The sequence below is a fragment of the Stenotrophomonas acidaminiphila genome (assembly GCF_014109845.1).
GTDB lineage: Bacteria > Pseudomonadota > Gammaproteobacteria > Xanthomonadales > Xanthomonadaceae > Stenotrophomonas > Stenotrophomonas acidaminiphila.
The window spans coordinates 1697141-1811163 of the sequence record NZ_CP043567.1 but is presented as its reverse complement, the minus strand read 5'-3'; the positions used below and the strand labels follow the sequence as shown (position 1 = coordinate 1811163).

Below are 114023 nucleotides of genomic sequence, written 5' to 3'. Positions count from 1 at the left end.
CGAACGCTGGTCGTACTGCGCGCCGCCCAGCTGGCCCATCGACGCCAGGTCGTAGAGGTAGGTGTAGCGGCCGAACAGGCCCCAGCGGGTGCTGTTCCAGGGACGATAGGCGAAGCCGAAATTGCCTTCGACGAAACGGGCGCCCTCGGCGGGATCCAGCCGGTCGTCGGTATCGGCGTAGTTGAAGCGCGCGGCGATGCGCCAGCTGTCGTTGATGCGATGGGTCATGCGGGTGGTGCTGACCCACTGCTCGCGGCGCTCGGCACCGCTGTCGCGGCGCCATTCCAGCTTGCTCTGCCAATCGGTATCGGGCGAGGTGCGCCCGCCGGAAATGCTGGCTACGCGCCGCTCGACCACGCCGCCGCCCGTGCTCTCCAGTTCGCCGTTGGACAGGGTGAAGCCGGTGTTCCAGCCCTGCGCCGGGTAGAAATCCATGCCGAAGGTATGCGCCAGCCCGGCCTCGCCGCGCTCCTTCAGGAACTGGCTTTCGTTGAACACGTTGACCTGGCTGGAAACCCGCCAGCGCTGCCCCAGCGTCCAGCCGTTCTGCCCGCCCGGATTGAACAGCGGGTCGCGTTCGGTGGTATCGGCCGAATAGGTATAGCCACCGTAGAAGGCATGTTCCGGGCTGATGCGGTACTCGGCATTGAGCGTGGCGGCGTTGCCACGGTCGCCGTCGGTCACTTCCGCGCCCACCGACGAGTTGTTGCCGAACAGGTGCTTGGCACCGAGGGTCAAGGCGTCGTTGTCGGCGTACTTGCCGCCGTCGTCGTCGACGGTCAGCTGGGCCACGCCGTACAGCTCCATCGTGGCGCCGAAGCGGTGCAGGTACTTGACCGCCGCCAGCGTGCCGACCGCATCGAGGTAGCTGCCCTGCTGATCGACCCGGCGCAGTTCGGCACTGAGGGTCCCGGCGTCGCTGGCCTGCCATTGCAGCGAGGCCTGGGCCTGGGACAGCGTGTCGGCACCGCGCTCGGCGCGGGTGTAACGGGTGTACAGGCCCAGGTCCGGGGTGAACTGGCCCAGCATCTCGGCGCCGTACTCGGTCACCGGCAGGCCCGTGTCGTAGCGGGACACGGAATAGCCGGCGTCGGTCTGGCGCCACCATGCACCGGCGGCCCAGTCCTGTTCGGTCCAGCCCAGCTCCCTGAAGTTGGCGCGGGCTTCGAGCGAGCGGGCATCGCCCTTGCGGTTCAACGCGGTGTCGTTCTGCTGGATGAAGCTCAGGCCGCCGTTGTCGGAGAAGAACGCCGGCACGCCGAAGGATTCGGTATGCGCGTACTCGGCCTTCAGGTAGGTGCCCTTGCCGGCCTGCAGGGTGAGGTCGGCGCCCTTGAGCGTGTAATCCTCGCCGGCCCGGTTCTCGTCGACCCAGGTCGCGCCAAGGCCGACGTGGTCGCCGATCCAGTGCTTGCCACGGAAGCCCACGGTCACGTCATCCGCATCGAAGCCGGTCGGCACCCACTCGTAGTCCACCAGCAGGCGCTGTTCGAAGCCGTCCAGCGGCGCATCGCGGGTCAGGGTCGGGCTGTTGTCGCGGGTGATCTGCGCCAATGGGCGGGTCAGCAGGATGCGGCCCTGCAGTTCGTCGATCTCGTAGTCGGCCCCGCGCTGCAGCACCACCCGGTTCTCGGTACGGCCGCTGCTGCGGTCGCGGATCTCCAGGGTCACCACGTCCGAACCGGGCAGCAGGTCGGTATGCCGCAGGTAGTACAGGCTGCCGCCGGTGCCAATGAATTCGTTGTGGCCCGGCGCGGTTTCGGCCTGCGAACCGAACACGCGCAGTTCGCTGCCCGCGTCGCCCCAGCGGTTGCTGGCGTTCGAGCGCCAGTTGAGCGCCGCGCCATACAGCGCGCGCTGGTACTGGCCGAACTCGGTCCCGGTCAGGCCGGTGGCGTAGTTGCCCCACAGCGCCTGGTTCTTGTCCCAGTCCATGCGCAGGTAGAACCGGCCCATCGTGTCCACGTCGCGACGGGTGTTGGAATCGTCGCCGTAGACCGGGTAGTACAGGTCCGGATCGAGGCGGCGGAAGATGTCCTGCGGATCGGCCTTGCCGAAACCGTTGAACAGCCGGTCCAGGTCGCGCTCGGTGGTATCGGCCTGCGCCGTCACCAGATACCGGCCGCGCAGCTTGGCCTTGCCGTAGAACGCCAGGCGGCCATCGCTGATGACATCGTCCCGGTAGTTGGCGTCGCCACGGAACGGCTCGTTGGAACCGCTGACCTTGTTCTGCGCGATGGTCACGTCGGCCAGCGCGACGCCGAAGAAGTAGCGCCCGGTGACATCCACGTCCAGGCGGTGGGCCGGACCGCCCTCGCCGCCCACGCCGATGTCGAAGCGGTGCGCGCCGACCGGCATCAGGTACTCGGCGACGAACTTGCGCTCCAGGTCCACCGGATAGCTTTCGCCGTTGATGCTCAGCGCCATGCCCGCGGGGATGTTGCGGCCCTGGATGCGGATGCGCGAACCGTACAGCGGGATGTTCTGCTGGCGCAGGCCGCTGCCGGCGAAGACATCGTCGATCAGGCTCTGGGTCTGCGCCTGCTCGGCGCTCAGGGCATTGCCCAGCCGCTTCTCGGTGCTGTTGCGCAGCGCACTGGCGCCACGCTCGGCATCTTCGGGCGACACCAGCTGCAGCACCCGCGGCGAGGTCTCGTCGAACTGGCCATTGGCGCCGGTGGCACGCAATACATAGACCAGCTCATCGCCCTTGCGGAAGCGGTACTTGCCCGGCAACGCGCCATCCCAGTCGCCATGGCTGACCGCCGCCACGTCAAGCGGCACGGTGGCCAGCGGCTCGATCAGGTCGGCGTCGCTGGCGCGGTACAGGCGCACCTCCATCCGTTCGATGAAGGCCGGATAGTTGCCGCGCGCATAGAACTGCACCGGCTTGAGCACGCGCTCGCCATCGAAAGCCACCATCGACGGCGCCGATACCGACAGTTCCGGAGCGCCCAGGGTCGGGTCCTCGGTCGCCCAGACCACCCCGCCACCGGGCAGGTCGATGGAGTACTTGCCCATCGCCACCGCCCGGCCCTGCGGTTCGACCGATACCTCGACACGGCGATCGGGCTGCAGGGCGTCGGAGGACGAACCCGCATGGGTGCCCCGGGTCACCGGGGCGGCGTGGCTGCGCGTGCGCAGCTGGAACAGCAGGCCGTCGTCGCCGCTGCAGGCGTCCGCGCCGCAGTCCAGCGCCGCAGGCGGCTGTTCCGGCGCGCCGCCCGGGGCGGGCTCGGCCGGCTCGGCGGACCCGGCGGGCACGCCGCCGTCCGGCTTCGCCGCGGCCGTGGCCAACGGGGTGGTCGCGCCGGCCAGCAGGCACAGCAGGGTGTAGTCCAGTACCTTCATCTTCATACGCTTGTCCATGACCGGCCCCTTACTTGCGCACGCCAACCGGCACCGCCGGAACGTCCGCGATGTCCACCCGTAGCCTGCTTCGCGCTTCGGCGCCCAGGCGTTTGCCCAATGCATCGGACACCGCCTTGGCACGCGCCAGGCCCAGGGCCGTGTTGTAGGCGTCGGAGCCGCGCACATCGGCGTGGCCGACAATGGAGACGCGGCCGCTGCCCAGCCGCTCCAGCGCGGCAGCCACCGTGTCCAGCAACGCTTCGAAGCCCGGCCGGATGGCGGATTTGCCGGTATCGAACAGCACCGTGCCGAGCAGCACGCCCTGGCCATCGATGCCGGCCACCAGCGGCGCGGTGTCGCCCACCTTCGCCCGGGCGACCACGCTCAAGGTCCTGGCCGTGGCCTCGTCGAGCTGCGCCAGCAGGGCGGCCTTGACCGCCGCCGCGCGTTCGAATGCCAGCGCTTCGTTGCTGGCCTCGGCCTGGATCACCACCTCCACGCCCGGGTGCTCGCGCACCTTCGCGGCCATGGCTTCCACCGCCTGCCGGTAGCGCGGCTGTACCTGGGCGCTGCCGGGCGCGAAGAACACTTCGCCCATTTCCATCTCCACCTGGCGCGCGCCGCCCTCGACCGCGCGTTCCGGCAGCTTCACGCCCCAGTCGAAGCGCACCGGCATGCCCGGGGTGACCCGGCGCAGCAGCGGATTGTCGGTGGTGAACGCCGCACCGGTCGGCAGGGTGGACGGATCGACCTTCAGGATGAAGTTGCGACCGCGCTCCCACGCGCCGCCGGGAATGCCGGCCAGGTGATAGCGACCGTACTGGTCGGTTTCGACCAGCAGCCCTTCCACCGACGCGATGCGCACACCGGGGATGCCGCGCTCGTCGATGCCGGCATTGCCGATCACGTAATCGACCACGTAATCGTCCGCACCGCGGGCGATGCGCCGCTCGACGGTCGGTGCCGCCGCGTTCATGCCCTTGGCCGCCTCACCGTCCCGATGGACCGTGGTGACGCCGGCGCGGTCCATGCGCACGCTCACGCCCTGGTCGCTGGTCAGCACGAAGTCGTCGCTGAAATCCAGTGCCCGCAGGCGCTGGCGGACCACCACCTGGCGCGCATCGGCGGGATCGGCTTCGGACTGGCGTCCGCCGATCGCGCCCACGACGATGCCATGCAGCAGCGGCGCGCTGGCGTCGGCCTGCGGCTGCATGCCGTCGCCACGATCCACCGTGGTGGAGTGGGCCACGTACGCACCCGGCGCGAATCCGCCCTGCACGGTGACGCCGGTCAGCGCGGCACTGTCCTGCCAGCCATCGCCATCGCGGTCGTTGAACACCGTGCCGAACACCAGGCTGTCGTCCAGCAGCGGATCGCCCACCAGGGTCACCTCGGCGGTGGCCACGTTGGACAGCGGTTCGCCCTCCAGCGAGCGCGCCTGCGCCTGGTTGACCAGGGTCCCGGCGCGCACGCCCGCCCCCACCCGCATCAGGTACACCAGCCGCGCCTTGCCGCCGGCGCGCACGTCCAGCCCGTCGAAGCGCAGCGGGCGCTGGCCGGCCACGGTGGCGGCATTGTCGCCATCCTCGACCAGCAGCGAACCTTCCACATAGCTGAAGCCCGCCGGCGGGGTGTCGATGACGCTCCCTCCCACCAGGCCGACGGTGCCGCTGTTCTCGACGGTCAGCGTGTAACGCACCAGGTCGCCCAGGCGCACCTCGCGCATGCCGGCAACCTTGGTCACCCGCAGCTGCACCTGGCCGGCGACGATCACGGTCACCGTGGCGGTGACGCAGTTGCCCGGGTTCAACACCTCGCAGATCGTGTACGGGTAGGTGTACGTGCCGGTCGGGATCGCGGTACCGATGCTGATGGTGCCGTCCGGGTTCATCTTCAGGCCCGGGTGCGACGGCACGCCGGGCACCAGGGTGACCTCGCCGGGGCGGATCGGACGCCCGCCGAGCGTGTGCTTTTCCAGCACGCTGGGGGTCGTGCCGCCGCCATCGCCGGACAGCGGTTCGGTGCCTTCGCCCACCGGCTCGAACGCAGGCGCGGTGACCGTCACCGTCACGCTCGCGTCGGCGCAGTTGCCCGGATGCAGCACCTCGCAGATGCGGTAGCCGATGGTGTACGTGCCCGCCGGCGTTGCCGCTGGCACGCTCACCTCGCCCGTGGCCGGATCCAGCACCGGTACCGAGCCACCCTTGACCGGGGTGGCCGGCGTGGTCACGGTGCCGGTGATCTTCGTCGGGTCGACCGGTGCCCCGTCGAGCGTGTCGTTGCCGTAGACATTGCCCAGCGAGGGCGCGCCGGTGCTGCCATCGATTGCCGGCGGCACGTCATCCACCGCGACGATCACCCGCAGCGCCACCACCACCGTCACCGTGGCGGTGTCGCACGCCGTCGCGTTGGGCGCGGCCAGGCACACCCGGTAGGAATAGGTGGTGGTACCAGCGAAACCGGGCGCGGGAACGAAGGTGATCGCGCCCGTCGCCGGATCGATGCTGAGGGTGCCGTCCGGCGAGGTCGCCGTCAGCGTCACGCTGGCCGGATCGATCGCGCCGCCGACGTGGGTGTCGTTGTCCAGCACCGGGGTGGTCACCGGCATGCCGGCCTTGGTCGTGGCGCCATCGTCATTGGCGCGGATGGATACCACCGGCGTGCTCAGGGTCGTGGTGCAGCGCGGATCGGCGGTGCCGGCCGGGCACAGCGGGCCGCTGGCACGCGCGGTGTTGCGGACCAGGCCGGCGTCGGCGTCGGCCTGGGTGACCGTGTAGGTACCCACCAGCTGGCACACCGCGCCCGGGGCCACGCTGGCGCAGACGATGCTGCGTGGCGTGATCAGGGCATCGCTGAGCTCCACATTGGCCAGCGTCGCATTGCTCCTGTTGGTGAGCGTCACCGTATAGGTCAGGACGTCGCCCACGGCCGCGTCGCCGCCGGTGCTGTCCGCGGTCACGGCCTTGCTCAGCTCCTGGTCCAGCGCGTGGGTGATGGGGGTGCGGGTGCTGCTGCTGCCAGTCACTGCCGTCGGTGCCACGCCGGGGGCGGGCGCAGGCGGCAGGCCACGGGCAGTGGCGGTATTGACCAATACCCCGGCATCCACGTCTGCCTGGGTCAGCAGGTACAGGCGCGGGCCGCAGGTCATCGACGCGCCCACGGCCAGCGTGCTGCCCGGGCAGGGCACCGCGCCGCCGAGCAGCGGATCGTTCAACGTGACGCCGGTCAGCGCCACGTTGCCGGCATTGGTCAACACGAAGGTATAGGCCACGATTTCGCCGGCACCGTAGCCGGTCGGCACGCCCGCGCTCTTGACCAGTTCCAGCACCGGGTCCTGCGCGATCAGCGCGGTGGTGACCGCAGCGCTGGCGCAGGGCGTGGCCACCGGGCATGCCGGGTCGCCGCCGCCTGCCACCCGCGCGGTGTTCACCGCATTGCTGCCATGGATGATCGGCGACACGTTGATGGTGATCGTCGCCATCGCATTGATCGCGAGGCTGGCCCGGGGCACGGTACAGGTCACCGTCTGGCCGCTGATGGCGCAGCCGGCGGCGGTGTTGATCAGCAGGCCCGCGGGCACCTCGTCGACGACCGTCGCATCGGCGATCGCGTCCGCCGTCCCGGTGTTGCTCACGGTGATGACGTAGTCGAACGGGACGCCCACGATCGCGCTGGCCGGACCGCTCTTGGCGATCGCCAGTGCCGGCGCGGTGACCGTGGTCGTCGTGATATTGCTGCTGCACGCCGCCAGCGCGGTGCAGACCGGATCGCCTCCCCCACTGACGCGCGCGGTGTTCTGCACGCTGCTGGCCGCGGCCGCCGTCGGCGTGACGTTGATGGTGAAGCCCACCGGGGTGGCGGTCGTCAGCCCCGCCGCGACCGTGCAGGTCACGGTCTGGCCGGCGATACCGCAGCCCGGGGCGGTGTTGATGGTCAGGCCGGCCGGCACGTCATCGACGACCGTGGCGACGGCCGTCGTGTCCGCCGTGCCGGTGTTGCTCACGGTGAGGGTGTAGTCGAACGCCACGCCGACCACCGCCGTCGCCACCGAGGCGCTCTTGGCGATGGCCAGCGCCGGTGCGGTGATCGTGGTCGTCACCGCGTTGCTGGCGCATCCGGCGGTGCAATCCGGATCGCCGCCGCCGCTCACGCTGGCCGTGTTGCTCACGCTGCCCGCGGCCGCGGCCGCGGCCATCGGCGTCACCGGGATCACGTAGGTCGCGGTGTTGCCGGGCGCCACGTTGGACAGGCCGGCGACGATCGTGCAGACCACGGTCTGGCTGCCGGCCGGATCGAGCGCGCAGCCGGACGGCAGGCTGCCGATCGCCAGGCCCGCCGGGACCATGTCGGTCACCGTCGTGGCGGCGGTGGTCGGCCCGGTGCCGGAGTTGGTCACGACGAGGGTGTAGTTGAATGCCGCGCCAACCACCACCGTCGCCGCCGAGGCGCTCTTGGTGACGGCCAGGGAGGGCCGGCCGCCGACCGTCACGATCACCGTATTGCTGCGGCAGGGGGTCGCCACCGGGCAGGCGGTGTCACCGCCGCCGCTCACGGTCGCGGTATTGCTGGTACTGCCGGTGGCTGCCGCCGTGGCGGTGACCCGGATGGTGCGGGTCACCGTATCGGCGGGCGCCAGCGAGGCGATCGTGCAGGACACGACCTGCTGGTTCTGCGTGCAACCGCTGGGCAGCGATGCCGCCACGATCGTCAGTCCCGTCGGAATCGAATCGCTCACCTGCACCGGCGCGGTGGTGGCCAGCGCACCGGTATTGCTCACCTCGATGACATAGTCGAACGAGGTGCCCACCGGCGCGCTCGCCACGGAGGCGCTCTTGCTGACCGCCAGCACCGGGCTGGGGAACTCGATGCGGAATGCGCAGTCGGCCGATACCGGCCCCGTCGTATAGGTGTACTTGCCACCGACCGGGCCACTCTGCGTCACCGCGCAGGTATCTGAAACGACGGTCGGGACGCTGCCGGCCACGTTGGGCGTGACCGTGAAGGTGCCGGTCGAGCCTTCCTCCACCGAGGGCTCACCGGTCCAGGTGCCGCCGATGACGGTGGGCGACACCACCCAGGCACGCGCGAAGACCGCGGTGACGTTCCTGTTGGCCGACCCCATGTTCACGTGGCACTCGCTGCCATTGACCGCCGTGCAGTCCCCCGCGGGATCCCATCGCTTGAAGATGCTCCCGGCACCGGCGACCGCCGTCAGGTAAGCGTCTTCGTTCTGCCCCAGCTGCTGCTGGCTGCAGGCCGCCGCCGGGACAGGAGCCGAGGGGCAGGCCGCCGCGGCAGGCACGGCATCCACCCGCCCGGAACCCGCGCCGAGGGTGTTGACGGTCAGGGTGTACTGGGCGGTACTGACCGGGGTGCTCATGCCGGCCGAATCGTTCGCCGCCACGCTGTCCGTCATGCCCGCCGGGGTCGCCACCGTGACCACGGTGACGACCGGCGTGCCGGCAGCCGCTGCGTTCAACGTGGTGATCGTATAGACCAGGGTCTGGCCCACCGGCAGATTGCCGGTGGTATCCAGCGCCCCGGTTCCGCTGGCCGCGCCGCAGCTGGCCGTGCCCGGCGCGCTGCAGGTCCAGCTGGCTGCGGCGGCATTGGTCACGCCGCTCAACGTGGTCTGACGGATGAGCGCACCGGTGACGTCGACCGGGCCGTGGTTGGTCACCGTCACTTCGTACGTGACGGCTCCGCCGGCGAGGTAGGACGGCACGTTGCCGTTGCCGATCGCGATGCCCAGGTCCACCAGGACCGCCGCGCCGGCGGCGATGCGGGTCTTCACCAGCGGCCCGATGAACGGGCTCACGGTGTTGGCGCGGACGTCGTAGTCGCCATTGTTGATGACCGCACCGCTGCCCGAGGTCGCGGCGTCGGCCGGTACGGTGAAGGTGACCGGGAAGCTGCCGCCGGCGCCGTTCACCAGGTCGCCCACCGGACAATCGATGTAGTCCGCACGCGGCGGGATGCCATCGTGGATGCCGGTGCAGGTGTTCGGGTAGCTGCCGGGGACGAACGCCAGGTACTTGCCGTCCGCCGTGACCGGCGCGGCCAGGCGCACCATCGAGCCCAGCGCGTAGACGCCACTGTTGTTGACGTAGTTGTAGGTATAGGTGACCTGTTCGCCGGGCTTGGTGGTGGACGGCCCCGACGCGGCCACGCTCAGGCCGGGCATCTTCGAGCCGAACACGTCCATGTAGACCTGTGCCGTGTGATCGGCGGCGCCTGGCTGGCAGTTGGAGACGAACACCTTCAGCACCACCACGTCACCGGGGTCCAGCCGGCCATTGCCGGGGGCGATGTCGAAGCCCTGCCAGTTGGTGGAGCGGTAGCTGCCGACCCGGGTCCACGGGATGCCGGCCTGTCCGGCGAAGTTGAACGTCTGGAAGAGCTGGGTGTTGCCCTTGGTCTTGTTGACCACTTCCACGAAGAAGAACGGCTGTTCCACCGCGCTGTGCCCGGCGTCGTAGAGCACCGGCGCCATCGCGAAGCGGATATGCACCTTGCCATCGACGGGATCGACGTCGGCCAGCGTCATCGTGGCCTCCTGCTCGATCGAGGTCGCCTTCCTCGCCTGCCCGTCATTGCCACCGACCAGGGCCGATGCGGTTCCCGAGAACGGGAACTGCAGGATGCCATTGGTGTTGGCCGCGGTGCCGGGCGAGGTGAGGATCTGCGCGCGGTAACCGCTGCCGTTGCCGCCGGTCGTCGTCGTCCCGGTGGCCACCAGCCCCAGTTGCGCGGTGGTGGTCGGCGCATCCGTGGCCAGGACGCTCGGGCGGTTGTAGTCGCGCAGCGTCCAGTCGGAAAAGCTCTGGGTCTCGAAACCGCCGTTCTTGATCTGCGCCTGCGCCGCGGGCGCCACCGCCAGCAGGGAGAACAGGCCCAGCGCCGCCAGTGCCGCGCCGATGCGCGGCCGCCAGCCCATGAGGCCGGCGCGCCGGCATTGCAGCCCCTCGCGCATGGAAGGTGCGGTGTTGACGGGGGGATGAGCTGAAGCCTTCATGGGCGGTACCCGTGATTCGAATGCGGCATGTGGATTGGAAGAGCGGCCACCCGGTGGCCGCGGCTCGCGGTGCCCGCGGGACGCGGGGCCGGGGCAGGTGATGTCATTCAATGGGCATGGCCCTGGACGCGCGCGGCATCGTCGGCAACGTTCACCGTGATGCCGTTGGGCAGGAGCATGTCGCCGGCGCGCTGCCCGGCACCGCAGCGCCCCAGCCAACGCCCCTGGAACCGCACCGGGCCGACGTTGTTCTGCGGGGCCTGCGGAAACCTGACGCTGAAGGTGCCGCCATAGACCGACTGCAGGTCGCCCCACAGTTCCATGCGTCCCTGGACGGGGCTTTGATGGGTGCTGCAGGTCGTGGCGATCTCATGGCCGCCCCCCTGCCCGGTGCGCCGGGTGACCTGCGTGCGGCTGCAGTTTTCCTGCGCCGGCAGCAGCGCCAGCAGCATGACCGGCTCCACGGCGGTGCTGGTGCATTGGCGCACCGTCACCTCGGGCTGCATCGCGCTCCCCGGCCCCTGCGCCGCATGCGCGGCCAGGGTCACCTCCCACAGTCCCGGCTTGCGCGCCGGCAGGCTCGACCCGGTGGCAGGCGAAGCGCCCTTGGCAGCCGGCCCGGCCGCTGCGACGCATGGCAGCAGGAGCAGCAATGCGCCCAACAGGCGCAACAGGTGCGCCGGGCGCGGCAAAGGCGTACCCGGCAGGCGCGCGAACGCGGCCCGGGCAGCATCTTCAAGCACTGGAACCATCAAGCCCCCATCTTCAAAGCACTACCCGCCCGTGCCGCCATCCGTTGCCGGGAAAGGTCGAAATACCCACCCGCGCGCACACCCGCCGTCGCCGCCGTTCGGCAGCAACGCGTTACATGCAAGACAGAAGCCCCCTTCTCGGAATTGAGCGGTCGCCCGCATTCCAATTCCTACATGGGTCACATTTTCACGTGGATTTCACGAAATTACAACGGCCACGTGTCGCCTGCCGTTTGTCGTCTTCCAAGGGGGGCAAACTACGCGGCATCCCCATCGGCGCAAAGCGGGCGAAGCGGCGGATGACCCGTGGCGATGGCCGGCCCGGGCGCCACCTGCCGCCAGGTGCACGCCGCGCCGCGACAACGCGCACGCCGCACCGCCCATGGGCATCCACCAATGATCATCTGCGCACGCGCGCCCCGAGCGGGCGCGCCATGCATGGCCGTCTCCACGACAATCGGGCAGCGGAAAGCCAGGGCAGGCCCGCACTGTACGGCGGCACCCGCCGCCCTGCCCGTCCACCGGCAGGGCCATCGGCCGGGCGCCGGCTCAGCGCGTGCCGGAGATCTCCACGCCATCGAGCCCCTGCGAAAGGGTCTTGGCATCGCCGCCCTGCGAGAGCTTGATGCGCAGGCGCACCTCGTTCTGGGAATCGGCATGGCGCAGCGCGTCGTCGTAGCTGATCTCGCCGGCCTGGTACAGCTCGAACAGGCTCTGGTCGAAGGTCTTCATGCCCAGCTGCACCGATTCCTTCATCACTTCCTTGAGCTTGTGGATCTCGCCGTCGCGGATGTAGTCCTGCACCAGCGGCGTGCCCAGCAGGATCTCCATCGCCACCCGGCGCCCCTTGCCATCGGGCGTCGGCACCAGCTGCTGCGCCACCACGCCCTTGAGGTTGAGCGAGAGGTCCATCAGCAGCTGGCTGCGGCGGTCTTCCGGGAAGAAGTTGATGATGCGGTCCATCGCCTGGTTGGCGTTGTTGGCATGCAGCGTCGCCAGCACCAGGTGGCCGGTCTCGGCGAAGGCAATGGCGTGGTCCATGCCCTCGCGGGTGCGGATCTCGCCGATCATGATCACGTCCGGCGCCTGGCGCAGGGTGTTCTTCAGCGCCGCGTCCCAGCTGTCGGTATCGATGCCGACTTCGCGCTGGGTGATGATGCAGCCCTCGTGCTTGTGCACGAACTCGATCGGGTCCTCGATGGTGATGATGTGCCCGGTCGAATTCTGGTTGCGGTAGCCGATCATCGCCGCCAGCGAGGTCGACTTGCCGGTGCCGGTGGCGCCGACGAACAGGATGATGCCGCGCTTGGTCATCGCCAGCGTCTTGATCACCGGCGGCAGGTTCAGCTCCTCCACCGTCGGGATCCGCGTCTCGATCCGGCGCAGCACCATGCCCACCTGGTTGCGCTGGTAGAAACAGCTCACGCGGAAGCGGCCCACGCCGGACAGGCCGATGGCGAAGTTGCACTCGTGGGTCTTCTCGAACTCCTCGCGCTGCGCCGGCGTCATCACGTTGAGCACCATGTCGCGGCTCTGCTGCGGGGTCAGCGGCGTCTGCGTGATCGGGCTGATCCTGCCATGCACCTTCATCGACGGCGGCATGCCGGCGGTGATGAACAGGTCCGACGCCTTCTGGTGCGCCATCAGCTTGAGGAACGAAGTGAAATCGATGGTGCTCATAACGGGCTCCTGTGGAACCTTGATCTGCAGGCCGGCGCCGCCCCCTCCCCCGGGGCCGACGGCGTTGCCGGTACCGGACTGTACGCCTTCCACGGCGCAACGGCGACGCGGCGTGCCGCGTCGTCACCCCGCCTTATTCGAACAGGCGCCGGTCCTTGGCGTACTCGCGGGCCTGGTTGCGGGTGATCAGGCTGCGCTTGACCAGGTCCTGCAGGTTCTGGTCCAGGGTCTGCATGCCCGCCTGCTGGCCGGTCTGGATGGCCGAATACATCTGCGCGACCTTGTCCTCGCGGATCAGGTTGCGGATCGCAGGCGTGGCCACCATGATCTCGTGCGAGGCGATGCGGCCGCCGCCGACCTTCTTCAGCAGCGCCTGCGAGATCACCGCGCGCAGCGATTCGGACAGCATCGAGCGCACCATCGGCTTCTCGCCGGCCGGGAACACGTCGATGATGCGGTCGATGGTCTTGGCCGCCGAACTGGTATGCAGGGTGCCGAACACCAGGTGGCCGGTCTCCGCGGCGGTCAGCGCCAGGCGGATGGTTTCCAGGTCACGCAGTTCGCCCACCAGGATGTAGTCCGGGTCCTCGCGCAGCGCCGAGCGCAGCGCCTCGTTGAAGCCGTGGGTGTCGCGGTGCACTTCGCGCTGGTTGATCAGGCACTTCTGCGGGGTGTGCACGAATTCGATCGGATCCTCGACGGTGAGGATGTGGCCGTATTCGTTCTTGTTGATGTGGTCGACCATCGCCGCCAGCGTGGTCGACTTGCCCGAGCCGGTCGGGCCGGTGACCAGGATCAGCCCCTGCGGCTGCTCGATCAGCTGGCGGAACACCGGCGGGCACGCCAGGTCCTCCAGGGTCAGGACTTCCGAGGGAATGGTGCGGAACACCGCGCCGGCACCGCGGTTCTGGTTGAACGCGTTGACACGGAAGCGCGCCAGCGAGGGAATCTCGAAGGAGAAGTCGACCTCGAGGAATTCCTCGTAATCGCGGCGCTGCTTGTCCGACATGATGTCGTACACCAGGGCATGGACCTGCTTGTGGTCCAGCGCCGGGATGTTGATGCGGCGCACGTCGCCGTCGACGCGGATCATCGGCGGCAGGCCGGCGGACAGGTGCAGGTCCGAGGCCTTGTTCTTGACCGAGAACGCCAGAAGTTCAGCGATGTCCATACGCTGTGTTTCCCCGAGGTTGCGGATGGCTGGAAGGTGTTTCCCCTGCCGCGCAGTATAGCCCTCCGGCGTAAGAGGTCGATCCACCGCTGCCGATTGCAGGCAACGCGTCACAGCGGCTGCCGCGCCGGCCCGGAGCGGACCGGCCTTCCCCGCCGCGGACCGTGCCCGGACGCGGCCGCGGCGGCCGCCGGGCGCCCCCCGGCCGCGGGGCTGGCTACACTGTCCGGCCGGGCGGCGCCTTGCGGCCGATGCCCGGGACACGCCCCCCGATCGCTACGAGGCCTGCATGAGCGGCAATCACCCGACGTCCCCCCTTCCCGCCGGCATCACCTTCGTCGGCGGCGGCAACATGGCCCGCAGCCTGATCGCGGGGGTGGCCCGGGCCGGCATGCCGGCCGCCGCGATCGAGGTCGTGGAACCCCAGGACGCCCTGCGCCAGGCGCTGCAGCACGAGCACGGGGTGCGTACCGCCGCCGCCGTCGCTTCGGCGGCGCTGGACGCGCAGGTGGTGGTGCTGGCGGTCAAGCCGCAGGTGATGGCCGCGGTCTGCGCCGAACTGGCGCCACGGCTGCGCGCCGGCACCCTGGTCGTGTCGATCGCCGCCGGCGTCACCCTTGCCGCCCTGCGCGACTGGCTGGGGGACACCGCGGTGCTGGTCCGCGCCATGCCCAATACGCCGGCGCTGCTGGGCGCCGGCATGACCGGGCTGTACGCCGGTGCCGAGGTCGCCAACGCCGAGCGCCAGCTCGCCCAGGCCATCCTCGCCGGTGCCGGGCAGATCCGCTGGATCGAACGCGAAACCCTGATGGACGCGGTCACCGCCGTTTCCGGCAGCGGTCCGGCCTACGTCTTCGCCCTCGCCGAGGCGATGGAGGACGCCGCCCGCGCACAGGGGCTGGCCGATGACGCCGCGCGGCAGATGGTGGTGCAGACCATCCTCGGCGCGGCGCGCATGCTCGCCGAGGGCGGCCAGAGTCCCGGCGCCCTGCGCCAGGCCGTCACCTCGCCCAACGGCACCACCCAGGCCGCGCTGGAAACCCTGGCCGGCGGCGGTTTCCACGCCCTGGTGGGCGACGCGGTGGCCGCGGCGGCGCGGCGCGGGCGGGAGCTGGCCGGCGCCGGCTGACACCGGCCGCCCGCCGGCGGCACCGCCGCCGCGCATCACCGCGGACCGCCCGGCCCGCTATCGCCGACGGCCACCGCCCACCGGCGCGGACCCGCTCAGCGGTGGTCGGCGCCGCCGCCGTGCATGCGCAGGTCCTGGCGCAGGATGCGGCGCACCTCGAGCATCGCCTCGGGGGTTTCCTGCACGCTGTGCCCGGACAGGATCACCTTCTCCGACAACGCCCCGTCCAGGTGCGCGCTCCAGTACGGCACCAGGCCGTCATCGGACGCCTCCAGCGGCATGTCCGCCTTGCGCCGGGCAATGACCGAGTGGTACTTCAGCCCCGGCGCCATCGGCAGCGCGGACGAGGCGCTGATGAACGGATCGGTCGCCTTGAGGTTGTCGATGCTGTTGCCGATGCGCGGCGGCTTGGACGTGTCCGCGGACGGCTCGACGTCCTGCATGGCCAGGAACACGTCCTCGAACTTGCCCAGGATGGTCAGCGGCAGCCGCACCAGCTTGCCGATCAGGCGCCCCAGCCGGTTGCCGGCGATATCGGTGCCGCGATGCGGCGAGGCGATGAAGATCGCGCGCCCGACATCGGGCTGCGGTGAGAAGCGCGCCAGCGGGCCGAGCCGGGCCTCGACCCGGCGCAGGCGCTCGCCGCGCAGGTTGAAGCGCTCCACCGCGCCGTTCCACAGGGTGTCGCCCGATTCGCTGAGCATCAGCCGCGCGATCACCCCGCCCATGCTGTGGCCGATGAACACCATGTCGCGCGTCGCCGCCGCGGTGCGCCCCGGGTCGAAGTGGTCCAGGGTCCGGTTGAACGCGTTGCTGACGGTGTAGCGGTTCAGCGCGATCGGCGCGTTGGTCGGGTAGTACACCGACCAGATCTGGTAGTGCCGGCGCATTTCCGGATCGCCCATGATCTCGTTGGCGAGGTTGACCCAGGCCTCCGGGCTGCTGGCCAGGCCGTGCAGCATGAAGATGATGCGCCGGTCCGGGTCGTACGGCTGCATCAGGTAGATATGCGGCTCGCGTATGCCCTCGCCGCGGCCGAACAGGGTGCGAAGCGACTCGGTGGCGAACCCCGACTGCGCCATCCACAGGCCGTAGGCGGCGGTGAAGTTGGCCGCCAGCGGCACCTCCTGGCCTTCCAGCCGGAGGCTGGTGGTGGTGTCCGGCGACCATGCCTCCAGGCGGATCTCGCGCGTGGCCAGCACCTCGTCCAGGGTGCCGCCGCCAAAGCGCAGCAGCGCGGTGGCGTTGATCGCCGGCATCTCGCTGAACACCGGCGCCGCGACCGGGCCGGCGCCGTCCACCGGAACCGCCAGCGGCGGCGCCTCCATCACCACCACCAGCTCGGCGCCGAACCCATCGCGGCGATAGGTGCTGCGCAGGCCGGCAAAGCTCACCGAGGCGGCCGCCACCAGCTGCCGCGGAACGCCGTCCAGCTGCAGCCGGTCGAAATCTGAGCGGATCGTCCAGCGGTCCACCTGTACCGGACTGCGGTAGTCGGCGCCCTCCAGCACGCGGGCGCGGGTGTGCTGGAACACCACGGCCGCGGTCTGCTCGGCGGCGTAGTTGTAGTAGTCGCGCACCTGCGTGAGCCGGTCCTCCAGGGCGCGCTCGGCCGGCGTACGCCCGCTGAAGAACAGGTAGGCATAGGCATAACGCGCGGTTTCCAGCCAGGCATCGAGCGCGGCATCGGACAGCGGATTCGCTTCGCCCACCCGGGCCCGCGGCGTCAGCGCGAGCGCCTGCTGCATCCACAGTTCGGCCAGCGTGGACAGGCGCTGCTCGGCCTGCAGCCCGTCGGTGGTGGCAACGGTCTGCCGGCATGCGGGCAGGTCCCTGGCGCACTGCGCGGCGGTCAGCCCGATCACGCTCAGCGACTCCTGCGACAGCGCGCTCAGGCGTCCGCTGCTGAGGATGTCCTCGCGCTTGAGCATCGCGTAATCGGCCGGCGTGACCTGCTTGACCTTCACCATCGCGCAGCCGCTGGACAGCAGCAGCGCCGCGGCGAACACCGGAGCCAGCCAGTGGCGCATGCGCGCCTGCAGCCCATGCGTCATGGAACATGTTCCTCGGCAATGCCGGGCACGCCTTGGCGGATCCGGCGGGAAAAATCGGCCACGTCGCCCGCCTCGCGGGCACGCTGGGTGATGCGGCCGCGCGCGCGCAGCGTGGCATAGGGCACCCCCGGAACCAGCCCACCGACATCGTCGGCGTACTCGGCCAGGTAGCCGGAAAGCAGCAGCCGGTAGTCCAGCGGCAGCGTCGGCACGACCCGGCGCATCAGTTCGTACACGATGGTGGTGCAGTTGCTGGTCAGCGTGTTGTAGAACGCAGGCGCCCGCTCCAGCGCCTGCGCCTGCGCGACGTAGTCGCGCAGCAGCGCGCGCATCCCGTCCTGGTCCAGGCCGTGCAACCGGTAGAGATAGACGTCCTCGCCGCGCACGCTGGTGCGCACCTGCACGATGTCGCGTTCGTCGGCGGCCACCAGCACCGCCTCGAACCTGCGGAAGAAGCCGCCCAGCGCCGAGAACGATTCGCCGCGCTCCTTGCGGATCTCCAGCGAGAACACCACCTGCCGGCCGTCGGCGAAACCGAAGGAGACCAGCGTGTGCGCGATCGCCGGTCCCATCCAGTAGGACAGGATCAGGTCGACCGAACGCACCTGCGCCAGGTCGTACTCGCGCCGCTCCCAGTGCACGTCGTAGTCGTCCTCGCCGCGCCAGTGGAAATCGCGCACGTTGTCCAGCAGCAGGCGCCCGCCCTCGATGCGCGCATGCAGCGGCTGGGCGACGTCATCGGCCCATTGCCGATCCTGGCGCGGCTGGATCGTCGCCCACCAGCCCAGCAGCAGCGCCAGTGCCGCGGCGAACACCGCGAGCGAACGCCAGCGCCGCCGGCACGCAAAGCACGCGCGCAGCGCCCACACCCCGGCAATGCCCCAGAGCAGGATGACCACCCCCCGGGCCACGGTACCGCCGGGGAACTGGAACCACAGCGCCAGTCCACCCCACGCGCCCATCGCCAGGCAGGCGAGCACCAGCCCGGACCGGCCCAATCCACGCAGCACCCGGCCCCGGGTCACCGCCCTAGCTGTCGCCAAGCACGCCCCCACGACCGTCCGCCAGGCCTGTACGGCCGTCCCGCCTTCCACACCACCTGGCCGTACCTTCGCCCGCCGCCACGATCGCTCCATCCTGTTCCGTACTCTGGCGGCGCAACGATAGCGTGCAGGCGGCGGAAAGCCGAGTGAAACCTGTGCTTGCCACGCGGGCCGCAAGCCGGTGCGCAGTGGTCGCGGCCAGCCGGGGGCGGCCCACCGCCTGCGAGCATCGCAGCGCCGTCCCGAAGCGCACCCGCGCAGCGCGGCCATGGCCGGCTGTAATGGGACTGCAACCGTGGCCGCGGCATGATCCCGCCCTTGCGTGCCGGGGGGCCGGTGCCGGGGAAGATCGCGTGTCGCTTTCAATTGAAGAGACGGGGGCAACGGACGCCCTGCTCGACGACAGCGGAAGGACACGCTGGTTCGTACGCCACATCCTGCCGCACGAGCCGGCGCTGCGTGCCTGGCTCGGGCGCCGGCACGGCGCCGGCTTCGACGTGGACGACATCATCCAGGAAAGCTACGCCCTGCTGGCCGAGCGCACGCGGCTGGATGACATCCTCAATCCACGCGCCTACCTGTTCCAGGTCGCGCAGTCGCTGGTGATACGCAACCTGCGCCGCGCGCGGATCGTGCCGATCCAGGCGATGGAGGATTTCGGCCACGTCGAGTTCGCCGACGCCGCCGCGACCCCGGAAGAAAGCGCCATCGACCGCGATGAGCTGCGGCAGCTGGCGCAGGCCATCGCCGCCATGCCCGAGCAGACCCGCGAGGCGTTCGTGCTGCGCCGCGTGCACGACCTGCCGCAGCGGGAAATCGCCAGGCGCATGCGGCTGTCCGAAAGCACGGTGGAAAAGCACATCTCGCGTGGCATCCGCTGGCTGGGCGAATGGATCACCGCCAGCCTGGCCCGCACGCCCTCCCCCTCCACGCTGCACACGGAAACGAGATCGACCCATGGACGGACGCGAAAGCAGCGGTGAGATCGCACGGGCCGCCGCGGCCTGGGTGGCACGAATGGATCGGGCGCCGCTGTGCGCCGCCGACCAGGCGCGGCTGCGCCACTGGCTGGCCGCCGACATCCGCCGCCGCGGCGCGCTGGTGCGGGCGCAGGCACTGTGGCTGAAGGCCGCCGCAGCCGCCAATGCGCTGCCGCCGGCACGGCTGCCGGACCCAGCCAATGCAACCGTGCAAGCGCCGCCCCGTGCCCGCCACGGCAGCGCCCGCCGGCGCACGCTGCTGCGCTGGTCCGGTGCGGCAGCGGCCTCGCTGATGCTGGCGGTGCTGCTGTTCGTCAGCGTTCCGGTACCCACCGCCTACGCCACCGCCAAGGGCGAAATGCGCCGGGTACCGCTGGCCGACGGCTCGACGCTCACGCTCAACACCCAGAGCCGGGTGCGCATCCACCAGGACGATGGCCACCTGCGGGTACAGGTGGTGCGCGGCGAGGTGTTCTTCGAGGCCGCCGCCAATGCCACGCCGTTGCGGGTGGAGGTCGATGGCCGCCGCTTCGACGCGAACGCGGCCGCGTTCGCAGTGCGCCGGCTCGACGGCCAGCCCGCGCAGATCGTGGTGCAGAACGGCAGGCTCGATGCCGTGGATGGCAACGCGGGCGGCGCCCGCATCGGCGCCAACATGCGCCTGTCGATACCGCCCGGGCGCGGCAAGGTCGCGCCCACCCCACTGTCCGCCACCGACCTGCAGCAGGAACTGGCATGGCGCGACGGCAAGATCGCCTTCCGCGGCGAGTCGCTCGCGCACGCGGCGCGCAGCTTCTCCCGCTACAGCGACATCCGGATCGTCATCGCCGACCCGGAGCTGGCCAGCGAACCCATCACCGGCCTGTTCGCCGCCAGCAACCCGGTCGGATTCGCGCGCGCCGCGGCCGCGGTGTTCGGCGCCCATGCAAGCCAGGGCGACGGCGTGGTCGTCGTCAGCCGGCAGCACTGAACCACGCCGGCGCGGCACGCCGTCCACGCACATGAATTTTTCGTGACAGATGGAGGAAGCACCCGGTGCCGCAGCTCTATGGAGGGACCCCGTCGGGCACCCCCACACCAAGAGCAGCGAGATGATCCAACCGAAGAAGCTCCTACTGGCCAGCGCCGTGGTATTCGCACTGGCCTCCGCATCGCAGGCGATGGCGCAGCAACGCAACTTCAACGTACCGGCGCAGCCGGCAGCGCACGCGATTCCCGAGTTCGCCAGCCAGGCCGGCGTGCAGATCGTGGCGCCCGCCGGTTCGTTGCAGGATGTCAGCACGCCGGCCATCCGTGGCGAGATGGATGCCCGCGACGCGCTGCGCAAACTGCTGCAGGGCACCGGGCTCGAGATCGGCTCGGACGACGGCAGCATCATCACCCTGCGCAGGAAGCAGGCCGCCAGTGGCATGCCGGCGCAGGGCACCGGCTACATCACCGGCAGCGTGTTCGACCCGGCCACCGGTGGCTTTCTGCGCAATGCCGCGGTGCGCATCGCCACCGCCGCCGGCAGCCGCACCGTGTACTCCGGCGAGCGCGGCGAGTTCGCCCTGGCCGAGGTACCGGCCGGCGAGGTCACCATCAGCGTCAGCTACGCCGGCTTCGGCGACGCCGAGAAGACCGTGCGGCTGGACAGCGATGGCCGCCAACGGGTGGACATCGAGCTCTACAGCACGCTTGCCGGGCGTGGCGCGGACACCACCCTGGATACGCTGCAGGTGGTGGGCGCACGCGAAGGCGATGCACGCGCGATCATGGAGCAGCGCGCGTCGATAAACATCACCAACACGCTGTCGGCCGACAGCTACGGCGAGATCATCGACGGCAACCCGGGCGAATTCCTGAAGAACATGCCGGGCGTGGACTTCGACGTCACCGCCGACGACGTGCCGCGCAACATCTCGCTGCACGGCCTGCCGCAGCAGTACACCGGAGTGACCATCAACGGCGTCAAGCTGGCCGGCGTCGATGCCAACGACGGCGCCGCGGCCTCGCGCACCTTCAGCTTCGAGCAGTCGGCCCTCACCGGCGTCGATTCGATCACCGTCTACACCACCAGCGGCGCCGACATGGACGCCAACGCCCCGGCCGGCACCATCGACATCCGCACCCGCAAGGCCTTCGACGGCAAGGGCCGGCGCATCACCGTCGACGTCAACGGCGCCACCCACTCGGCGCTGTGGGACGGATACCGCAGCGGCCCGCGCGAAGGCGGCTACGACCAGAAGTTCCTGCCCGGCTTCAAGGCCAGCTACGCCGACGTATTCCTCGATGGGCGCCTCGGCGTGGCCGCGGGCATCAGCAACAGCACCAGCCTGGTCGAGCACGTGCAGACCACCGCCAACCGCAATTACCTCCCCACCGCGGCCAGCCCCGAACCTTACGCAGTCACTTCGATCGTCGGCACCAACTACGAACGCGAGTACAACCGCCGGGCCGCGTCGCTGGGCGTGGACTTCAAGGCCACCGACCAGTTGATCCTGTCGCTGATGGCGTCGGCCAGCCGCGGCGACATCGAGGCCGCGCAGCCCGCACCCACGTTCACCACCAACGCCCGCTCGCGCGGCGTGCAGGGCGACCCGGTGCTGGATTTCGTCACCCGCTCGGCCGCCACCACCACCACCCTGAGCACGGCCAGCACCTACAACTACAAGTTCGGCCACAGCCGCAACGTGATCCCCAGCTTCGAGTGGAGCACCGAGAAGTTCCGGCTGGCCGGCAACCTGTTCTACTCCAACTCCGACAGCCAGTACGACTCGACCCGCAAGGGCCAGGTGCAGAGCTTCAACCCGGTCACCTCGACCGGCAACTTCAGCGCATCGCGCAGCAGCCAGTACGCGCAGGACTGGAACATCGTCCAGACCAGCGGCCCGGACTGGAGCCTGCCGTCGAGCTATACCTTCAGCGGCCCGGCGACGGTCACCACCCGCAGCGGCAAGACCGCAGAGGCGCGCAACACCGGCGGCAGCCTGGACCTGAGCATCTACCAGGACATCGGCCGCGTGCCGGTGACCTGGAAGACCGGCCTGAAGCTGTCCACCACCCGCTACGCCTACGAGAACACCTCGGCCGCGCACAAGTGGGTCTACACCGGGCCGATGGGCAAGGCCGAACTGCTCGAGTACATCCGCAGCGACAACGCGTTCACCTTCGGCCGCGGCGGCATGACCGTCACCACCTTGAATGGCGGCAGCCTGTACATGCCCAGCCTGACCCGGCTGTACCAGATGATGCAGGCCAACCCCGAGCAGTGGACCAACACGCTGACCGCGGCGAACTGGTACGACGCCCATATCGCCAACTCGCGCCGCCTGGACGAGCAGATCGGTTCGGCCTACCTCATGGCCACGGCCGACTTCAGCCAGCACCTGAAGGGCCAGTTCGGCGTGCGCTGGGAACAGACCCGCAACACCGGCTACGAGTTCGATCCGCTCAGCGCACAGGAGCTGGCGGCCGCAGGCCATGCGGTCGATCCCGCCAGCGGCCGCGCCACCACCATCGACGGGCTGAAGTACCAGTACCTCACCCGCGACCGGATCGAACGCCGCAGCCGCTACGACGACTTTTTCCCCAGCGTCTCGCTGAAGTACTCCTTCGACAATGGCCTGGACCTGATTGCCGGCTACAACCGCGCCATCCAGCGGCCCGACGTGGGCATGATCGCCGGCGTGTGGTCGGTGGCCGAGACCGAGGACGGGACCGTGGTGACGGCGCCGAACACCAACCTGAAGCCCGAGTATTCGGACAACTTCGCGCTGCGCGCGGTGAAGTACTGGGAACCGGTCGGGCTGGTCGCGCTGAACTACTACCGCAACCGCATCCGCAACGGCATCGTCGCCCGCAACCTGTCGGCCCAGGAATTCGGCTACACCGGCGACCTGTATGCCGACGCGATCTTCAGCACGTCGGCCAACCAGTCCGACCAGGCCATCAGCGTCGATGCCTGGCAGCTGGAATTCAACCATGCCATGGACTACCTGCCCGGCGCCCTGCGCGGCCTGACCGTGCGTGGCGCGTACATGTACGCCAATCCGTCCGAGCCGCTGCCGCGGGTGGCCTCTCAGGTCGCCCAGTTCGGCGTGGGCTGGAAGCACGGCCGCGTGCGGCTGAGCCTGAACAGCGTCTATTCCAACGAGAAAGACCGCGGCCAGACCGGCAACATCACCACGCCGGGCGGGACCATCACCCAATCGCAGCCGTTCATTCCCTATGCCGAAGTCAACCTGTCGGGCAGCTACACCGTCATCCGCAAGACCCGCGACAACGTCATGGGGCTGGAGGCGTATTTCTCGGTGAACAACCTGCTCAGGCGCCACCGCGGCACCTGGTATCCGAACGATGAGATCTGGCCCGGCACCGCCGGGCATCACAGCCAGATCGACATCTACAGCGGCCAGAAGGCATCGATCGGCATCCGCGCCCGCTTCTGAGCAGGCCGTCCACATCCATCCGGCGCGCGCACCGCAGGGTGCGCCGCCTCCTGCATATCGAGGATGACCATGCGCACGTTTCCCGAACTGAGCCGCCGCAGGTTCCTGCTCGGTGCCAGCTCGCTGGCCCTGTTCGCCGGGCTTGCCCCGGCACGCGACGTGCACGCCGCGCCGAAGCTCGACGGCTACCCCTTCACCCTCGGCGTCGCCTCGGGCGACCCGTGGCCCGATGGTTTCGTCATCTGGACCCGGCTCGCGCCCAGGCCGCTGCACGAGCACGGCGGCATGCCGATGGTCGCGGTACCGGTGAAGTGGCAGGTGGCCGAGGACGCGCACTTCGCGCGCGTCGTACAGAGCGGCGAGTACCTGGCGCGGCCCGAGCTCGGCCACAGCGTGCACGTGGAAGTGGCCGGGCTGCAGCCCGCGCGGCCGTACTGGTACCGCTTCATGATCGACGGCAGCGATGCCAGCACGACCGGCACCGCGCGCACCGCGCCGCGCGCCGGCGATGTCCCGGAACGCCTGCGCATCGCCGTGGCCGGTTGCCAGGCCTACTTCCATGGCTGGTTCGATGCCTACCGCCATCTCAGCGGGGAGCACGACCTCGACGCGCTGTTCCATTACGGCGACTACATCTACGAAGGCAGCGAGGCGGCATCGCGCAAGGCCGGGTACGCGATCCACGACGCGGCCGGCAACCCGGTCGAGCGCCTGCACCATGGCGACGAGCTGTACACGCTGGACGACTACCGGCGCCGCTACGCGCAGTACAAGAGCGACGCCGACCTGCAGGCCGCGCATGCCGCCGTCGCCTTCATCTGCTCGTTCGACGACCACGAAGTGGACAACGACTGGAACGGCATCTGGGACCAGGACCGCACCCCGCCGGAACTGTTCGCACTGCGCAGGCTGCACGCGATGCAGGCCTGGTACGAGAACTCGCCGGTGCGCCGCGCCCAGCTGCCGCGCGCGGACGGCGGCACCCGCTATTTCCGGCGCCTGGATTACGGCAACCTGCTGCGCATGCACGTGCTGGACACGCGCAGCCACCGCGGCAACCAGATCTGCCCCAACCCCAGGGCGCTGGCCAAATGCCGCTTCGAGCAGGGCCAGGACTCGAGCATCCTCGGCGCGGAACAGGAAGCCTGGCTGCATGCAGGCCTGGGCGGCGGCAGCCGCTGGAACCTCATCGCGCAGCAGGTATGGGTGATGCCGCTGCAGGGGCGCGACCCCGACGGCCGCCTGCACGGCGCGTATGAGGACAAGTGGGATGGCTTCCCGGATTCGCGGCGACGCCTGGTCCAGGGCATCCACGACCGCAGGCTCGGCAACGTGGTCATCGCCACCGGCGATGCGCACATGAATGCCGTGGCCGAAGTGCCGCTGCGCGACGACGAACGCGACGGCCCCGCGGTGGCGACCGAGTTCCTCGCCACCTCGATCTCGTCCAATGGCGACGGCGCGGTCGATTCGCCGAGCGTGCGCCGCTTCGGCCAGGCCGACAACCCGTTCCTGAAGCTGATCGACAACCTGCGCGGTTACCACCTCCACGAGATCAGCGCCACGCAATGGCGCACCGACATCAAGGTGATGGACCAGGTACAGCGCAAGGGAGGACGGCTTTCCACCCGGGCCAGCTTCATCGTCGAACCGCACGTGCCCAGGCTGCACCGCGCATGACGCCCGCCCCGGCACTTCCACGTCCACTTCCGCATCGGCATTTCCGCGGCTGCCCGTCGGCCGCGCTCCAGCACACACGCCCATGAACACACGCATCCTGTTGCTTGCCTTGCCGGCGCTGGCCGCCAGCGCCTTCGCACGGCCGCCGGAAATCGGCCAGCCGCTGCCGCCGTGGCGCGACGGCGAACTGGACATCCACCACATCAACACCGGACGCGGCGACGCCCTGTTCTTCATCCTTCCCGATGGCACCACCCTGCTGGAAGACGCCAGCGGCAAGACCCTGGAGGCTGCGCCGTTCTCGTTGCCGAGCCGCCCCGATGCCTCGCGCCCGCCGGGGGAATGGGTCGCGCGCTACGTCCAGCGGGTGATGCCGCCCGGCCACGGCGGCATCGACTACGCACTGCTCTCGCATTTCCATGGCGACCACATGGGCGCGATCACTGCCGACTCCCCGCTCGCCGCCAACGGCGCCTACCGGCTCAGCGGCATCACCCAGGTCGCCGAATCCGTGCCGATCGCCACGATCCTGGACCGCGGCTGGCCGCATTACGATTTCCCCGCGCCGATCCGCAACGCGACGCTCGACAACTACCGTCGGTTCCTCGACTGGCAGATCCGACACCGCGGCCTGAAGGTCGAGCGCTTCGCACCGGGCCGCAACGACCAGATCGCCCTGCTGCATGCGGCCGGCAACTACCCGGGCTTCGAGATCCGCAACCTGTACGGCAACGGCCAGGTCTGGACCGGCCAGGGCAACGGCACGCGCGAGCTGTTCCCGCCGCTGCACACCCTGGGCAAGGACCAGCAGCCGATCGAGAACATCCTCAGCAATGCCTTCGTCATCCGTTATGGCAGGTTCGATTACTTCAGCGGCGGCGACCTCAGCGACGAGCGCGTCGCCCTGCCCGATGGCGACGGCGCCTGGCAACAGGTGGAACGGCCGGTGGCCGAAGCCGCCGGCCCGGTCGATGCGATGAAGGCCAACCACCACGGCAGTTGGGATGCCAACAGCGCCGCGTTCCTGGCGGCGCTGCGCCCGCGCGTGATCGTGGTGACCGCGCGCGCCGAAGGCCACCCGGCGGTGAACACCTGGCACCGGCTCACCTCGAAGGCGCTGTGGCCCGGCGAGCGCGACATCTTCGTCACCCACGTATCCGAGGCCACCGCGCGCACCACCTACGGCATCGAGCGGCAGGCGCGCAGCACCCAGGGCCACGTGGTGATCCGCACCGCCCCGGGCGGCGACAGCTACCGCGTGTTCGTGCTCGATGACGGCGACGAGCGGATGCGGGTCAAGGCGGTGTTCGGCCCCTACGCCGCGCAGTGAGCGCAACCGGGCGCATCGCGCAACCCGCGGCACGTCCCGGACGGCGGGCGATCCAGACCGCAGGCGGCAAAACGCAAAAGACCGGCCTGGGGCCGGTCTTCATGCGTTGCAACAATGTCTTGGTGGGCGGTGCAGGGTTCGAACCTGCGACCCTTGCCGTGTGAAGGCAATGCTCTACCGCTGAGCTAACCGCCCGTGTTGCGAGCCGCTCATTATAGGGGGAATCGCGAAGACGTCAACGGATCGATGCAACTTTTTTGCGGGCCCGGCCCGGCACCGCGACGGGCCCGCCAAGGGGCCCGCCTGCGCGCGCATCCTGCGCCCTTTGGGGAGCCAGCGGCGCCCACGCCGCCTACATGGTGTGGGTCGGCTTGTCCGAACCGGCGGTGCCGGCCAGCAGGGTCTCGATGCGGCCGCGGATGGCCTCGCCATCGGCACCGTCGGCCAACTGCACGCCGATCCCGGCCTGGCGGTTGCCCTGCGCGCCCAGCGGCGTGACCCAGACCACCTTGCCGGCCACCGGCAGGCGCTCGCTGGAATCGGGCAGGGTCAGCAGCACGAACACTTCGTCGCCCACGAAATAGCGCTTGGGCGTGGGCACGAACACGCCGCCGTTCTTCACGAACGGCATGTAGGCGCTGTACAGCGCGGCCTTGTCCTTGACCGCCAGGGAAAGAATGCCCTGGCGCGCGTTCGTCGCACTCATCGATTGTTTCCTTTGGATGGCGGCGGGTTGGCCGCGGCCCAGCCCAGCAGCAGCTCCACCATCGCCAGATCGGCGCGCACCGTGGTGCGCAGCAGGTCGCGGGTGCGGTTGGCGGCATCGAACCAGGCGGCCAGCTTGTGCAATCGGCCCGGATCGGTCAAGCCGTCCGTGGCCCGGCGCAGGGCCAGGTCGGCGGCATGCCGCAGGCGCAGGTCGGCATGCTCGTCGCCGCTCCAGCGCTGGGCCAGCTCCACCGCGCCGACGCGCCCGCCGGCGAGCTTGTCCAGTTCCTCGGCCACCTGCCGGCGCAGCGCCATGCCCTCGCCCTGCAGCCAGCGGTCGGCCAGGCCGGGATGGCCGCGCGCGGCGTCGAGCGCTTCACGCGCGGCGCCTTCGGCATGTCCCTGGCGCTGCAGCCAGGCCAGCGCCTCCTCGCGCGGCGGCAGCCGGAACTCCAGCCGCTGGCAACGGCTGCGGATGGTCTGCGGCAATCGCGCGGGGTCGGCGCTGACCAGCCACAGGTAGCGGCCCGGCGCGGGTTCCTCCAGGGTCTTGAGCAGCGCGTTGCAGGCGGCACGGTTGATCGCATCGGCCGGGTCGACGATCACCACCTGGGCCGCACCGTACTGCGGCGTCAGCGCCAGCTTCTGCGAGATCTCGCGCACCTGCTCGATCACGATCTCGGTACGCAGCTTGTCGCCGGTCTTGTTGGGGATGAAGGACACCACCTGCAGGTCCGGGTGGGTGCCGGCGGCGATCAGTTGCGCGTTGCGCGTGCGCCCGGCCGCATCCATGCCGGTATCCAGCACGTGGCGGGCCAGCGCCATCGCCACCGCGCGCTTGCCCATGCCGGCCGGCCCGCACAGCAGCAGGCCATGGCCGAGGCGGCCGGCATCCAGCGCCGCCACGGTCTGGTCATGGGCGCGCTGCTGCCAGGGGGCGAAAACGTCGCTCACTGCTGCGCCTCCGACGCGCGGTTGCCGCGCAGTTGGCGCAGGTAGCGCGCCACGGCCGCGTTGTGTTCGGCGTAGGTCGCCGAGAACACGTGCGCACCGCTGCCATCGCCGACCGCCACGAAGTACAGCGCGTCGCCCGGTGCCGGGCGCGCGGCCGCGGCCAGCGCATCCTTGCCGGGCATGGCGATGGGCGTGGGCGGCAGGCCGCCACGGGTATAGGTGTTGTACGGCGTGTCGGTGGTCAGGTGGACCTTGCGGATGTTGCCGTCGTAGGCGCTGCCGATGCCGTAGATCACGGTCGGGTCGGTCTGCAGGCGCATGCCCATTTTCAGGCGGCGCGCGAACACCCCGGCGATCTGCGGCCGCTCGGCGGCCAGGCCGGTTTCCTTCTCCACGATCGAGGCCAGGATCAAAAGTTCGTAGGGCGAAGCCAGCGGCAGGTCGTCGCTGCGCGCGGCCCAGGCCGCGGCCAGTTCCTTTTCCATCGCAGCATGGGCGCGCCCGAGCACGTCCAGGTCGCTGTCGCCGCGCTGGTAGACATAGGTCTCCGGCAGGAAACGGCCTTCCGGGTGCTGGTCGGGGAAACCCAGGCGGCGCATCAGCTCGGCATCGTCCAGCGCATCGGTTTCGTGCAGCAGCGGCTCGGCGCGCCGCAGTGCGGCGCGCAGCTGGCGGATGTTCCAGCCCTCGACGATGGTCACGCGGTGCTGCAGCACCTTGCCCTGGCGCATGCGCAGCAGCAGTTCGCGCGGGGTGAGCGCGTCATCCAGCGCGTACTCGCCCACCTTGAGCTTGCCGGCGGCGTCGAGCTGGCGTGCCAGCAGTTGCCACTGGTAATCGCGGCCTTCGCCGATGCCGGCCTGGCGCAGCTTGCCGAGCACGGCATTGAGCCCGTCGCCACGGGCGACCACCACGCTGTCCTGGCTTGGCGTGAGCCGCACCTCGGCGAACTGCACCTGCCGGTAGTAGAACCAGCCGCCGATGCCGACAACGATGCCGGCCAGCGTCAGCAGCAGCATCAGCACCGTCAGCAGACAGCCGCGTTTGCCAAGCCCCATGGATTACCTCGAAGTCCGATCCTGCCGCGCAGGATACCGCGCGCCGCGTCGCGGCCGCCAAGCAATCGCCCGGCGCGGCTGCCGGCGTTGATGGCCCGGCGGGCTGCCCGCCATGGCGACGGCCGCGGCGCTACAGCGCGCGCAGCAGGCCGCGCGCCTTGGCGCGGGTCTCGTCCAGTTCGCGCGACGGGTCGGAGTCGACCACGATGCCGGCGCCGGTGCGGAAGGACACGGTATCGCCCTGCACCTCGGCGGTGCGGATCAGGATGTTCAGGTCCATGTCGCCATCGCGGTTGAGCCAGCCGAACGCCCCGGTGTAGGCGCCCCGCGCGGTCCGCTCCAGCTCGGCGATGATCTCCATGCAGCGCACCTTGGGGCAGCCGGTGATGGTGCCGCCGGGGAAGGTCGCGGCGATCACCTGCCCCGGGGTCACCTCCGGGCGCAGCCGCGCGCGCACGTTGCTGACGATGTGGTGCACGTGGGCGTAGCTTTCGACCGTCATCAGTTCGTCCACCTCGACGCTGCCCGGCGCCGCGATCCGGCCCAGGTCGTTGCGCTCCAGGTCGATCAGCATCACGTGCTCGGCGCGCTCCTTGGGGTGGCCGACCAGTTCGCGGATGCGCGCGGCATCGTCGTCGCCGTCGAAGCGCGGGCGGGTGCCGGCGATCGGCCGGGTCTGCACCACGTCGCCCTCGACCGACACCAGCCGCTCCGGCGAGGAACTGACCACCGCGCGCCCGGCCGCATCGAACAGCCCGGCGAATGGCGCCGGATTGGCCTGGCGCAGGCGTGCGTACAGCGCCGCCGGCGCCAGCGGCCGCGCGAAGCGCGCCTGCCAGCGGCGCGAGAGATTGACCTGGAACACATCGCCGGCATGCAGGTAGTCGATCACCCGGCGGACACCGTCGATGAACTGCGCGTCGGCGTCCTCGTCCAGCGCCAGCGGCGGCTGCCAGGCCGGCAGGTCCGGTAGTTGCCGCGCCGCGTGCAGGTCCTGCCGCAGCTGCTCGAACACGGCGTCGCGGCCGTCCTCGGCCAGCGCCATGCAGCGCCCGCTGTCGCGGTCGCGCAGCACCGCCGCCGGGCAGCGCAGGGCCAGCGCCGGGGGCAGTCCGTCGGTGCGCTGCGGCAGGCGCAGCACCGGCTCGACCTGCCCGGCCAGTTCGTAATCGAGCAGCAGCGCCCAGCCACCGCGGAACGGTACGCCCGCGGCAGCCGGGTCGCGCGCGGCGCGCAGCGCCTGCCAGTCGCGGTCCAGTGCGTCCAGGAAGCCGCCTTCGACCGGCGTACCGTCTTCGCGCCGCACCGTGCCATCGGCATCAAGCCGCAGTTGGCCGCCATCGGCGACCAGCAGCAGGTCCCAGCGCCCCTGGCGGCCGGCGGCGGTGGATTCGAGCAGCAGCGGGTAGCGCTGCGGGGCGAGCCGATGCAGCGCCAGCAGGTCGGTGTCGGCGTGCAGGGGGAAAAGATGCATCGGTGGCCCGGAGATCAGGAGGGCGGTGCCTTCCGCCGACGGGAGAAGATTCCCTGCGGGGCGGGTGCGGGAACCGCTGAGCCGGTGCGGGTGGACGCGGCCATGACCCCGTGCGCCCGCGTGCCGCCCCCTCTCCCGGCGGGGAGAGGGTACAGCCGCTGGATCAGACGCGCTTGAACACCAGCGTGCCGTTGGTGCCGCCGAAGCCGAAGCCGTTGGACATCACCACGTCGACCCTGGCCTGGCGCGCGACGTTGGGCACGTAGTCCAGGTCGCAGCCTTCGCCCGGCTGCTCCAGGTTGATGGTCGGCGGGATCACGTTGTCGCGCAGCGCCAGCACCGAGAAGATGGCTTCCACGCCGCCGGCGGCGCCGAGCAGGTGGCCGGTCATCGACTTGGTGGAGCTGACCATCATCCGGTAGGCGTGGTCGCCGAAGGCGGTCTTCATCGCCATGGTCTCGCCCACGTCGCCCAGCGGCGTCGAGGTGCCGTGCGCGTTGAGGTAACCGACCTGCTCCGGGGTGACGCCGGCGTCCTTCATCGCCGCGACCATGCAGCGCGCGGCGCCTTCGCCGTTCTCGCTCGGTGCGGTCATGTGGTACGCGTCGGAGCTGGCGCCGAAACCGGCCAGCTCGCAGTAGATCTTTGCGCCGCGCGCCTTGGCGTGCTCGTATTCCTCGAGGATCAGGATGCCGGCGCCGTCGCCCAGCACGAAGCCGTCGCGGTCCTTGTCCCACGGCCGCGAGGCGCGGGTCGGGTCGTCGTTGCGGGTGGACATGGCCTTCATCGCGCAGAAGCCGCCCACGGCGGTCGGCGAGGAGCCGCGCTCGGCGCCGCCGACCACCATCACGTCCGCGTCGCCGTACTGGATCATGCGCATGGCGGTGCCGATGGAATGATTGGACGTGGCGCAGGCCGAAACCGCCGAGAACGACGGCCCCTTCAGGCCGGCGATGATGCTCAGCTGCCCCGGCAGCATGTTGATGATGGTCTTGGGCACGTAGAAGGGCGAGATCTTCTTGCCCTCGTGGAACTCGATGGTCTGTTCCTCGATGCCCAGCAGGCCGCCGATGCCGGCGCCGACGATGGCACCGACCCGCTCGGCGTTGGCTTCGGTGATCTCCAGGCCCGAATCGTGCAGGGCCATGAACGAGGCGCCGAGGCCGTAATGGATGAACGGGTCCATCTTCTTGGCATCCTTGCCGCTGACCCGGTATTTGCCGAACTGTTCGTTGTCGGCGGTGATGTCGAAATCCTTGACCTCACCTGCGATCTTGGTGGTGAAGCGTTCCAGGTAGGCGTCGGCGATATGGGTCAGCGGACCGATGCCGGAACGGCCTTCGATGATGCCCTGCCAGCTGCTGGCCAGATCATTGCCCAGGGGCGAGACCATGCCCAGGCCGGTAACGACGACGCGACGCTTCATTGCGGTTTCTCCTGACCCGGTGCTCGATGCGGGTATGACGCGGGGGACGCGGATGCACATGGCCGTTCACGGCCGGATTCCAGATTGCGTGGGCGCGCCGCTGGCGCGGCGTCCACGCCCACCGGACGGGCCGCTGCGCGGCCGGCGCCCGAATGGGATGGGGCCGCTGTCGCGGCCCCATGGGCTTGCCGTGCGCGGCATGCGGACGTGCCGCCGCCGCGCATCAGCCGCCGGTCATCAGGCCTTGACGTGGGCCTTGATGTAATCGATGGCGGCCTGCACGGTGCTGATCTTCTCGGCTTCTTCGTCCGGGATCTCGCACTCGAACTCTTCTTCCAGCGCCATCACCAGTTCGACGGTGTCCAGCGAGTCAGCGCCCAGGTCATCGACGAACGATGCGCTGTTGGTGACTTCCTCTTCCTTGACGCCAAGCTGTTCGACGACGATTTTCTTGACGCGTTCTTCGATGGTGCTCATTGGATATCGCTCCAGATGGAGTAGTGGTTCAAAAGGCGCCATCGGAAGCGATGGCCGTGGGATAGTGTAGTGGAAAGCGCCGGAGCCTTGCATTCTGGCAAAATGCCCCGGCGATCAACCACTTGGGCGCGGTCCCTGCGCCACACGCTTACGGCATGTACATGCCGCCGTTCACGTGGAGGGTTTCGCCGGTGATGTAGCTGGCCGACGGGCCGGCCAGGAATGCCACCGCCCGCGCGATGTCCGCCGGCTCGCCGAGGCGGCCGAGCGCGATCTGGCCGAGCATCGCGGTCTTGGCGTCCTCGGGCAGATCCTTGGTCATGTCGGTGTCGATGAAGCCCGGTGCCACGACATTCACGGTCACCCCGCGGCTGCCGATTTCCCTGGCCAGCGACTTGGAGAACGCGATGATGCCGGCCTTGGCCGCGGCGTAGTTGGCCTGGCCGGCATTGCCGGTCACGCCGATCACCGAGGCGATGTTGATGATGCGGCCCTTGCGTGCCTTCATCATGCCGCGCATCACCGCCTTGGAAGTGCGGTACACGCTGGTCAGGTTGGTGTCGAGGATCGCCTGCCAGTCCTCGTCCTTCATGCGCATCAGCAGGTTGTCGCGGGTGATGCCGGCGTTGTTGACCAGGATGGTGATGGCGCCGAATTCCTTGCCCACCGCCTCGATCAGCGCGTCGACCGCGCCGGGCTCGGTGACGTTCAGCGCGCGGCCGTGCCCGCCCTGTGCGGCCAGGCGCGCGCCGATGGCGGCGGCGCCGGATTCGGTGGTGGCGGTACCGATGACGGTCGCGCCCTGCGCGGCCAGTTCGTCGGCGATGGCCGCGCCGATGCCACGGCTGGCGCCGGTGACGAGCGCGATTTCACCCTGCAATGGCTTGCTCATGCGGTTTCCTCTTGGTGCGCCGCAGGCTGCGGCTGCAGGTCGGGGCCGGGCGCGGACGCCGGCGGCCGTATCGTAGGGGTCAGGCGGCCCACTCTTCCAGCGCGCCGGCGAAATCGGCCGGGGTGGCGAGCGAACGGCCATCGATGCTCTTGTCGATGCGCTTGACCAGGCCGGTCAGCACCTTGCCCGGGCCGCATTCGGCCACGCGGGTCACGCCGCGCGTGGCCAGCGCCTGCACGCAGCCGGTCCACTGCACCGGCAGGTACAGCTGGCGCACCAGCGCGTCGCGGATGGCGTCCACGCCCTCATGGGCCTGGGCATCGACGTTCTGCACCACCGGCAGCGACGGCATGCGCCAGTCCAGCCCGGCCATGGCCCCGGCCAGCCGGTTGGCGGCCTCGCGCATCAGCGGCGTATGCGAAGGCACGCTCACGGCCAGCTTGACCGCCTTGCGCACGCCCTTGTCCGCCAGCAGCGCCAGCGCGCGGTCGACCGCCGCGGCATCGCCGCCGATCACGATCTGGCCCGGGGAGTTGAAATTGGCCGGCACCACCACCTGGCTGCCGCTGGCCTGTTCGCAGATTTCCTGCACCAGCGCATCCTCGGCGCCGAGCACCGCGGCCATGGCGCCAACGCCTGTCGGCGCGGCCTCCTGCATCAGCTGGCCGCGCAGCCGCACCAGGTGCGCGCCATCGCGCAGCGACAGCGCGCCGGCCGCGACCAGCGCGGTGTACTCGCCCAGGCTGTGCCCGGCCAGCACGGCCGGCATGGCGCCGTTGTTCGCACCCCACAGCCGCCACACCGCGATGCCCGCGGCCAGCAGCGCCGGCTGGGTGTATTCGGTACGGTTGAGCTGCTCTTCCGGGCCACCCTGCGACAGCGCCCACAGATCCACGCCGGCGCCTTCGGAGGCTTCGGCGAAGGTATCGCGGACCTGCGGGTGCAGTTCGGCCAGTTCGGCAAGCATGCCCAGCGACTGGGAACCCTGGCCGGGGAATACGAAAGCGAGTCGGGAGTCAGTCACGCGGTCATCTGCTGCATGAATCGAGGCGGCGCATCATAAGCGTGAATGCCCCCGCCCGTCTGTACTGGCGCGTATGCACGCCGGCACCGCCCGGCTCAGGTGAGCAGCGCCAGCAGGTCCAGTTCGCCGTCGGCAAGCCAGTCCAGACACAGCACCACCAGTGCGGCGCAGGTGAAGCGGGTGGCCGCATGCACGACGAGGATGGCATGGGCCAGCGCCCGCCCGGACCTGCCCGCGCGCCGCAGCACGCGGGCCAGCCGCCGCAGCCGGCCGGTAACTTCGTGGGCATGCTCGACCACCGGCCGGTCCGCCACCTGCATCGCGCCGGCCAGCATCGCCTTGAGCGCCTGTGGGCGGTCCTCGTAGTACCGGGCCACGCCGTAGCCGAACATCAGCCAGTCGCGCGCCTGCGCCTGCTCCAGGTCCATGACCTCCAGTGGGTCTTCCTCGAAATCGATGAAGCCCACGCGGCTGCCGTCCCAGGTCATGTTGCGCGGCAGCGGCTGGCCGAAATAGGCGCCACCACGGTGGGCCTCGGCAATGGCATCGATGGCGGCCGCCACCAGGCGGTCGCGCGTGGCCGCGTCGGCTTCGCGCAGGCAGGAATTGAACGAGGCGCCGGTGTGCTCGAGCACCAGCGCGGCCTTGCCATGCCCGATCACCTCGGGAACATTGACGCCCTGTGCCTTGAGCTCGACCAGGCGGCGCGCCTCGACCTCGCGCGCCTGCGCGCCACCGCGGTGCGGCGGCGGACGCAGCGCGTCGAGCCGGAAACGCCGGGCAACGAAATTCAGCAGCCCCAGGGCCAGCGCCCGGCTGCTTTCACCATAATGCTTGAGCCATGCGCGCTGCCCTTCGATGAGAATGGGTTCAGCCATGACGACACCTCCCGGAAACAGCGGCCCGTCGGGCCGCACCGGGAGCGTCGTGCTCCCGGCCAATCCGGCATATCAATAGCGCAGCAGCGCCGAACCCCAGGTGAAGCCGCCGCCGAAGGCTTCCAGCAGCAGCAGCTGGCCACGCTCGACCTTGCCGGAGCGGATCGCGTGATCCAGCGCCAGCGGCACCGAGCCGGCCGAAGTGTTGCCATGCTTGTCCACGGTCACCACCACCTGGTCCATCGACATCTCCAGGCGCCTGGCCGTGGCTTCGATGATGCGCAGGTTGGCCTGGTGCGGGATCAGCCAGTCCAGGTCGGACTTGTCCAGGCCGTTGGCCTGCAGGGTCTCGTCAACCACCGAGTCCAGCGCCTTGACGGCGTACTTGAACACGTCGTTGCCCTTCATCGTCAGCTTGCCGGGCTTGTCCAGGCCGGTCGACACGCCGGCCGGATGCCACAGCAGTTCCTTCTTGCTGCCATCGGCATGCAGGTGGGTGCTGAGGATGCCGGTTTCCTCGTCGGCCTTGAGCACGACGGCGCCGGCGCCGTCGCCGAACAGCACGCAGGTGGTGCGGTCGTTCCAGTCGACGATGCGGGTCAGGGTTTCCGCGCCGATCACCAGCACATGCCGGGCATCGCCACTGCGGATGAATTTGTCGGCCACGCTCAGGGCGAACAGGAAGCCCGAACATGCCGCATTGACGTCGAACGCCGCCGCGCCGGCCGCGCCGAGGCGCGCCTGGATCAGGCAGGCGGTGGACGGGAAGATCAGGTCCGGCGTGGTGGTGCCCACGACGATCATGTCCAGTTGCGACGGCTCGATGCCGGCCGCTTCCAGCGCGCGCAGCGCGGCGTTGTAGCCGAGGTCGCCAGTGGTCTGTCCGTCGGCGGCGACGTGCCGCTCGCGGATACCGGTTCGCGACTGGATCCACTCGTCACTGGTGTCGACGATCTTGGTCAGATCCTCATTGGTCAACACCTTCTCGGGCAAATAACTACCGGTGCCCGCGATCCTCGAGTAGATCCGCTTGCTCATGCTGGTTCCTGTTGCGCGGGTCCGCCATGCGGCGGGCCCGGAAGAAATCGGTGCGGGGGCCGCCACCTCGCGGTGGCGGCCCGACGCGGATCAATCTTCTTCGACGACCGAGGTCTTGGTCGTGATCACCTTCTTGCCGCGGTAGAAACCATCGGCGGTGATGTGGTGACGCAGGTGCACTTCGCCGGTGGTCGGGTCGGTGGACAGCTGCTTGGCGCTCAGCGAGTCGTGCGAACGGCGCTGGCCGCGGCGGGACGGGGTAACACGGGATTTCTGCACAGCCATGGGATTGCTCCAAACTCGGTTCGTTCGTTTCGTCGTTGCAGTGCGCGTGATGCAGGCATCCGGCACTGGTTTTGCTTTCGCCGCAGCCGCCGACGACAACCGGCTGCTATTGTTTCTTCAGCGCCGCCAATGCCGCGAACGGATTGGCCTTGCCCAGTTCCTCGCTGGTCGCGGAGAAGTCGCGCTCGACCGCTTCGCTTCCCGGCGCCACCGGTACCACCGGCACCGCCATCACCAGCTCGTCTTCCACCAGGTCCAGCGGCCGCAGGTTGCCATCTTCCGGCACCAGCAGCGCTTCGTAATCCGGCGGAAGCGCCTGTTCCTCGTCCTCGTCGCGTACCAGCCCCAGCCGCTGCACCAGGTGCACCGGCAACAGGAAACGCTGCATGCTGCGCTGGCAGACCAGCGGCAGCGCGGCATCGATGGTCAGTTCGACATAGGCGACCCGCAGGATCTCGTCGCGACCGAATTCCAGCGCATAACTGCACTCTCCTTCGGCATCGGCGACCAGCCCCTGCAGGCGTGCCAGTGCAGACAACGGCACCCGGCCCTCGAAGCGCCTGCGCGCTACGACCATCCGCCAAGCATCCAGCAATTCGGGCACGTTCGCGGACATAAGCTGCAGAATGTTAAGGACAGGCCTGCCGGCTGTCAAATCCATCGTGCCGGCATTGCCAGCGCGCCAGCCGCGCCGCAGACTCGGCGCCGCTTCCACGCCGGTATTGTCGCATGCCTGCCCTGATCCTCGCCTCCACTTCCCGCTACCGGGCCGAACTGCTGTCGCGGCTGCGGCTCCCGTTCAGCTGCACCGCTCCCGCGGTGGACGAGACGCCGCTGCCGGCCGAACCGCCGCTGCAACTGGCCACCCGGCTCGCGCGGGCGAAAGCCGCCGCGGTGGCCGCCGCGCACCCCGGCGCATGGGTCATCGGTTCGGACCAGGTCGCGGAACTGGAGGGCGCGCCGCTCGGCAAACCCGGCAGCCGCGAAGCCGCCCGTGCGCAGCTGGCCGCGATGTCCGGCCGCCAGGTGCTGTTCCATACCGCGGTCTGCGTGAGCAACGGCGAACGCCACCTGCAGGCGGTCGACCTGACCCGGGTCGGCTTCCGCACCCTGCGCGCGGACGAGATCGAACGCTACGTCGACGCGGAACTGCCGCTGGACTGCGCCGGCAGCTTCAAATGCGAAGGGCTGGGCATCACCCTGTTCGAGGCCATCCACACCCAGGACCCAACCGCGCTGGTCGGCCTGCCACTGATCGCGCTGTCGGCATTGCTGCGCGAGGCCGGCTTCGTACTGCCCTGAGCCTGCGCCCGCGTCAGCGCACCCGCCCGACCCGGCACCACTGGTACGGGTATCGGCCCTGGCCGATGCGGCTATCCAGCGTCATGCACGAGCCCTCGTCCAGCACCAGCCCATAGCCGGCCAGCTGCTGCCGCGCCAGCTCGCGCAGCTGTTCCGACGTCTGTACGGGCTTGTGCGTGGTCCCGCGACGCGGCCCGAGGCGGCAATGCCCCGGGTCGGTCATCTCGACCTCCGCACGCAACCCGCGCGCCTTCCCGGCCAGCCAGTGCAGGCGATCGCAGCCACGCCCCCGGGAAAGACCGAATAGCCGGACCCAGCGGTTAAGGCGTGCCCAGCGCCCCCCGTCCGGGCCCATCGCGGCGGGAATCATCGCAAAACGCTGTTCACGCGCCTCCACGATCGCCGCCAGGTGCTCGCGGTAGGCGGCAGACTCGGGGAAATTGGTCGCCACGCCGGCATAGCGGGCCTGGCCCGGCAGCCAGGGCAGGCGCCATGCCTGTGGATCGCCGCCGACGAGCAGCACGACGCTGCGCGCGGGCGCCGGCATCGGCGGCGCTTCCACCACGAAGCCCTGCCGCGCCCAGCGCTCGTGCCCCCATGTGTTCCAGCCCAGCAGCGAGACCACGGCAACGATTCCGATGACCCAGCCGCCCACCTTCGCCGCCCGTTCGCGGGGCAGCAGGCGCTGGCAGATGAACCACAGCACCAGGGGCGCCAGCAGCTCCAGCACGACCAGGTAACGGTGGATGCTGAACAGGCCTTGCCAGAGCACGTAACCGATGCCGAAGAACACCAGGACCACCCGCATCGCCGGTGCGAATGCGGGCACCGCCACCGTCCTGCGCACGCACTGGCGCAGCAGCAGCGCCAGCGCCGCCACGTACAGCAGTGGCCAGACCAGCTGCAGCAGCCGGATCTCGCTCACGCGCAACGGCGCGGCAGCGAACTGCAGCGGCCAGGTCAGGTGCTCCCATGCGCCACGCGGCAGCCAGCGGACATCGGCCACCGATATCGGCGCGGCCAGCGGCCCCTGGAACAGCGCGTTGAACTGCGGGAACAGCGGGTTGCCGAACGCCTGCCAGACCCGCAGGTACCACCCGCCGGCCAGTGCCGCGGCCACCACGAGCGACGCCAGGGTCAGCACGCCCACGCCGGCCAGGCGCCGCCACGCGTTGCCGCCGGCGCACAAACCCGCCAGTCCCAGCGCCACGGCGTAGATGGCATTGGTCAGCTTGAGCGCCACGGCGATGCCCAGCAGCGCGCCCGCCGCCGCCCAGGCCAGGTACTCGGCACGCCGCGCCCCGTCGGCCTGGTGCCGTTGCGCCAGCAGCACCATGTACAAGGCCGCGGTCACGAACAGCGCCGTGGTGTTGTCGGCCATGCTGCCGCCGAACTCGGACAGGAAGGCGCTCGTGCACAGGCCCGCCAATGCCAGCAGCGGCGCCAGCCATGTCCGCCGCGGCTGCCCCTGCAGCGCCAGCCAGGCGACACCGGCCACCGGCAGGAACACCAGGCCATGCAGCGCGCCAAGCGCGAAACCCGCCAGCGGCGCCGGCAGCTGCGCCATCAGCAGGTAATGGAACACATCCAGCAACGGGCTGAAGTAGCTCTGCATCTGCGCGGGCGCCAGGTCCTGCAGCAGCCGGCCATGCAGCAACGCATAGCCGTTGTAGAGGTGGTAGTTGCGCAGGTCCCAGTTGGCATCCTGGCCCAGCAGCAGCGACACCATTCCGCCGAGCAGCATGACCATCGCGGTGGCGCGGACCACGTTGCCGGGCGTGTCGAAGGCGAACCCGCGTTCCAGTCGCGCGACGATGCGGCGCACGCGGGTGGCGGCCCGTCCCGGGGCGCCCGCCGGCACGGCGCTCATCGCCCGCCCCCGCCCACCCGCGCCGATGCCGGCACGGCCAGGTAGGCCATGTGCTTGGCCTCGATGCGACCGCGGGTCACCGTGTCCAGGATCAGGCCGCAGGCCAGCAGCACGAAACCCACCAGCGTCAGCGCGACGCACAGGATCGCGGTAGGAAAGCGCGGCACCAGCCCCGTTTCCAGGTAGGTCGCCAGCAGCGGCGCCGCCAACACCAGCGAAAGCACGATGCTGGCGACGCAGCCGATGGAGAAGAACAACAGCGGCCGTTCGCTCTTGAACAGCTTGGCGATGGTGCGCAGGATCCGCCAGCCGTCGCGCCAGGTGCTCAGCTTGCTCTCCGAGCCGTGCGGGCGCACGCCATAGGCGGTATCCATTTCGGCCACCGGCATCCGCAACTGCAGCGCATGCACGGCCAGCTCGGTCTCGATCTCGAAACCACGGGCATGGGCCGCGAACGAACGCACGTAACGCCGCGAAAACACCCGGTAGCCGGACAACATGTCGTCGAAGCTGTTGCCGAACAGCATGCCCGCGCAGCGGGTCAGCAGCACGTTGCCGAGGCGGTGGCCCGGGCGATACGCCGCCTTCTGCTGGTCGCGGCGCGCGCCCACCACCATGTCCAGGCCGTCGTCGAGCAGCCGCTGCACCAGCCGCGGCGCCGCCGCCGCTTCATAGGTATCGTCGCCATCGACCAGCACGTAGATGTCGGCATCGATATCCGCGAATCCCCGCCGCACCACGTTGCCCTTGCCCTGCAGCGACACCTCCAGCACGCGCGCTCCCGCCGCCCGCGCCGCCGCCGCGGTGCCATCGCGGGAGTTGTTGTCCAGCACGACGATGTCCGCCCCGGGCAGATGCCTGGCGAAATCGCCGACCACTTTGGCGACGGTGGCCGCCTCGTTGTAACAGGGCACGAGGACGGCAATACGGGTTCTATCCATGAATGTCGGTACCGGCGCCAGGCGGCGATCAGGCGGAATGCGGGGACGCGGCCGGGGAGGATACGTCAGTGCGCGACCTGGAATGGCTGTTCCCACCAATCCTCGACGCTGCCATCGGTGCCGTGCAGGCGCAAACCGAGCCAGTGGCGGCCTGGCGACAGCGCGCGGACGTCCAGGCGCGCGCGGAAACCGACGCGGGGATGATGGGGATCGGTGGATATCTCCCAGAAGCCGGTGACGTCGTTTTCCAGCCCGTAGTCGGCCCGTGCCGCGACCTGGCCATCGACCAGTATCTCCACCGCCGCCAGACCGACGCCGTCCTTGAAGGCCCAGCCCGATACGTCCACCGCATCGCGCAGCTGCGCGTCGGGCAGCGGCGCATCGACCCACGCCATCGCCGGGGTGACGCAGGCACCGGACTGCCTTTCGGCGGGCAGCCGGAACAGCAGGAAGCGCTGGTAACCGTGGTCGGTGGACACGACCCGCGGCGGCGGCAGCGGCCCCACCAGGGCGCATACCTGGTGGTAGCGCGCCAGCAGGTCGCGGTAGCGCTGGTCGCCCGGCGCCAGCACCAGCAGCCGCGGACCGCTCCGGGGCTCCTCCCCGATCAGCTTCCACAACGCCAGCTGCGCGGTACGCCCATGCTTGTCGTTGAGCGGATGCGGCAACACGTGGATGGATGGGTCGTTGCGCAGGAACCCCAGTTCGGCGCCGACCTTGAAGCTGCCGGCCACCACCCGGGTACCCTCCGGCATGGCCGCGAGCTCCTCGCGCACCGCATCGGCCAGCGGTTGCCAGCCGGCGAAATTGCGCGGGTAGAACTTGTTGCCGGCAAGCTGCGCGCGCAGCGTCGGCGAAGCAGCCGTCAGGTAGTAGCCGAACGCACAGGCGGCACCCAGCAGCACCAGCACCCAGGCGAGCCGGCGCCAGAGGCGGGGCCAGCGCCCGAGGACCAGCGGCACCACCACCAGCAGGGCGAAGTAGCCCGGCAGCGGCCAGTGGAAACTGATGCGCTCGACGTCGGTGAAGAAGCCGAGCAGGAAGATGGAGAGCGTGGACACGCCGCCCAGGAGCGCGAAGTAGCGCCATTGCACGCGATGCGGGCTGGCAGGCAGCGGGCGGATGCCGGCCACGCACGCCTGCCATATCGCGACGCACAGCAACGGCGTCACCAGCAGCGGCTGGATCACCAGGAACCACAGTCCGCCGGCCTGGAACGCCCAGGGATGACGCTCGACCAGTTGGAACTTCAGGCCCGCGTCCTGGTTGTCCATGTTCCAGGACAGCAACGGCAACCAGGCGACGATGCCGACCGTGAGCGCCATCCATACCCGCGCGTCGCGCAGCGTGCGCCGGCCCTCCGGCAGCAGCAGGAGGGCGGCGAAGCCGACCGCGATCACGCCGATGAAGCGGTAGTGGCTCAACGCCCCCAGCACCAGCCCCGACGCCAGCATCAGCGCGCTGCCGGCGTCGACCTGGCGCAGCAGCCGGGCGCCGGCAGCCAGGCACAGCAGGGCGGCGAAAGCCATGGGCACGTCCGGTACCGCGAGGATGCCCAGCGTCGCCGAGAGCGGCATCAACAGCGTCAGCGAGCCGGCCTGCCAGCCCGCCCGCGCGCCGAACCAGCGCGTGGATATCCGCACCACCATCCACGGCAGCAGCGCCCCCATCACCAGGAACGGCAGGCGTATGCCGAACACGTGGTGGCCGGCCAGCTCGCCGCCAAGGCGGGTCATCCAGGCCGTCAGCCCGGGCAGATCCGAGTAGGCGGCCGCCAGGTGCCGGCCCTCCTGCCAGTAGAACGCCTCGTCGACGAACAATGGCAGGCGCGCCGCCACGATCGCCTTCAGCACCGTGACCGTCACCCAAAGTACGACGAACGCATTGCGCGCACGCTGACCCACCTGCATTGGCGCTTAAACTCCCTTCGACCCCTGATCCGAGACGACCATGGCTCCGATGCCGTCACCAAGAATGCTAACCGATGTCGCCTTCAAGGCCCTGCAGCAGGCGCAGGAGCAGGTCAACGCCCTGGTGCTCGGCAAGACCGCCGAGGTCAGGCTGGCGTTCGTGGCGCTGCTGTCCGGCGGCCATCTGCTGATCGAGGACCTGCCCGGGCTGGGCAAGACCACCCTTGCCCACGCCATGGCGTCCACGCTCGGGCTGCAGTTCCAGCGCGTGCAGTTCACCTCCGACCTGCTGCCCGCCGACGTGCTGGGCGTTTCCATCTACGAGGCGGAGAGCCGCGGCTTCCGTTTCCATCCGGGGCCGGTGTTCAGCAACGTGCTGCTGGCCGACGAGATCAACCGCGCGCCACCGCGCACGCAGAGCGCGCTGCTGGAGGCCATGGCAGAGCAGCAGGTGACCATCGACGGCACCACGCATGCGCTGCCCGACCCGTTTTTCGTGATTGCCACGCAGAACCCGGTGGACATGTCCGGCACCTTCCCGCTGCCGGACTCGCAGCTGGATCGCTTCCTGCTGCGGCTCACCCTGGGCTACCCCGATGCCGGGGCCGAGCGCGCACTGCTGGCCGGCGCCAGCCGCCGCGAGATGATCGCGCAGACGCTGCCGAGCCTTGCCGAACAGGACATCCGCGACCTGCGCGTGGCGGTCGAGCAGGTCCACGCCAGCGACGCGCTGGTCGACTACGTGCAGCGCCTGCTGGCGCGCAGCCGCCAGCAGCCCGGGGTCCGGGTGGGGCTGTCCCCGCGCGCCGGCATCGCCCTGCTGCGCGCGGCCCGGGCGCACGCGCTGCTGGCCGGCAGGGAGCACGTACTGCCCGATGACGTGCAGGCGCTGTTCGTGGCCGTGGCCGGGCACCGGCTCGTCGCCGAGGCGGAAGCGTCCTCGGGCACGGCCCTGGCCGGCACCATCCTGCACGGCGTGCAGGTCGACTGAGATGCGTGCCTGGCTGCATGCCCGCCTGCAGGTGCTGCAGCGGCTCGCGCGCCCGCGCCGGCCCGAGCCGCTGCCGGTCACGCTCGACCGCCACCGCATCTATGTGCTGCCCACCGGCTTCGGCCTGTTCCTGGCCACGCTGCTGGCGGTGATGCTGCTGGGCGCGCTGAACTACAACAACAATCCGGCATTGCTGCTGGCCCTGCTGCTCGCGGCCACGGCGCTGGCCAGCGCCCTGCAGGCGCACCTGCAACTGGCCGGGCTGCGCGTGGACGCAGTGTCGGCCGAGCCGGTGGCGGCCGGGCAGCCGCTGCGGCTGCGCCTGGCGCTGGCCCGCGACGACCGCCGCCCGCGCCGCGGGCTGCGGGTATCCAGTGGCGCCGCCGTTGCCTGCACCGACCTTGCCGGCAGCGACCGCACGGAAGTCGACCTGTGCCTGCCCACCACCCGCCGCGGCTGGCTGGAACTGCAGCGGATCCAGGTAGCCACGACCCAGCCGCTGGGACTGGTGCGCGCCTGGAGCTGGGTCTGGCCGGCACCGCCGGTGCTGGTCTACCCCGCTCCGGAACACCCTGCCGCGCCGCTGCCGGACACCGGCAGCGCCTCGACCCGCACCCGCCAGCACCCGCTCGGCGACGAGCTGCAGCAGTTGCGCCCGTATCGCCAGGGCGATCCCCGCCGCAGCATCGCCTGGAAGCACTCCGCCCGCCGCGACACGCTGCTGGTGCGCGAGTACGAGCGTCCGGCCGGCACCGAACTGCTGCTGGACTGGCATGCGCTGGGCCCGCTGCCCTACGAACGCCGCATCGCCCGCCTGGCGCGCTGGGTGGACGAGGCCGAGCGCGAAGGCCGCCGCTACCGCCTGCTGTTGCCAGGCCAGCCGCCGCTGGGGCCGGCCAGCGGCGACGTCCACCGCCACCACTGCCTGCGGGCGCTGGCGCTGATGCCCGCACCATGAAAATACGACCGGACAGCCGTTTCTCGCGGCAAAGCCACCCACGGGTCGGCGCACGGGGACATGCACCATGAAAAACGACAGGACAGCCGCTTCTCGCGGCAAAGCCGCCCGCGGGTTGGCGCGCGGGGACATGCGTCATGAAAAAACGACAGGACAGTCGTCTTTCACGGCCAAGCCGCCCGAAGGGTGGCGCACAAGGACATGCGCCATGAAAAAACGACAGGACAGCCGTCTTTCATGGCGAAGCTGCCCGAAGGGTGGCGCACAAGGACATGCGCCATGAAAAAACGACAGGACAGCCGTCTTTCACGGCGAAGCTGCCCGAAGGGTGGCGCTCAAGGACATGCGCCATGAAAAAACGGCAGGACAGCCGTTTTTCACGGCAAAGCCGCCCGGAGGGTGGCGCACAGGGATGTGCGCCATGAGCGACCGCGCCCGTCTTCCGCCATTGACTCCGACCGCGCGCAACTGGGCGCTGCTGACCACCGCCCTGGCCCTGCTGCCGCTGCTGCTGCAGTTGCCCGGCATGCTGGCCGCGGTATTCGCCACCACCGCGCTGCTGGTGGCGCTGCTGGCCTGGCGGCGCCCGGTACCGCTGCCGCTGCGCCTGCTGCTGGTCGCCACCATGCTGGTCGCGATCTACTGGCAGATGGGCGCGTCGCCAAGGCGCGACACCGGCTGCGCATTGCTGGCGGCGATGCTGGCGATCAAGTCCAGCGAGCTGCGCACCCTGCGTGATGCGCGCAGCCTGCTTGGCTTCGCGCTGTTCGCGCCGTTCGCCGCCTTCCTGCTCGACCAGGGGCCCGGCACCCTGCTGTTGTCGCTGGCCGCGGTCGCCTGCGCCCTGCTCGGCCTGCAGCACCTGGCCGATGCCGAGACCGGCGCCGCGCCACAAACGGCCGCGCTGCAGCTGCGCACCGTCGGCCGGCTGCTTGCGGTCGCGCTGCCGCTGGCGCTGTCCGCCTTCTGGCTGCTGCCGCGGTTGCCGACACCGCTGTGGGGCATCCCCGAGCGCGCGATCGGCAAGCCCGGGCTGTCGGACACGATGGCGCCGGGGCAGTGGCTGGACCTGATGGCCGACGACAGCCCCGCGCTGCGTGCGCAGTTCGCCGGTGCCGCGCCGCCGCCCGAACAGCGCTACTGGCGCGGCCCGGTGCTCACCCGCTTCGACGGGCGCATCTGGACACGGCTGGAAAGCCAGCGCCGCCGCCCGCCGCCCGCGATGACCGCCGGCCCGGCGCAGTGGGACTACCAGATCGAGTACGAAGCCACCGAGCGGCGCGAACTGGTGGCGCTGGACCTGCCGCTGGCCGCACCGGACCAAACCGGGCTGGATGCCGACTACACGCTGGTCAGCGCGCGCCCGCTGGCCACGCTGACCCGCTGGCGGCTCCGTTCCGCGCCACCGGCACGCTTCCAGCCGGCGCTGCCGCCGGACCTGCGCGAAGCCGCGCTGCAACTACCGCGCGGCTTCAATCCGCGCACGCTGGCGCTGGCCCGGCAGTGGCGCCGGGATGCCGGCAATGACGACGCGGCCATCGTCCGCCGCGCGATGCAATGGATCAGCCGCGATTTCAGCTACACCCTGAGCACGCCGCTGCCGGGCCGGCACGGCGCCGACGAGTTCCTGTTCGACTGGAAGGCCGGTTTCTGCGAGCACTTCAGCTCCGCCTTCGTGGTGCTGATGCGCGGCGCCGGCATTCCCGCGCGGGTCGTCACCGGCTACGCCGGCGGCACCCGCAACCGCTACGGCGACTATTGGCTGGTACGGCGGATGGACGCCCACGCCTGGGCCGAGGTGTGGCTGCCGCAACGCGGCTGGACCCGCGTCGACCCGACCGCGGCGGTCGCCCCGGAACGGATCCGCGACACCCTCGAAGACCGCCTGGCACGGGGCGACACCGCCGGGGGCGGACTGGACATGGGCGCGCGCTGGCTGCAGCTCGCGCAGGCCGGCGACTGGTTGCGCCGCAACTGGAACGGCCTGGTCCTGTCCTTCGATGCACGCCGCCAGCAACGACTGCTCAGTCCGTTCGGCATCGAGCGCCTGGAACCGGCGCAACTGGTCGGGCTGCTCGCCACCTTCGCACTCGTCGCCGTCATCGCCATGGCCTGGCTGCTGGCGCGTGGCGAGCGCGAGCGTGATCCGCTGCTGCGCGCCTGGCGCCGGCTCGACCGCCGCTACGCCGGCCTCGGCCTCGGCCGGCAGGCGCACGAAACCGCCGGCGACTGGGCCGCGCGCGTGGACGCTCTCCGGCCCGGCAGCGGGCTGGTACTGCTCAGCCAGCGTTTCAGCGATGCGCGCTACGCTGGCGCCTCGTCGGACCTCGCTTCATTATTGCGTGACCTGCACAGGCACCGTCCTCAACCCGGAGCACCCACCGGAGCACGAACATGAAGACCCGCATCCTCCTTGCCCTCGCCGCCAGCCTGACGCTGGCTGCCTGTGCCACCGCCCCCAAGCCGCTGCAGGGACAGTTCAGCACGGTGTCCCCGCGTGACAGCGTCGCGCAGAAGCAGACCGGCACGCCGGTACGCTGGGGGGGCCGCATCATCGAGACCATTCCCGGCCAGGGCGAGACCTGCTTCCAGATGATCGCGCGCCCGCTCAACGGCAACGGCCGCCCGAGCACCACCTCCGCCGACGCCAGCGACGGCCGCTTCCTCGCCTGCCGCGCCGGCTTCTACGACCCGGCGGTGTTCGAGCCCGGCCGCGACGTGACCTTCATCGGCCGCATCGATGGCTACCAGACCACCAGGATCGGCGAATACGACTACCCGCTGCCGAAGATCGCCGCCGACGTGGTGTACCTGTGGCCGGTGCAGCGCGAAGTCGAAGTGGTGCCGGCCTACCCGTACGGTCCGTGGGGACCGGCCTGGGGCCCCGGCTGGGGCTGGGGTTGGCGCGGCGGCTGGTGGTAAGCCCGGCGCCCGCGACACACCGGAAACGCCGCCTTCGGGCGGCGTTTTCCGTTGCGGCCGCAGGACTCACTCCTGCCTGCGGAGCGTCCAGTCGCCCTGGCGGGCACCGGGCTGCAGCATCCAGCCCGGCGCGAGGCTCAGGACCCAGCCATCGCCCTCCCAGCCTGCGGCCGTCTGCCGCGCCCCGGCATGGGCCACCGACAGCCGCTTCCAGTCGGTGGACAACAGCCCATCGCCGCGCACCTCCAGCACGCCCCAGGTGGCAGCGGCACGGATCACGCCGTACACCGAGCCCTGCGGCGGCAACGGCGTCACCCGGTTCGGATCGAAACTAAAACTGGCGCCGTTGACCGGTACGACCAGCACCGGGCCGTCGACCAGCCGCGTGCGCAGGGCAGCCACCACGCCGGCCTGGTGCCGCGCGCGGGCATCCTCCCCGACCTCCACCTCGGCCAGGCCATGACGTGCGCCCGCACGCTGGAAGGCGGCATCGCCGGCATCGGCCTGCATGCCCAGCGCGGCCGCAAGCAGCTGCGGCAGGCCGTCCTTCCGGTTCCAGCCGCTGCGCCAGCCCGGTGCGGCGCGGTCCAGCAGGACACCGTAGGCCGGCCCGGTGTAGTAGGCGAAGGAGCGGGCATAGGCCGTCACCGCGTCGCCGCGGCGCAGGTGCGCGGCGAGCCGCGCCTCCAGCGCGTCGTCCTGCGCGAGGATGCGGCCGGTGTACTCGGCGATGCCCTCATGCCGCTCCATCGCATCCTCGGCGGCAGCCGCCTCCGGGAACCGCGCCTGCCGCCAGGCGCGGAAGGTCATCGCGTCGGCACTGGCCTGTCGCCGCTGCTCCGCGCTGGTTGCCTCCATCGCCGCCGCCAGGGCACGCAGCTCCAGCCGCAACGCCGTGCGTCCCTGCCCGGTCTCCAGCTGGTCCTGGTCGGCGTGGGTCGCCGCCAGCCCGATCCCCGCCTGGATGCGGTGCCAGGCCTCGTGCATGAGCAGGATCGAGCGGGCCACCGGGTCTTCCGGCAGCGGCAGCATCAACATGGTCCAGGTGCGCCCGTTCCAGCCCACGGCGGTATTGGCGACCGGCACGCTGTCGGGCAGGCGGCCGCGGAACACCGGGCCGTCGCGTTCCAGGGCGCTATCGGCCCCGTCCATGCTGGCAACGAACTGGCGGCTGGCCGGATCGACAAGCAGCACCGGCCCGCACAGGCTCACCCCCCAGGCCTTGCCGTCATCGGCCACGCACAACTGCTGCATGCGCTGGAAGACCGCCCCCGCCGCCAATGCATCCGGCAGCGCCTGCGCGAACGCCACCGATGGCAGCCCCAGCAGCAACAGGCCGATGCGGCTGCGGAGGCGACCTGACCCGGCCCGCATCGCCGGGCTCCGCGGATGCCGGCTCATGGCGCGCCGAAATGCCCCAGCGGCGCGCCGGCCAGCAGGTGCAGGTGGATATGGAATACCGTCTGCCCGGCGTTCTCGCGGCAGTTCATCACGATGCGGTAGCCGTCCTGCGCGAACCCCTCGCGGCGCGCGTATGCGGCGGCGGCCATCGCCAGCTTGCCGATCAGGTGCGCCTGCGCCGGCTGCAGGTCGTCCAGGGTGGGGATGACCTCGTGCTTGGGAATGAACAGCACATGCACCGGCGCCTGCGGGGCGATGTCCTTGAAGCCCAGCACGTCGTCATCTTCGTAGACGATGCTGGCGGGAATCTCGCGGCGGATGATCTTGCCGAAAATGGTATCGGTCATGCGACGGCTCACTGGCGTTGAACGGCCTACAGCTTACCGTCCCGCCGTGGCCTATTCGCTGATTTCGCTGCGGCTGCCGAAGGCGTGCGAGAGCGTGCCGCGGTCCACGTATTCCAGCTCGCCGCCCAGCGGCAGGCCCTGCGCCAGCCGGCTCCGCCGCACCTTGTGGCGGCGCGCCAGCTGCGCCAGGTAATGCGCGGTGGCTTCGCCCTCGACGGTGGAATTGGTGGCGATGATCAGTTCGACCACCTCGCCCTGCGCCAGCCGCGCTTCCAGCTGGTCCAGCCCCAGCTCGCGCGGGCCGATGCCGTCCAGCGGCGACAGCCGGCCCTGCAGCACGTAGTACAGGCCGCGGTAGCTGGTGGCGTGCTCGATGGCCAGGCGGTCGGCCGGCGACTCCACCACGCACAGCATCTCCCGCTCGCGGCTGGCGCTGGCGCACAGCGGACACACCTCGGTTTCGCTGAAATCGCGGCACTGTGCGCAGTGCCCGATCCGCTCGATCGCCTCGGCCAGCACCTGCGACAACCGCAGGCCGCCGTCGCGCGCGCGCTCGAGCACGTGGTAGGCCATGCGCTGGGCACTCTTCTGGCCGACGCCGGGCAGCACCCGGAAGGCCTCGATCAGTTGTTCCAGCAGCGGCAGGCTCATCGCATCGGGCTCATGGTCGAAACAAACGCGCGAAGCCCATGGGCTTCGCGACGTGGGGTCACGGGCAGCCGGGCAGGGCCGGCGCACCGCGATCAGAACGGCATTTTCATGCCCGGCGGCAGCTTCATGCCGGCGGTGGCCGAGCCCATGCGGGCCTGCGATTCGGCATCGATCTTGTTGGAGGCGTCATTGAACGCCGCGGCGATCAGGTCCTCGACCATTTCCTGGTCGGACAGCACCGACGGGTCGATGCGCACCTTGCGGCACTCCTTGGTGCCGGTGAGCGTCACGCTGACCATGCCGCCACCCGCGCTGCCGGTGACTTCCAGCTTGGCCAGTTCTTCCTGGGCCTTCTGCAGGTTCTCCTGCATCTTCTGGGCCTGTTGCATCAGTTGGGCGATGTTGCCGCGCATGGTTTCCTACTCTTCAAAGGGACGGATGGAATCGGGCACGACCCGGGCACCCTGCGCAAGCAGGTGCTGCACCTGGGGGTCGGCCATGAAAACGGCTTCGGCCGCATTCTGTCGCTCGCCGCGCTGGCGGTCGGCGCGCTCGTGCAGGGTTTCGGCCTGCGCGTTGCCGGTCTCGATCACGATCTTCGGCGCACTGCCCAGCGCCTGCGCCAGGGTCTGCGCCAGCGCGCCCAGCGAGCGCTCGGACTGCAGGTATTCGAAACCCGGCAGCAATGCCAGCCTCAGCACCCCGTTGCGGTAACCGACGAAAGCGGCGTTGGCGGCCAGCTCGCGCGAGGGCCCGGACAGGCCGCTGGCGGCGACCAGGTCCAGCCACTGTTCGGCGTTCTCCAGCGCGCGTGGCGCGGCGCCGGCCGCGGTCGTGGCTGGCGGCGGCGGTGCGATGGCGATGCCTTCGGCGCGGAACGGCGATGGCGGCGCCTGGCGGGGTGCCGGCGGCATGGCGTCGGCCACCTCGTGGTGCGCCTGCGCGGCAGCGGTCTCCTCGATCCATGGCGGCAGGTCGTCGTCCTCGCGCGCCTGCACGGGCTCTGCTGCCGGCGCCGGGGAAAGCGACGTCGCATCGGCCTGCGGCGCGCGCGGCGCCAGCGGCACGACATCTTCCCGCTTCGGGGGTGCGTCGGCGGAAACGGGTTCGGCTACCGGCGCAGTCGCCACCGGCTGCGCCGGTGCAGCGACGGCAGCCGCGCTCACGGCAGGCGCGGAACCGCCAGCCGACGACGACACCGCGCCCGTCCCAGGACCTTCGCCTTCCGGTACCGCCGGCACCGCACCCGCCGGGCGGAACGCCAGCATGCGCAGCACGGTCATCTCGAAACCGGCGCGCGGGCTGGGCGCCAGATGCAGGTCGCGACGGCCGCCCAGCGCCATCTGGTACCACAGCTGCACCACTTCCGGACGCAGGCGCGAGGCGAACGCCAGCGCGTCGACACCGTCGCCAGGCGCCGCCGCGCCCGGCACCAGCTGCTGCACCTGGATGCGGTGCAGGGCCTCGGCCAGCGCGTCGAGCACGCCACTCCAGTCCGGCGAGAAATCGGCCAGGGTGGCCACGACCTGCAGCAGGCGCGCGCCATCGCCCGCCGCCAGCGCGTCGAGCATCGCCGTCACCTGGGTACGGTCGACGGTGCCGAGCATGGCCCGCACCACGTCGTCGCGCAGCGCGCCGCCGGCATAGGCGATGGCCTGGTCCAGCAGCGACAGGCCATCGCGCAGCGAACCGTCGGCGCCGCGTGCCAGCTGCGTGATCGCCCCGTCCTCGAACTCGATCTGCTCGGCGCCGAGGATGCGCGTCATCTGCCCGCGGATCTGCTCCTCGTCCAGCCGCTTGAGGTTGAACTGCAGGCAGCGCGACAGCACGGTGACCGGCAGCTTCTGCGGATCGGTGGTGGCCAGCAGGAACTTCACGTGCTCCGGCGGTTCCTCCAGCGTCTTCAGCAGCGCGTTGAACGCCGCCTTGGACAGCATGTGCACTTCGTCGATCAGGTAGACCTTGTACTTGCCGCGCGACGGCATGTACTGCGCGTTCTCGATCACCTCGCGCACGTCGTCCACGCCGGTGTTGGACGCGGCGTCGATCTCCAGCAGGTCGATGTAGCGCCCGGCGTCGATGTCCAAGCAGGCCGGGCACTGGCCGCAGGGGTCGGCGCTGGTGCCATGCTCGCAGTTCAACGACTTGGCGAAGATGCGGGCGATGGTGGTCTTGCCGACACCGCGGGTACCGGTGAACAGGAAGGCATGGTGGACGCGGCCGCTGTCCAGCGCATTGCTCAGCGCGCGGACCACGTGTTCCTGGCCCACCAGCTCGGCGAAACGCTTCGGGCGCCACTTGCGGGCGAGGACGAGATAGGACATCAGGCAACCGTCTTCATCTGAACCCACATTGTGCCATGCCCCTGCCCCGCCGGCCCGCCCCGGGCAGGGAGGTGACGGCAGCCCCTGGATGGGCGGCCCATGCCCCGGGCCATGGCCTGCGACGCGCCGCCATCCATCACCTCTGCACGGACCGGCCAGGACCGCGCGGCCGCCGGCGCCGGCGCCGGCAATCGAGCATGGCCAGTCCCCGGCCCCCGGCAGCGGCGCGCGCCGCCGGGGCGGCTGCGGGCAGAGGCGGCGGCGCGGCCGGCCACCGCGCGGATGCCCCATCGCATCGACGCGCACATTCGACTTGTGGCCGCAGCGCCGGCCCTATAGAATCTGCGCCCCTGCAGCGCCTTCGGGAAGCGGCAGGTCACGGAGAGGTGTCCGAGTGGTTGAAGGAGCACGCCTGGAAAGTGTGTAAGCGTCTAAACCGCGCTTCGGGGGTTCGAATCCCCCTCTCTCCGCCAGATTCATGCGTCCGGTCTTGATCCGGAACAGTGAACCCGGGCCGCGCGATGCGCGGCCCGCGTCTATGGTGGCCCCGTCGGCCCCTCGCGACGCTAGGTCGAAAATCCCGCCAGGGCCGGAAGGCAGCAACGGTATCGATCGACGCGGGCGCCGAGGTCAGCCGGCGGGGCCACCACCTTTTTGGACGCCCGGCGCGTCCTTGCGCACGCCTGTGCATGCCTGAGCCCGTGCATGCCGCGCGGAGCCGGATTTCCATGCCGCCTGATGGCGGTTCATCATCGGCACGCGACGCGCGGCGATGCCGGCAGGCAACCCGGTTCAGTCCTGGAACGGCAGCGCCCGCGGCGCGGTGGGTTCGGCCAGCGTCACACATTGCCCCGGATCGGCCACGCGGTGGCCGCGCGCGCGCAGCGCCTGGCCATCGGCCGCACTGGCATAGTGGTACAGCACCATGCGCGCCTGCAGCTCCTCCGGATACTCGCGCTCCAGGTCGTCCACGCCGGTATGCGACGGGTTGCCGTGCAGGCCGCAGTCGTGGGCGACCAGTTCGCCGTCGTCCGCATGGCGGGCCAGCATCTCCGGGATCGGCCGGGTATCGCCGGTCCAGACCAGCGAGCCCTGCAGGCGCAGGCCCCAGGCCGTCTCCGGCCAATGGTGGCGCACCGGGAACACCTCCAGGCGCATGCCGTCATGCCAGAACGCCTCGCCGACCACGACCAGCTGGAACGCGTCCCAGAAATTGGCGCCGCCTTCGGCCAGCACGTTCGGGTAATCGCCGACCCGCCGGTGCAGCAGCGGCACCACCGGCGCAGGCACGTACAGCCGCACCCGCCCGCGCCGTCCCGGATTGAAGTACGCATCGACGAACAGCCGTTCGAAACCGGCCACGTGGTCCAGGTGCACATGGGTGACGAACAGCGCATCGGGCATCGCGCCATAGCGGGCCTGGTAGGCGGTCAGCCCTTCGCCGCCGCAGTCGATGGTCAGCCACGGCCGGCCATCGCGCTCGATCACCGCCATCGGCGAACCCAGTTCCACCGCCGAGGCGTTGCCGACGCCGAGGAAGCGCAGTGCCCACTCCATCACACGCCCCGATTCCAGGCCAGGTCGTAGGCGCGGCGCAGGCGCGCGAAATCCTTCTCCACGTCTTCGCGGCTGCGCTCGCCGCGCAGCTTCAGCAGCGACCGCAACAGGCGCTTGAGGTTGCGCTCGCGCCAGCGCGTGGCGGGAATGCGCAGCACGCCGCGGTCGAAGTCGATCAGCCAGCCATGGCCGCCGGCGTCGAACAGGATGTTGTGCGCGTTGAGGTCGGCGTGGTCCAGTCCCGCGCGGTGGAAGCGCGCGATCAGGCGCCCGGCTTCCTCCCATGGCGCGCCACGCCCGGCCACCAGCGCGCGGTCGGCCAGCGAACGCACGCCATCGAGCCGTTCCATCAGGATCGCCGCGCGGTAGGTTGCGCCCTGGCGCATGTAGAACGCGGCCAGCGGCCGCGGCACCGGCAGCTTCAGCGCGATCAGTTTCCGCATCAGGCGGAACTCGGCGAAGCTGCGGGTACGGTGGGCGCCCTGCCACAGGTAACGATCGCGGCTGAGCCGGGCAGCGACCCCGCCGCGCAGGTAGTGGCGCAGCACGCAATGGCCGAACGGCGCGTCCACGAACCACGCCCCGCCGCGCCCGCCCTCGCCCACCGGCCGCGCCCGGCCGCCCCAGTGCGCAGGCGAAAACAAGCTGGTTTCGGCTTGCCGCAGATGTTGGCGGTCGAACAGAATGGCGCCATAGCCGCGGCCTTCGCGGCAAGGCGTCAGCGCTTCAGTGGCGTCGAAAGCGACCATTCACCGCGAGTCTAACAACACCATGCCTTCAGCGTCCTCCCCAATGTGCCTCCTGCGCCTGTCCGCACTCGGGGATGTGACCCACGTGGTCCCGCTGGTGCGCACCCTGCAGCAGGCCCGGCCGGGCGTCGAGCTGCACTGGGTGATCGACAAGGCCGGGCACCGCCTGCTCGAGGGGCTGCCCGGCGTGGTGTTCCACGTCTACGACAAGAAGTCTGGGCTGGCCGGCATGCGCGCGCTGCGGCGCGAACTGCCCGCGGCCGGCTTCGCCGCGCTGCTGCAGATGCAGGTCGCCTTCCGCGCCAACGTACTGTCGGCCTTCATCCCCGCCCGGCGCCGCATCGGCTACGACCGCTCGCGCTCCAAGGACCTGCACGGGCTGTTCATCAACGAGCGCATCCCCGACCGCCCCGGCATCCACGTGCTCGACGCCATCGGCAGCTTCTGCGAGCCGCTGGGACTGAAGCAGACCACGGTGAGCTGGGACCTGGCCACGCCGGCCGAGGCCCACGACTGGGCGCGCGCGCAATGGGACGACGATGGCCGCCCGGTGCTGATGATCTCGCCCTGCTCCAGCCACGCGCGCCGCAACTGGCATGCCGACCGCTACGCGGCGGTTGCCGACCATGCCGCCGCCCGCGGCTGGCGGGTGGTGCTGTGCGGTGGCCGCAGCGAGCTGGAACGGCACACCGCCGACGCGATCCTGGCGGCGATGCGCGCGCCGGCACTGGACCTGGTCGGCCGCGACACCCTCAAGCAGCTGCCGGCCCTGCTGGCCCGCGCCAACCTGCTGATCACGCCCGATTCGGGGCCCATGCACATCGCCAACGCGGTCGGCACCAAGGTGCTGGGCCTGCATGCGGCCAGCAACCCCGCGCGCAGCGGCCCGTATTCGGACCGCCGTTACTGCGTGGATCGCTACGACGCCGCGGCGCGCCGCTTCCTGCGCAGGCCCGCCGCCGAATTGAAATGGGGCACGAAGATCGAGTTCGACGGGGTCATGGACCTGGTCACCGTGGACGACGCCATCGCCGCGTTCGAGCGCTACGTGGCCGACCACGCCGGCTGAGAGCCCCGGGCCGGGCCCGCAGCCCGGCGCGCACGGGTTCAGCGCGCGCGGTAGTCCGCGTAGGACTTTTCTTCCACGTAGCCCGACCCCAGCGCCAGGTTGATCGCCTTCTTGATCCGCGCGCGCTCGTCGTTCTGGAAGTACACGCTGCGCGCCAGCTCGACGAACCCCGCGTCGAACGCCTGCGCCTTGTCCTTGAGGCGGATGTCGTCCTCGATGTCCCACAGCCGCTCGTTGACCGCCTTCAGTTCCGCGCGCAGGCCATCGATCTCCCGGCTCGCCGCCGGATGCGCGCTCCAGGTGCGCTCCAGCGCCGCCAGTTCGTTGCGCACGTTCGCCAGCTTGGCCGCATCGCTCATGCGCTCGGACTTGATCTGCAGGATCGAGATCTTGTCGAGCAGTTCGCCGAAGGAGACGGGCACCAGGATTTCGGACATGACGGACACCAGGGAAACGAGGCAAGCAGTGTAGCGGCCGGCACCGCCGCGCGTGGCGCCGGCCCGCGGGCCGGAAACGAAAACGGCCCCGTCGGGGGCCGTTTCCAGATCTGGCGGGAAGGGGGGGATTCGAACCCCCGATACGCTATTAACGTATGCCTGATTTCGAGTCAGGTACATTCAACCACTCTGCCACCTTCCCGGTGGTTCCCGGCGTACCGGGCTGCGAATGATACGAGGCCTTGGCAGCGCGGACAAGCGGTTTTTTCACCGCGCAGCCGCCTGCCCGCCCGCCCTGCCCGGTTCCGCGCGCCGGCGTGCCGCCCGGCAGGAGCGCCCGCGGCTCTTGCCGTGTACCGGTACGGACGCGATGATGAAACGCCTTTCCACCGGAAACGGCCCACCGCGGGCGCCCATGATCGAATTCGGACACCTCAGCCATGTCGGCCTGCGCCGCCAGCTCAACGAGGACACCTATTACGGTGACGGCGAGCTGGGACTATGGCTGGTCGCCGACGGCATGGGCGGCCACGCCTGCGGCGAAGTCGCCAGCGCGCTGGCGCGCGAGGCCATCGTGCGCGAAGTACGTGGCGGCACCGCGCTGCCGCAGGCCATCCGCATCGCCGACGAGGAGATCATCCGCGCCTCGCGCCGGCGCAACGACAGCCTGCCCATGGGCACTACCGTGGTCGCCGCGCGGGTGCAGGGCAACCGCTTCGAGGTGGCCTGGGTCGGCGACAGCCGCGCCTACCTGTGGCGCGACGGCAAGCTGGCGCAGTTGAGCCAGGACCACAGTTACGTGCAGGAGCTGATCGCGCAGGGCTCGCTGACCGTCGAGCAGGCCCGCGCCCACCCGCACCGCAACGTCGTCACCCAGGCACTGGGCGTCACCGATCCGGCCCACCTCAACGTCGCCACCATGACCGGCGAGCTGCGCCCGGGCATGCAGCTGCTGCTGTGCAGCGACGGGCTGACCGAGGAGGTGGACGACCGCAACCTGGCGCAGACCCTGGCTCAGGCCGACTGCAGCGCCCAGGAATGCGTGGACACGCTGGTGGCCGCCGCGCTGGACGGCGGCGGTTCGGACAACATCACCGCACTGCTGGTGCGCTGCCACTGAGCACGGCCCGACGGGCGGCAGTCGTTGCCGCCGTCAGTTACGCGCCGGCCACGTCCTCGGGCCTGGCGCCATCCCACCAGGCATGGCCGGCCTTCTTGCGCAGGCGCTCAAGGCGCGCCTGGTGCGCCTGCAGTTCCGAAGCCGTGGCCACTACCCGCGGACGCGGCAGCAGGACCGCGGCATCGAACGCCTGTACCGCGCCCGCCGCGCCCATGATCTCGGACTCCGGCAGGCCGAAGCCGATCTCCTCCTGCCCCGAGGTCAGCGCGATGTAGACGTCGGCCAGGATCTGGGCATCGAGCAGGCCGCCGTGCAGGTGGCGGTGCGAATTGTCCACGCCCAGGCGCTTGCACAATGCGTCCAGCGAATTGCGCTGGCCGGGGAAGCGCTCGCGCGCCATCGCCAGCGTATCGGTCACCCTCACCCGCTCGGCAAGCGGGCCCCTGCCCAGCAACGCCATCTCGTTCTCGAGGAAGCCCATGTCGAACGCGGCGTTGTGGATGATCAGCTCGGCGCCATCGACGTAGGCCAGGAATTCGTCGACGACCTCCTCGAAGCGCGGCTTGTCCGCCAGGAATTCCAGGCTCAGGCCGGTCACCTCCTGGGCGCCGGCCTCGAACTCGCAGTCGGGCTTGAGGTAACGGTGGAAGTTGTTGCCGCTGGGCCGGCGCTCGAGCAGTTCGACGCAGCCGATTTCGACCACGCGGTTGCCCTTCTTCCACTCCAGGCCGGTGGTTTCGGTATCAAGGACGATCTGGCGCATGCTCAACCCCGGTTGCTGGCGGCGCCATCGCGCACGCGGATTGCGGCATCGCGGGCCAACTGGTCCACGCGTTCATTGTCCGGGTCGCCGTTGTGGCCCTTCACCCAGCGCCACTCGATCTGGTGCCGCTGGGTGGCCGCGTGCAGGCGCTCCCACAGGTCGCGGTTCTTCACCGGGTCGCCGCCCGCGGTCTTCCAGTGGCGCCGCACCCAGCCGGGCATCCACTCGGTGATGCCCTGCCGCACGTACTGCGAATCGGTCTGCAGCATGATGGTGCACGGTTCGTTGAGCGCCTCCAGCCCGGCGATGGCCGCCATCAGCTCCATGCGGTTGTTGGTGGTATGGGCCTCGCCCCCGGACAGTTCGCGTTCGTGCGCCTTGTAACGCAGCAGCGCCGCCCAGCCGCCCGGCCCGGGGTTGCCGAGGCAGGCGCCGTCGGTATGTATCTCGATTGATTTCATGTTGTTCCGTTGAGTGAAGCGTCAAGTCGCCACCGGTCCGCCCCAACCCACGGGGCGGGCGGCTTCAGGGCCGATGAAGGCCGCCGCACGCTTCTCGAATTCCAGTACGCGGACCGCGCGCAATGCCGGCAACGCCTTGCCGCCGGCAGTCCCGGCATCGCGCCACAGCGGTCCGAAATGGCGCACCGAGCGGACCCGCAGCCCCTCGCGCTGCAGCCGCGACTGGCAGCGCGTGGCCGATGGCGGCCGCGCGCCCTGCCACTGCCAGTGGGCACGGTAGGGACTGTAGCGGTTGAGCAGGGTCATCCACAGCCGGCCACCGGGCATCAGCACCCGCGCGCACTCGGACAACAGCGGTTCCAGGTCCAGCGCTGCGACGTGCTGCAGGACGATCGCGTTGACCGCCTCCGAGGGCAGCGGCAGCGGCAGCGCGCAGCACACGTCGCCGCCCCAGCCGTGCCCGTCGGCCGCCCGGTGCAGCCGCACCCCGCGCCCGGCGGGCGCCTCGGCGGGCAGCCAGGTCGCGCAGGGAGCCAGCCACAGCCAGGGCTGCGCGGGAAACCCGCCGACCTGATCGAGCAGGTGGCGCTGTTCCGCGGCCCGCATCGCCGCCGCTCCAGTCTTCTCAAACCAGGCCGAGACTGCAGCTTGACGGGGGAACGGGGCGGCAGGCATGGTCCAATTCTATGCGACTGACCGCCCTGCCTGCATTCCAGGACAACTACATCTGGGCGCTGCAGGCGCCGGATGGAAGCACCGTGTTCGTCGATCCCGGCCAGGCGCAACCGGTCCTGGACGCGGCCACGCAGGGCATGCGGCCGGCCGCCGTGCTGCTTACCCACCACCACGACGACCACGTCGGCGGGGTGGCGGAACTGCGCGCACGCTGGCCCGACCTGGCGGTCTTCGCACCGGAAGATGAACGGATTCACCTGAAATGTGAAAGAGTGGGCGATGGCGACCGGGTAGAATCGGCCGGCTTCGCGTTTTCGGTGCTGTCCGTCCCCGGCCACACCCGGAGCCACATCGCCTTCCATGGCCACGGTCATCTGTTCTGTGGCGACGCGTTGTTCAGCCTGGGCTGTGGACGCATGTTCGAAGGTACGCCCGCCCAGATGCTGGCCTCGCTACGGCGGCTGGCGGCACTGCCGGCGCAGACGCGGGTCTGCTGCGGGCATGAGTACACGCTGGGCAATGCCGTGTTCGCGCGGCATGTCGATCCCACCAACGCGGCATTGCATCGCCGCCAACAGGAAGCCATGGACATGCGCAGCCGCTCCCGCCCGACCGTTCCCTCGCTGCTGGCCAGCGAACTGGAATGCAATCCCTTCCTGCGCACGCATGCCGAACCCGTGCGCCAGGCCATCGCCGCGCGGCTGGGCCGCGCGCCGCTGGACGAAGTGGAAGTGTTCGCCGAATTACGGCGCTGGAAAGACGGTTTCCGCGCGTGAGGCGGCGCGGCCTGTCCCTGGCGCTGGGGCTGCTGCTCGGCGCCGGTGCCGGCGTCACCGCCGGCGCGCAGTCGCTGCCGGCCAGCGCCGGCCTGACCCAGAACATCGCCTCGCTCGCGGCCCTGCCCGCCGACCCGGCGGCACTGCCGGCGCCGCTCACCCGCAATGGCCACCAGATATTCGCCAGCTTCCGCGAGGGCCTGGCGATGGCGCAATGCGATGCGGACGCCACCAGCCCGCGCTGGCGCAGGCAGTTCGCGCACGCGCCGTCACGCCTGGGCAATGTCGAGGATGACGCCCTGCCACTGTTCGGTTATGTGGTGGACGAGCTGCGCGCGGCCGGCCTGCCCACCGAATTCGCGTTGATTCCCTTCGTGGAAAGCGGCTATCGACCGGGCGCGCGCAACGCCAGCGGCCCGGCCGGGTTGTGGCAGTTCATCGCCACCACCGCGCGCAACCACCGGGTGCCGATGGAAAGCGGCTATGACGGCCGGCTGTCCGCGGTCGATTCCACCCGCGCCGCGGTGCGCTACCTGAAAACGCTCTACGGCATGTTCGGCGGCGACTGGCAGTTGGCCGTCATGGCCTACAACGCGGGCGAGTACCGCATCCTGCAGGCGCTGCGCCGCGGCGGCATGAACGCGCAGAACGCGCGTCCGGCCGAGCTGCCGGGCCTGTCGCCGATCACCCATGCGTATGTCGAGAAGCTGCATGCCCTGGCATGCGTGCTCGAACAGGCGGAGAAGGAGCCGGAGCTGATGGCGGCCCTGGACCGCCCGGTACCGGTCCTGCGCGGACATGCGCTGCCGGCCGGCACCAGCCTGGCCGACTGGTCGGCGCGCAATGCGCTGGACCCGGCGCGTGTGGCCCGGCTCAATCCGGCCGTCACCGGCAAGCGCGCCGGTACCCGGGTGCTGGCGCCGGCACTGCCGGACATGGTCCTGGGCAGCGAAAGCCAGATCGCGGCATCCACCACGCCAGCGGCGGCACTGCCCGCCCCGGCCCACGTCGATGTCGCCAGTAGCGCCGTGGCCATCGCGGGCGCCACCGGCACGGGACGTGGCCATACGGTCCGCAGCGGCGAATCAGCCTGGACGATCGCGCGCCGGTACGGCATTCCGGTCAAGACCCTGCTTTCCCGCAACAACCTGGACGCCAACGCGATCCTCAAGCCCGGCATGGTGCTGCGTTTCGAGGAAAGCCGCTGACCCGGCGCTGACGCCACCGACGGCAAAAACGCGAAAGCCCGGCTGCATGCCGGGCTTTCTGCTTCATGGGACCTGCGGGGCGTTCACTGCAACGCCCCGGCCACGCCCCCGGGGGTCAGAGCTGCGATTCCTGCACCTGCACCTTGAAGCGCTTGCGCAGGCCGTCGACGAACGCCTTGGCCGCCGCCGCGCCGTCGAGCTGGCTCAGCTGCTGCTTCAGCATCGCCAGCTGCGGCTCCGGCACTTCCTTCAGGTCGCCCGGGGTGACCTTGGTCACCGCGAACACCGCATAGCGGCCGCCGTCCATCTCCACCTTGCCGTAGCTCGGCTTGCCGTCGGTCGGCGGCGCCACGCTGAACACCGCACGATTGGCGGCGGCCGTCGGCATCGGCGCCGAACGCGGCAGGCCCGGCATCGGCAACAGCTGCAGCTTCTCGCCCTCGGCCAGCGCCTGCAGCGTCTGCCCACCCTGCAGCTTGGCCAGCAGCGCATCGGCCGCCTTCCTGGCCGCTTCCTCGGTACGGTGCGCACGCACCGCGGCGATCACCTGCTCGCGCGCCTGCGCCAGCGGGATGGCCTGCTCCGGCGTATGCGCCGTCACCCGGATCATCACGTTGTGGTTCGGGCCCAGTTCGATCGGGTCGCTGACCGTACCGTCCTCCTTCAGCGCATCGGAGAACGCCGCACGCAGCACCGCCGGGTTGGCGGCGATGCCGCTGGCGGTGGCGCGGGTGAACGGCCCCAGCGTCTGCACCGGCAGGCCCACTTCCTTGGCCGCCGAATCGAGCACGGTCGGATTCTTGTAGACCAGGTCCACCAGGCGCCCACCCAGTTCGTTGAAGGCGCGCTCGGTATCGGCCTGCAGCTGCTCGGCCGCCAGCTGGTCGCGCACCTCTTCGAACGGACGCCCCTCGCCGCCCTTGACCTCGCGCAGCTTCAGCACGTGGTAACCGAACTCGGTCTTCACCGGGCCGCTGATCTCACCCGGCTGCATGGCGAACAGCGCATCCTCGAACGGCTTCACCATCACGCCATGCTCGACCCAACCCAGGTCGCCGCCTTCGGCCTTGGAGCCCGGATCGTCGGAATTGGCCTTGGCCAGCGCGGCGAAGTCGGCACCCGGCTGCCTGGCGTCGGCGGCCAGCTTGGCGGCCTTGGCTTCGGCGGCCTTCTGCGCGGCGGCGTCGCTGCCGGCGCTGATCAGGATGTGCGAGGCCAGGCGCTGCTCCGGCTTGACGAAGCGCGCCTTCTCTTCCTCATAGCGGCGGCGCAGGGCCGCCTCGTCCGCCGGCGTGGCCGCAGGCATGCGCGCCGCATCCAGCTCGACGTACTCGATGGACACGCTTTCCGGCTGCATGAAATCGCGGGTATGGGTGTCGTACCACTGCTTGATCTGCGCGTCGTCCACCGCGGCGGTGTCGGCTTCCGGCGCCGGCAGCATGGCGAACTCCACGTCGCGCGTCTCGCCCAGCAGCTTCAGCAGGCGCTCGCTCTCGCCCTTGGTGGCAAAGCCCGACTGCGCCAGCGCGGTCGGGATGATCGACTGCTGCAGGCTGGTGCGGACCACCTGGTCGAACATATCCGGCGTGCGCGGCGGCTGGCTCTGTGCCAGCACCAGGCGGTACTGCTCGGCATCGAACTTGCCGTCGCGCTGGAATGCCGGGATCGCGGCGATGTAATTGCGCACCGCCTCGTCGCCGATCACGATCCGCGCGTCTTCGGCGGCCAGCCGCACCACCTGCTCGTCGATCAGCTGGTCGAGCACGGCCCGCTTGTTCTCGGTGGTCTCGAACTCGCGCGGATCGAAATTGTCGCCCTGCTGCTGGCGGGCCTCCATGCGCGCCTGTTCGAAGCGCGTGCGGAAATCCTCGACGCTGATCTCATGGTGGTTCCACAGGAACGACATCGGCCACCACGACGGCGCCGAGCGCCACCACGACGGCGGTGCGGATACCTTGGCGACGTTCTGCGCACCGACACCGCCCAGATAGCTGTTGTCGATCACGAACAGGAACGGAATCATCAGCAGCCCCAGGATCACGGTCACGATCCAGCCCGAGGTCTTGTCGCGGAGTTTCTGCAGCATGGGAAAATCAAGGCCTGATTGGCGAGCCGGGCAGTGTAACCCGCTTCCCGCCTGACTCCCAACCGGAGCGGGCGTGCGCCCCCGTCCACGCACGACGTCGTTGCCATGGCAGCCGCCAGGGCCAGGGCTGATGGCGAAAAAAAAGCCCCGGGCTTCTGCCCGGGGCTTCGAATCAATGGCGGAGCGGACGGGACTCGAACCCGCGACCTCCGGCGTGACAGGCCAGCATTCTAACCAGCTGAACTACCGCTCCGCATATTGCAACTGCTACCGGCCGACATCGCGACCGGGGTGCCACTGCATGCAGTGGCGGGTGGAACTGGCGGAGCGGACGGGACTCGAACCCGCGACCTCCGGCGTGACAGGCCAGCATTCTAACCAGCTGAACTACCGCTCCGCACTTGATTGTTCGCTTCCAGCACCACTCCGGAAGAGTGGAGAGAAAGCAAGGCCCCCGATTGCTCAGGGGCCCTCTTGAAACTGGCGGAGCGGACGGGACTCGAACCCGCGACCTCCGGCGTGACAGGCCAGCATTCTAACCAGCTGAACTACCGCTCCACTTTCAATACTGCTCGACGGTGCTTTTACGTGGTGGGTGCTGAGGGTTTCGAACCCCCGACCCTCTCCTTGTAAGGGAGACGCTCTACCACTGAGCTAAGCACCCCCGGTGAGCCGCTTAGTTTACAGCGTCCTTCAGGGCTTTACCAGCCTTGAAAGCAGGATTTTTCGACGCGGCGATCTTGATGGTGTCGCCGGTCTTCGGGTTGCGACCGGTGCGCTCGGCACGCTCGCGGACCTGGAAGGTACCGAAACCCACCAGCGTCACGGCGTCGCCCTTCTTCAGCGCCTTGGTGATCTCGGCGACGACGGCATCGACCGCACGGCCGGCTTCGGCCTTGGAGAGGTCAGCAGCAGCGGCAACGCCGTCGATCAATTCGGTCTTGTTCATTATGTAATAACTCCCTATGCGGCAATCCGCGGAATAGATTGGATTGGTCGTCGCCATCACAGCGGCGGCGGCGGCCGTAAGATCCTGCAAACACGCCGCCCGCTCATCGAGCGGGCGCGTGAGTCGCACTTTTATACCAGCGCCCCCCTACCCACGCAAGCCGAAAAGCCAATAACGACGCGGGTTTCAAGGGATTTTGCGTTCATCATCAGTGCTTGACGCGCGCGGCCGGAGCTGCCTTCGCCCGACCCCGCACCGCCACGCGCTGGCCGTTCTTGCGCACCTTCTTCGGCGCCAGCGGCGCCTCCAGCGCGATGTCCAGCACTTCATCGATCCACTTCACCGGGATGATGTCCAGGTCGCGGGTCACGTTGGCCGGGATGTCGGCCAGGTCCTTGCGGTTCTCCTCCGGGATGATCACCGTGCGGATGCCACCGCGCAGCGCGGCCAGCAGCTTCTCCTTCAGCCCGCCGATGGCGGTGACGCGGCCGCGCAGGGTGATCTCGCCGGTCATGGCGACATCGGCCTTGACCGGGACCCGGGTCAGCGTCGACACCAGCGAGGTGACCATGGCGATGCCGGCACTGGGGCCGTCCTTGGGCGTGGCGCCATCGGGCACGTGCAGGTGCACGTCGTGCTTCTGCAGGAAGTCCACGTCGATGCCCAGCGCCTGCGCGCGGGCGCGCACCACCGACAGCGCCGCCGTCGCCGATTCCTTCATCACGTTGCCGAGCTGGCCGGTCAGCGTCACCGCGCCCTTGCCCGGAATCAGCGTCGATTCGATCTGCAGCAGGTCGCCGCCGACCTCGGTCCAGGCCAGGCCGGTGACCAGGCCGACCTCGTTCTCCTCCTCGGCGCGGCCGAAGTCGAAGCGGCGCACGCCCAGATACCTGTCCAGGTTGGCGGCGTCGACCACCACCAGCGCCCTGGGCTTCTTCGCGGCCTTCCGGGCCGTCTTCCTGGCCGGCTGCGGGCCGGCGAGCGCGATCTCCTTGACCACCTTGCGGCAGATCTTGGCGATTTCGCGCTCGAGGTTGCGCACGCCGGACTCGCGCGTGTAGTAGCGCACGATGTCGCGGATCGCGTCCTCGTCGATGGCCAGTTCCTCCGGCTGCAGGCCATTGGCCTTGAGCTGCTTGGGCACCAGGTAGCGGGTGGCGATGTTGAGCTTCTCGTCCTCGGTGTAGCCCGGGATGCGGATCACCTCCATGCGGTCCAGCAGCGGGCCGGGGATGTTGAGCGAGTTGGAGGTCGCCACGAACATCACTTCGGACAGGTCCAGGTCCACTTCCAGGTAGTGGTCGTTGAAGGCGTTGTTCTGCTCGGGGTCGAGCACTTCCAGCAGCGCCGACGACGGGTCGCCACGGAAATCCATCGACATCTTGTCGATCTCGTCGAGCACGAACAGCGGGTTCTTGCTGCCCACCTTGTTGAGGTTCTGCACGATGCGCCCGGGCATGGAGCCGACGTAGGTACGGCGGTGGCCGCGTATCTCGGCCTCGTCGCGCACGCCGCCCAGGCTCATGCGCACGAACTTGCGGTTGGTGGCCTTGGCGATGGACTGGCCCAGCGAGGTCTTGCCCACGCCCGGCGGCCCGACCAGGCACAGGATCGGGCCCTTCATCTGCTTCACCCGCGACTGCACCGCCAGGTACTCGAGGATGCGGTCCTTGACCTTGTCCAGCCCGTAGTGATCGGCGTCGAGCGTGTCCTGGGCGACCTTCAGGTCCTTGCGCACCTTGGTGCGCTTCTTCCACGGCACGCCCAGCAGCCACTCCAGGTAGTTGCGCACGACCGCGGCCTCGGCCGACATCGGCGACATCTGCTTGAGCTTGTTGAGTTCGTTCCTGGCCTTGGCCTCGACTGCCTTGGGCATGCCGGCCTCGGCGATCTTGCGCGCCAGCTCGTCCAGTTCGCCCGGCGCGTCGTCCAGGTCGCCCAGCTCCTTCTGGATGGCCTTCATCTGCTCGTTGAGGTAGTACTCGCGCTGGCTCTTCTCCATCTGCGACTTGACCCGGCCGCGGATGCGCTTTTCCAGCTGCTGCACGTCGATCTCGCCATCGACCAGGCCCACCAGCATCTCCAGCCGGTCGCCGACCTGCAGCGTTTCCAGCAGCTTCTGCTTGTCGGCCAGGCGCACGCCGATATGCGCGGCGATGGTGTCGGCCAGCCGCGACGGCTCCTCGATGCCGTTCAGGGTCTGCAGCAGCTCCGGCGGCAGCTTGCGGTTGGTCTTGACGTACTGTTCGAACAGCGACATCAGCGAACGCGCGATCGCCTCGATCTCGCGCGACTCGCGCGACTCGTCCGATTCCAGCTCGGTGCCGGCGCCCTGCAGCGCGCCGTCCTGCTCGCGGATCCTGTCCACGGCCACGCGCGCCAGGCCCTCGACCAGCACCTTGATGGTGCCGTCGGGCAGCTTCAGCAGCTGCAGCACCTGCGCCAGGGTACCGACGGTGTACAGGTCGGCGGCGGCGGGATCATCGGTCTCGGCCGACTTCTGCGCGACCAGCAGGATGCGCTTGTCCGCTTCCATCGCCCGCTCCAGCGCCTGCATGGACTTGTCGCGCCCGACGAACAGCGGGATGACCATGTGCGGGAACACCACCACGTCGCGCAGCGGCAGGACCGGCAGGTCGAGGACTTCGGTTTGGGACTGGGCCATGGGGGGGCTCCACTTGGATTCGGGGGTGGCCATGAAAAAAGCCGATGGCCCCGTTATGGGGCCATCGGCGGGGTGATGCAAGTGGCGTCGGGGAAGCACCTGAACCGGGCTTCACCTGGCGTGGACAGGACGTCCCGACACGCCTATTCAGTCACCGGATGCGGCCTTGGCCGGTGGCGTCTGGTAGATCACGTACGGCTCGGACTTGTGCTCGATGACCGATTCGTCCACCACCACCTTGCTCACGTTCTCCTGCGACGGCAGGTCGTACATGGTGTCCAGCAGCACCGACTCGACGATGGTGCGCAGGCCGCGCGCGCCGGTCTTGCGCTTGAGCGCCTTCTTGGCGATGGCCGACAGCGCGTCCGGGCGGAACTCGAGCTCGACGTTCTCCATCTCGAACAGCTTCTTGAACTGCTTGGTGATGGCGTTCTTCGGTTCGGTCAGGATCCTGACCAGCGCCGTCTCGTCCAGCTCCTCCAGGGTCGCCACCACCGGCAGGCGGCCGACGAACTCCGGGATCAGACCGAACTTGATCAGGTCCTCGGGCTCGACCTCGGCCAGCACCTTGCCCACTTCCTGCTTGCGCTCGCTGCTCTTGACCTTGGCGCCGAAACCGATGCCGCCGGCCTCGCTGGAGCGCTGCTGGATGACCTTGTCCAGGCCGGCGAACGCACCGCCGCAGATGAACAGGATGTTCTTGGTGTCCACCTGCAGGAATTCCTGCTGCGGATGCTTGCGCCCGCCCTGCGGCGGCACGCTGGCCACGGTGCCTTCGATCAGCTTCAGCAGGGCCTGCTGCACGCCTTCGCCGGACACGTCGCGGGTGATCGACGGGTTCTCGCTCTTGCGCGAGATCTTGTCGATTTCGTCGATGTAGACGATGCCCTGCTGCGCCTTCTCGACGTCGTAGTCGCACTTCTGCAGCAGCTTCTGGATGATGTTCTCCACGTCCTCGCCGACATAGCCGGCTTCGGTCAGCGTGGTCGCATCGGCCATGGTGAACGGCACGTTGAGCAGCCGCGCCAGCGTCTCGGCCAGCAGCGTCTTGCCCGAGCCGGTCGGGCCGACCAGCAGGATGTTGGACTTGGACAGCTCGACGTCGTCGCTCTTCTGACGGCTCTCGATGCGCTTGTAATGGTTGTACACGGCCACCGCCAGCGTGCGCTTGGCGCGGTTCTGGCCGATCACGTACTGGTCCAGGACCTCGAGGATCTCGCGCGGCTTGGGCAGCGAACTGCGTGCCGACTGCGCCTTTTCCTCAAGTTCCTCGCGGATGATGTCGTTGCACAGCTCCACGCATTCATCGCAGATGAACACGCTCGGACCCGCGATCAGCTTGCGTACTTCATGCTGACTCTTGCCGCAGAACGAGCAGTAAAGGATCTTGCCGCTGTCTCCGGAACGACCTTGCCGGTCTTCGCTCATGCTTCGCTTACCCAGTTGCTCCCCCCGTGAACAGGGGGTTCGATTTCGAGAATAGCACAGGGCCGGATGGACGCCAGTCCACTTCCGACCCTGCAGAAAACGCCGTGTTTTCGGCCACTTAGGCCGGTCACGCCGGCTGGATCGACTCGTCGGGACGCCGCTCCAGGACCTGGTCCACCAGACCATAGGCCTGGGCATCGGCGGCGCTCTTGAAGTTGTCGCGCTCGGTGTCGCGCGCGATGGTCTCCAGCGACTGCCCGGTGTGCCTGGCCAGCACCTCGTTCAGGCGCGCACGCAGGGTCAGGATCTCGCGGGCGTGGATGTCGATGTCGGTGGCCTGGCCCTGGAAGCCGCCCAGCGGCTGGTGGATCATCACCCGCGAATTGGGCAGCGCGAAGCGCTTGCCGGCCGCGCCCGCCGCCAGCAGCAGCGCGCCCATCGAGGCGGCCTGGCCGACGCAGATGGTGCTCACGTCCGGCTTGATGTACTGCATGGTGTCGTAGATCGCCATGCCGGCGGTGACCACGCCACCGGGCGAGTTGATGTAGATGCTGATGTCCTTTTCCGGGTTTTCCGCTTCCAGGAACAGCAGCTGCGCCACCACCAGGTTCGCCATGTGGTCGTCGATCGGGCCGACCAGGAAAATCAGGCGCTCCTTCAGCAGGCGCGAATAGATGTCATAGGCGCGCTCGCCGCGGCTGGTCTGTTCGACCACCATTGGAACCAGGTTCAGGGCTTTGGCTCGGTTGTCCATTACGTGGGGCACCTAATCTTGACGGGGAAACATCACCCCGCGCCAGGGCGCGGGGCGGGTGGAGCGACCGCCTTACGGGCGGATCGCTTCCTGGAACGTCAGCACCTGCTCGGTGTGCTGGGCACGCTCGGCGATCCAGTCGATGACCTGCTCTTCCATCACGCGGTTCTGCAGGCCACTCATCAGCTGGGGGTCGTTGCGGTACATCTCAATGACCTGCTCGGGCTCTTCGTAGGTCGAGGCGATCAGGCGCATGGTTTCGTTCAGGCGCTTCGGATCCAGGCGCAGGTCGTTGCGGCGTGCGACTTCGCCGACCAGCAGGCCGACCAGCACGCGCTTGGAGGCGGCGTCCTTGAAGCCCTCGTGGGCATCGGCCGGCACCTGGCCCGGGTTGCCGCCCTGGCGGCGGATCGCGTCGACCTGCTGGGCCAGCATGGCACGGGCCTCGTTCTCGACCAGGCGCGGCGGCAGCTCGACCGACGCATAGGCGGCGATCAGCTGCTCGCCCACTTCGCGGCGCAGGCGGTTCATCAGCGCACCCTTGAGCTCGCGCTCCAGGTTGGCGCGGATGTCGGCGCGGAACTGCGCCAGCTCGCCGTTCTTCACGCCAAAGCTCTTGATGAAGGCCGCATCGACCTCCGGCACCACCGGCTCGGACACCTCGGTGGCCTTGACCGTGACCTTGACGTTCTTGCCGGCCAGGGCCGGCACGCGCCAGTCGGCCGGGAACGCGACTTCCAGCGTCTTCTCTTCGCCCTTGGCCAGGCCGACCAGGCCCTGCTCGATCTGCTCGAACATCATGCCCTGGCCGATGATGATGGTGCCCTGCTCGGCGCCTTCGGCCGGCAGCCGCTCGTCACCGGCCTGCGACCAGGTTTCCAGCGCGACCAGGTCGCCTTCCTGCGCGCCACGCGCGACCGCCTTCCAGCTGCGGCGCTGCTGGCGCAGGTTCTCGATCATCTGGTCGATGTCGGCGTCGGTGACTTCGGCGCTGTGGCGCACGACGGTCAGCTTGGTCACGTCGACATCGCCGAAATCCGGCACCAGTTCGACGGTGGCGACGAAATCGAATTCGCCTTCGCCGGCCTTGTCGATGCGCGGATTGCCGGCGATGCGCAGCTCATGCTGGCGCAGCGCGGCGTCGAAGGTCTCGCGCAGCAGGCCGTCCATCGCCTCGGCGCGCACCTGCTGGCCGAAACGCTGCTCGACCACCTTGGCCGGCACCTTGCCCGGACGGAAGCCCTTGATGCGCACGGTGCGCGCGATCTCGCCGAGCCGGCCGTTGATGTGGCTCTGCAGGCGCTCCTCCGGCAGGGAGAAGGTCAGGCGGCGTTCCAGGTTGCCGGTGGATTCGATCGAAGCTTGCATGTGGACTCCTGCCACCGGTGGCGCCCTGGCCCCCGGCACGATGTGGAAGATGAACGGTTTCCGACGGACATGATTCCGCCGCAGCCCTGTAGTTTCGCCGATTCCGGCTGGCGCTTCCAGCCTGCCCCCGGACAGGCGCGCCCGGGGAACATCCGGCAGACACACGGATGGTGCGAAAGGGGGGACTCGAACCCCCACGCCTTGCGGCACTGGAACCTAAATCCAGGGCGTCTACCAATTCCGCCACTTTCGCGTCCGGCCGGCATTGTTGCAGACCGGCGGGCAAAAAAGCTGCCGGATGCGCCTTCCGCACCTGCAGGCGATCGCCCCAGGGCCCGCCAACCGCCGGGACGGCAGGGCGCAGGGCAGCGGCATGCGCCGGCCACGCCCGGAAGCAGGCAAAGAAAAGGGCACCCGCCGTAGCGGATGCCCTTGTCTGGTGGGCTGTCAAGGATTCGAACCTTGGACCTATTGATTAAGAGTCAACTGCTCTACCAACTGAGCTAACAGCCCTGAAACATGGGTGCGCGCTGCTGCCTGCGACACCGGATTCCTGCAGAAAACGCAGGACCCTCACTCTAGAGGAAAACAGCCACCTGGCGTACCAGGTGGCTGTCTTTGTTGGTGGGCCGTCAAGGATTCGAACCTTGGACCAATTGATTAAGAGTCAACTGCTCTACCAACTGAGCTAACGGCCCTGAAAATCAGGGGGGAAATGATACCTGCACCCTTCAGTTCCTTCAACCCCGGAATGCACATTCCGGCGTCTTTCTGTTCAATGGGGTGGCTGAGGGGATTCGAACCCCCGACCACTGGAATCACAATCCAGTACTCTAACCAACTGAGCTACAGCCACCACTGAAAACTACAACCCACCGCTTGCGCCGATTGGCGCGCCCGACAGGAATCGAACCTGTAACCGCCGGCTTAGAAGGCCGGTGCTCTATCCAGTTGAGCTACGGGCGCTCTGACCGGATCGTCGCACTCCAACACGCGCTGGTCGCATCGGATGGTCGGGGTAGAGGGATTCGAACCCCCGACATCCTGCTCCCAAAGCAGGCGCGCTACCAGACTGCGCTATACCCCGGCGGTGAATCTCCCGAGGTTCCCCCCGAAAGGTCGGCTATTGTCGGAACTGTGGAGCAGTCTGTCAACGGCGGATTTCATCACGACGGCGGTTGGTTATGTTGCCGGCATCCGCACCCGACCCGCGAGCCCCACGTGCGCAGCGGCAATCCAGCCCTATCCGACTCCACCTTCCTCGATCCTGGCAGCGGCGCGGTGGTCGCGCGCGGCGCCGGGACGATGACCCTCAACGGTACCGTCAACAAGACCGCCTGCTGTTGCTGCTGGCGGCGCCCACCGCGGCCTTCGCCTGGAACCCGGCACTGACCGATACCGGCGAGCTCGCCAGCGGCGCGCGCCTGTACCCGTGGGGCGGACTGATCGGCGGCCTCGTGCTGGCCATGGCCACCGTCTTCAAGAAGCGCTGGGCGCCGGTCAGCGCACCGCTCCATGCGCTGCTCGAAGGCCTGTTCCCGGGCACGATCCCGGCGCGCTACGAGGCGCGTTTCGACGGCATCGTGTTGCAGGCGGTGCTGCTGACCTTCGGCACCCTGTTCGCGGTGCTGCAGGCCTGGCCCGCCACCAGCGCAAGCCGGAACCAGAAAGGGCGCCATCGGCGCCCTTTCTGCTTTCCTCGATGCCGCGCCGCGGTTACAGGCGGCTGGCGATGGCCCGGGCGAAGTCCATGGTGCCACCGGTACCGCCCAGGTCGCCGGTCAGCGAATCCTTGGCTTCCATGGTGGCGACGATGGCCTTGCGCAGGCGCTCGGCGTTCTGCGGCTGGCCGACGTGGTCCAGCATCTGCGCGGCGCCCAGCAGCAGCGCGCACGGGTTGGCGATGCCCTTGCCAGCGATGTCCGGCGCGGTGCCGTGGACGGCTTCGAAAATGGCCGCGCTCTCGCCGATGTTGGCACCCGGGGCCAGGCCCAGGCCGCCGACCAGGCCGGCGCACAGGTCGGAGATGATGTCGCCGAACAGGTTGGTGGTGACGATCACGTCGAACTGCTCGGGACGCATCACCAGCTGCATGCAGGCGTTGTCCACGATCATTTCCTGGAACTCGATTTCCGGGTACTTCGCGGCCACTTCGCGGGCGACGTTCAGGAACAGGCCCGAGGTCGACTTGATGATGTTGGCCTTGTGCACGGCAGTGACCTTCTTGCGGCCGGTGCTGCGGGCCAGCTCGAAGGCGTAGCGCACGATGCGCTCGGAACCCTTGCGGGTGATGCGGGTGCCGGAGAAAGCCGTCTCGCCGTCAGCCGAGACTTCCTGGCCTTCGGACAGGTAGGCGCCTTCGGTGTTCTCGCGCACGGTGATCAGGTCGACGTTCTCGTAGCGCGACTTGGTGTTCGGGAACGAGATCGCCGGACGCACGTTGGCGTACAGGTCGAACTGGCGGCGCAGGGCCACGTTGATCGAGCTGAAGCCGCCACCGACCGGGGTGGTCAGCGGGCTCTTCAGCGCGACCTTGTTCTTCTTGATCGATTCCAGCGTGCTGGCCGGAATCAGCTCACCGTACTTTTCCAGCGCGGCCAGGCCGGCATCGGCGAACTCGTAGGACAGCCCGGCGCCGAGCTTGTCGAGCACGAACAGGGTGGCGTCCATGATTTCCGGGCCGATGCCATCGCCGCGGATGACGGTGATTGTCTGCGTCATGATTTGGGTTCCGAACTGGGAGGGGGAGCGTGCGCCGGCCGGCTGCCCGGGATCAGGCGCATCCAAAAGTTTCAACTGTCAATTATGCCTGATCCGCCCGCCCCGCCCCAACTGGACCAAGGTCGCAGGTTCAGCCGTGGTCGTGCCCGGCCGGGGCCTCCGCGGCCCCGGACTCCAGCTGGTCCAGGAAGTCCACCGCGCGCCGCAGGTGCGGGATCACGATCGAGCCGCCGACCACCAGGCCCACCGAGAAGGTCTCGAAGAACTCCTCGCGGCTGACCCCGGCGTCCTTGCACTGGGCCACGTGGTAACTGATGCAGTCGTCGCAGCGCAGCACCAGCGAGGCCACCAGGCCCAGCAGCTCCTTGGTCTTCACGTCCAGCGCGCCGGCCTGGTAGGTCTGCGTATCCAGCGCGAAGAAGCGCCGCACCACCTGGTTGGGCTCGGCCAGGATGCGCTGGTTCATGCGCTGGCGGAATTCGGTGAATTCGGCCACGCGGTCCTTGTCCGCGCCGCTCATGCGCCCTGCCCCGCGAACAGCGGCTCCAGCTTGCCGGCACGGTGCAGCGCCATCATGTCGTCGTAACCGCCCACATGGACCTCGCCGACGAAGATCTGCGGCACGCTGGTACGGCGAGTCAGCGCCATCATCTTCTCGCGCTCGGCCGGGTCCAGGTCGATGCGCACCTCGTTCCAGGTGCGGCCCTTGCTCTTGAGGAAATTCTTGGCCGCCACGCAGTAGGGACACACGGCGGTGGAGTAGATGGTGATCTCGGGGGTCTGGCTGCTCACGGGAAACTCCGCGCGGGGAATGGTGTCCCTATATGGTAGCGGCGCGCCGGATCACACCGCCCAACGCTGGAACACTGCGGGTTAACCTGTGCTTCACACCCGCGGCCCGCTTCCCCGTCATCCTCCGCCCAGCCTCACCGGAGCCCCACGCTTGCGAACCCTGCTGCTCGCCACCGCCATCGCCCTGGCCCTGGCCACCCCCCTGTCCCGGGCCCAGGACAGCAAGCTGCCGGACATCGGTTCGTCCGCCGGCGAACTGCTCACCCCGGCGCGGCAGGCCGAGTATGGCGGCATGATGCTGCGCGAACTGCGCAACTACGGTTACCTGGTGGACGATCCGCTGGTCGACGACTGGCTGCAGTCCATGGGTACCCGGCTCGGTTCCAACAGCGCCCAGCCGCAGCAGAAATTCACCTTCTTCATGCTCAAGGACCGGCAGATCAACGCCTTCGCCACCCTCGGCGGCTACATCGGCATGAATGCCGGCCTGGTGCTGACCGCCGAGCGCGAGGACGAGGTCGCGGCGGTGCTGTCGCACGAAATCTCGCACGTCACCCAGCAGCACGTGCTGCGCAGCGTCGAGAAGGCGCAGCGCGACCAGATACCGATCCTGCTGGGCATGCTCGCGGCGGTGATCGCGGCGCAGCAGGCCGGCGGCAACTCCTCCGGCGACGCCACCATGGCGGCGATCAGCTCGGGCATGGGCCTGATGCAGCAGCTGCAGATCAACTTCACCCGTTCCAACGAATCGGAGGCCGACCGGCTCGGCATCCGCACGCTGGCGCGCAGCGGCTACGACGTCGATGCGATGGCCGGCTTCTTCGAGCGGATGTCGGCGGCCATGCGCGGCAACGAGGGCGGTTACTCGACGCCCGACTTCCTGCGCACCCATCCGGTGAACATCACCCGCATCAGCGAGGCCAAGGCCCGTGCCGAGCAGATCAAGAAGGACACGGTGCTGCTGACCACCACCACGCCCGGCGGCGTGCGCCAGGAGCGGGTGAACCCGGCCGACCCGGTTCCCGATCCGGCCAGGGCCAGCGGCAACCCGCTGCTGCCCGGCTCGCTGCAGCTGTCGCTGCCGTCGATCGGCCTGCCGCGCGGCGCCAGCGGCCAGTTCGACTGGGCCCGCGAGCGCCTGCGCGTGCTCAGCGCCCCGACGCCGTCCGAGCTGGTGCGCGAGTACCAGGACCTGCGCCGCAGCCAGAAGGACGGCCTGAGCGATCCGCAGCGCTATGGCGTGGCCATCGCCCAGCTGCGCGATGGCACCGGCGCGCTGCAGCAGGCCCTGCAGGAGTTGCAGCAGCTGCAGTCCGAGCACCCCGACAACCTGTGGGTGAACCTGGCGCTGGGCGAGGCGGAGTCGCGCAATGGCCGCCACGCCGACGCCAACCGCCGCTTCGACGCATTGCTGCAGAAGCTGCCGCAGAGCCGCCCGGTGGCGCTGACCTACGCCCAGGTGCTCAACGAGCAGGGCGGCATGGAGGCCGGCAAGCGCGCCCAGGCCATGCTGCGCCCGCTGCTGGCCCGGGCCGGCGACGACCCGGTGTTCCAGCGCACCTTCGCCCGCGCCTGCGAGCTGGCCGGCGACAACGCGCGCGCCAGCGAGGCCTATGCCGAGGCCGCCTACCTGAACGGGCGTCCGGAGCAGGCCCTGCTGCAGTTCCAGGCACTGCTCAAGCAGCCCGGCCTGGACTACGTGAGCCGCGCCCGGGTGGACGCTCGGATCGAGGCGATCATGCCGACCGTGCTGGAAATGCGCCGGCTGGGCATGCGCGACCCGGACATGCAGCGCCGCTGACCCCACGGGCTGCCGGCGGGAGGCCGGGGGACGACACCGCCGGCAATGTCACAAACCGGTCATCAAACCGTAGTCTACTGGGCACATCCGGTCCGATGGGCTTCATGGTAGGCAAGACGTGCAGAAACGCATCCTTATCGTCGATGACGAACCGGCGATCCGCGACATGGTCGCGTTCGCGCTGCGCAAGGGGGAATACGAGCCGGTGCACGCCGGCGACGCGCTGGAGGCACAGACCGCCATCGCCGACCGCGTGCCGGACATGATCCTGCTGGACTGGATGCTGCCGGGCACCAGCGGGCTGGAGCTTGCCCGCCGCTGGCGCAAGGAGGCGCTGACCCGCGACGTGCCGATCATCATGCTCACCGCACGGGGCGAGGAAAACGACCGTGTCGGTGGGCTGGAGGCCGGCGTGGACGATTACGTGGTCAAGCCGTTCTCGGCGCGCGAACTGCTGGCGCGCATCCGCGCGGTCATGCGCCGCACCCGCGACGACGACGAGGACGGCAGCGTGGCGATCGGCCCGATCCGCATCGACGGCGCCGCGCACCGGGTGTTCGCCGGCGACGCGCCGGTCTCGATCGGCCCCACCGAGTACCGCCTGCTGCATTTCTTCATGACCCATCCCGAGCGCGTCTACACCCGCTCGCAGCTGCTGGACCATGTGTGGGGCGGCAGCGTCTACGTGGAGGAGCGCACCATCGACGTGCACATCCGCCGCCTGCGCAAGACCCTGGAACCGTTCGGCGCCGAAAACATGGTGCAGACCGTGCGCGGCGCCGGCTACCGCTTCTCGGCCTCGGTCTGAGCACGGCGCCGCGGCCGGCGCCCGTGCTTCCTGCTATAACCGGTCACGGTTCCCAAGGTTCCACCCGCACCACCCGAGAGCGCAATGCCCCGCCAATTCCGATCCGCCTGGTTGAAGACGCTGGCCACCCTGGCCGCGTTGCTGTTGTCGGCCCTGCTGATCGGCGCCCTGCTCGGCCATCCGGCGCTGGTGCTGGCACTGGCCGCACTCGGGATCCTGGCCTGGCACTACTGGCGGCTGCGCCAGGTGCTGCTGCGCCTGACCGCGCGCCAACGCTGGGAAACCGCGCGCGGCACCGGCGTGTGGAACGAGCTTGACCGCCTGCTGTACCGCAACCAGCAGGAAATGCGGGTGCGCAAGCGGCGCCTGATCGACATGCTGCGCAGCTACCGCGCGGCCGCCGCGGCGCTGCCCGACGCGGTGGTGGTGGTGGACCGCAACACCCAGCGCGTGCAGTGGTTCAACGAGGCCGCCACCGCGCTGCTGGGCCTGCAGCACCCGGCCGACATGGACGCGCCGCTGGTCGAGCGCCTGCAGCCGCTGCCGCTGGCGCACTGGCTGGCCGGCGGCCGCAACGCCGAGCCGATCCTCGATGCCAATTCGCCGGTCGATCCGGGCATCCGCCTGCACCTGCGCCTGATTCCGTATTCGGACCACCACTGGCTGCTGGTGGCGCGCGACGTGACCAAGCTGCTGCACCTGGAACAGGTGCGCCGCGACTTCGTCGCCAACGTCTCGCACGAACTGCGCACGCCGCTGACGGTGGTGCATGGCTACCTGGACATGATGGACCCGGAGGATTTCCCGGACACCGGGCCGATGCTGGCGGAGATGCGCAAGCAGTCCCAGCGCATGGCGCAGCTGGTCGAGGACCTGCTCACCCTGTCGCGGCTGGAATCGCAGCAGCAGACCGAGCTGGAAACCGTGGCGATGACCTCGATGCTCGCCTCGCTGCGGCGCGAAGCCGAGGCCCACAGCCAGGGCCGCCACACGATCACCATCGAGGACAGCGCCGGCGTCGACCTGGCCGGCTCCAACAAGGAGCTGCACAGCGCCTTCTCCAACCTGGTCACCAACGCGGTGCGCTACACCCCGGCCGGCGGCCGCATCACCCTGACGTTCGCCCGCGAGGGCGACGGCGCGGTGCTGGCGGTGACCGACACCGGCTATGGCATTCCGGCCAGCCACCTGCCGCGCCTGACCGAACGCTTCTACCGCGTGTCCAGCAGCCGTTCGCGCGAGAGCGGCGGCACCGGCCTGGGCCTGTCCATCGTCAAGCACATCCTCGGCCTGCACCAGGCGCGCCTGGACATCCGCAGCGAAGTCGGCCAGGGCAGCACCTTCGCCTGCCATTTCGACGCCGAACACGTCCGCCCGCGCACCGCTCTCCCCTCGCCACCGTCCACGGAAGACTCCCCGGCATGAACGCTCCCGTCCCGTCCCCCGTTGCCACGGCCCCCGGCAACGACCCGCTGCGCGACCCGGCGCTGTACATCAACCGCGAGCTGTCGCAGCTGGATTTCAATTTCCGCGTGCTGGCGCAGGCGATGGACGAGCAGGTGCCGCTGCTGGAGCGGCTGCGCTTCCTGTGCATCTCCTGCACCAACCTGGACGAGTTCTTCGAGATCCGCGCCGCGGCGGTGCGCCACGCGCAGGAATTCGGCCTGCCGCCGGCGCCGGACGGCATGAGCCCGCAGGAAATCCTGACCGCCATCCACGACCGCGCCGCCGAACTGGTGGAACAGCAGTACCGCTGCTGGAACGAAGTACTGCGCCCGGCGCTGCAGGACGCGGGCATCGGCATCCTCTCGCCGTCGACCTGGACCCCGCGCCAGCGGCGCTGGCTGCGCGCCTACTTCCGCAACGAGATCATGCCGGTGCTCTCGCCGCTGGGGCTGGACCCGTCGCATCCGTTCCCGAAGATCCTCAACAAGTCGCTGAACATCGTGGTCGTGCTCAAGGGCACCGACGCCTTCGGCCGCGCCGGCCACCTGGCGCTGGTGCGCGCGCCGCGTTCGCTGCCGCGCATCATCCAGCTGCCCAAGTCGCTGGGCGGCACCCAGAACTTCGTGCTGCTCTCGGCGGTGCTGTCCACCTTCGTCAACGAACTGTTCCCGGGCATGGACGTGCGCGGCGCCTACCAGTTCCGGGTCACCCGCAACTCCGAGCTGGTGGTGGACGAGGAGGAAGTGGAGAACCTGGCGCTGGCGCTGCGCGACGAACTGGTCGACCGCGGCTACCGCCCGGCGGTAAGGCTGGAGATCGCCCACGACTGCCCGCGCGCGATCGTGCAGACCCTGCTGCAGAACTTCGGCCTGTCCGAGAACGCGGCCTACCGCATCGACGGTTCGGTCAACCTCAACCGTGTCATCCAGGTCTACGACCTGGTGCAGCGGCCGGAGCTGAAGTACCCGCCGATGACGCCGCGCGTGCTCAAGACGTCCGAAGGCATCTTCGAGGCGGTGGCGCGCGGGGATGTGCTGCTGCACCACCCGTTCGACTCGTTCAGCACCGTGCTCGAGCTGATCCGCGAAGCGGCGGTGGACCCGAACGTGCTGGCGATAAAGCAGACGCTGTACCGCACCGGCAAGGACTCGGGGATCGTCGAAGCGCTGATCCAGGCCGCGCGCAACGGCAAGGACGTGACCGTGGTGGTCGAACTGCGCGCGCGCTTCGACGAAGAGGCCAACCTCGGCCTGGCCGATCGCCTGCAGGATGCCGGCGTGCAGGTGGTCTACGGCGTGGTCGGCTACAAGACCCACGCCAAGATGCTGCTGGTCGTGCGCCGCGAGGGCCGCAAGCTGCGCCGCTACGTGCACCTGGGCACCGGCAACTATCACAGCGGCACCGCGCGGGCCTACACCGACCTGAGCCTGATCACCGCCGATCCGGACATCGGCAACGACGTGCACCAGCTGTTCCAGCAGTTGTCCGGGCTGGCCTCGAAGATGAAGATGGAGTACCTGCTGCAGTCGCCGTTCACCCTGCATGCCGGCCTGCTGCAGCGGATCGAGCGCGAGACCCGGCTGGCGCTGGACGGCAAGCCGGGGCGGATCATCGCCAAGATGAACGCACTCAACGAACCGCAGGTGATCCGCGCCCTGTACGCGGCGTCGCAGGCCGGCGTGCAGATCGACCTGATCGTGCGCGGCGCCTGCACCCTGCGCCCCGGGGTGGAGGGGGTCTCGGACAACATCCGGGTGCGCTCGATCGTCGGCCGCTTCCTGGAGCACAGCCGCGTCTACTGGTTCGGCAACAACGGCGCGCCGGAGCTGTACTGCGCCAGCGCCGACTGGCTGGAGCGCAACCTGCTGCGGCGCGTGGAGACCTGCTTCCCGATCCTGGACAGCGACCTGGCCCGGCGGATCTACCGCGAGGTGCTGCAGAACTACCTGGACGACAACCTCAACGCCTGGGAACTGCAGGCCGACGGCCGCTACCGCAAGTGCACGCCGCAGCCCGGACAGCCGCCGCATTCGGCGCAGCAGGCGCTGCTGGAAGCGCTGTAACCGCGCGCCGCGGCCGCGGCACCCGCAGGCCCGGACGCGCGCGCGCACGCGCCGGGCCATGGCGCCGGCTTCCGGATCCGCGCACAGGGTGACACGCGCCCCCGGCCATCCACTACCATTCCGCCATGCCCCAGTCCTCCCCGACCTTTCCCCCCCTGCAGGACGGCGACCTGCTGGCCGCCATCGACCTGGGCTCCAACAGCTTCCACATGGTCATCGCCCGCTACCTGCTCGGCCAGCTGCGGGTGGTCGACCGCCTGCGCGAGACCGTGCGCATGGCCGACGGCCTCGACGGCAAGGGCGGGCTGTCGGCCGAGGCGCGGCAGCGCGCGCTCGAATGCCTGGCCCGTTTCGGCCAGCGCATCCGCAACATCCCGCCCTACCGGGTACGCGCGCTGGCCACCAACACCGTGCGCCAGCTGCGCTCGCCGCTGTCGTTCCTGATGCCCGCCGAGACCGCGCTGGGCCATGCCATCGAAGTGGTCAACGGCCGCGAGGAGGCGCGCCTGATCTACCTGGGCGTGGCCCATGCGCAGCCGCCCAAGCCGGGCCAGCGGCGGCTGGTGATCGACATCGGCGGCGGCTCCACCGAATTCATCATCGGCAGCGGCATGCAGCCGCTGGAGCGCGAGAGCCTGCAGGCCGGCTGCATCGCCAGCACCCGCCGCTTCTTTCCCGGCGGCAAGCTGAGCAAGAAGCGCTGGAAGGACGCGCTGACCGAGATCGGCGCCGAGTTCCAGCCATTCGCCGCCAAGTACCGGGCGCTGGGCTGGGACGAGGCGCTGGGTTCGTCCGGCACCCACAAGGCGATCAGCGAGATCTGTGCGGCGATGAAGCTGAGCAAGGGCGCGATCACCGCCCAGGCATTGCCGCTGCTGCGCGACGAGCTGCTGCGCGCCCGCCACATCAACGACATCAACCTGCCCACCCTGTCCAGCGAGCGGCGCCCGATCATCGCCGGCGGCGTGCTGGTGCTCGAGGCCGCGTTCCAGTCGCTGGGCCTGCAGAAACTGCTGGTCAGCAAGGCGGCGATGCGCGAAGGCATCCTGTACGACATCATGGGCCGCGCCAGCGACAACGACCCGCGCGACGAATCGGTGGCGGCGCTGACCCGCCGCTACGACATCGACGCCGCCCAGGCGCTGCGCGTGGAAGCGACCGCCCAGCGCCTGTTCGAGCAGGTCGCCGAGAGCTGGAAGCTGGACTCCGACGACGCGCGCATGCTCGGCTGGGCCGCGCGCCTGCACGAACTCGGGCTGATGATCGCCCACAGCGGCTACCACACCCACGGCAGCTACGTGATCGAGCACTCGGACATCGCCGGCTTCTCGCGCCAGGAGCAGCAGATGCTGGCGGCGCTGATCCGCACCCACCGCCGCGGCGTGCCCAGGACCGCCTTCGACGCCCTGCCCGACCGCCTGCTGCTGCCGGCCCGGCGTACCGCCGCGCTGCTGCGGCTGGCGGTACTGCTGCACCGTTCGCACGAGGACGATCCGATCCCGACCCTGGACCTGAGCGTGGACGGCAACACCCTGTCGCTGGTGCTGGACAAGGTCTTCATCGACGCCCGCCCGCTGCTGCGCGCCGACCTGGTCGGCGAGGCCGAAGGCATGGCCGGGCTGGGCATCTCGTTCCGGCCGTTCGTCGCCTGACCCCCGGAGGCGCGCGGAGCCGCCCCCTTCCACGCTGGCGGCCTGTCACATCCCTGGCACGCCGCTGACACCCGGCTGCCACAGCGCCAGGCGACCCTTTGCGACAAAAGGGAGGCCGCATGCGCTACGCCATCGTCACCGAGACCTATCCGCCGGAGGTCAACGGCGTCGCCCTCACCGTGCAGGGCCTGGAACGCGGCCTGCGCGCGCGCGGCAACGAGGTGGACGTGGTGCGCCCGCGCCAGCCGCAGGACCTGGCACAACCGCACGAGCTGCTGGTGCGCGGGATGGCGCTGCCACGCTATCCCGGCCTGCGCTTCGGGCTTCCGGTCCCGCGCCGGCTGGCGCAGCGCTGGCGCCTGCAGCGCCCCGATGCGGTCTACATCGCCACCGAGGGCCCGCTGGGCTGGTCGGCGCTGCGCACCGCGCGCCGGCTCGGCATCCCGGTCGCCACCGGCCTGCATACCCGCTTCGACACCTATCTGCCCGACTACGGCGCAGCCTGGCTGCAGCCCGTGGCGCTGGGCTGGATGCGCCGCTTCCACAACCAGGGCGATGCCACCCTGGTACCCACCCGCGAACTGCAGGACTTCCTGGAAGGCAACGGCTTCCACCACCCGCGGTTGCTGGCGCGTGCGGTGGACGCGTCGCAGTTCTCGCCGCGGCAACGCGACCTGGCGCTGCGCCAGGAATGGGGGCTGGACGCGCGCGGGCTGGCGGTGATCCACGTCGGCCGCATCGCCGCGGAGAAGAACCTCGGGCTGGCGATCCGGGCGTTCCGGCGGATCCAGCAGCTGCGCCCGGACGCACGCTTCGTCTGGGTCGGCGACGGGCCATTGCGCGAGCGCATCGCGCAGGACAACCCCGACTTCGTCTTCTGCGGCATCCAGCGCGGCCAGGCGCTTGCCCGCCACTTCGCCAGCGGCGACGTGTTCCTGTTCCCGAGCCGCAGCGAGACCTTCGGCAACGTGACCCTGGAGGCCATGGCCAGCGGCGTGGCCACGGTCGCCTTCGACTACGGCGCCGCACGCGAACATCTGCAGAGCGGGTACAGCGGCGTGGCCGTGGACAACGACGAGAGCTTCATCAGCGCCGCGCTGAACCTGGCCGGCGACCCGGCCCTGCGCGCATCGCTCGGCGGCAACGCCAGCCTGGCGATGCAGCGGCTGCATCCGGACCACGTGGTCGCCGAATTCGAGGCACTGCTGCACGAACTGTCGCAACGGAGACGTGCCCATGCCCTTGCTGCCGCCTGACGGCCTGCTGGCCCGCGAAACCCGCTGGTGCCGGCGCGCCAACCACTACTGCCGCCGGCGCCGCATCCGTACCCTGTTCGCGGTCATCAGCCGCCTCGGCGATGGCGTGTTCTGGTACCTGCTGATGGCCGCGCTGGTACTGGCCGACGGCATGGACGGCCTGCGCGCGTCGGCGCACATGGCCGCCACCGGGGTGGTCGCGCTCACCCTCTACAAGGTCCTCAAGCGCTGGACCCGGCGCCCGCGCCCGTTCGCCGCCGACCTGCGCATCCGCGCCTGGGTGGCGCCGCTGGACGAGTACAGCTTCCCCTCCGGGCATACCCTGCACGCGGTGTCGTTCAGCGTGGTCGCGCTGGCCTACTACCCGTGGCTGGCGCCGTTGCTGCTGCCGTTCACCGCCGGGGTGGCGCTGTCGCGCGTCGTGCTCGGCCTGCACTACCCAAGCGACGTACTGGCCGCCACCGGCATCGCCCTGCTGCTGGGCAGCGCTTCGCTGCAACTGATGCCGCTGCCGTTCTGAACGGCGGCGGCCAGCCGGCTGCGGTGCCCGCGCGCAACGGCGCCCACCGGTCTCCGCGCGGCCATCGGGAGCGCGCCGGCGTTGCCCTACAATGGCGTCCATGACCACGCTGTTCATTTCCGACCTGCACCTGGACCCCAGTCGTCCGGCCATCACCGCACTGTTCCTGGAATTCCTGCGCGGCCAGGCGCGGCAGGCCGAGGCGTTGTACATCCTCGGCGACCTGTTCGAAGCATGGATCGGCGACGACACCCCCTCCACCGCCGCCGATGCGGTCGCCACCGCCTTGCGCGAACTGACCGATGCCGGGGTGCCGGTGTTCTTCATCCGCGGCAACCGCGACTTCCTGGTCGGCGAGGACTACGCCCGGCGTGCCGGCATGCGCATCCTGCCCGACCCGTGCGTGGTGCCGCTGTACGGCAGGCCGGTGCTGCTGCAGCACGGCGACCTGCTGTGTACCGACGACACCGCCTACCAGGCGTTCCGCGCGCAGACCCGCGCCCCGGCCTTCATCGCCCAGTTCCTGGCGCAGCCGCTGGAAGCGCGCATCGCCTTCGCGCAGAAGGCACGCGCCGCCAGCCAGGCGCACCAGTCGGAAATGAAGCAAGGCGACCGCGCGCAGTTCGAGACCGTCACCGACGTGGCACCGGGCGAAGTCGCCGCCACGTTCCGCCGCTATGGCGTGGACACGATGATCCATGGCCACACCCATCGTCCGGCCGTGCACAGCCTGCAGGTGGACGATGCCGCCTGTATCCGCATCGTGCTCGGCGACTGGTACGAACAGGGCTCGGTACTGCAGGTGGATGCCAGCGGCTATCGGCTGCAGGCGCTGACCCCGTAGGTCCAGGCCAGGTCCGGCGGGCGCCGGAAAGCACTACCATCGACGGACCAATCTGATCAGGAGAGTGAGGATGGCACGCGCGGCAGTGTGGGCATGCACGATGATGGCGGCGGTTGCCGCGGCAGGAATGGGAACTGCGCACGCCGGCAATGCCGAGCAGCCGGTTCCGTTCAAGACCACCGCGACGGTGTGGCTGGACGCGCAGGGCGTTCCGCAGAAGGTTGAAACCCCGGACCGGCTTCCCGCCGCGATCCGCGAAGCCATCGGCGCAAGGGTCAGGGAGTGGCGCTTCGAGCCCGCCACCCTCAATGGCGAAGCAAAGAGCGGCGTCACCCATCTGATGCTCGACGCCTGTGCCGCCGCGGGCGCATCGGGCGAGTTGAATCTGGCGGTGGGCTACGTCTATGGCGGCCCGGTCAACAACCAGGATCCCGCCGGCCTGGCGCCTCCCCCCCGCTACCCCGTCGACGCGATCCGCGCGGGCGTCCAGGGCACATGGCTGGTGACCTACGAAGTACTGCCCGACGGCACCACCCAATGGATGTCCGTCGATCCGCAGGGCGACACCCAGCCGAAGCGGCTCAGCTATTTCGAACCGACGTTGCGCCAGTGGGTAAACCAGTTGCGCTACACGCCCGAAGAAGTGGATGGCCAGCCGATAAGCACGGTGGTTCGCGTCCCGGTCGGCTTCAGCCTCGACTCCACTCCCCAGCCCGCGTCCCGGAAAGAAGCCGCCCGTACCGCCATGGAATGCGTGGCGGCGACGCGGGCCGAGCCATCCAGGCGGACCGTCACCGATACGCGGTTCAAGCTGGTCAGCGGCGGCAGCTGAGCGGACGCTGCAACGGCGTTGGCGGCTGCTGGCAACCGGCGCCGTCGCTGCGGGCCCGCGTCATCGTCGAAGTGTCGGCCGACGATGCGGGCGGCTTCGATTCTCCATCGAACCTGCCGTCGTCCCGGAGCACGCCTACCGGGACGACGGCGGCGACGCCGGATCGAACGCGCATCCTTTGGCGGTCGTTTCCCCCAGCCGCCATGACACGCTGAAGGGATAGGTGATGTCGGACATGCCGTCCGAACAGGACGCACGGCGCACGTCCAGGCGGAACGGCACGCCACCGTCCTCGCCCGCCAGGTGCAGGCCATCGGCATCGAGGCGGCGCATGGCCTGCAGCCGGCGTGGCGCGTCCATCGTTTCCGGCGTGGTGTAGGCCAGCGTCCCGCCTTCCACCTTCACGCCCCAGAACGGCTCGACGCCCGCGGCCTGCAGGCTGGCCGGGAACGCTGCCGGGTCTGTGTCTCCCCGCGTGGCGGCCGCTTCGTGCGCAGGCGCGCCGGTGTCGGGCACGGCGGGGCTGCAGGCCAGCAACAGGGTCATCGGCAACGCCAGCGACAGGGGGCGGAAGACAGGCATGCGCGGCTCCATGGGGATGCGACAGGGAGTGGGAATGGTCGCATGCGCCAGGTAAACGCAATGCGATCCGCGCGGCCCCGGAAGCCGGCCACGCGGTTGCGTCATCCCGCCTGCTCGACCAGGTCCGCGAGCTCGTCGGCGTCGAAACCGGCCAGCAGGCGCGCTTCGAGATTGAACGGGCCGTGCAGGTAACCGCCGGCGTATTCGTGCAGCAGCTGCTTGAACCGCGCGCGGGGTTCCACTCCGGCACGTTCGCAGTACCAGCGGTACCAGCGCGAGCCGGCGGCGACATGCGCCACTTCCTCGCGCAGGATCACTTCCAGCACGTCGGCGGTGGCGTCGTCGCCGAGCGAGCGCAGCCGGGTGATCATCGCCGGGGTCACGTCGAGCCCGCGCGCTTCCAGTACGCGCGGCACCAGCGCCATGCGCGCCAGCCCGTCATGCGCGGTTCTTTCGCACATTTCCCACAGGCCGTTGTGCGCGGGGAAGTCCGCGTAGTCGTGGCCGTGCGCCAACAGCCGCTCGCGCAGCAGCAGGAAGTGGCGCGCCTCGTCGTCGGCGCAGCTCACCCAGTCGGCATGGAAACTGCCGGGCAGGCCGCGGAAGCGGTACACCGCATCCCATGCCAGGTCGATGGCGTTCAGTTCGATATGGGCGATGGCGTGGATGAAGGCGGCGCGGCCCTCGACGCTGCCAAGGCCACGCCGCGGCAGGTCGCGCGGGTGCACCAGCACCAGCCGCGCGGGGCGGCCGGGCATGCGGATCGGCGCCGGCTCGGGTGCGTGCGCCGGCAGCTTCAGCGTGCCGGCGCGGAACACGCTGGCGCAGTGCCGGGTCAGCGCCACCTTGCGCAGCGGATCGGCCTCGGCCAGGCACAGCTGCGCGGCGTGCAGCAGGTCATCCACCGCCGGCATGGCGCCGGCTTGCGCGGCCCCCGCCTGCATGGCTCAGGCGCGGCGCTTGTTCTTGGCTTCGTCCGAGCGCAGCTGCTGGATGCGCTCGAAGTAACCCGGCTCGATGCCGGTGACGTAGTGGCCGTTGAAGCAGGACGAATCGAACGCCTTCAGCTCCGGATTGCCCTCGCGCACCGCCGCCTCCAGGTCCTCGAGGTCCTGATAGACCAGCCAGTCGCAGCCCAGGTGCTTCTCGATGTCCTCGACGCTGCGCTCGTGCGCCACCAGTTCCTCGGCGGCCGGCATGTCGATGCCGTAGATGTTGGGGTGGCGCACCGGCGGCGCGGCGCTGGCCAGGTACACCTTGCGCGCGCCGGCGTCGCGCGCCATCTGCACGATCTGCTGGCTGGTGGTGCCGCGCACGATCGAGTCGTCCACCAGCAGCACCACGCGGTTGCGGAACTCCAGGTGGATCGGGTTGAGCTTGCGGCGCACCGACTTCACCCGCTCGCCCTGCCCCGGCATGATGAAGGTGCGGCCGACGTAGCGGTTCTTGACGAAGCCCTCGCGGTACTTCACGCCGAGCACGTTGGAGATTTCCAGCGCCGCGTCGCGCGAGGTGTCCGGGATCGGGATGATGGTGTCGATGTCGTGGTCGGGCCGCAGGCGCAGGATCTTCTCGCCCAGCTTCTGGCCCATGCGCATGCGCGCCTTGTGCACCGAGACGTTGTCGATCATCGAATCCGGGCGCGCGAAGTACACGTACTCGAAGATGCAGGGCGTCTGCTGGGTGGTGGTGGCGCAGACCTCGGCGAACAGCTCGCCGCGCTCGGTGATGACCACCGCCTCGCCCGGGGCGACGTCGCGCACGCGCTCGAACCCGAGCACGTCCAGCGCCACCGATTCGGAGGCCACGATGTACTCCTCGCCTTCGGCATGGCTGCGCTTGCCCAGCACCAGCGGGCGGATGCCGTGCGGGTCGCGGAAGGCCACCAGGCCCAGGCCCAGCACCACGCTGACCACCGCATAGCCGCCCTTGCAGCGGCGGTGCACGCCGGCCACGGCGCGGATCGCCGCCTCCGGGGTGAGCATGCGCTGCGCGTCCAGTTCGTAGGCGAACACGTTCAGCAGCACTTCGCTGTCCGAGTCGGTGTTGATGTTGCGGCGGTCGGCCTCGAACACCTGCTGGCGCAGCGCCTCGGTGTTGATCAGGTTGCCGTTGTGCGCCAGGGCGATGCCGTACGGCGAGTTGACGTAGAACGGCTGCGCCTCGTCGGTGCCTTCCGAGCCGGCGGTCGGGTAGCGCACGTGGGCGATGCCGATGCGGCCCCGCAGCAGTGCCATGCGCCGCTCGTCGAACACGTCGCGCACCAGCCCGTTGCCCTTTTCCACCCGCAACCGGGTGCCGTGCGCGGTGGCGATGCCGGCGGCATCCTGGCCGCGGTGCTGGAGGACGGTCAGGCCGTCATAGAGCTGCCCGGCGACGTTCTGGTTGCCGACGATTCCGACGATGCCACACATGTTGCGCGATCTCCGCTGGGCCGTGGCCCGGTTAACGTGAAGGGGGCCGTGCCTGGCCCGATGGCCCGGTCCGCGCCGGACCGGGGTGATCCGGGCGCACCTGCGCCGGATCGATGTTGGAAGGCCACGCCTTCGCCGGGTCCTGGCGGCTGCCTCCGGTCGCGGCCGGCCGGGCGTCTTCCGCCCGTTCCGGCATCGCTTGCGGCAGTCCGCTGCCCGCTTCATGTTCGCTGAGTCCGGCATTATCGCCTGCCAGCACCGCCTTGCCCAAGTCCAGCAGCGGGTGCTCCGGCACGGCCGGCAGTTCCGGCAGCCGCGCGCGCAGCCAGTCGGCCGGCGGGTGCAGCCACGACGCCACCTGAGAACGCCGCCACGGCTCGCCGTCGGCCACCGGGGTGAAGCCCAGCACCAGCACTGCCAGCACCGCCAGCAGCACGCCGCGCACGATGCCCAGGCCGAAACCGAACAGACGGTCCGGTCCCTTCAGCAGCACGGTGGAATCGACCACCCCGCGCAGCAGCAGGCCGATGGCCGAAACGACCAGCAGTACGCCGAAGAAGGCAATGGCGTGGCCGGCGGCATATTGGCCCAGGGTCGGCGTCGCGCCGCCGCTGAGCATCACGCTGGCGTCATGGCCGAAGCGGAACGCGGCCCAGCCGGCCAGCAGCCAGCCGAGCACGCCGAACACCGTGGCCAGCAGGCCGCGCATCAGCCCGAACAGGGCCGATACCACGATCACCCCCAGCAGCAGCAGGTCGATCACCGGTTGCCCCGCCCGGGCATCAGGCCGCTCGCCGCATCAGGGGTGCGGCCGGACCATGCCGGCGATGCCGACCTTGGCCGCGACCTGTGCCTTGAGCTGTTCGGCTTCGGCACGGTTGGCCACCGGGCCGACGCGGACGCGGTTGAGCACGCCGCTGTCGGTGCGCACCTGTTCGACGAAGGCGCTGAAGCCGGCCGCGCGCACCTTGTCGCGCAGCGCATTGGCGTCGGCCGCCTTGCCGAACGCCCCCAGCTGCACGGCGAAGCCGACGCTGCTGGCCGCCGGCGCGGGGGCGACCGGGGCCGGCGCCGGCGTGGGCGTGGCAGGCTTGGCGGGCTCCGGCTTCGGCGCGGCGGGCTTGGACGCGTCGCGGACGTCCTGCCGGGCCGCGGCCACCGGCCTGGCGGGCTCGGCGGGCAGCGCCTCGGTGCGCGCCGCCGGGGCGGCCACCGCCGCGGGGGGGGTCGTAGCCGGGGTGGCGGCCGGCGCCGCGGGCTCCTTGTCGGCGTCGAGCACCACCACCTGCGCGTTCACGTCGCCGGGGACCTTGCCCGCCTCCAGCCGGACCAGCTCGGCCTGCGCGCGGTCGGCATACGGGCCGATGCGCACCCGCCAGGCTGGGCGTCCGTTGATGGTGTCCTGCTGGCGGAAGCCCGGCAGGTTGGATTTTTTCAGGTGGGCGATCACCGCATCGGCATCGGCTTCGGTGGCGTAGGCACCGAAGCTCACCGCGTAATTGCCGGCCGCCACGCTCGGCGGCAGCGCGCCGCCGGCGGGGTCCGCCGCCGGGGACGCGGCCTCGGCGACCGGTTGCGCGGTGGGCATGCCGGTGGCGCCAGCGGCGCTCGGCGCGACCAGCGGCAGCTCACGGGTTTCGAACTGGCCGTCGGCCGGCGCATCGGGCGCGCGCAGCGGGACGTCCTGCACGCCGCTGTCCGGCGCCGGGCCTTTGACCAGCATGGGCAGGAAGATCACGGCCAGGGCCACCAGCACGATGGCGCCAATCAATCGCTGTTTCAGGGGAGTATCCACGGCAAGGCGTATGGGCGGCAGGGCGGAATGTCCGGCGATTATATGCGCGGCCGGCGACGGCCACGGCCGCGCCAGCTGAACGGTGCTCGGCGCTGGTCAGCGCGCGGGTTGCGGCTTGCGCGCGGGCGCTGCTGCCGGGTCCTGCAGCAGCGGCAATGCCTCGGCCACCGTGTGGAACGAGCCGAACACCAGCACCCGGTCGCCGCGGCGTGCCTGCTCCAGTGCCGCGGCCAGCGCCTGGCCGACGTCCGCGCAGGTCACGGCGCTGGCAGCGGCGGTACCGGCCAGCCGCTCGCGCAGCTGCCCGGCGCCCTGGCCGCGCGCGCCGTCGAGCCCGGCCAGGTACCAGCGGTCGATGCGCGCCTGCAGGGCCGCGACCACGCCGGGCGCGTCCTTGTCGGCCAGGGCCGCATACACCGCCAGCGTGCGTCCGCTGGCCGGGCGTGCCTGCAGCGCGGCGCCAAGGGCGGCGGCGGCCTGCGGGTTGTGGCCGACATCGACCAGCACTTCCACGCCATCGTGATCGAACCGCTGCAGGCGCCCGGCGACCTGCGCCGCGGCCACGCCGCGCGCCCAGGCCGTCCGCGGCACCGGACGGTCCAGCGCGCGCAGCGCGGCGATGGCGGCGGCTGCGTTCGCCCGCTGCACCGGCGCCCACAGCGCCGGCTGCGGCAACTCGATGCGGAAGGAGACGTCACGCCAGCGCCAGGTATCGGCATCGATCGGCTCGGCGAAGAAATCGCTGCCGGAGCGGATCGCATTGGCGCCCAGCACGTAGGCCCGGCGCAGCACGCTGGACGGCGGGTCGATCTCGCCCAGGATCAGCGGCTTCCAGCCGCGGATGATGCCGGCCTTCTCGGCGCCGATGGCCTCGCGGTCGCTGCCCAGCCAATCGGCATGGTCGATGTCCACGGTGGTGATCACCGCCACGTCGGCATCGACGATGTTGACCGCGTCCAGGCGCCCGCCCAGCCCCACTTCCAGCACCGCCAGGTCCAGGCCGGCGCGCGCGAACGCCCACAACGCGCACAGCGTGCCGTATTCGAAATAGGTCAGCGCGGTGTCGCCACGCGCATCCTCCACGGCGTTGAAGCCCGCCACCAGGGTGGCGTCGTCGACGTCGGCGCCGTCGATGCGCACGCGCTCGTTGTAGGCCAGCAGGTGCGGCGAGGTGTAGGCGCCCACCGCCCAGCCGGCGGCACGGGCGATGGCCTCGATGAAGGCCACCGTCGAGCCCTTGCCGTTGGTCCCGCCGACCACGATGCAGCGCTGCGCCGGACGCTCCAGGCCCATCCGCGCGGCCACCTCGCGCACCCGCTCCAGGCCCATGGCGATGGGCTGCGGGTGCTGTCGGTCGATATGGGCGAGCCACTGTTCGAGCGTGGCGGGACGTGCGGAGGACATGCGGGATTCTCGGTGGCACGCGCCGGCGCACGGCGCGGCGGCGCGGATGGGGGCGCACATGATACAGCCGTGCCGCCCCGCGCCCGGACGCCGCGCCTAGGGCGTGGCCACTGCGACCGCCTGCGGCCGCTGCCTGCCACGGCTGGCGCGCAGCGTGGCCAGCGACTGCCGGCAGGCATCCAGGTCGTTGCCACACAGCACGCTGGTGACCACGAACCGGTGGCGGCCATCGCTGACCCGCCGGTTGCGCACCATCATCGGGCCCTCGAGCTGGAACAGGCTCAGGCCTTCTTCGTCGTGCAGCCAGAAATCCGCCTGCGCGCCATAGCGGCGGAACAGCGCCAGCGGACCGATCGTGGCCACCGCCTCGGGAATCGACAGGAAGCCGATCGGGTACGGATCGGGGATGTAGCCCGGCAGCGTGCCGTCGGCATCCAGCGCCGGCATCGGCACGCGGCCGCTGCGGCGCTCCTCGAAGAACGGGTCGCGCGGGCGCTTGCCGGCCTGCGCCGGGATCTCCTCGGGCAGCGGTTCGAACGCGAACGGCAGGCGATAGCGCGGCTGGCCCCGGTATTCCGGCGGCACGGTCCAGGCGCGGGCCGCCGCCAGCGCCGTCGCGTCCAGTACCGCCACGCCGGAGCCCTGTTCGACCCGTGCGGCCTCTACCCGTCCGCAGGCATCGCTGTCGATGATCACGTTGATCACATAGCCGAGCAGGCGCCACAGTTCCGGCGGCGGGTAGTGCGGCGCGCGGTTGGCCGCCGGTGAAAACGGCGGGCAGCCCTCGTCGGTCTGCGCCAGTGCCGGCAACGACGACAGCGCCAGCAGGGCGGCAGCCAGCCAGCGCGGCGGCAGCCGCAGGCGCGCCATTACAACGCCCGGTGCTTGGCCTCGCCGAAGAACGGGGTGTGGTGCGCGCAATCGTTCAGGCGTACCACCTCCAGGTGCTCCACGTCCGGCCCTTCGAGCAGGTTCAGCGTGGTCGGCGCCTGGCGGAAGGTCCACAGCTTGCCGATCGGCAGGCCCAGCACCTTGCACAGGATCACGCGGTTGACCGCGTCGTGCGCGACCACCAGCAGGGTGTCGTCCGCGCCCAGCCCCTCGGCCGCGCGCGCCAGTCCACGCCAGCTGCGGTCCAGCACCTGGCGCAGCGATTCGCCGCCGGGCATCAGCACCGTATCGGGTTCCTCGCGCCAGGCGCGCAGGCGCGCGGGATCCTTGTCGTTGATCTCGCTGGCCAGCAGGCCTTCCCATTCGCCGTGGGCGATTTCCTGCAGGTCCGCATCGGTCTGCAGCATCGAGGCGCGGGCGCTGCCCAGCGCGGCACGCGCGGTGCTCTGCGCACGCGACAGCGGCGACGCCACCGCGCGGGCGATATCGATCGACTGCAGGCGCTCGCCCAGTGCCCTGGCCTGTGCCTCGCCTACCGGCGACAGCGGGATGTCGATCTGGCCCTGGTAGCGGCCTTCGGCGTTCCACGGCGTTTCGCCGTGGCGGGCAAGCAGGATGCGCATGCAGTTGGGAGTCCGTGGCGAGGGGGCAGGCATCATAGCCTGTCGCCGCCGTGCCGCAGGCGTCGGTTGCCCGCGTTACGAATCCCCGGCGGGCGCACGGCCGCAGCCCGGGCAGACGCCGGCCGGCGCGTTGCCGGCCATCGACAGGCGTTACCATGACGGCCCCGATCCGCTGCACGGTGTGACTCCCACATGAGGGCCAGCAGCTCCAACGCCCGCAAGGTGGCATGAGCAGCGCTTCGTTTTCCCCGTCGTCCGCCCCCCCGCGCTGGACCGAACGCCTGCAACCGTGGGCGGCCGCTCTGGTCAGCGCGCTGCTGCACCTGCTGGTGCTGCTGCTCCTGCTGCATTCCACGCCACCGGTGGTGACCACGCCGCAGGGCACCGCCGGCGGCGGCCGGGTCAAGGTGGATTTCGTCGGCGAGGCACCGCCCTCCCCGACCCCGGCCCGCCAGCCGCCGGGGCCGAAGCAGGACGACGCGCGCAAGAAGCCGGCCAGGCCCACCGCCCGCCGCCATGCCGATGCCCGCAAGCCGGTGCCGGAAGCCCGCTACATCGAACCCCCGGCCGAACCGGAACAACGCCAGGCCCGCAGCGAGGAGCCGCCCGCCCCCGAGCCGACGCAGGCCGCGGCCACCCAGCCGCCGGAAAGCGTGCAGCGCCGGCCGCAGACCTGGACCGGGCGCCCACCGGGCTGGCAGCCGCGCGATACCGCCCCCGACGACGGACGCAGTTCCGGGCCGGTCAACCGCAACGGCTACCGCAACGACATGGCCGCGGGCGAGCCGGCCATGGAAGTGGGCGGTTACCAGATCGTCTACGACCTGCTGGGCGAAGCCCGGCTGCGTGGCTGGATGGAACAGGGCGTGAAGGAGCTGTCCATTCCCCTGCCCGGCACCACCTACCTGATGGTCTGCCCGGCCGAAGTGGCGCTCAGGCGCGGCTCCAGCAAGTGCCGCCTGCTGCCTCCCGACGCGCCGGAACTGCAGTCCATCGGCGATGCGCGCCAGGTGGTCACGGTGATGTATGTGTACCGGCGCGGCGAACTGGTCTGGCGCGGGCCGGGTCCGTACCGCTGAGACAACCGCGTCCCGGCGCCACCGCACCGCAGCCCTCCCCGCGTGGCCAACGCCGCGCACGCACGGGTACCCCCGCGGCGGCTGGAGCATCCGGGTGGGTCGGCCGCGCGCGGGCGCCGCGCCGCGTGGTGCCGATCATGGGCATGGCCGCGGCCGGTGCCACCGGCAACAACCGTGCGCTCCCCCGGCATCGCCGCATGCGCGCGCCGCCAGGCGCGAGGATCATGAAAAAAAACCCCGGACGGTTTCCCGTCCGGGGTTCTCGGCAAAACCGGACGCGGCTTACTTCGAGGCCGCTTCCAGCTCCTTAAGCAGCTGCGGCGCCGGTGCCACTTCCTGCATGATCCAGCGCATGTAGCGCTGGTCCACCGAGATCATGCGGGTCATCACCGGGTCGAACACCCAGTTGCTGGCCACCGATTCCCAGATGCCATCGAACGCCAGGCCGACCAGGCGGCCATGCGCGTCCAGCACCGGCGAGCCGGAGTTGCCGCCGGTGATGTCCAGGTCGGACAGGAAGTCCACCGGCACGCTGCCCAGGCGCTTGTCTTCCAGGCCGCCGTAGCGCTTGGCCTTGACCGCATCGAGCAGCGCCTTCGGCGAATCGAACGGATCGACGCCGGTTTCCTTGGCGGCGACGCCTTCGATGGTGGTGAACGGCTGCTGCACCTTGCCGTCCAGGCCGGTGTAGCCCTTCACGTTGCCGAAGGTGATGCGCAGGGACAGGTTGGCATCCGGATAGACGAACTCGCCCTTGCTCTTCTTGTAGTCGGCGATGGCCTGCAGGAACAGCGGACGCGCCACCAGTTCCTCGCCGCGCTTGACCTTGTTCTGGTGCTCGATCTGCAGCAGCGCCGGCATCACCGCCACCGCGTACTGGATGGCCGGGTCGGTGCTGGCCTCGAACGCGGCCTTGTCGGCGTTGAACCACTTCATGCGCTCGGCCAGGTCGCCCAGGCGCGAGCCGTCCAGCCGCGCCAGTGCGGTGTCCACGGCCGCCGCGTCGGTGCCGCCCAGCCAGCGGTCGAACGCCGGCACGCGCTGGCCGGCGGGCAGGGCCACATAGCGCTGCAGCCAGTACTGCTGGAACTGCCGGTCCATGGCCGGCACGTAGCGGCGGTCCATCTGCTTCAGGCCGCCCTCGATGGCCGGCAGGTCGCGTTCCTGGTAGCCGTCCTCGCGCTGCGCATCGGGCTTGGCCTTCTCGATCGCCAGGCGGTACAGGCGCACCGCGGTGCCCAGGGTGCCGGTGCGGTTGAACATGCCCAGGGTGATGTCACGCTGCTGGGTGCTGCGCGCCTGGGTGCCGAGCGCCTGCAGCTGCGCGTAGGCATCGAGCGCCGGCTTGCCGGCGGCGCCCTGCCCGCGCAGCCATTCCAGCACCGCGGCTTCTTCCTTCTGCTTGTGCGCCAGCACGTTGTTGCGCTTGAAGCCGTCCAGCTGGCCGTCGTAGTTCTTGCTGGTGTTGTTCCAGCCGGCCATGCTGGCGGCGTACTTCACCGCGATGTCCTTGTTGTCCTTGCTGGCGGCCTCGACCAGCGCGATCTGGTCCTTGTACGCCTTGGCGATGGTCGGGTAGGTCCAGTTGGCGGTGTTCTCGAATTCGCTGACCAGCGCATAGCGGTCGGTACGGCCCGGATAGCCGGCCACCATCACGAAATCGCCCTCGCCCAGCGGCTGCTCGGCCAGCTTGAGCCAGTGCTTGGGCTGGTACGGCACGTTGTCGGCCGAGAACGCGGCCGGCTTGCCGTCCTTGCCCACATAGGCGCGGTAGAACGAGAAATCGCCGGTGTGGCGCGGCCACATCCAGTTGTCGACGTCGCCGCCGAATTTGCCGACGCTGCCCGGGGGCGCATACGCCAGGCGCACGTCCTTGATCTCCAGGTTCTTGAACAGCCGGTAGGTGTTGCCGCCGGAGAAGCTGTACAGCGTGCAGCTGTAGCTGTCGTCGGCCTCGCAGTCGGCCACCAGCTTCTTCTCCAGCGCCTCCAGCGCCTCGGTGCGCTTGAGCGGGTCGTTGCCGGCGCCGGCGATGGCGGCCCTGGCCTGGGCGGTGACGTCGGTGATGTCGTCCAGCACGTAGATGCGCGCGTTGGGGCCGGCACTCAGCTCATCCTTGAAGGCGGCCGCGCTGAAGCCGTCCTTGATCAGGTTCTTCTCGGCGGTGGAGTTGAGCTGGATGGCGCCGTAGGCGCAGTGGTGGTTGGTCGCCACCAGGCCCTGCGGCGAGACGAAGCTGGCGGTGCAGCCGCCCAGCGCCACCACCGCGCCCATCGGGTCGCCGGTCAGGTTGCTCAGCTGCAGCGGGTCCAGCTTCAACCCGGCCTTCATCAGCGGCCCGGCGATCTGCGGCAGCTGCTGCGGCACCCACATGCCTTCGGCGGCGCTGGCCGCCTGCACCAGGCCGAGCCCGGCCACCACGGAAAAAGCGAGAAGATTCAGACGCATGAAGCGGACCCCGAAGATTGGAAACCCCGATTGTAGCGGGTGAAACCTTCGCCGTAGCGCCGCTTCCCGGTACGGGGGGCCGCGGTCGCACGCATATAATCGGCACTCTTTCCCACTGCGGTTTCCCGGCAATGACACAGAACACGATGCGCGCGCTGGTCAAGCGCGAGGCCACCAAGGGCATCTGGATGGAAGAGGTGCCGGTGCCGGTGCCCGGCCCCAACGAGGTGCTGATCAAGCTCGAGAAGACCGCCATCTGCGGTACCGACCTGCACATCTACCTGTGGGACGAGTGGAGCCAGCGCACCATCAAGCCGGGCCTCACCATCGGCCACGAGTTCGTCGGCCGCATCGCCTCGATCGGCCCCGGCGTGACCGGCTACGAAATCGGCCAGCGCGTGTCGGCCGAAGGCCACATCGTCTGCGGCCACTGCCGCAACTGCCGCGGCGGCCGCCCGCACCTGTGCCCCAATACCGTGGGCATCGGGGTCAACGTCAACGGCGCCTTCGCCGAGTACATGGTGATGCCGGCCAGCAACCTGTGGCCGATCCCGGACCAGATCCCGTCCGAACTGGCCGCGTTCTTCGACCCGTACGGCAACGCCGCCCACTGCGCGCTGGAGTTCGACGTGATCGGCGAGGACGTGCTGATCACCGGCGCCGGCCCGATCGGCATCATCGCCGCCGGCATCTGCAAGCACATCGGCGCGCGCAACGTGGTGGTCACCGACGTCAACGATTTCCGCCTGAAGCTGGCCGCCGACATGGGCGCCACCCGCGTGGTCAACGTCGCCAACCAGTCGCTGAAGGACGTGATGGCCGACCTGCACATGGAAGGCTTCGACGTGGGCCTGGAGATGAGCGGCAACCCGCGCGCGTTCAACGACATGCTCGACTGCATGTACCACGGCGGCAAGATCGCCATGCTCGGCATCATGCCCAAGGGCGCCGGCTGCGACTGGGACAAGATCATCTTCAAGGGCCTGACCGTGCAGGGCATCTACGGCCGCAAGATGTACGAGACCTGGTACAAGATGACCCAGCTGGTGCTGTCCGGCTTCCCGCTCGGCAAGGTGCTCACCCACCAGCTGCCGGTGGACCGTTTCCAGGAAGGCTTCGAGCTGATGGAACAGGGCAAGGCCGGCAAGGTCGTGCTGAGCTGGAACTGAGGCCCGGCCGGCCTCCAGAAAAAAGGCGCCTGTCGGCGCCTTTTTTCATGATTCACATCCCTGTGCGTCACCCTTCGGGCGGCTTCGCCGTGAAGAACGGCCGTCCTGCCGCTTTCTGGCTGCCGCCCCACCGTCGCGCTCAGCGCGCGATCTTGACCGCCAGCACCACGCGGTTGTCGGCCAGCTTGCCGAAGTTGTCGCGGCCCTTGCCGTCGGTGCCGTAGTAGCCCAGCGAGACGTTGGCGATGCCGAAGCTGCGGCCCACGCCCACGCTCCAGTCGGTGTAGTCCTGGGCCACGTCGCTGTCGTTGAACACGCTGCGGCCGACGTTGGCGTTGAGGCTGAAGTCGTTCGGCAGGGCCCACTCGCCGCCGACGCCGTAGTACCAGCCGGTGGTGCTGCTGCCCCACACGTCGTTGGTGTAGCTGACGTTGACCTTCCAGTGCTCGGCGATGGTGGTGGTGGTGACCAGCTCGTTGTAGGCCATCTCGCTGGCACCCGGGTAGGTGTAGCGGTTGAGCATCAGGTCGACGTTGACCGCTTCGTTGACGTCGAAGCCGTAGCCGACGAAGTAGTCCACCTCGACGTCGGGGCTGCCTTCGCCGAAGTCCACGCCCGAGGCGAAGCTGCCGACGTACAGGCCGCTCGCCGTGGTCCAGGTGACGGTGCCCTGCACCGTCGGCTTCTCGTCGGTCTGCGAGGCGCCGCGGAACAGGTAGTCGGAAACCGCGCCGACTTCCCAGCTGAGAGGCGCCGCGTCTTCGGCGCAGGCAGCGAAGGGGATGGACAGCAGGGCAGCACAGGCAACGGCCGCAAGGCGCTTGCAGGGGATCATGCAGGTCTCCGGGAGGTGGGGTGGGCGCCGCCGCGGCGCACAATTCACGAATTCTTAACCAAAATGATCCGGCGCGCCAGCATTTCCTGTGGCACCGTCCGACCCGGCGTCCCGGCGCCGTCCATAGCCCGCCACAGCGGCGGCGAACACCCCGTGGCGCCGCGCCGCCAGCGCAACCACCTGCCCGGCGACGTAGGCCGGCGCGCCCGGCGGCAGCTCGACCTCCACGTCCACCGCGGCCCCGCGCAGCCGCGCCCGCAGCCGCGCCCGGGCACCGCTGCGCTGCACCGCCAGCACGGTCCCCGTCCAGTCGCCGGCATCGCCCACGCGCATGTCTTCCGGACGCACATAGACGTCCAGCGGGACCTGGTCCGGCAAGCCCGCCGGTCGCGGCCAGCGCGCGCCCGCCACCTCCAGCACCTCGCCATCGGTCCGCGCCGGCAGGCGGTTGGCCTCGCCGACGAAGCCGTAGACGAAGGGCGACACCGGCCGATCGTAGACCTCGCCCGGGCTGCCGACCTGTTCGATGCGGCCACGGTTGAGGATCGCCACCCGGTCCGCCAGCTCCAGCGCTTCTTCCTGGTCATGGGTGACGAACACCGTGGTCAGGCCGGTGCGGTCGTGCAGTTCGCGCAGCCAGCGGCGCAGGTCGCGACGCACCTGCGCATCCAGCGCCCCGAACGGCTCGTCCAGCAGCAGCACGCGCGGTTCGATGGCCAGCGCGCGCGCCAGCGCCACGCGCTGGCGCTGGCCGCCGGACAACTGCGTCGGATAGCGCCCACCCAGGCCGTCGAGCTGCACCAGCGCCAGCAGCTCCTCGACGCGCGCGGCGATGCGCGCCTTCGGCCAGCGCCGCGCGCCGCGCCGCACCTCCAGCCCGAAGGCGATGTTGGCGCGCACGTCCATGTGCCGGAACAGCGCATAGTGCTGGAACACGAAGCCGGCGCGACGCGCCTGCACGCTCAGGCCGGTGGCGTCCTCGCCGTCGAACAGGATCCGGCCCTGGTCGGGATGTTCCAGCCCGGCCAGCGCACGCAGCAGGGTGGTCTTGCCCGAGCCGGACGGCCCGAGCAGCGCCAGCAGTTCGCCGCTGCGGATGTCCAGGCTGACGCCGTCAAGCGCGGGAAACGCGCCGAAGCGCTTGCCCAGGTGTTGGATGCGGATGTTCATGTCACCTCGACCGATGCGCGGCGGCCAGCGATTGGCCGTGGCGCCATTCCAGGAAAGTCTTCAGCACCAGGGTCAGCAGCGCGGTGCCGGCCAGCAGCGAGGCGCAGGCGAAGGCGGCGCTGTAGGCATATTCGTTGTAGAGGATCTCCACGTGCAGCGGCAGCGTGTTGGTGCGCCCGCGGATATGCCCGGACACCACCGACACCGCGCCGAACTCGCCCATCGCCCGCGCACTGCACAGCAACACGCCATACAGCAGCCCCCAGCGGATGTTGGGCAGTGTCACCTTCCAGAACATCTGCCAGGCATTGGCGCCCAGGGTGAGCGCGGCCAGCTCCTCGTCGCTGCCCTGCTGTTCCATCAGCGGCATCAGTTCGCGGGCGATGAACGGGAAGGTGACGAAGGTGGTCGCCAGCACGATGCCCGGGATCGCGAAGACGATGCGCGGCAACTGCAGCAGCACCTCGCCCGCCACCGGCAGGTGCAGGCGCACGCCGTCCTCGATCAACGGCCACAGCCAGCCATCGCGGCCGAACAACAGGATGAACACCAGCCCGGCGACCACCGGCGACACCGAGAACGGCAGGTCGATCAGCGTCACCAGCCAGCGCTTGCCGGGGAACCGGTGCTTGCTCACTACCCAGGCCGCGGCAACGCCGAACACCAGGTTGAGCGGAATCACGATGGCGGTGACCAGCAGGGTCAGGCGCACCGCCGACAGCGCGTCCGCATCGCTCACCGCGCTCCACAGCGCCTGCACGCCGCCACGCAGCGCCTCGGCGAACACCAGCAGCAGCGGCAACAGCAGGAACGACAGCAGGAACCCCAGCGCACCGAGCACCAGCAGCGCCTGCACCCAGCCCGGTTCGGTGGTGACGCCACGCCGCGCGCTGGCCGCGGCAGCGCGCACGGCCGGCACCGGCAGTTCCGACACCAGCTCGTTCATCGCCGCTCCCTACGCTGCAGGCGGGCCTGCAGCGTGTTGACCAGCAGCAGTACCGCGAAGGACAGCAGCAGCATCGCCGCGGCGATGGCGGTGGCACCGGCGTAGTCGAACTCCTCCAGGCGGATGGTGATCAGCAGCGGCGCGATCTCGGTGGCGCCGGGCAGGTTGCCGGCGATGAAGATCACCGAGCCGTACTCGCCCACGCCGCGCGCGAACGCCAGCGCGAAGCCGGTCAGCATCGCCGGCCACAGCGCCGGCACGACCACCCGTGCGATGGCCTGGAAACGGCTGGCGCCCAGCGTCGCCGCCGCCTCCTCGAGTTCGCGCTCGGCTTCGGCCAGCACCGGCTGCACGATGCGCACCACGAACGGCAGGCCGACGAACACCAGCGCGACCACGATGCCCAGCGGCGTGTAGGCGACCTTCAGGCCGAGCGGCTCCAGCCAGCGTCCGACCCAGCCCTGGCCGCCATACAGCGCGGTGAGGGCGATGCCGGCCACCGCGGTGGGCAGGGCGAACGGCAGGTCGATCAATGCATCGAACAGGCGCCGGCCCGGGAAGCGGTAGCGCACGAACACCCACGCCACCCACGTGCCCATCAGCGTGTTGAACGCGGCCGCGGCGAAGGCGGTACCGAAGCTCAGGCGCAGCGCGGCCAGCACGCGCGGTTCGCTCCATATCCGCCAGATGCCTTCCACACCCAACCCGGCCGCGCGCAGGAACACGCCGGCCAGCGGGAGCAGCACGATCAGGCCCAGCCAGAACAGGGTCACGCCCATACCCAGGCCAAACCCGGGCAGGACCCGCGGTTGGCGCCGCAGCGGCGGCAGTGCGGCGGCGTTCGCGGCCACCGCTTACTTGCCCGCCTGGATCTGGTCGAACAGGCCACCATCGGCGAAGTGCTCGGCCTGCGCCTTTTCCCAGGAACCGAACGCCTGGCGGAGGGTGACGAGCTGCACCGGCGGGAACCGCGCGATGTCGGCCGGGTCGGCGTACTGCGGGTTGCGCGGGCGGTAATAGTGGCGGGCGGCAATGCGCTGCCCTTCGGGCGAGTACAGGTACTGCAGGTAGGCCTGCGCCACCTCGCGGGTGCCATGCCGGTCGACGTTGCGGTCCACCAGCGCCACCGACGGCTCGGCCAGGATCGACTGGCGCGGCACCACGATCTCGAACTTGTCCGGGCCCAGCTCTTCCTGCGCCAGGAACGCCTCGTTCTCCCAGGCCAGCAGCACGTCGCCGATGCCGCGCTGGACGAAGGTGGTGGTGGCGCCACGCGCACCGGTATCCAGCACCGGTACGTTGCGGAACAGCGCGCGCATGTAATTGAGGATGCGCGCGCGGTCGCCCTTGAAGATGTGCTCGGCGTAGGCCCAGGCGGCCAGGTAGTTCCAGCGCGCACCGCCGGAGGTCTTGGGATTGGGCGTCACCACCGAGATGCCGGCGCGCAGCAGGTCCGGCCAGTCGCGGATCCCCTTGGGGTTGCCCTTGCGCACCAGGAACACGATGGTCGAAGTGTACGGCGCGCTGTTGTCGGGCAGGCGCGACTCCCAGTTGGCCGGCAGCAGCCGCGACTTCTGCGCGATCGCGTCAACGTCATAGGCCAGCGCCAGCGTCACCACGTCGGCCTCGATGCCATCGATCACCGCGCGCGCCTGCTTGCCCGAGCCGCCATGCGAGGTCTCGATGCTGACGGTCTCGCCCCGGGTCTGCTTCCAGTGCCTTGCGAACGCGGCGTTGTAATCGCGGTACAGCTCGCGGGTGGGGTCGTAGGAAACATTGAGCAACTGCAGGTCGCGGGCGAAGGCCGTGCCGGCGCCCAGGGCCAGCCCGAAGGCCAGCGTGGCCACGCCGATGCGCGGAAGGAAGAAGTGCTTCACGAAGGCTCTCCGTCAGAAGGAAACTTGCAGGCGCGAGAAAACGGCCTTTTCATCCGCCAGCCGGGCGCTGCCGGCAAAGGCACCGAAGCGGCTCTGCAGGTAGTTGGTTGCCAGCTTCAGGTTCGGCGTCAGGTACCAGTTCGCGCCGACCGTCCACGAGCGGATGCGCGTGGCCGAGGTGTCGGGATCGGCGTAGAACGGGAAGGCCGCCGCGTCGGCATCCAGCCCGCCATAGCGCGCGGTGAGTTCGAACGCGCCCAGCCCGCCATCGACGCCGAACGGGCGCGACGGCGTCACCCCGCGGTAGCCGGCGTCCTCGCCCGTCAGCACGTAGCTGGCCGTTGCCTGCCAGGCACGGTGCTGCAGTTGCCGGCGGCGCGCATCGCGGGCCACCGCCTGGCGCGAGACGATGTACTCGGCCTGCAAGCCGAAGCCGTTGCGGTAGAACCACCCCTGTGGCGACCAGCGCAGGGTGTCGCCCGCGGCCAGCACCGGGCTGCGGTAACTGAAGAACGTCGCCTGCCCGGGCGAGCGGTAGCGCGGCAGGAAGTTGTTGCCGCTGCCATGCTTCCGCCCGGCGCTGGCCCCCAGGCCGATGCCGAGCCCTGCCCACGCGCTGTCGCTGCCCTTGAACGGCTCCAGGAACACGCGGCCGGCGTACTCGAAATCGCCATCCGGGTTGCCGGCCACCGCATCGCGGCCATCGACCGTGCCGTTGAACACGCCCACCGCGTAGCTGAAGCGGCCGCCTGCCGCCTCGCCCTGCAGCTGCACGCCGAGGTCTCGGTTGGGCGCCAGCTCGCTGGCCAGCGCCCGCTCGACATCCACCAGCGCCGCGGAGGACTGCAGGCGTTCCAGGCCGACCGGCGAGGTGAACTTGCCCACCCGCAGCGTATGGCCCGGGGCGAAGCGCAGGTCGGCATAGGCATCGACGATGGTCGCGCCGTCGCCGGCGAACTCCGGGGTGAAGCGATAGGCGACCCGCCTGCCCAGCGAGCCCTCCAGCGTCGGCCGGGCGGTGCGCAGCAGAAAGCTGTCGTTCGCGTTGCCGTCGCCGATGAACACGCGGGCATCGCCCTGCAGCAGGCCGCGCAGCTTCAGCTCGTAGTCGCCGTCACCGGACTTGAACGAAGCGCCTTTCTGGTCGATCGCGATCCTGGGCGCGAGCCTTGCGGCCGCCACGCGTTCGTCTTCCTGCAGCTCCAGGCGACGCTCGAGGATGCGCAGGCGCTGGTCCAGGTCGGCCAGCCCGCCGCCTTCGGCCGGTGTTCCGTCCGCCACGCCGGCCAGCCGCTCCAGCCGTTCCAGGCGCTGCCGCAGCTGTTCCACGTCCGGTTGCTGCGCCTGCGCCGGCAGCGCCGTCGCACACGCCAGCGCGGCCAGGCCGAGCGGCGACAGCCGGCGGCTCGGCAGGGTCAGCAGGGGGCGTGGCGCGGTCATCGACGGCTCCTGGCGGGGGGTGGGCAGGCTGCCGATGCTGCGGGCGCACACGTCCATGGAGAAATGACTTCCAGCGCGGCGCATATAGCCATCGCACATGACGCCCGCCGCGCCCACCCCGCTGCCGCTAAAATCGGGCTTCCTTCCCGCCGCAAGACCCTGCCATGACCGCTACCGCGAACACTTCCCCGCTCACCCGGCACTACGCCGAGGAACTGGACGCCATCCGCGCGCAGGGCCTGTTCAAATCCGAACGCATCATCACCAGCCCGCAGTCGGCGCAGATCACCCTGGACGATGGCCGCAGCGTGCTGAATTTCTGCGCCAACAACTACCTGGGCCTGGCCGACCACCCGGAGCTGATCCAGGCCGCCAAGGACGCGCTGGACAGCCATGGCTTCGGCATGGCCTCGGTGCGTTTCATCTGCGGCACCCAGGACCTGCACAAGCAGCTGGAAAAGCAGATCGCCGGTTTCTTCGGCAAGGACGACACCATCCTCTACGCCGCCTGCTTCGATGCCAACGGCGGCCTGTTCGAGCCGCTGCTGGGCGAGAACGACGCGATCATCTCCGACGCGCTCAACCACGCCTCGATCATCGACGGCGTGCGCCTGTGCAAGGCCAGGCGCTTCCGCTACGCCAACTGCGACATGGCCGACCTGGAAGCCCAGCTGCAGGCGGCCGATGCCGCCGGCTGCCGGACCAAGCTGATCACCACCGACGGCGTGTTCTCGATGGACGGCTTCATCGCCCCGCTGGACGAGATCACCGCGCTGGCGAAGAAGTACAACGCGCTGGTGCACATCGACGAATGCCATGCCACCGGCTTCCTCGGTGCCACCGGCCGCGGCTCGGCCGAGGTCAAGGGGGTGCTGGACAGGATCGACATCATCACCGGCACCCTGGGCAAGGCCATGGGCGGCGCACTGGGTGGTTTCACCTGCGCCAGCGCCGAAGTGATCGAACTGCTGCGCCAGCGCTCGCGCCCGTACCTGTTCTCCAACTCGCTGCCGCCGCACGTGGTCGCCGCCGGCATCAAGGCCTTCGACATGCTCGACAAGGCCGACGACCTGCGCCGCAAGCTGGCCGAGAACACCGCCTACTTCCGCGAGAAGATGACCGCCGCCGGCTTCGACGTGAAGCCCGGCGTGCACCCGATCAGCCCGGTGATGCTGTACGACGCGCCGCTGGCGCAGAAGTTCGCCGAGCGCCTGCTGGAAGAAGGCATCTACGCGATCGGCTTCTTCTTCCCGGTGGTGCCCAAAGGCCAGGCCCGCATCCGCACGCAGATGAGCGCCGCGCACAGCCGCGAGCACCTGGACCGCGCCATCGATGCCTTCACCCGCATCGGCCGGGAACTGGGCGTCATCAAGGGCTGACCTCCGCCCGCAACGAAACAGGCGCCGCAAGGCGCCTGTTTCGTTCATGCCCGCGGCCGCAAATGGCCGCCCCCGCCCGGCGGGACCCGCAGCGCTAGCTGTGTAAACCCAGTACGTTGTTCAGCGGGATTCGGGAGATGGGCGGCTTGTAGCCTAGGCTGGCGTGGAGCCGGTGCCAGTTGTAGTGGTGCAGCCAGTCATGGAGGGCGCCGGCCCGCTGCACGGAGTTGTCGTAGGCGCGGGCATAGGCCCACTCGCGCAGGCTGGTCTGCACCAGGCGCTCGGCCTTGCCGTTGGTACGAGGCGTATAGGGCCGTGTGCGCAGGTGGCGCAGGCCGAGCCGGCGGAGCAGGCGGCGGAATCGGCGCGATCTGTAGCAAGCCCCATTGTCGGTCAGGACCCGCTCGAAGCGCACACCCAACTGCCGGTAGTAGCGCAGTGCCTGCAGCAAGGCCCTGCTGGCGCTGCTCCCACGCTCGTTAGGCTCGATGGAGCCAAACGCCACGCGCGAGTGATCGTCGATGGCCAGGTGGATATAGTCCCAGCCAATGCCCCGGTGCCGGTGCGAGCGGTCGCCGGTCACACGGTGGCCCGGCGAACCGATTCGCCCCAGCTTCTTGATGTCCAGATGCAGCAGTTGGCCGGGCCGGGCGTACTCGTAGCGGTTCTCCGGCAGCGCCGGTTCCAGTTCGGCCAGGCGATGCAGCCCGGCACGGCGCAGCAACCGGGCGATGGTGCTGGGCGCCACGGGCAGCCGCTGGGCGATCTGGCGATAGGTCCGGCGCGAGCGACGCTGCTCCAGCACCTGCGCCACGATGGCCGGCGGCGTGGCATGGGGGCAGGTCTGCGGCCGGGAGCTGCGGTCAACCAGACCCGTAGGGCCTTCCTCCCGGTATCGCTTGAGCCACTTGTAGGCCGTGCGCACGCTCACGCCGGCCGCGTGGGCGGCCTCTTCGATGCGCAGGCCCTGCACGAGGATGCGCTCCACAAGCAGGGCTCGACCGCGAGGCGTCAAACGGGCATGTTTATGCAGGTTCATCCGGGGCTCCTGGGGGCTGGGTTGGTGTCGTAACCCCCATCTTCCAGCGATGCCCCGGATGAACAACCTACTGAGAGATCACACCTAGGCTGCGGTAGTAACGCACCGTGCGGATCAGAGCCTTGCAGGCACTGGTTCCGCGCTCGTCCGGTGCGATGGAGGCAAAGGCCACGCGCGAGTGGTCGTCGATGGCCAGGTGGACGTATTCCCAGCCGATGCCCCGGTGCCGGCGCGAGCGGTCGCCGGTCACACGGTGGCCCGGGGAACCGATCCGCCCCAGCTTCTTGATGTCCAGATGCAGCAGTTGGCCGGGCCGGGCGTACTCGTAGCGGTTCTCCGGCAGCGCCGGTTCCAGTTCGGCCAGGCGATGCAGCCCGGCACGGCGCAGCAACCGGGCGATGGTGCTGGGCGCCACGGGCAGTCGCTGGGCGATCTGGCGATAGGTCCGGCGCGAGCGACGCTGCTCCAGCACCTGCGCCACGATGGCCGGCGGCGTGGCATGGGGGCAGGTCTGCGGCCGGGAGCTGCGGTCAACCAGACCCGCAGGGCCTTCCTCCCGGTATCGCTTGAGCCACTTGTAGGCCGTGCGCACGCTCACGCCGGCCGCGTGGGCGGCCTCTTCGATGCGCAGGCCCTGCACGAGGATGCGCTCCACAAGCAGGGCTCGACCGCGAGGCGTCAAACGGGCATGTTTATGCAGGTTCATCCGGGGCTCCTGGGGGCTGGGTTGGTGTCGTAACCCCCATCTTCCAGCGATGCCCCGGATGAACAACCTACTGAGAGATCACAGCTAGCGCTTGGGCTTGGACGCCGCCGATGCCTCGGGTTTCGCCGATGCCGTACCGCCACGGGCGACGCGGATGCCGTTGGCCTTCATCCATGCGTCGAACTGGTCGGCACTCATGTTTTTGCCTGCCTGCTGCATCAGGAAGCGGTAGTTGCCCAGCGCGTCCTTCTCCGCCATCGGCGCCTCCACCGTCACCGTGACCGGCTTCTCGGCGGTGGCCGCCACCGGCTTGCCGGACGACGCACAGCCGGCCACAACCACGGCTGCCGCCGCACCCAATGACGACACCGCGATGCGGAAGAAAGCTGACATGGTGGCCCGACCTCGCTGAGAACAGGCCTACAGCCTAACCCTGCACTTTAGGAAATCAAGCTATTTGCATGAAATACATGAAGAATTTCATGAATTGGCAGATGATTCACCTGAATGGGCGAGCAGGCGTTCCAGCTCCTCCTCACCCAGCATGCGCCACTGCCCCTTGGCCAGTTCGCCCAGCTGGACCGGCCCGATCGCCACCCGCACCAGGCGCAGCACCTCGAATCCCACTACCTGCAGCAGGCGCCGGATATGCCGGTTGCGGCCCTCGTCCAGCACGATCTCCAGCCATGCGGTGCGCTCGCTCTGGCGCAGCACCGCGACCGAATGCACGGCCAGGTGTTCACCGGCGTCCTCGACCCCGTCATGCATGCGCGCCAGCTGCGCCGCGTCGGGCACGCCGTCGATCTGCACGCGATAGGTCTTCAGAGGTCCGGTCGCCGGGTCGGTCAGCCGCGCCGCCCATTCCGGGTCGTTGCTGAAGAACAGCAGGCCCTCGCTGGCCTTGTCCAGCCGCCCGACCGGCGCCAGCCACGGCATGCCCGCGCCTTCGAAACATCGGTAGACGGTATCCCGGCCCTGCTCGTCGCGGACGCTGGTGACCAGGCCCCGCGGCTTGTTCAGGGCCAGGTAGAGGCGTTGCGCCGCCACGAGGGGCTGGCCGTCCATGGTCACCCGCTGGCGCCCGGGAACCACCGGAAATTCCGGGTCGCGCACCACGCGGCCGTCCACGCCGACCCGGCCGGCGAGCACGCGGCGCGCGGCCTCGGCGCGCGAGCACACGCCCGCCTTCGACAGCACGCGCGCCAGGCCATGCCGCGGCGCCGCCTGCGTCGCGCCGGCGTGCTTGGCACGGGGACCGGGGGACGCAGCAAAATGCCCGCCCTGTCTGGCAGGGCGGGCATCAGGGTAATTCCTGCGCGACATCCGGGCGGCTTGCGTTACTTGACCTCGGCCGCCGCCTTGGCTTCGGCCGCGCCCTCGGCAGCCGGCGTTGCCGCCGCCTTCACCACGCGCACGCCACGGGCCTTCATCCAGGCATCGAATTCGTCGGCGGTCATGCGCTTGCCGTTCTGGCTCATGTCGAACCGCCACGGCGTGTTGTCGTACTGCGTCTGCGGCTTGTAGGCCGCCGGGTCATTGGGATTGATCGCCGGGCGCGCCGGCATGGCGCTGGCGACGTTGTTGCAGCTTTCCACGCGCAGGCGCATCAGCACGCGCTCCAGCGACTGCTCGCCGCTGGCGTTGGGCGCCAGCACGCCCGACGGCATGCCCAGCTGGCCCGGACGGGAATACAGCTCCATGGCGACCGGCTCGATCACCGTGGCCGGCAACGGCGGCGGCACGATGCTGCTGGCCGAGCAATCGACGGCTGCGTGGGCGGCGGGAACGAGGACCAGGGCCATGGCGCCGGCCAGTGCGATACGCAGCATCGGTATTTCCATTCGTACAGGGAACGCCGCGAGTGTAGGCATGCCCCGCAGGGCTTTCAACCACCACGACCGGGTTCACGGAATGCGTGTTGCCGGGTTTTGCCGGTGAACGACGCGGCAGGTGCAGGCGTATGCCTGGCGATTCGATGCTGCGCAAAAAACAAGGCCCGGCTTTCGCCGGGCCCTGTTTCGAATCAACCGATACGTCCGATCAGTTCTGGACGTTCAGCTCGGTGCGACGGTTCTTGGCGCGACCTTCCGGGTTGTCCGAACCATCCGGGTTGGTGTTCGGAGCAATCGGGCGGCTCTCGCCGTAGCCGATCGGGCCCACCAGACGCGAGGCGGCAACACCGTGGCCGGTCAGGTAGTCGTACACGGCCTTGGCGCGACGCTCGGACAGCTTCTGGTTGTAGGCGTCGGTACCCTTCGAGTCGGTGTGACCGGCGACTTCAACGCGCAGTTCCGGGTAACGCTTCAGGATCTCGCTGGCCTCGCTCAGGATCGCGACGGCATCCGGACGCAGGGTCGACTTGTCGAAGTCGAAGTTCACGCCCTTCAGGTCGATCGACACCGGCACCGGGCAGCCGTCCGGACCAACGATCTGGCCGGCCTGCGAGTTCGGGCACTTGTCGTCGCAGTTGTTGACGCCGTCACCGTCGTCGTCCAGGTCGGCGCAGCTCGGCGCGACCGGAGCCGGCGGCGGCGGAGCGACGGCGGCAACCGGGGCCGGGCCCAGCGGGATCACGACGCCGACCGAAGCCAGCACGTCGCCGAACCAGTCATTGTCCTTGCCGGCCAGGCGCGGGTTCACGCTCTGGTCGTCGAAATCGGCACGGTAGGCGATTTCGGCACGCACGGCGACGCGCTTGTCGAAGGTGGTCTGCAGACCGGCGCCGAGCTTGGCGGCCAGGTTGCCGTCCTTGCGCTTGGCCGGCGAGTTCGGCGAGTTGGTGACGTACTCTTCCTCGGCCTTCTGGTAGCCCAGGCCGAACAGCAGGTACGGGTTCCAGCCGCGGCCGTCCTGGATGAAGTGGCGACGCAGGTCCAGCGAGGCGCCGTACTGCGACCAGTTCAGGTCCTGGTTCTTGTCGAAGTTCGGGTTCTGGTAGTTCAGCTCACCGTCCAGCGACCAGTTCGGGCTGATGAACTTGCCCAGGCCCAGGGTGACGAACGGAGCATCGTTGGTACCGCGGTCGTTGTCCTGGAAGTTGAAGCCGGCCGAACCGGTCAGATACCAGCGGTCGTCGAATTCCTGGGCCGACGCAGCCTGGGCAAATGCCAGACCGCCCAGCAGTGCGGCGGTAAGGATCTTCTTGTTCATGAATACAACTCCTTGTTTCGGGGGTATGAAACCGGTAATGGCATGTCCAGCACAGCGATTTCGTTCGTCGCGTCCGAAAGATGGCCGTTTCCGCACGCCAACGGAGAGCACATTATGCGCTGGGCCGTGAAGACCACGTTAACAGCTGCGTAACAAATGGCAGGTCCCCTGGACGTGGGCGACCGCTGGAACGCCACCCTATACAGCTTGATCAAGACGCACAAGATCCCCGCCCTGACTGGCGTTCCGGGCCATGCCGGGTACCGCGCCGGGAGCCGGGCACGGGTACCGGCCGGAGCGGCCAAGTCGCCCGATCGCCCGGGCCTTGCCTGAACGGTGGCTGGGTATCATGGCCGTCCACCCCTCACCGAACGGAACTTCTGCCATGAAAGCTGTGGGCCTGAGCCGCTACCTGCCGATCGAGGATCCCCGCGCGCTGGAAGACCTGGAGCTGCCCCCGCCCGCGGCCCCACAGGGCCAGGACCTGCTGGTAGGCGTGCAGGCGGTGTCGGTCAACCCGGTCGATACCAAGCTGCGGCGTTCGGGCACGGGCGAGCAGACGCCGCCCCGCATCCTCGGTTTCGATGCCGCGGGCACGGTCCTGGCCGTCGGCCCCGGGGTGACCGCGTTCGAGGTGGGGGACGAGGTGTATTACGCAGGCGACGTCACCCGGCCGGGCTGCAACGCGCAGATGCACCTGGTGGACGAACGACTGGTCGCGCGCAAGCCCAGCACGCTGGATTTCGCCGAAGCCGCGGCCCTGCCGCTGACCACGCTCACGGCCTGGGAACTGTTGTTCCAGCGCATGCCCTACCAGCTCGATGGCCGGCGCAACAGCGGCCGGACCCTGCTGGTCATCGGCGGTGCCGGCGGCGTCGGCTCGATGGCGATCCAGCTCGGCCGCCATGCCGGATTCACCGTGGTGGCGACCGCCTCGCGCGAGGAAAGCCGCGCCTGGTGCCGGCAACTGGGTGCCGCGCACGTCATCGACCATCACCAGCCGCTGGCACCGCAGCTGCAGGCGCTCGGCATCGGCCCGGTGGACGCCGCGCTGAACCTGGCCGACACCGATCGCTACTGGCAGGTGCTGGGTGAGTTGTTGGCGCCGCAAGGCCATGTCGGCCTGATCGTGGAGCCTGCCGGCGAGCTGCGCATCGGCGACCCGTACAAGGCCAAGTGCATCGGCATCCACTGGGAATTCATGTTCGCGCGGGCGCGCTTCCGCACCGCCGACATGATCGAACAGCACCGCATCCTCACCCGCGCCGCCAGCCTGATCGATGCCGGCGAGCTGCGGACCACGGTGAGCGCGCGGCTGGGCCCGATCAACGCGGCCAACCTGCGCCAGGCGCACCGGCTGCTGGAATCGGGCGGCACCCTGGGCAAGCTGGTGCTCGAAGGCTGGGACTGAGACAGCACGCGACCGATACGCCCGGCGTGGCAGGCGGACGTTCTGTCCGCGCGCCCTTTACGGGGCGCCCGCCGCGGCGCGCCCCGGCACAGCTGACGGCGGCGCCCGCCGCTGGGCAGCCCCCTGGCCGCGACGAGCGCGCCACCGGGCGGTCTGCGCGAGGCCCATCCCCACGGCGCCCGCACCGGGCATGAACCACTGCGCTGGACCTTGCCACTGGCGCGCGGTCGTCACGGCCACGGCGCGCCCCTTGCCGCCGACCGGGTTTCGGGGCAGGCTGACATGATCCGTACGCAAGCGTATCCATCATGACGCCCGCCACCGACACCGCCTACCCCCATCTGTTCGCACCGCTGGACCTGGGCTTCGCCCGGCTCCGCAATCGCATCCTGATGGGCTCGATGCATACCGGCCTCGAGGACCACGTCCGCGACTTCCCGAAGCTGGCAGCCTATTTCGGCGAGCGCGCCGCCGGCGGTGCCGCGCTGCTGGTCACCGGCGGCTTCTCGCCGAACATCGTCGGCTGGCTGGCGCCGTTCGGCAGCAAGCTGTCCTGGCCGTGGGAAGCAGGCCGGCACCGGCAGGTCACCGCAGCCGTGCACAGCCACGGCGCCCACATCTGCCTGCAGCTGCTGCATGCCGGCCGCTACGCCTACCACCCCCTGCAGGTGGCGCCCTCCCGGCTCAAGGCGCCGATCAACCCGTTCACCCCGCGCGCGCTGTCGGCGCGGGGCGTGGAACGCCAGATCGGCAGCTACGCCCGTGCCGCGCGGCTGGCGCGCGATGCCGGCTACGACGGCGTCGAGGTGATGGGTTCGGAAGGCTATCTGATCAACGAGTTCATCGCCCCGCGCACCAACACGCGTACCGATGCCTGGGGCGGCGACCCGGCCAGGCGCATGCGCTTCGCCGTGGAGATCGTGCGCCGCATCCGCGAGGCCTGCGGCCCGGACTTCATCATCATCTACCGGCTGTCGCTGCTGGACCTGGTGGAGGACGGCAGCAACTGGGAAGAAATCCTGCAGCAGGCGCGGGCCATCGAAGCGGCCGGCGCGACCCTGATCAACTCCGGCATCGGCTGGCACGAGGCACGCGTGCCGACCATCGCCACCTCGGTGCCGCGTGCGGCCTTCACCGCGGTCACCGCCAAGCTGCGCCCGCACGTGGGCGTGCCGGTGATCGCGGTCAACCGGATCAACATGCCCGACGTCGCCGAGCGGGTGCTGGCCGACGGCCAGGCCGACATGGTCTCGCTGGCGCGGCCGCTGCTGGCCGACCCGCAGTGGCCGGCCAAGGCCCGCGCCGGCAGGCCCGAGACCATCAATACCTGCATCGCCTGCAACCAGGCCTGCCTGGACCACATTTTCGTCAACAAGCGCGCCAGCTGCCTGGTCAACCCGCGTGCCGCGCACGAGACCGAACTGGTCTACCGCCCCACGACCGCGCCCAGGCGGGTGGCGGTGGTCGGTGCAGGCCCGGCCGGGCTGGCCTGCGCGACGGTCGCGGCCGAACGCGGCCACCACGTCACCCTGTTCGACGCGGCCAGCGAGATCGGCGGCCAGTTCAACGTCGCCAAGCGCATTCCCGGCAAGGAGGAGTTCCACGAGACCCTGCGCTACTTCCGCCACCGCCTGGCCGATACCGGCGTGGAACTGCGCCTGGGCGTGCGCGCCGATGCGCCGATGCTGGCCGGCTTCGACGACGTGGTGGTCGCCACCGGCATCTCGCCACGCAAGGTGGACTTCCCCGGGGCCGACCACCCGATGGTGGTCAGCTACCTGGACGTGTTGCAGGGCCGGGTCCGGGCCGCGGACAAGGTCGCCATCATCGGCGCCGGCGGCATCGGCTTCGACGTCGGCGAGTTCCTGGTGCAGGACGGGCCGTCGCCGTCGCTGGACCCGGCGCGCTGGATGGCCGAATGGGGCGTGGACCCGAGTTTCGAAAGCCGTGGCGCGCTGTCCGCGCCGCAGCCCGAGGCACCGGCGCGCGAGGTCTGGCTGCTGCAGCGCAGCCCCGGCAAGCCCGGCGCCCGCCTGGGCAAGACCACCGGCTGGATCCACCGCGCCACGCTCAAGGCCAAGGGGGTGCGGATGCTGGGCGGCGTGGAGTACGTGGGTGTGGACGACCGCGGACTACGCATCCGCATCGATGGCACCGAGCAGTTGCTGGAAGTCGGCACCGTGGTGGTCTGCGCCGGACAGGAGCCGATGCGCGCCCTGGCCGATGCGCTGGCGGCGACGGGCGTGAACGCCCATGTCATCGGCGGCGCCGACGTAGCCGCCGAACTGGATGCCAAGCGCGCCATCGACCAGGGCAGCCGCCTGGCCGCCACGCTCTAGGCGTGCGCCGCAGGCGCATGCCGCGGTCGTGCGCCTGCCCGCGGTTGGCGGCACGGCGGGCAAGCAGGATGCCGGTGTAT

At 69.8% G+C, this 114023-nt stretch carries 90 protein-coding genes, 13 tRNA genes, 1 other RNA gene and 3 pseudogenes (1 of these 107 cut by a window edge); 32 read left to right on the top strand and 75 right to left on the bottom strand.

Features of this window, described 5'->3' with window-relative positions:
- The 5 genes from F0P95_RS08270 to F0P95_RS08250 form a co-directional block, all read right to left on the bottom strand.
- Positions 1 to 3369: the 5' portion of a hypothetical protein gene (locus tag F0P95_RS08270; RefSeq protein WP_198422031.1), read on the bottom strand. 369 nt of this gene lie to the left of the window's left edge; 3369 of the gene's 3738 nt are visible here — the first part of the coding sequence; the start codon lies at positions 3367 to 3369; its stop codon lies off the left edge, out of view.
- Between the two features lie 10 nt (positions 3370 to 3379).
- Complete coding sequence (locus tag F0P95_RS08265; protein WP_182336485.1) at positions 3380 to 10366, bottom strand: DUF7507 domain-containing protein; 6987 nt, start codon at positions 10364 to 10366, stop codon at positions 3380 to 3382.
- 107 nt (positions 10367 to 10473) lie between these two features.
- Positions 10474 to 11109 (bottom strand): DUF3617 domain-containing protein, encoded by a 636-nt coding sequence (locus F0P95_RS08260; protein ID WP_182336483.1) that lies wholly within the window; start codon positions 11107 to 11109, stop codon positions 10474 to 10476.
- A 558-nt stretch (positions 11110 to 11667) separates the two neighbouring features.
- Entirely contained in the window at positions 11668 to 12798 is a 1131-nt protein-coding gene (locus F0P95_RS08255) for a PilT/PilU family type 4a pilus ATPase (RefSeq protein ID WP_182336481.1), read from the bottom strand.
- Between the two features lie 133 nt (positions 12799 to 12931).
- Positions 12932 to 13969, bottom strand: a complete 1038-nt coding sequence (locus tag F0P95_RS08250; protein ID WP_104938226.1) for a type IV pilus twitching motility protein PilT — start codon at positions 13967 to 13969, stop codon at positions 12932 to 12934.
- 289 nt (positions 13970 to 14258) lie between these two features.
- Between F0P95_RS08250 and proC the strand changes: the two genes are divergently transcribed.
- The gene (gene proC / locus F0P95_RS08245; protein ID WP_182336479.1) at positions 14259 to 15098 is read left to right on the top strand and encodes a pyrroline-5-carboxylate reductase; all 840 of its coding nucleotides are present in this window, start codon (positions 14259 to 14261) and stop codon (positions 15096 to 15098) included.
- A 95-nt stretch (positions 15099 to 15193) separates the two neighbouring features.
- Here the strand turns inward: proC and F0P95_RS08240 are convergent, their stop codons facing one another.
- Both F0P95_RS08240 and F0P95_RS08235 read right to left on the bottom strand, forming a co-directional pair.
- Positions 15194 to 17152 (bottom strand): esterase/lipase family protein, encoded by a 1959-nt coding sequence (locus F0P95_RS08240; RefSeq protein WP_182336477.1) that lies wholly within the window; start codon positions 17150 to 17152, stop codon positions 15194 to 15196.
- The gene (locus F0P95_RS08235; protein WP_182336875.1) at positions 17149 to 18114 is read right to left on the bottom strand and encodes an Lnb N-terminal periplasmic domain-containing protein; all 966 of its coding nucleotides are present in this window, start codon (positions 18112 to 18114) and stop codon (positions 17149 to 17151) included. Before F0P95_RS08235 ends, F0P95_RS08240 begins: the two co-directional genes overlap by 4 nt.
- Positions 18115 to 18548: 434 nt before the next feature.
- Here F0P95_RS08235 and F0P95_RS08230 point away from each other — a divergent pair, with 434 nt between their 5' ends.
- The 5 genes from F0P95_RS08230 (at position 18549) to F0P95_RS08210 (ending at position 26615) form a co-directional block, all read left to right on the top strand.
- Complete coding sequence (locus tag F0P95_RS08230; RefSeq protein WP_232528948.1) at positions 18549 to 19178, top strand: RNA polymerase sigma factor; 630 nt, start codon at positions 18549 to 18551, stop codon at positions 19176 to 19178.
- A complete protein-coding gene (locus F0P95_RS08225; RefSeq protein WP_182336474.1) occupies positions 19153 to 20145 on the top strand; it encodes a FecR family protein in 993 nt (330 codons plus the stop codon). Before F0P95_RS08230 ends, F0P95_RS08225 begins: the two co-directional genes overlap by 26 nt.
- A gap of 121 nt (positions 20146 to 20266) precedes the next feature.
- Positions 20267 to 23605 (top strand): TonB-dependent receptor domain-containing protein, encoded by a 3339-nt coding sequence (locus F0P95_RS08220; RefSeq protein ID WP_182336472.1) that lies wholly within the window; start codon positions 20267 to 20269, stop codon positions 23603 to 23605.
- Between the two features lie 69 nt (positions 23606 to 23674).
- Positions 23675 to 25285: an alkaline phosphatase D family protein gene (locus F0P95_RS08215; protein WP_182336470.1), complete on the top strand. Its 1611-nt coding sequence runs from the start codon at positions 23675 to 23677 to the stop codon at positions 25283 to 25285.
- 82 nt (positions 25286 to 25367) lie between these two features.
- Complete coding sequence (locus F0P95_RS08210; protein WP_182336468.1) at positions 25368 to 26615, top strand: ComEC/Rec2 family competence protein; 1248 nt, start codon at positions 25368 to 25370, stop codon at positions 26613 to 26615.
- Positions 26616 to 26735: 120 nt separating this feature from the next.
- Here the strand turns inward: F0P95_RS08210 and F0P95_RS08205 are convergent.
- From F0P95_RS08205 to F0P95_RS08145, 13 genes are all read right to left on the bottom strand, one after another.
- Positions 26736 to 26810 (bottom strand) — tRNA-Val (locus tag F0P95_RS08205).
- A gap of 157 nt (positions 26811 to 26967) precedes the next feature.
- Positions 26968 to 27321, bottom strand: coding sequence for a PilZ domain-containing protein (locus F0P95_RS08200; protein ID WP_054663692.1), 354 nt, complete (start codon positions 27319 to 27321; stop codon positions 26968 to 26970).
- On the bottom strand, positions 27318 to 28277 hold the full coding sequence (locus tag F0P95_RS08195) for a DNA polymerase III subunit delta' (RefSeq protein ID WP_182336466.1): 960 nt from the start codon (positions 28275 to 28277) through the stop codon (positions 27318 to 27320). The genes F0P95_RS08200 and F0P95_RS08195 overlap by 4 nt, the downstream gene beginning before the upstream one ends.
- A complete protein-coding gene (mltG, locus tag F0P95_RS08190) occupies positions 28274 to 29335 on the bottom strand; it encodes an endolytic transglycosylase MltG (RefSeq protein ID WP_182336464.1) in 1062 nt (353 codons plus the stop codon). Before mltG ends, F0P95_RS08195 begins: the two co-directional genes overlap by 4 nt.
- 130 nt (positions 29336 to 29465) lie before the next feature.
- Positions 29466 to 30809: an aminodeoxychorismate synthase component I gene (locus tag F0P95_RS08185; RefSeq protein WP_182336462.1), complete on the bottom strand. Its 1344-nt coding sequence runs from the start codon at positions 30807 to 30809 to the stop codon at positions 29466 to 29468.
- 163 nt (positions 30810 to 30972) lie between these two features.
- Positions 30973 to 32235 carry a beta-ketoacyl-ACP synthase II gene (gene fabF, locus F0P95_RS08180; protein WP_182336460.1) on the bottom strand — a complete coding sequence of 421 codons (1263 nt, stop codon included), beginning with the start codon at positions 32233 to 32235 and terminating at the stop codon, positions 30973 to 30975.
- 237 nt (positions 32236 to 32472) lie between these two features.
- A complete protein-coding gene (gene acpP, locus F0P95_RS08175) occupies positions 32473 to 32712 on the bottom strand; it encodes an acyl carrier protein (RefSeq protein WP_005415509.1) in 240 nt (79 codons plus the stop codon).
- 148 nt (positions 32713 to 32860) lie between these two features.
- Complete coding sequence (fabG, locus tag F0P95_RS08170) at positions 32861 to 33604, bottom strand: 3-oxoacyl-ACP reductase FabG (protein ID WP_182336458.1); 744 nt, start codon at positions 33602 to 33604, stop codon at positions 32861 to 32863.
- Between the two features lie 79 nt (positions 33605 to 33683).
- Complete coding sequence (gene fabD, locus F0P95_RS08165) at positions 33684 to 34628, bottom strand: ACP S-malonyltransferase (protein ID WP_182336456.1); 945 nt, start codon at positions 34626 to 34628, stop codon at positions 33684 to 33686.
- Positions 34629 to 34723: 95 nt separating this feature from the next.
- On the bottom strand, positions 34724 to 35506 hold the full coding sequence (locus F0P95_RS08160) for a BUD32 family EKC/KEOPS complex subunit (RefSeq protein WP_182336454.1): 783 nt from the start codon (positions 35504 to 35506) through the stop codon (positions 34724 to 34726).
- A 72-nt stretch (positions 35507 to 35578) separates the two neighbouring features.
- A complete protein-coding gene (locus F0P95_RS08155; RefSeq protein WP_182336452.1) occupies positions 35579 to 36544 on the bottom strand; it encodes a beta-ketoacyl-ACP synthase III in 966 nt (321 codons plus the stop codon).
- Between the two features lie 90 nt (positions 36545 to 36634).
- Positions 36635 to 36829: a 50S ribosomal protein L32 gene (rpmF, locus tag F0P95_RS08150; protein ID WP_054663666.1), complete on the bottom strand. Its 195-nt coding sequence runs from the start codon at positions 36827 to 36829 to the stop codon at positions 36635 to 36637.
- Between the two features lie 106 nt (positions 36830 to 36935).
- Positions 36936 to 37445 carry a YceD family protein gene (locus tag F0P95_RS08145; RefSeq protein WP_054663663.1) on the bottom strand — a complete coding sequence of 170 codons (510 nt, stop codon included), beginning with the start codon at positions 37443 to 37445 and terminating at the stop codon, positions 36936 to 36938.
- A gap of 113 nt (positions 37446 to 37558) precedes the next feature.
- Here F0P95_RS08145 and F0P95_RS08140 point away from each other — a divergent pair, with 113 nt between their 5' ends.
- Entirely contained in the window at positions 37559 to 38131 is a 573-nt protein-coding gene (locus F0P95_RS08140; protein ID WP_182336450.1) for a Maf family protein, read from the top strand.
- A gap of 13 nt (positions 38132 to 38144) precedes the next feature.
- On the opposite strand, the gene F0P95_RS08135 is transcribed toward F0P95_RS08140, so the two are convergent.
- From F0P95_RS08135 to F0P95_RS08125, 3 genes are all read right to left on the bottom strand, one after another.
- Entirely contained in the window at positions 38145 to 40001 is a 1857-nt protein-coding gene (locus F0P95_RS08135) for a hypothetical protein (protein ID WP_232528947.1), read from the bottom strand.
- Positions 39998 to 40942, bottom strand: coding sequence for a glycosyltransferase family 2 protein (locus F0P95_RS08130; RefSeq protein ID WP_182336448.1), 945 nt, complete (start codon positions 40940 to 40942; stop codon positions 39998 to 40000). Before F0P95_RS08130 ends, F0P95_RS08135 begins: the two co-directional genes overlap by 4 nt.
- A 65-nt stretch (positions 40943 to 41007) precedes the next feature.
- Positions 41008 to 42852, bottom strand: a complete 1845-nt coding sequence (locus F0P95_RS08125; RefSeq protein ID WP_182336446.1) for an ArnT family glycosyltransferase — start codon at positions 42850 to 42852, stop codon at positions 41008 to 41010.
- 40 nt (positions 42853 to 42892) lie between these two features.
- On the opposite strand from F0P95_RS08125, the gene F0P95_RS08120 reads away from it, so the two are divergent.
- The 4 genes from F0P95_RS08120 to F0P95_RS08105 all read left to right on the top strand — a co-directional run bounded on the left by F0P95_RS08120 (position 42893) and on the right by F0P95_RS08105 (position 47723).
- On the top strand, positions 42893 to 43843 hold the full coding sequence (locus F0P95_RS08120; RefSeq protein WP_425515923.1) for an AAA family ATPase: 951 nt from the start codon (positions 42893 to 42895) through the stop codon (positions 43841 to 43843).
- A gap of 1 nt (position 43844) precedes the next feature.
- Complete coding sequence (locus F0P95_RS08115; protein WP_182336442.1) at positions 43845 to 44801, top strand: DUF58 domain-containing protein; 957 nt, start codon at positions 43845 to 43847, stop codon at positions 44799 to 44801.
- A gap of 421 nt (positions 44802 to 45222) precedes the next feature.
- On the top strand, positions 45223 to 47199 hold the full coding sequence (locus tag F0P95_RS08110; protein ID WP_182336440.1) for a transglutaminase TgpA family protein: 1977 nt from the start codon (positions 45223 to 45225) through the stop codon (positions 47197 to 47199).
- Entirely contained in the window at positions 47196 to 47723 is a 528-nt protein-coding gene (locus F0P95_RS08105) for a Slp family lipoprotein (protein WP_182336438.1), read from the top strand. Before F0P95_RS08110 ends, F0P95_RS08105 begins: the two co-directional genes overlap by 4 nt.
- 66 nt (positions 47724 to 47789) lie before the next feature.
- Here F0P95_RS08105 and F0P95_RS08100 read toward each other — a convergent pair whose 3' ends face one another.
- The 5 genes from F0P95_RS08100 to dnaX all read right to left on the bottom strand — a co-directional run bounded on the left by F0P95_RS08100 (position 47790) and on the right by dnaX (position 52446).
- Positions 47790 to 49097 carry a hypothetical protein gene (locus F0P95_RS08100; RefSeq protein WP_182336436.1) on the bottom strand — a complete coding sequence of 436 codons (1308 nt, stop codon included), beginning with the start codon at positions 49095 to 49097 and terminating at the stop codon, positions 47790 to 47792.
- Positions 49098 to 49120: 23 nt separating this feature from the next.
- Positions 49121 to 49471, bottom strand: a complete 351-nt coding sequence (locus F0P95_RS08095) for a histidine triad nucleotide-binding protein (RefSeq protein WP_182336434.1) — start codon at positions 49469 to 49471, stop codon at positions 49121 to 49123.
- A 51-nt stretch (positions 49472 to 49522) separates the two neighbouring features.
- On the bottom strand, positions 49523 to 50122 hold the full coding sequence (recR, locus tag F0P95_RS08090; RefSeq protein ID WP_182336432.1) for a recombination mediator RecR: 600 nt from the start codon (positions 50120 to 50122) through the stop codon (positions 49523 to 49525).
- A gap of 92 nt (positions 50123 to 50214) precedes the next feature.
- The gene (locus F0P95_RS08085) at positions 50215 to 50535 is read right to left on the bottom strand and encodes a YbaB/EbfC family nucleoid-associated protein (protein WP_054663634.1); all 321 of its coding nucleotides are present in this window, start codon (positions 50533 to 50535) and stop codon (positions 50215 to 50217) included.
- Between the two features lie 6 nt (positions 50536 to 50541).
- Positions 50542 to 52446: a DNA polymerase III subunit gamma/tau gene (gene dnaX, locus F0P95_RS08080; RefSeq protein ID WP_182336430.1), complete on the bottom strand. Its 1905-nt coding sequence runs from the start codon at positions 52444 to 52446 to the stop codon at positions 50542 to 50544.
- 380 nt (positions 52447 to 52826) lie between these two features.
- On the opposite strand from dnaX, the gene F0P95_RS08075 reads away from it, so the two are divergent.
- Both F0P95_RS08075 and ffs read left to right on the top strand, forming a co-directional pair.
- Positions 52827 to 52919 (top strand) — tRNA-Ser (locus F0P95_RS08075).
- A 74-nt stretch (positions 52920 to 52993) separates the two neighbouring features.
- An RNA gene (gene ffs, locus F0P95_RS08070) (signal recognition particle sRNA small type) lies at positions 52994 to 53090 on the top strand.
- 148 nt (positions 53091 to 53238) lie between these two features.
- Here ffs and F0P95_RS08065 read toward each other — a convergent pair.
- Together F0P95_RS08065 and F0P95_RS08060 are read right to left on the bottom strand one after the other, a co-directional pair.
- Entirely contained in the window at positions 53239 to 54003 is a 765-nt protein-coding gene (locus tag F0P95_RS08065) for an MBL fold metallo-hydrolase (RefSeq protein WP_182336429.1), read from the bottom strand.
- Positions 54003 to 54752, bottom strand: coding sequence for a 3-deoxy-D-manno-octulosonic acid kinase (locus tag F0P95_RS08060; RefSeq protein ID WP_182336427.1), 750 nt, complete (start codon positions 54750 to 54752; stop codon positions 54003 to 54005). The genes F0P95_RS08065 and F0P95_RS08060 overlap by 1 nt, the downstream gene beginning before the upstream one ends.
- Before the next feature lie 22 nt (positions 54753 to 54774).
- Here F0P95_RS08060 and F0P95_RS08055 point away from each other — a divergent pair, with 22 nt between their 5' ends.
- Entirely contained in the window at positions 54775 to 55821 is a 1047-nt protein-coding gene (locus F0P95_RS08055) for a glycosyltransferase family 9 protein (RefSeq protein WP_182336425.1), read from the top strand.
- A gap of 38 nt (positions 55822 to 55859) precedes the next feature.
- Here F0P95_RS08055 and F0P95_RS08050 read toward each other — a convergent pair whose 3' ends face one another.
- Positions 55860 to 56258 carry a DUF6165 family protein gene (locus F0P95_RS08050; protein ID WP_182336423.1) on the bottom strand — a complete coding sequence of 133 codons (399 nt, stop codon included), beginning with the start codon at positions 56256 to 56258 and terminating at the stop codon, positions 55860 to 55862.
- A gap of 111 nt (positions 56259 to 56369) precedes the next feature.
- Positions 56370 to 56460, bottom strand: a tRNA-Ser gene (locus F0P95_RS08045).
- A 213-nt stretch (positions 56461 to 56673) separates the two neighbouring features.
- On the opposite strand from F0P95_RS08045, the gene F0P95_RS08040 reads away from it, so the two are divergent.
- Complete coding sequence (locus F0P95_RS08040) at positions 56674 to 57378, top strand: PP2C family protein-serine/threonine phosphatase (protein ID WP_182336422.1); 705 nt, start codon at positions 56674 to 56676, stop codon at positions 57376 to 57378.
- A 37-nt stretch (positions 57379 to 57415) separates the two neighbouring features.
- Here F0P95_RS08040 and dnaQ read toward each other — a convergent pair whose 3' ends face one another.
- The 3 genes from dnaQ to F0P95_RS08025 are packed head-to-tail and all read right to left on the bottom strand — an operon-like array spanning position 57416 to position 59208.
- Positions 57416 to 58141 carry a DNA polymerase III subunit epsilon gene (gene dnaQ / locus F0P95_RS08035; protein ID WP_182336420.1) on the bottom strand — a complete coding sequence of 242 codons (726 nt, stop codon included), beginning with the start codon at positions 58139 to 58141 and terminating at the stop codon, positions 57416 to 57418.
- A gap of 2 nt (positions 58142 to 58143) precedes the next feature.
- Entirely contained in the window at positions 58144 to 58602 is a 459-nt protein-coding gene (gene rnhA / locus F0P95_RS08030) for a ribonuclease HI (RefSeq protein WP_182336418.1), read from the bottom strand.
- A gap of 21 nt (positions 58603 to 58623) precedes the next feature.
- On the bottom strand, positions 58624 to 59208 hold the full coding sequence (locus F0P95_RS08025) for a class I SAM-dependent methyltransferase (protein ID WP_232528939.1): 585 nt from the start codon (positions 59206 to 59208) through the stop codon (positions 58624 to 58626).
- 80 nt (positions 59209 to 59288) lie between these two features.
- Here F0P95_RS08025 and gloB point away from each other — a divergent pair, with 80 nt between their 5' ends.
- Together gloB and F0P95_RS08015 are read left to right on the top strand one after the other, a co-directional pair.
- Positions 59289 to 60053: a hydroxyacylglutathione hydrolase gene (gene gloB / locus F0P95_RS08020; protein ID WP_182336414.1), complete on the top strand. Its 765-nt coding sequence runs from the start codon at positions 59289 to 59291 to the stop codon at positions 60051 to 60053.
- The gene (locus F0P95_RS08015) at positions 60050 to 61261 is read left to right on the top strand and encodes a lytic transglycosylase domain-containing protein (protein WP_182336412.1); all 1212 of its coding nucleotides are present in this window, start codon (positions 60050 to 60052) and stop codon (positions 61259 to 61261) included. The genes gloB and F0P95_RS08015 overlap by 4 nt, the downstream gene beginning before the upstream one ends.
- A gap of 115 nt (positions 61262 to 61376) precedes the next feature.
- Here the strand turns inward: F0P95_RS08015 and F0P95_RS08010 are convergent, their stop codons facing one another.
- The 16 genes from F0P95_RS08010 to F0P95_RS07935 all read right to left on the bottom strand — a co-directional run bounded on the left by F0P95_RS08010 (position 61377) and on the right by F0P95_RS07935 (position 71598).
- Positions 61377 to 63347 carry a peptidyl-prolyl cis-trans isomerase gene (locus F0P95_RS08010; RefSeq protein WP_182336410.1) on the bottom strand — a complete coding sequence of 657 codons (1971 nt, stop codon included), beginning with the start codon at positions 63345 to 63347 and terminating at the stop codon, positions 61377 to 61379.
- A 176-nt stretch (positions 63348 to 63523) separates the two neighbouring features.
- Positions 63524 to 63600, bottom strand: a tRNA-Asp gene (locus F0P95_RS08005).
- Between the two features lie 67 nt (positions 63601 to 63667).
- Positions 63668 to 63744, bottom strand: a tRNA-Asp gene (locus F0P95_RS08000).
- A gap of 84 nt (positions 63745 to 63828) precedes the next feature.
- Positions 63829 to 63905 (bottom strand) — tRNA-Asp (locus tag F0P95_RS07995).
- Positions 63906 to 63936: 31 nt separating this feature from the next.
- Positions 63937 to 64011 (bottom strand) — tRNA-Val (locus tag F0P95_RS07990).
- A 12-nt stretch (positions 64012 to 64023) separates the two neighbouring features.
- The gene (locus tag F0P95_RS07985) at positions 64024 to 64296 is read right to left on the bottom strand and encodes an HU family DNA-binding protein (protein ID WP_054663508.1); all 273 of its coding nucleotides are present in this window, start codon (positions 64294 to 64296) and stop codon (positions 64024 to 64026) included.
- Positions 64297 to 64504: 208 nt separating this feature from the next.
- Positions 64505 to 66961 carry an endopeptidase La gene (gene lon, locus F0P95_RS07980; RefSeq protein ID WP_182336409.1) on the bottom strand — a complete coding sequence of 819 codons (2457 nt, stop codon included), beginning with the start codon at positions 66959 to 66961 and terminating at the stop codon, positions 64505 to 64507.
- A gap of 147 nt (positions 66962 to 67108) precedes the next feature.
- A complete protein-coding gene (gene clpX, locus F0P95_RS07975; protein WP_054663502.1) occupies positions 67109 to 68389 on the bottom strand; it encodes an ATP-dependent Clp protease ATP-binding subunit ClpX in 1281 nt (426 codons plus the stop codon).
- A gap of 127 nt (positions 68390 to 68516) precedes the next feature.
- A complete protein-coding gene (gene clpP, locus F0P95_RS07970) occupies positions 68517 to 69143 on the bottom strand; it encodes an ATP-dependent Clp endopeptidase proteolytic subunit ClpP (protein ID WP_182336407.1) in 627 nt (208 codons plus the stop codon).
- Positions 69144 to 69215: 72 nt separating this feature from the next.
- Positions 69216 to 70511 (bottom strand): trigger factor, encoded by a 1296-nt coding sequence (gene tig, locus F0P95_RS07965; protein WP_182336405.1) that lies wholly within the window; start codon positions 70509 to 70511, stop codon positions 69216 to 69218.
- A 168-nt stretch (positions 70512 to 70679) separates the two neighbouring features.
- Positions 70680 to 70764 (bottom strand) — tRNA-Leu (locus tag F0P95_RS07960).
- A gap of 184 nt (positions 70765 to 70948) precedes the next feature.
- Positions 70949 to 71024, bottom strand: a tRNA-Lys gene (locus tag F0P95_RS07955).
- Positions 71025 to 71133: 109 nt separating this feature from the next.
- Positions 71134 to 71209, bottom strand: a tRNA-Lys gene (locus F0P95_RS07950).
- 81 nt (positions 71210 to 71290) lie between these two features.
- A tRNA-His gene (locus F0P95_RS07945) sits at positions 71291 to 71367 on the bottom strand.
- A gap of 33 nt (positions 71368 to 71400) precedes the next feature.
- Positions 71401 to 71477 (bottom strand) — tRNA-Arg (locus F0P95_RS07940).
- 44 nt (positions 71478 to 71521) lie between these two features.
- Positions 71522 to 71598 (bottom strand) — tRNA-Pro (locus F0P95_RS07935).
- Positions 71599 to 71732: 134 nt separating this feature from the next.
- On the opposite strand from F0P95_RS07935, the pseudogene F0P95_RS07930 reads away from it, so the two are divergent.
- A pseudogene (locus F0P95_RS07930) lies at positions 71733 to 72151 on the top strand (Bax inhibitor-1/YccA family membrane protein); the annotation flags it as partial.
- A 76-nt stretch (positions 72152 to 72227) separates the two neighbouring features.
- On the opposite strand, the gene F0P95_RS07925 reads toward F0P95_RS07930, so the two are convergent.
- The 3 genes from F0P95_RS07925 to grxC all read right to left on the bottom strand — a co-directional run bounded on the left by F0P95_RS07925 (position 72228) and on the right by grxC (position 74024).
- Positions 72228 to 73232, bottom strand: coding sequence for an isocitrate dehydrogenase (locus F0P95_RS07925; protein WP_182336403.1), 1005 nt, complete (start codon positions 73230 to 73232; stop codon positions 72228 to 72230).
- A 130-nt stretch (positions 73233 to 73362) separates the two neighbouring features.
- Positions 73363 to 73752 (bottom strand): carboxymuconolactone decarboxylase family protein, encoded by a 390-nt coding sequence (locus tag F0P95_RS07920; RefSeq protein ID WP_054663491.1) that lies wholly within the window; start codon positions 73750 to 73752, stop codon positions 73363 to 73365.
- Positions 73749 to 74024, bottom strand: coding sequence for a glutaredoxin 3 (grxC, locus tag F0P95_RS07915; RefSeq protein WP_182336401.1), 276 nt, complete (start codon positions 74022 to 74024; stop codon positions 73749 to 73751). Before grxC ends, F0P95_RS07920 begins: the two co-directional genes overlap by 4 nt.
- A 151-nt stretch (positions 74025 to 74175) precedes the next feature.
- Between grxC and F0P95_RS07910 the strand changes: the two genes are divergently transcribed.
- From F0P95_RS07910 to F0P95_RS07870, 9 genes are all read left to right on the top strand, one after another.
- Positions 74176 to 75825 carry a M48 family metalloprotease gene (locus tag F0P95_RS07910; protein ID WP_182336399.1) on the top strand — a complete coding sequence of 550 codons (1650 nt, stop codon included), beginning with the start codon at positions 74176 to 74178 and terminating at the stop codon, positions 75823 to 75825.
- A 118-nt stretch (positions 75826 to 75943) separates the two neighbouring features.
- A complete protein-coding gene (gene phoB / locus F0P95_RS07905; protein WP_054663482.1) occupies positions 75944 to 76633 on the top strand; it encodes a phosphate regulon transcriptional regulator PhoB in 690 nt (229 codons plus the stop codon).
- Between the two features lie 84 nt (positions 76634 to 76717).
- Entirely contained in the window at positions 76718 to 78058 is a 1341-nt protein-coding gene (gene phoR / locus F0P95_RS07900; RefSeq protein WP_054663479.1) for a phosphate regulon sensor histidine kinase PhoR, read from the top strand.
- Entirely contained in the window at positions 78055 to 80142 is a 2088-nt protein-coding gene (gene ppk1 / locus F0P95_RS07895; RefSeq protein WP_182336398.1) for a polyphosphate kinase 1, read from the top strand. The genes phoR and ppk1 overlap by 4 nt, the downstream gene beginning before the upstream one ends.
- Positions 80143 to 80267: 125 nt before the next feature.
- A complete protein-coding gene (ppx, locus tag F0P95_RS07890) occupies positions 80268 to 81794 on the top strand; it encodes an exopolyphosphatase (RefSeq protein WP_182336396.1) in 1527 nt (508 codons plus the stop codon).
- 119 nt (positions 81795 to 81913) lie between these two features.
- On the top strand, positions 81914 to 83050 hold the full coding sequence (locus F0P95_RS07885; RefSeq protein WP_182336394.1) for a glycosyltransferase family 4 protein: 1137 nt from the start codon (positions 81914 to 81916) through the stop codon (positions 83048 to 83050).
- Positions 83031 to 83570: a phosphatase PAP2 family protein gene (locus F0P95_RS07880; protein WP_182336392.1), complete on the top strand. Its 540-nt coding sequence runs from the start codon at positions 83031 to 83033 to the stop codon at positions 83568 to 83570. The genes F0P95_RS07885 and F0P95_RS07880 overlap by 20 nt, the downstream gene beginning before the upstream one ends.
- Positions 83571 to 83670: 100 nt before the next feature.
- A complete protein-coding gene (lpxH, locus tag F0P95_RS07875; protein WP_182336390.1) occupies positions 83671 to 84414 on the top strand; it encodes a UDP-2,3-diacylglucosamine diphosphatase in 744 nt (247 codons plus the stop codon).
- A 70-nt stretch (positions 84415 to 84484) separates the two neighbouring features.
- Positions 84485 to 85246 (top strand): energy transducer TonB, encoded by a 762-nt coding sequence (locus F0P95_RS07870; RefSeq protein WP_182336388.1) that lies wholly within the window; start codon positions 84485 to 84487, stop codon positions 85244 to 85246.
- A 135-nt stretch (positions 85247 to 85381) separates the two neighbouring features.
- Here F0P95_RS07870 and F0P95_RS07865 read toward each other — a convergent pair whose 3' ends face one another.
- From F0P95_RS07865 to F0P95_RS07830, 8 genes are all read right to left on the bottom strand, one after another.
- On the bottom strand, positions 85382 to 85828 hold the full coding sequence (locus F0P95_RS07865) for a hypothetical protein (RefSeq protein ID WP_182336386.1): 447 nt from the start codon (positions 85826 to 85828) through the stop codon (positions 85382 to 85384).
- A gap of 101 nt (positions 85829 to 85929) precedes the next feature.
- Entirely contained in the window at positions 85930 to 86742 is an 813-nt protein-coding gene (locus F0P95_RS07860) for a ferritin-like domain-containing protein (RefSeq protein WP_054668600.1), read from the bottom strand.
- A 33-nt stretch (positions 86743 to 86775) separates the two neighbouring features.
- On the bottom strand, positions 86776 to 88242 hold the full coding sequence (gene purF, locus F0P95_RS07855) for an amidophosphoribosyltransferase (RefSeq protein WP_054663460.1): 1467 nt from the start codon (positions 88240 to 88242) through the stop codon (positions 86776 to 86778).
- A gap of 31 nt (positions 88243 to 88273) precedes the next feature.
- Positions 88274 to 89005, bottom strand: a complete 732-nt coding sequence (locus F0P95_RS07850; RefSeq protein ID WP_182336382.1) for a CvpA family protein — start codon at positions 89003 to 89005, stop codon at positions 88274 to 88276.
- Positions 89006 to 89041: 36 nt separating this feature from the next.
- Positions 89042 to 90037, bottom strand: coding sequence for an SPOR domain-containing protein (locus F0P95_RS07845; protein ID WP_182336380.1), 996 nt, complete (start codon positions 90035 to 90037; stop codon positions 89042 to 89044).
- A gap of 96 nt (positions 90038 to 90133) precedes the next feature.
- A complete protein-coding gene (gene folC, locus F0P95_RS07840; protein WP_182336378.1) occupies positions 90134 to 91441 on the bottom strand; it encodes a bifunctional tetrahydrofolate synthase/dihydrofolate synthase in 1308 nt (435 codons plus the stop codon).
- Between the two features lie 96 nt (positions 91442 to 91537).
- Positions 91538 to 92311: a TonB family protein gene (locus F0P95_RS07835; RefSeq protein WP_182336376.1), complete on the bottom strand. Its 774-nt coding sequence runs from the start codon at positions 92309 to 92311 to the stop codon at positions 91538 to 91540.
- On the bottom strand, positions 92311 to 92955 hold the full coding sequence (locus F0P95_RS07830; protein ID WP_182336374.1) for a histidine phosphatase family protein: 645 nt from the start codon (positions 92953 to 92955) through the stop codon (positions 92311 to 92313). The genes F0P95_RS07835 and F0P95_RS07830 overlap by 1 nt, the downstream gene beginning before the upstream one ends.
- Before the next feature lie 227 nt (positions 92956 to 93182).
- On the opposite strand from F0P95_RS07830, the gene F0P95_RS07825 reads away from it, so the two are divergent.
- Positions 93183 to 94034, top strand: a complete 852-nt coding sequence (locus F0P95_RS07825; RefSeq protein WP_182336372.1) for a type II toxin-antitoxin system RelE/ParE family toxin — start codon at positions 93183 to 93185, stop codon at positions 94032 to 94034.
- A 282-nt stretch (positions 94035 to 94316) separates the two neighbouring features.
- Here the strand turns inward: F0P95_RS07825 and F0P95_RS07820 are convergent, their stop codons facing one another.
- Positions 94317 to 96482, bottom strand: a complete 2166-nt coding sequence (locus tag F0P95_RS07820; RefSeq protein ID WP_182336370.1) for a S46 family peptidase — start codon at positions 96480 to 96482, stop codon at positions 94317 to 94319.
- A 146-nt stretch (positions 96483 to 96628) separates the two neighbouring features.
- On the opposite strand from F0P95_RS07820, the gene tdh reads away from it, so the two are divergent.
- Positions 96629 to 97651 carry an L-threonine 3-dehydrogenase gene (gene tdh / locus F0P95_RS07815; RefSeq protein WP_425515931.1) on the top strand — a complete coding sequence of 341 codons (1023 nt, stop codon included), beginning with the start codon at positions 96629 to 96631 and terminating at the stop codon, positions 97649 to 97651.
- A 139-nt stretch (positions 97652 to 97790) separates the two neighbouring features.
- On the opposite strand, the gene F0P95_RS07810 is transcribed toward tdh, so the two are convergent.
- The 6 genes and pseudogenes from F0P95_RS07810 to F0P95_RS07785 all read right to left on the bottom strand — a co-directional run bounded on the left by F0P95_RS07810 (position 97791) and on the right by F0P95_RS07785 (position 103976).
- A complete protein-coding gene (locus F0P95_RS07810) occupies positions 97791 to 98486 on the bottom strand; it encodes a TorF family putative porin (protein ID WP_182336366.1) in 696 nt (231 codons plus the stop codon).
- A 138-nt stretch (positions 98487 to 98624) separates the two neighbouring features.
- Positions 98625 to 99656, bottom strand: a pseudogene (locus F0P95_RS07805) (sulfate/molybdate ABC transporter ATP-binding protein); the annotation flags it as partial.
- A gap of 1 nt (position 99657) precedes the next feature.
- Positions 99658 to 100602: a sulfate ABC transporter permease subunit CysW gene (cysW, locus tag F0P95_RS07800; protein ID WP_182336363.1), complete on the bottom strand. Its 945-nt coding sequence runs from the start codon at positions 100600 to 100602 to the stop codon at positions 99658 to 99660.
- Entirely contained in the window at positions 100599 to 101402 is an 804-nt protein-coding gene (cysT, locus tag F0P95_RS07795; protein WP_182336871.1) for a sulfate ABC transporter permease subunit CysT, read from the bottom strand. The genes cysW and cysT overlap by 4 nt, the downstream gene beginning before the upstream one ends.
- A gap of 54 nt (positions 101403 to 101456) precedes the next feature.
- Positions 101457 to 102479, bottom strand: a complete 1023-nt coding sequence (locus F0P95_RS07790; protein ID WP_182336361.1) for a sulfate ABC transporter substrate-binding protein — start codon at positions 102477 to 102479, stop codon at positions 101457 to 101459.
- A gap of 12 nt (positions 102480 to 102491) precedes the next feature.
- Positions 102492 to 103976, bottom strand: a complete 1485-nt coding sequence (locus F0P95_RS07785; RefSeq protein WP_232528928.1) for an OprO/OprP family phosphate-selective porin — start codon at positions 103974 to 103976, stop codon at positions 102492 to 102494.
- Positions 103977 to 104083: 107 nt separating this feature from the next.
- Here F0P95_RS07785 and kbl point away from each other — a divergent pair, with 107 nt between their 5' ends.
- Positions 104084 to 105298 (top strand): glycine C-acetyltransferase, encoded by a 1215-nt coding sequence (gene kbl, locus F0P95_RS07780; protein ID WP_182336359.1) that lies wholly within the window; start codon positions 104084 to 104086, stop codon positions 105296 to 105298.
- 94 nt (positions 105299 to 105392) lie between these two features.
- Here the strand turns inward: kbl and F0P95_RS07775 are convergent, their stop codons facing one another.
- The 6 genes and pseudogenes from F0P95_RS07775 to F0P95_RS07750 all read right to left on the bottom strand — a co-directional run bounded on the left by F0P95_RS07775 (position 105393) and on the right by F0P95_RS07750 (position 110193).
- On the bottom strand, positions 105393 to 106337 hold the full coding sequence (locus F0P95_RS07775) for an IS481 family transposase (RefSeq protein ID WP_182336356.1): 945 nt from the start codon (positions 106335 to 106337) through the stop codon (positions 105393 to 105395).
- A 79-nt stretch (positions 106338 to 106416) separates the two neighbouring features.
- A pseudogene (locus tag F0P95_RS07770) lies at positions 106417 to 107043 on the bottom strand (leucine zipper domain-containing protein); the annotation flags it as partial.
- Between the two features lie 84 nt (positions 107044 to 107127).
- Positions 107128 to 107436, bottom strand: a complete 309-nt coding sequence (locus F0P95_RS07765; protein ID WP_182337079.1) for a hypothetical protein — start codon at positions 107434 to 107436, stop codon at positions 107128 to 107130.
- A gap of 87 nt (positions 107437 to 107523) precedes the next feature.
- Positions 107524 to 108366, bottom strand: coding sequence for a pseudouridine synthase (locus tag F0P95_RS07760; RefSeq protein ID WP_182336352.1), 843 nt, complete (start codon positions 108364 to 108366; stop codon positions 107524 to 107526).
- A 14-nt stretch (positions 108367 to 108380) separates the two neighbouring features.
- Positions 108381 to 108872 (bottom strand): hypothetical protein, encoded by a 492-nt coding sequence (locus F0P95_RS07755; RefSeq protein WP_056932018.1) that lies wholly within the window; start codon positions 108870 to 108872, stop codon positions 108381 to 108383.
- Between the two features lie 211 nt (positions 108873 to 109083).
- Entirely contained in the window at positions 109084 to 110193 is a 1110-nt protein-coding gene (locus tag F0P95_RS07750; protein ID WP_182336350.1) for an OmpA family protein, read from the bottom strand.
- Positions 110194 to 110578: 385 nt separating this feature from the next.
- On the opposite strand from F0P95_RS07750, the gene F0P95_RS07745 reads away from it, so the two are divergent.
- Together F0P95_RS07745 and F0P95_RS07740 are read left to right on the top strand one after the other, a co-directional pair.
- Entirely contained in the window at positions 110579 to 111604 is a 1026-nt protein-coding gene (locus F0P95_RS07745) for a zinc-binding alcohol dehydrogenase family protein (protein ID WP_182336348.1), read from the top strand.
- Positions 111605 to 111912: 308 nt separating this feature from the next.
- Positions 111913 to 113943 (top strand): NADPH-dependent 2,4-dienoyl-CoA reductase, encoded by a 2031-nt coding sequence (locus F0P95_RS07740; protein WP_182336346.1) that lies wholly within the window; start codon positions 111913 to 111915, stop codon positions 113941 to 113943.
- The last annotated feature ends 80 nt before the right edge of the window (positions 113944 to 114023 follow it).

Excerpts from the sequence above, each read along its gene's own strand:
- rpmF (WP_054663666.1), bottom strand. The coding sequence starts at position 36,829 with ATGGCTGTGCAGAAATCCCGTGTTACCCCGTCCCGCCGCGGCCAGCGC.
- F0P95_RS08025 (WP_232528939.1), bottom strand. The coding sequence starts at position 59,208 with ATGCGGGCCGCGGAACAGCGCCACCTGCTCGATCAGGTCGGCGGGTTT.
- F0P95_RS07865 (WP_182336386.1), bottom strand. The coding sequence starts at position 85,828 with ATGCCTGTCTTCCGCCCCCTGTCGCTGGCGTTGCCGATGACCCTGTTG.
- F0P95_RS07740 (WP_182336346.1), top strand. The coding sequence starts at position 111,913 with ATGACGCCCGCCACCGACACCGCCTACCCCCATCTGTTCGCACCGCTG.
- F0P95_RS08085 (WP_054663634.1), bottom strand. The coding sequence starts at position 50,535 with ATGCGCGGCAACATCGCCCAACTGATGCAACAGGCCCAGAAGATGCAG.
- F0P95_RS08200 (WP_054663692.1), bottom strand. The coding sequence starts at position 27,321 with ATGAGTGCGACGAACGCGCGCCAGGGCATTCTTTCCCTGGCGGTCAAG.
- F0P95_RS08115 (WP_182336442.1), top strand. The coding sequence starts at position 43,845 with ATGCGTGCCTGGCTGCATGCCCGCCTGCAGGTGCTGCAGCGGCTCGCG.
- F0P95_RS08185 (WP_182336462.1), bottom strand. The coding sequence starts at position 30,809 with ATGCATCTTTTCCCCCTGCACGCCGACACCGACCTGCTGGCGCTGCAT.
- F0P95_RS08265 (WP_182336485.1), bottom strand. The coding sequence starts at position 10,366 with ATGAAGGCTTCAGCTCATCCCCCCGTCAACACCGCACCTTCCATGCGC.
- F0P95_RS07920 (WP_054663491.1), bottom strand. The coding sequence starts at position 73,752 with ATGAGCGGCGCGGACAAGGACCGCGTGGCCGAATTCACCGAATTCCGC.
- F0P95_RS08225 (WP_182336474.1), top strand. The coding sequence starts at position 19,153 with ATGGACGGACGCGAAAGCAGCGGTGAGATCGCACGGGCCGCCGCGGCC.
- F0P95_RS08095 (WP_182336434.1), bottom strand. The coding sequence starts at position 49,471 with ATGACCGATACCATTTTCGGCAAGATCATCCGCCGCGAGATTCCCGCC.
- F0P95_RS07885 (WP_182336394.1), top strand. The coding sequence starts at position 81,914 with ATGCGCTACGCCATCGTCACCGAGACCTATCCGCCGGAGGTCAACGGC.
- F0P95_RS08125 (WP_182336446.1), bottom strand. The coding sequence starts at position 42,852 with ATGCAGGTGGGTCAGCGTGCGCGCAATGCGTTCGTCGTACTTTGGGTG.
- tdh (WP_425515931.1), top strand. The coding sequence starts at position 96,629 with ATGCGCGCGCTGGTCAAGCGCGAGGCCACCAAGGGCATCTGGATGGAA.
- F0P95_RS07830 (WP_182336374.1), bottom strand. The coding sequence starts at position 92,955 with ATGCGCATCCTGCTTGCCCGCCACGGCGAAACGCCGTGGAACGCCGAA.
- lon (WP_182336409.1), bottom strand. The coding sequence starts at position 66,961 with ATGGCCCAGTCCCAAACCGAAGTCCTCGACCTGCCGGTCCTGCCGCTG.
- F0P95_RS08110 (WP_182336440.1), top strand. The coding sequence starts at position 45,223 with ATGAGCGACCGCGCCCGTCTTCCGCCATTGACTCCGACCGCGCGCAAC.
- kbl (WP_182336359.1), top strand. The coding sequence starts at position 104,084 with ATGACCGCTACCGCGAACACTTCCCCGCTCACCCGGCACTACGCCGAG.
- F0P95_RS08050 (WP_182336423.1), bottom strand. The coding sequence starts at position 56,258 with ATGTCCGAAATCCTGGTGCCCGTCTCCTTCGGCGAACTGCTCGACAAG.
- F0P95_RS08010 (WP_182336410.1), bottom strand. The coding sequence starts at position 63,347 with ATGCTGCAGAAACTCCGCGACAAGACCTCGGGCTGGATCGTGACCGTG.
- F0P95_RS08105 (WP_182336438.1), top strand. The coding sequence starts at position 47,196 with ATGAAGACCCGCATCCTCCTTGCCCTCGCCGCCAGCCTGACGCTGGCT.
- F0P95_RS08130 (WP_182336448.1), bottom strand. The coding sequence starts at position 40,942 with ATGGATAGAACCCGTATTGCCGTCCTCGTGCCCTGTTACAACGAGGCG.
- gloB (WP_182336414.1), top strand. The coding sequence starts at position 59,289 with ATGCGACTGACCGCCCTGCCTGCATTCCAGGACAACTACATCTGGGCG.
- fabG (WP_182336458.1), bottom strand. The coding sequence starts at position 33,604 with ATGAGCAAGCCATTGCAGGGTGAAATCGCGCTCGTCACCGGCGCCAGC.
- F0P95_RS07745 (WP_182336348.1), top strand. The coding sequence starts at position 110,579 with ATGAAAGCTGTGGGCCTGAGCCGCTACCTGCCGATCGAGGATCCCCGC.
- F0P95_RS08215 (WP_182336470.1), top strand. The coding sequence starts at position 23,675 with ATGCGCACGTTTCCCGAACTGAGCCGCCGCAGGTTCCTGCTCGGTGCC.
- F0P95_RS07755 (WP_056932018.1), bottom strand. The coding sequence starts at position 108,872 with ATGCTGCGTATCGCACTGGCCGGCGCCATGGCCCTGGTCCTCGTTCCC.
- F0P95_RS08235 (WP_182336875.1), bottom strand. The coding sequence starts at position 18,114 with ATGGGCGCGTGGGGTGGACTGGCGCTGTGGTTCCAGTTCCCCGGCGGT.
- F0P95_RS08220 (WP_182336472.1), top strand. The coding sequence starts at position 20,267 with ATGATCCAACCGAAGAAGCTCCTACTGGCCAGCGCCGTGGTATTCGCA.
- F0P95_RS08255 (WP_182336481.1), bottom strand. The coding sequence starts at position 12,798 with ATGAGCACCATCGATTTCACTTCGTTCCTCAAGCTGATGGCGCACCAG.
- F0P95_RS07880 (WP_182336392.1), top strand. The coding sequence starts at position 83,031 with ATGCCCTTGCTGCCGCCTGACGGCCTGCTGGCCCGCGAAACCCGCTGG.
- F0P95_RS08060 (WP_182336427.1), bottom strand. The coding sequence starts at position 54,752 with ATGGTCGCTTTCGACGCCACTGAAGCGCTGACGCCTTGCCGCGAAGGC.
- F0P95_RS07810 (WP_182336366.1), bottom strand. The coding sequence starts at position 98,486 with ATGATCCCCTGCAAGCGCCTTGCGGCCGTTGCCTGTGCTGCCCTGCTG.
- ppx (WP_182336396.1), top strand. The coding sequence starts at position 80,268 with ATGCCCCAGTCCTCCCCGACCTTTCCCCCCCTGCAGGACGGCGACCTG.
- F0P95_RS08055 (WP_182336425.1), top strand. The coding sequence starts at position 54,775 with ATGCCTTCAGCGTCCTCCCCAATGTGCCTCCTGCGCCTGTCCGCACTC.
- mltG (WP_182336464.1), bottom strand. The coding sequence starts at position 29,335 with ATGGGGCTTGGCAAACGCGGCTGTCTGCTGACGGTGCTGATGCTGCTG.
- F0P95_RS07835 (WP_182336376.1), bottom strand. The coding sequence starts at position 92,311 with ATGGCGCGCCTGCGGCTGCCGCCGCGCTGGCTGGCTGCCGCCCTGCTG.
- F0P95_RS07985 (WP_054663508.1), bottom strand. The coding sequence starts at position 64,296 with ATGAACAAGACCGAATTGATCGACGGCGTTGCCGCTGCTGCTGACCTC.
- F0P95_RS07760 (WP_182336352.1), bottom strand. The coding sequence starts at position 108,366 with ATGTCGCGCAGGAATTACCCTGATGCCCGCCCTGCCAGACAGGGCGGG.
- F0P95_RS08100 (WP_182336436.1), bottom strand. The coding sequence starts at position 49,097 with ATGCGGGCCGGGTCAGGTCGCCTCCGCAGCCGCATCGGCCTGTTGCTG.
- F0P95_RS08135 (WP_232528947.1), bottom strand. The coding sequence starts at position 40,001 with ATGAGCGCCGTGCCGGCGGGCGCCCCGGGACGGGCCGCCACCCGCGTG.
- F0P95_RS08210 (WP_182336468.1), top strand. The coding sequence starts at position 25,368 with ATGAACACACGCATCCTGTTGCTTGCCTTGCCGGCGCTGGCCGCCAGC.
- proC (WP_182336479.1), top strand. The coding sequence starts at position 14,259 with ATGAGCGGCAATCACCCGACGTCCCCCCTTCCCGCCGGCATCACCTTC.
- folC (WP_182336378.1), bottom strand. The coding sequence starts at position 91,441 with ATGTCCTCCGCACGTCCCGCCACGCTCGAACAGTGGCTCGCCCATATC.
- purF (WP_054663460.1), bottom strand. The coding sequence starts at position 88,242 with ATGTGTGGCATCGTCGGAATCGTCGGCAACCAGAACGTCGCCGGGCAG.
- cysW (WP_182336363.1), bottom strand. The coding sequence starts at position 100,602 with ATGAACGAGCTGGTGTCGGAACTGCCGGTGCCGGCCGTGCGCGCTGCC.
- F0P95_RS08250 (WP_104938226.1), bottom strand. The coding sequence starts at position 13,969 with ATGGACATCGCTGAACTTCTGGCGTTCTCGGTCAAGAACAAGGCCTCG.
- dnaX (WP_182336430.1), bottom strand. The coding sequence starts at position 52,446 with ATGTCCTATCTCGTCCTCGCCCGCAAGTGGCGCCCGAAGCGTTTCGCC.
- F0P95_RS08145 (WP_054663663.1), bottom strand. The coding sequence starts at position 37,445 with ATGTCCGCGAACGTGCCCGAATTGCTGGATGCTTGGCGGATGGTCGTA.
- rnhA (WP_182336418.1), bottom strand. The coding sequence starts at position 58,602 with ATGAAATCAATCGAGATACATACCGACGGCGCCTGCCTCGGCAACCCC.
- F0P95_RS08065 (WP_182336429.1), bottom strand. The coding sequence starts at position 54,003 with ATGGAGTGGGCACTGCGCTTCCTCGGCGTCGGCAACGCCTCGGCGGTG.
- F0P95_RS07750 (WP_182336350.1), bottom strand. The coding sequence starts at position 110,193 with ATGAACAAGAAGATCCTTACCGCCGCACTGCTGGGCGGTCTGGCATTT.
- F0P95_RS08140 (WP_182336450.1), top strand. The coding sequence starts at position 37,559 with ATGCCTGCCCTGATCCTCGCCTCCACTTCCCGCTACCGGGCCGAACTG.
- F0P95_RS08155 (WP_182336452.1), bottom strand. The coding sequence starts at position 36,544 with ATGAGCAAGCGGATCTACTCGAGGATCGCGGGCACCGGTAGTTATTTG.
- F0P95_RS07775 (WP_182336356.1), bottom strand. The coding sequence starts at position 106,337 with ATGAACCTGCATAAACATGCCCGTTTGACGCCTCGCGGTCGAGCCCTG.
- F0P95_RS07925 (WP_182336403.1), bottom strand. The coding sequence starts at position 73,232 with ATGACGCAGACAATCACCGTCATCCGCGGCGATGGCATCGGCCCGGAA.
- F0P95_RS07765 (WP_182337079.1), bottom strand. The coding sequence starts at position 107,436 with ATGTCAGCTTTCTTCCGCATCGCGGTGTCGTCATTGGGTGCGGCGGCA.
- lpxH (WP_182336390.1), top strand. The coding sequence starts at position 83,671 with ATGACCACGCTGTTCATTTCCGACCTGCACCTGGACCCCAGTCGTCCG.
- ppk1 (WP_182336398.1), top strand. The coding sequence starts at position 78,055 with ATGAACGCTCCCGTCCCGTCCCCCGTTGCCACGGCCCCCGGCAACGAC.
- F0P95_RS08160 (WP_182336454.1), bottom strand. The coding sequence starts at position 35,506 with ATGGCTGAACCCATTCTCATCGAAGGGCAGCGCGCATGGCTCAAGCAT.
- F0P95_RS07860 (WP_054668600.1), bottom strand. The coding sequence starts at position 86,742 with ATGCCGGCGGTGGATGACCTGCTGCACGCCGCGCAGCTGTGCCTGGCC.
- F0P95_RS08240 (WP_182336477.1), bottom strand. The coding sequence starts at position 17,152 with ATGACGCATGGGCTGCAGGCGCGCATGCGCCACTGGCTGGCTCCGGTG.
- F0P95_RS07820 (WP_182336370.1), bottom strand. The coding sequence starts at position 96,482 with ATGCGTCTGAATCTTCTCGCTTTTTCCGTGGTGGCCGGGCTCGGCCTG.
- clpP (WP_182336407.1), bottom strand. The coding sequence starts at position 69,143 with ATGGACAACCGAGCCAAAGCCCTGAACCTGGTTCCAATGGTGGTCGAA.
- dnaQ (WP_182336420.1), bottom strand. The coding sequence starts at position 58,141 with ATGCGCCAGATCGTCCTTGATACCGAAACCACCGGCCTGGAGTGGAAG.
- fabF (WP_182336460.1), bottom strand. The coding sequence starts at position 32,235 with ATGAAGCGTCGCGTCGTCGTTACCGGCCTGGGCATGGTCTCGCCCCTG.
- F0P95_RS07825 (WP_182336372.1), top strand. The coding sequence starts at position 93,183 with ATGAGCAGCGCTTCGTTTTCCCCGTCGTCCGCCCCCCCGCGCTGGACC.
- F0P95_RS07870 (WP_182336388.1), top strand. The coding sequence starts at position 84,485 with ATGGCACGCGCGGCAGTGTGGGCATGCACGATGATGGCGGCGGTTGCC.
- F0P95_RS08120 (WP_425515923.1), top strand. The coding sequence starts at position 42,893 with ATGGCTCCGATGCCGTCACCAAGAATGCTAACCGATGTCGCCTTCAAG.
- F0P95_RS08040 (WP_182336422.1), top strand. The coding sequence starts at position 56,674 with ATGATCGAATTCGGACACCTCAGCCATGTCGGCCTGCGCCGCCAGCTC.
- phoR (WP_054663479.1), top strand. The coding sequence starts at position 76,718 with ATGCCCCGCCAATTCCGATCCGCCTGGTTGAAGACGCTGGCCACCCTG.
- F0P95_RS07785 (WP_232528928.1), bottom strand. The coding sequence starts at position 103,976 with ATGGACGTGTGCGCCCGCAGCATCGGCAGCCTGCCCACCCCCCGCCAG.
- acpP (WP_005415509.1), bottom strand. The coding sequence starts at position 32,712 with ATGAGCACCATCGAAGAACGCGTCAAGAAAATCGTCGTCGAACAGCTT.
- clpX (WP_054663502.1), bottom strand. The coding sequence starts at position 68,389 with ATGAGCGAAGACCGGCAAGGTCGTTCCGGAGACAGCGGCAAGATCCTT.
- recR (WP_182336432.1), bottom strand. The coding sequence starts at position 50,122 with ATGAGCCTGCCGCTGCTGGAACAACTGATCGAGGCCTTCCGGGTGCTG.
- tig (WP_182336405.1), bottom strand. The coding sequence starts at position 70,511 with ATGCAAGCTTCGATCGAATCCACCGGCAACCTGGAACGCCGCCTGACC.